The sequence below is a fragment of the Micromonospora marincola genome (assembly GCF_056150385.1).
The window spans coordinates 112,217-208,736 of record NZ_JAXCFT010000010.1; the positions used below are offsets into that span (position 1 = coordinate 112,217).

Below are 96,520 nucleotides of genomic sequence, written 5' to 3' on the forward strand. Positions count from 1 at the left end.
CCGAGCCTGCACGGGGAGACGTTCGGCTTCGTGGTGGACGACCTGCTGGCGCTGCCCTCGGACCGGCCCGTCCTGGTCGACGACTTCCGCACGCTGCCCCGCGACGTCGCTCCGCTGCTGACGTGGCCGGAGCAGGCAGCATTTCTCCTGCCCACGCCGACGTTCCGGCACGGGGCGCTACGTGCGCGGTTCGCCGACCCGGTCCGGGCCCGGGCGAACTGGGGCGACAGCGATCACGGTGAGGCGCTCGCCCTGCGGCTGGCCCGCCGCATCGCCGAGTTGTGGGGTCTGTCCGCGCTCCGGCGCGACGCCTGACACAGGCGTGGCGGCCGGAGCGCGGCACCTCCGCTGAGCGGCGTGACCCGGGTCACGCCTCCCCGATGCTTGCGGTGCCACGACGACGGCGAGGTGCGTCGATCTCGTCGAGCAGCGCGATCGCGAAGTCCGCGTAGCTGATCTTGCTGGCCGGATCGCCGTGCTCGGCCAACCGGTAGCGCCCGGTGCGGGTGCCGTCGCGGTCGAAGTCGCCGGCGGGCGCGACGTACGCCCAGTCGAGGTCGCACGTCCGCAGTTCCGCCAGGCCCGCCGCGTGACCCAGGTAGAAGGGGCGGTATTCCTGCGGGAAGCCGGGTTCGTCCATCAGGGCGCCGCCCGACGCCCCGGGAAGGACCGGCGCGAGGCCGACCATCACCAGACGGCGTACGTCCGCCTTCGCCAGCCCGGCAGCCAGGGCGCGGGAGGAGGCGGTGAAGAAGTCGTGCGGCGGCACGGTCAGGTCCACCGCCGCGCTGATCGCCGCGTCGTGTCCGGTGGCCACCCGTGCGACGTCGGCCGCGTCGGTGACGTCGCCTGCCACCACCCGCGCGTCAGCCATGTCGCGGTGGCGCTCCGGGTCGCGTACCACGGCGGTGACCCGGTGGCCGCGCCGCCGCGCCTCGGCGACGGCCTGCCGCCCGGCGCGACCGCCGGCGCCGAAGATCACGATGTCCATCACGATTCGCCTCTCCCCGAGGCCGGAACCTTCACGCCCGGCCGATTCCGCCGACGCTAGTGACATCTGTGGTTACCCCGAGGATACCGGCTATCGTCAGCGACATGAGGCAACCGCTGCCCGCCGACATGTTCGACGAGCTGTGCCCGTCCTCGCTCAACCCGATCCGGTTCGGCGACAAGTGGGCGGCGCTCATCATCCGATGCCTGGAGGGTGGGCCGCGCCGCTTCTCCGAGCTTCGCGTGCCGCTGCGCCGGGTCACCCCGAAAGTGCTCACCCGGTCGCTGCGCGCCCTCGAACGCGACGGTCTGGTCACGCGCACGGTCCGCGCCGGGCGTGCTTCGCACGTCGAGTACGAGTTGACGCCGCTCGGTCGCAGCATGCTCGGACCGATCGCGGCGGCGTGCGCCTGGACCGAGAGGCACTGGGACGAACTGCTCGATGCCCGCGAGGCGTACGACAGCGCCAGCGACCGATGAGAGGGCCTACTGCGTCTCGGGAAGGGTCGCGGTCACGTCCAGCTCGACCAGTTGCCGGGGAAAGCCCAACTGGGCGACGCCGAGCAGGGTGCTCGCGGTGGTGAACGCGGGCGCCAGGGGTGAGGCCAGGAAACGCTGCCACACGTCAGCGAGCACGGCCCGGTCGGCGCTCACCACATAGATCACGGTACGCACGACGTGCTCCGGTCCGGCGCCGACCGACCGGAGCGCGGCAAGCGTGTTGGCGGCGATCTGGTCGACCTGGGCGTCGACGTCGTCCCTCCCCACCAGCGCGCCGGCCGCATCCAGCGGGCACTGGCCGGCGAGATAGGCGGTACGTCCGGCGGGAACGACTGTGACGTGGTGGTATCCCGGGGTGGGGTGCAGGCCCTCGGGGTTGGCGCGAACGATGGTCATGGTCCGCAGCATCGCGGACCCACCCGTCGGTGTCACCACATTTCGCCGGGGTGGTGGAGGATCGGCGGATGAGGTTTCCACTGTCGACACCACCGGCCATCACCGTCGGCACCATCGCCGCCGGGCCTCAGCCGACACTCAGCGCCGGGGCCGGCCTCGTCCTGCGGCCCTGGGCGGCCGGTGACGCGCCAGCGGTCTTCGCCGCCTACCAGGATCCGGAGATCCAGCGCTGGCACACCCGTCGGCCCGCGTCCGAGGAGCAGGTCCGGGAATGGGTCGCGCACTACCGCCGGGCCTGGACGCAGGAGACGGGGGCGAGTTGGGCGGTGACCCGGGGCGGCGGCGAGGTGCTGGGACGGCTCGCCGTGGGCGGCTGGGACCTCGGCGACGGGGTGGCCGGCTGCGCGTACTGGGTGGTTCCCGCCGCGCGCGGAGCGGGCGTGGCCCCGCGGGCGTTGCGGGCGGTCAGCGCCTGGGCCCTCGCCGAGGGTCGCTTCCATCGTCTCTACCTGGACCACTCGACCCGCAACCACGCCTCCTGCCGGGTCGCGGTGAAGGCCGGGTTCCGCCTGGAGGGCACCAAGCGCAGCGACGCCGTCCACGCCGACGGCCGGCACGACATGCATCTGCACGCCCGCGTCCGGGGCGACGAGTGACCGCCTACCTGTGGCACCCTGGCGTGATGAGCGGGCAGCGGGCGGCGTGGTATCGCCTCACCAGGAAGCAGCGCGTCGTGGTGGTCGCCGGCATGGGGCTGGCGCTCGTCGGGCTGGTGCTGGCGCTGACGGTCAACCCGGCCCTCGGTGCCATGGTCATCGCGGTGGCTACGCTGGTCATCATCTTCACGCAGATCTTCGCCCCGCCTGACTGAAACCCGATTTCACCGCAGGCCCGCATGCGGCGGTGACAAACGTTCCGCCGTCCCCGGACAGCGGCGACCTGCGCGCTCGTGACCGCCCTCGTGATCGCCGTGCCGCGGGCGTACGCCCAGCGGCGCGAACGACGGGACGCCGCCGCAGCAGCTCCGACACAAACTCCTTGATCATGCCCCAGAAGGGAGGTAGAGCGGGAGAGGTGGGTGATCATGAGCCTGGCGGCATCAACGGAGATCAACATCGCCGTCAACCTCATGATCACGGCATCGGAGGCGAGGGTCTGCCCTTCGAGGTGCCCGGTCGGGCCCGGCGGCTGGGGACGGCGCGCGGGTGAGAGAGTGACAGCGTGCGGGTGGGGATACTCGGGCCGCTTGAGGTCCGCGACGGCGAGCTGGCGGTCGACGTCGCCGGGGCGCGGCTGCGCGCGCTGCTGATCCGCCTCGCCCTGGACCCGGGCCGCCCGGTGAGCGTGCCGGCGCTGGCGGAGGCGCTCTGGGCGGACGCGCCGCCCGCCGACACCGCGAACGCGGTGCAGACGCTCGTGTCCCGGTTGCGCCGGGCCGTGCCCGGGCTCGGGGTACGCAGCGGCCCGGCCGGCTACCGCCTCGACCTGGACCCCGACGACGTGGACGCCGAGCGGTTCGCGCGGCTGGCCCGGGTGGGCCGGGAGGCGTTGCGCGGCGGGGACGCGGCCACCGCCCTCGCCACGCTGCGGGACGCGCTGGCGCTGTGGCGGGGTCCGGCGCTGGCCGAGGTGGTCGACGCGCCCTATGCGACGGCCGCGGTGGCGCGGCTGGCCGAGTTGCGGCTCACCGCGCAGGAGGACCGGATCGAGGCGGAGCTGGTCACCGGCCGGCCGGAGCTGCTTGTCGCCGAGCTGGACGAGCTGACCGTCGCGCATCCGCTGCGGGAGCGGCTGGCCGCGCTGCACCTGCGGACGCTTGCCGCCGCCGGGCGGCCCGCCGAGGCGCTTGGCGCGTACGACCGGATCCGGAAGCGGCTCGCCGACGAGCTGGGGGTGGACCCCTCACCCGAGTTGCGGGCCGCGCACCTGGCGGTGCTGCGAGGTGAGGCGACCCCGCCGCCGACGCCCGTCGCGCCGCCGGGGAACCTGCGCGCCGCGCTCACCACGTTCGTCGGGCGGGACGAGGGCCTGCGCCGGCTCACCGGGCTGCTCGCCGGCAACCGGCTGGTCACGCTGATCGGGCCGGGCGGGGCCGGCAAGACCCGGCTGGCCGGCGTCGCGGCGGCCCGGCTGGCCGGTGGCGTGCCGGGTGGCGCCTGGCTGGTCGAGCTGGCCCCGATCACCGACCCGGCCGACGTGCCGCGGGCGGTGCTGGACACGCTCGGCCGGCGGGACCTGACGCGGGAACCCGCCCGGCCCACGTTCCGCGACACGCTCGGGCGGCTTGTCGACGTCATCGCCGGCGCCGAGACGCTCATCGTGCTCGACAACTGCGAGCACGTCGTCGAGGCGGCGGCCCGGCTCGCCGAGGAACTGCTCGGCCGCTGCCCGGGGCTGCGGGTGCTTGCCACGTCCCGTGAGCCGCTGGGCATCGTCGGTGAGGCGCTGGAGCCCGTACCGCCGTTGCGCCTGCCGCCGGCCGACGTCACCGCGGCCGACGCGGTCGCGTACCCCTCGGTGCAGTTGCTGCGCGACCGGGCCGTGGCCGTGCGCGCCGGCTTCGCGGTGACCGGCGACAACGTCGCGGACGTGGTGGAGATCTGCCGCCGCCTGGACGGCATGCCGCTCGCCATCGAGCTGGCCGCGGCGCGGCTGCGGACGCTCTCGCCCCGGCAGGTCGCGGCGGGCCTGGACGACCGGTTCCGGCTGCTGACCGGCGGCAGCCGGACCGCGCTGCCCCGGCACCGGACGCTGCGGGCGGTGGTCGACTGGAGCTGGGGGCTGCTCACCGACGACGAGCGCCGGTTGGCCGAGCGGCTCGCCGTGTTCCCCGCCTCCGTCACCGCCGACTCGGCCGCCGGCGTCGCCGGCCCGGCCGCCGCCGCGCTGCTCGACGCGCTCGTCGACAAGTCGCTGCTCCAGGTGGTCGGCGACGGGCGGTTCCGGATGTTGGAGACCATCCGGGAGTACGGGCTGGAGCGGCTCGCCGCCGCCGGAACGGCCGCGGAGGCGCGCGCCGCGCACGCGGCGTACTTCCGGGACCTGGTCCGGACCGCCGAGCCGCACCTGCGCACCGGCGGGCAGTTGCCGTGGCTGCGGCTGCTGACGGCGGAGCGGGAGAACATCGTCGGCGCGCTGCACTTCGCCTGCGACGCCGGTGACGCCGACACCGCGCTGCGGATCGGCGCGGCGCTGGCGCTGCCGCTGACGATCTGGGGCGACGACGGCGGTATCGGCGGTGACGTGCTGGTCCGGGCGCTCGCGCTGCCCGGGCCGGCGCCGGCGGGGGAGCGGGCCGTGGTGCTCGCCATCCGGGTGGTGACGGAGATGTTCCACGGCGCTGCCGAGCCGACCGACGAGCGGGTCGCGGAGCTGACCGCCGCCGTGCGGGCGGCGGACGGCACGGACCACCCGATCGTGGCGCTGCTCGAACCGGCGCTGTCGATCTTCACCGACGACACGGCCGCCGGGATCGAGGCGGTGGACCGGGCGCGCGGGCATCCCGACCCCTGGACCAACGGGACGCTGCTGGCGATGCGCGGCCAGATCAAGGAGAACGACGGCGACGCCGAGGGCATGCTGCGCGACTCGATCCAGGCGATCGAGGAGCTACGCGCGGTCGGCGAGCGGTGGAGCCTGTCGATGGTGCTGAGCAACTACGCCGACGCCATGACCAAGCGCGGCGACTTTGCGACGGCGACGGTCGCGCTCGAAGAGTCGGCGCGGCTGGCGCGCGAACTCGACCCGGGCGCCGCGCCGGGTTTCCAGTTGATCTGGCTGGCCGCCATCCGGGCCCGCTCCGGCGACGCGGCCGGCGCCAAGGCGGAGCTGCGCCGGTTCGTCGCCGACCGGGCGGCCGACCGGGACGGTCGGGACGCCGCGTTCGGGCTGATGATGCTCGGTGCCATCGCGCGGCAGGAGGGTTCGCTCGACGAGGCGCAGGAGTGCCTCACCGAGGCGAAGCGTCGCCAGGAGGACGCGCCGCTGCTCGCGCCGCAGTTCCGCGGGCTGCTGCTGACCGAGGCGGGGCACCTGGCGCTGGCCCGCGGTGACGTGGCGGGGGCACGGGCATGCATGGCCGAGGCCGTCGTCCGGGGCATCGCCGCCCGGGACATGCCGGTGGTCGCGACCATCGCGGTCGGCTGGGTGGCGGTCGCCGAGGCGGAGGGCCGGTACGAGCGGGCCGCCGAACTGCTCGGCACGTCCGACTCGCTGCGCGGCTGGCCGGACCGGTCCAACGCGGACGCGCAGCGGCTCGCCGAGCGGCTGCGGGCCGAGCTTGGCGACGACGGATACGCCGCCGCGTACGCCCGGGGGCACGGCCTCAGCCGGGCCGACGCCCTCGCGTTCGTGGGCGTCGACCCGGCTCGGTGAGACAGGTCAGGCGCGGCGCCGGTACGCGCGGACGGCGAGCGGCGCGCAGACCGCGATGATCGCCACGGTCCAGAGCAGCGACCGGGTCACCGGCCCGGCGACCGGACCGCCGATCATCAGGCCCCGGGCCGCCTCCATCACGTCGGCCACCGGGTTCACCCCGACCCACCACTGCAACCAGCCGGGCAGCGTGTCGGTCGGCACCATCATGTTGGTGCCGAAGGTCAGCGGGAACAGCACCAGGAACGCGGTGCCCTGCACGGCGCCGGGGCTGCGCATCAGCATGCCGAGCAGCACGCCGATCCAGGTGACCGCGAACGCGAACGCAATGGTCAGCAGGCAGGCCGCAAGCGTGGACAGCGGATCGGTGCCGATCCGGAAGCCGATCGCGTAGCCGAAAGTGAGCAGCACGGTGATCGAGACCACGAACCGGACCAGGTCGCCGACCACGGAGCCGACGAGCGGCGCGGACCTGGCGATCGGCAGGCTGCGGAACCTGTCGAAGACGCCCTTCTCGATGTCGGTGTTGAGGCTGACGCCTGTCGCGATGGACGCGAACAGCACGGTCTGCACCATGATCGCGGGCAGCAGGAACTGGAGGTAGGCGTGCTGCGAGCCGGAGATCGCGCCGCCAAGCAGGTAGACGAAGATCAGCACGAAGACGATCGGCTGGAGCGTCACGTCAAGCAGTTGCTCGGGCGTGCGCAGCGTCTTGATCAGGCTGCGCCTGGCGAGCGCGAGGCTGTGCCGGGCCAGCCCGAACGGGCGGGAGCCGGACTGGGGAGCGCTGGTCCGGGGCGGCGTGGCCGCCGTGCGGGTGATCGTGGTCATGCCGCCACCTCCATGGGTTCCTCGGCGCCGTGGCCGGTCAACGTGAAGAACACCTCGTCGAGGCTGGGGAGCCGCAACGCCAGCTCCACCACCCCGATGCCGGCGTCGTCGAGCCGGCGGACCACGGTCGTGAACGTGGCGTCGTTGTCCACCGGCACGGTGAGCAGGCCGGGCCGCGGCAGCTCGGGATCGGCCCCGGTGCTGGCCCGCAGGATGTCGGCGACGTCACCGATCCGGTCCGCCTCGGTCGGCCGGACCACGATGGTCTGGGTGCCGGCGATCCGCTTCAACTCGCCAGGCGTGCCGTGCGCGATCACCCGGCCGTGGTCGATCACCGAGATCTCGTCGGCGAGCGCGTCGGCCTCGTCCAGGTACTGCGTGGTCAGCAGCACCGTGGAGCCGTCGTCGACGAGCGAGCGGACCACGCCCCACATCTCCTCCCGCTTGGCCGGGTCCAGGCCGGTCGTCGGTTCGTCCAGATAGATCACGTCCGGCCGGCCGACCAGGCTCGCGGCCAGGTCCAGCCGGCGGCGCATGCCCCCGGAGTACGTCTTGGCCGGGCGCCCGGCCGCCTCGGTCAGGTCGAACCAGGCGAGCAGCTCGGCCGCCCGGGCGCGGGCGTCGCGTCCGCTCAGGTCGAGCAGCCGGCCGATGAGCACCAGGTTCTGGGTGCCGGTCAGATCCTCGTCGACCGAGGCGTACTGCCCGGTCAGCCCGATCATCCGGCGTACCTTCCCGGCGTCGGCGACCACGTCGTGGCCACCGACCGTGGCCCGGCCCCCGTCCGGGCGCAGCAGGGTGGCGAGGATCCGCACCGCAGTGGTCTTGCCGGCGCCGTTCGGCCCCAGCACTCCCAGCACGGTCCCCCGTCGTGCGGCGAGGTCGATCCCGGCCAGCGCGGTCGTCGTACCGAACCGCTTGACCAGGCCCTCCGCCTCGAATGCGTATGTCATGGCACCGACCCTGGCCGGTGCCGCTGGCAGCGGACGCACACGGCGCTGGCAGCCACGCGCACACGCAACAAATGGTTGCGCATCTGGGCTGCGTTGACTAGCGTGATGTGCAACCAACGGTTGCAGGAGGTTGTCATGGAGTACGGAACCATCGAGCGCGAGATCTACGTCGAGGCGTCGCCCGAGATCGTCTTCGAGGTGGTGAGCAGCCCCGAGCATCTCCGGAAGTGGTGGCCGGACGAAGCCCGCTACGAGCCCACGCCGGGGTCGGTGGGAGAGATCGCCTTCGGCGACACAGTCGTCCCGTTCGCGGTCGTCGACGCGCGCCCGCCCCGCACGTTCTCGTTCCGGTGGACGCACTCGGCCGGCGACACCGCCGTCGAGGGCAACTCGCTGCTTGTCACGTTCGAGCTGACCCCGGCCGGCGCGGGCACGATGCTGCGGATGACCGAGACCGGTTTCCGCGAGATGGGCTGGGAACTCGCCGTCCTTGAGCACCAGTACCAGGACCACGTCAGCGGCTGGGACCACTTCCTGCCGCGGCTCGTGCCCTACGCCGCCACGCTTGCCGTACGGCCGTGAACGCCACCCTTGTCGAACCGGTCGACGACGACCTCTGGTCCGCGATCGGCGACCCGACCCGTCGCCGGATGCTCGACCTGCTGCTCGCCGGCGACGGCGGCACCGCCACCTCGCTGAGCCGGCAGATGCCGGTCACCCGCCAGGCGGTCGCGAAGCACCTCGGCGTGCTCGACCGGGTCGGCCTGGTGCGGGGCGACCCGGCAGGCCGGGAACGGCGCTACCGCGTCGACGACGCCCAGCTCGCCCGCGCGGTGGCCCAGCTCGCGTCCGTCGGCTCGGCCTGGGACGACCGGCTGCGCCGGATCAAGCGGATCGCCGAGGAGATCCAACGAAGCCGACCGGAATGACGAACGAGAGACAGGGAGATCGACATGGTGGACATCCTGCATCGGATCGGGGTCCGGACCCCGAAGCCCGAAACGGTGTACGACGCGCTGACGACAGTCGATGGGCTGGCCGGCTGGTGGACCGACGACACGACGGGCAGCGCCGACGTCGGCGGCGTCCTCGCGTTCCGCTTCCCGCCTGGTGGTTTCGACATGGAGGTCATCGAGCTGCGGCCGTCCGAACGGGTGGTGTGGCGGGTGGTCGACGGCCCGGCGGAGTGGGTCGGCACCACCGTCGAGTGGGACCTGCGCCAGGACGGCGACTGGACGATCGTGCTCTTCACCCACCGAGGCTGGCGCGAGCCGGTCGAGTTCATGCACCACTGCGGCACCAAGTGGGCGTCGTACCTGCTGAGCCTGAAGTCGCTTGTGGAAACCGGCGAGGGCGCGCCGTCGCCGCGTGACGTGCAGATCAGCGACTGGCACTGACCGGCCCGGACCCGGGGTCGGCGAGCAGGGCCGGGTGGTCGGCCCAGAGCCGGCGCAGATAGTCGCGCAGCCGTTCCGCTGTGGCGATCCACCCCTCGTCGGAATAGCGGAGCAGCCGCCCGACCTCCCCGGCCACCAGGTCGTAGCCGGACGCCCCGGTCTCCGGGACCGGGGCGTCCGGGGCGACCGCGACCGGAAGCGGGACAATCGGGACCCGGAGGCCTGCCTCGTCGCAGGCCCGTAGCACCGTGAGATAGGCCCGGGCCAGGTGGTACGGGGAGACGACGAGCGCCATGCTGCTGATGCCCAGGGCCCGGACCCGGTCGGCGATCCACGCGGCCTGCCGGCCGGTGTCGGTGGCCGGCTCGGCCTGGAGCACGACGCCGTCGACCCGGCGCAGGCCGAGACTCCGCATACGGTCCATCGTGAGCGGGCGGTACGTCCGCTCGGCCCGATTGGTGCTCGCCACCAGCAGGTGACGCAGCGCCGGGCCGGCCTCCCAGGCGCGGATCGCGTCGGTGAGCCGCCAGTCCTCGCCCTGCCCGGTGGGCACGACCAGCGCGTCGACCCGCTCGGCGGCCCGACCGGGAATGGTGAGGATCATCGTGACCGCCTCCAGCACCGCCAGGAAGCGGTGGGGCGGGACGTCCGCGAACGCCTCCGCCCGTACGATCCGCGGCAACGCGCCGCACGGGTCGGACACACTCGTCATGGACGTGATCTTGCCATTCGCGGGGGCGCTGGCGGGCACGGATACCGGGGTGGAGTCGGACTCTCGCCTAGGATGGAGGTATGAGCGCTGAGGCCGTCGGCATGCACATGCCCGCCGTCGTGACGCTCGACGACGTGGCGACGATGAACGCCGCCGACCCGAACGGTCACCGCTACGAGACCAGCCCCGAGGGGGTCCTGTCGGTCATGCCGCCGCCCGACTCCGAGCACGCGATCATCGCGAGTCGCCTCTTCGCCTGGCTGATCAGGGCGGGCTGGCCGCCCGAGCAGGTGCTCCAGGCGGTCGGCGTCCGGGTTCCCGGGCGCAGCGGCGACGGCGGCCGGATCCCCGACCTGAGCGTGTGGCGCAAGCCGCCGGCGCGGGGCGTCTGGTCGACCGTGGCCGACCTCGTGCTGGTGGTCGAGATCGTCTCACCCGGTTCGGAGGCGATGGATTCGGTGACAAAGGTCCGGGAGTACGCCTCGGCCGGCATCCCGCGCTACTGGGTGGTCGAACGGGACGGTCCGCAGACCGTGACGCTGCACGAGCTGACCGGCGACGGCCGGTATGCCGAACACGCCCGGATGCCACTGGCCTGGCTGTTGCAGACCGCGCCGGCCGACCACCTCGACGGGTGAACGGCGAGGGGCCCCGCCGAACCGGCGGGGCCCCTGTCGTGCGCGGGATCGCTCAGGCGAGCGTCTTCAGGTAGTCGGGGTTGGCCTTCAGCCACTCCTCGACCGCCTTCTCCTCGTCGCCCTTGTGGACGTTGAACATCAGGTCCTCCAGCGAGGCGAGCTGGTCGCCGTCCATCTTGAACTTCTTCAGCATGGCGGTGATCTCGGGGAAGTCCTCGCCGAAGCCCAGGCGGGTGAACGTGTTGATCTCCTCGGCCTGGCCGAGGGTGCCCTTCAGGTCGGTCAGGTCCTTCAACTCGTACTTGGCGTAGGCCCAGTGCGGGTGCCCGAGCGTGACCCCCCATGGTCACCCCGGGAGGCCGGGGCCCAGGTCCCGGGCGACGATCCGCAGCGCGCGGGTCAGCTCCTTCGCCGTGGGCGCGGCGTCCGGGTCCACCAGGCACTGGGCGGCCACGCCGCCGAGCAGCGCCTGGTGGAACGCGCCGAGGGTGAGCGCGGTGGCCTCGTCCGTGCCCGCGTCGAGCTGGTGGAACACCTCGGCCAGGCCGAGGCGGGCCCGCCGGTTGGCGGCGGCGAACGCCTCGCGTAGCTCGGGGGCGCGGTCCATCCGGGCGACCAGCTCGAACTGGACCGCCCAGAGCGGGCGCAGCCGGGCGAACGACTCGATGATCCGCTCCCAGGCCAGCTCGAACCGCTGCTCCGGGTCGGCGTCCGGGCCGGCGTCGTGGGCGAGCGCGCGGTCCAACTCCTCGCCCCACTCCGCCATCGCCTCGAACAGCGCCTCGTCGAGCAGGGCCCGGGTGGTGCGGAAGTGGTAGCCGATGGCGGCCAGGCTGGTGCCGGCCGCGGCGGCGACGTCGCGGGCGGTGGTGGCGGCGTAGCCCTTCTCCATCAGGCAGCGCTTCGCGCCGGCGAGGAGATCCTCCCGATTTCCCATGGGAGCAGCGTACCGAAGTTCTTGAACATCTGTCTTGCACAAACGTCTCACACGTCCGTACCGTCACTGTCATGACCGATGTCCTGATCTCCGGCGGCGGTGTCGCCGGCTCCGCGCTCGCCTGGTGGTTGCGCCGCCACGGCTTCCGACCGACAGTCGTGGAACGGGCCCCGGGGCCCCGCGACGGCGGCTACAAGGTGGACGTCCGGGGCGTGGCCCTGACCGTGCTGGACCGGATGGGCCTGACCGGGCAGGTGCGCGCCCACGACACCGGGATGCGGCTGGCCCGCTTCCTCGACGGGCGCGGCCGGCAACTCGCCACCATGGACGCCGCCCTGTTCGGCGGCCGGTCGACCGACGACGTCGAGATCATGCGGGGCGACCTGACCCGGATCCTGCGGGCCGCCGCCGACGGCGTGGAACACCGCTTCGACGACTCGGTCGCCGCGCTGCGCGCCGACGCCGACGGGGTCGACGTGACGTTCGCGCGGGGCCCGCGCCGCCGCTTCGCCCTGGTCATCGGCGCCGACGGGCTGCACTCGACGGTACGGCGGCTCGCGTTCGGCCAGGCGTCGAGCCACCTGCGCCCGCTCGGGCACCACATCGCCATCTGCACCGTGCCGGCCGGGTTCGGCGAGGAACGGGTCGAGCTGCTGCACCCGACGCCGGGGCGGACCGTGGGCGTCTACCGGACCGCGGGCGCGCCCGACGCCCGGGCGCTCTTCCTCTTCCGCTCGCCTGCCGACGCCGGCGACCTCGGTGACGTGGCCGCCCAGCGGGCGCTGCTGTGCCGGGCCTTCGCCGGGGCCGGCTGGCGGGTGCCCGAGCTGCTCGCCGCCCTGCCCGACGCGCCGGATCTCTACCTCGACGCGATGAGCCAGGTGCGGATGGAGAGCTGGTCGGCCGGCCGGGTCGGGCTGGTCGGCGACGCCGCCTACGCCGCCTCACCGGCGTCCGGCCAGGGCACCAGCCTCGGGCTGGTCGGGGCGTACGTGCTGGCCGCCGCGCTGGCCGAGGCGGGTGGGCAGCCGGCGGCCAGATTCGCCGCGTACGAGCGCCGGATGCGGCCGTTCGTCGCGGCGAACCAGGCGCTTGCCGAGCGCAACCTGAAGGGCATGGTGCTCGGCTCGGCCGGGCAGATCCGGTTCCAGACGCTGATGCTGCGCCTCCTGCCGCACCTGCCCGGCCGGGAGCGGATGGTCAGCCGGGTGGCCGAGCCGATCCGTCGGGCGGCCACCGCGATCACGTTGCCGGACCTGCCGGCCCGCGCGGCCTGAGGTCAGGGCCGGTCCAACCGCTCGGCGTACGCGTCGCGCAGCTCCTCCCAGCCGAAGTTCTTCGCCTCCGCGCCACGGATCGGGCCGACCGGGTCGCCGTCCAGGAGGTGACCGGCGACGTCCAGGCACAGGTGCCAGCCGGCGGCGACCATCGGGGCGAGGTCGGGCCGGTCGATCCGGTGCCGCAGGGTCAGCGCGGTGCCGGCGCCGGTCGGGGCCAGCTCCCAGCGGAGCAGGCCGTCGCCCCAGGTGTATTCCAGCAGGCGCGGGCGGTCCGCGCGGAGCACCGTGGCCGGCGCCGGGTGCGCCTGCTCGCCGTCGACGGTGCTGAGCGTGGCCCCGCCCGGGCTGCCGAGGTCGCGGTCGGCGAGGAACGGCGCCCACTCGGCGAGCTGCCCGGGGTCGGTCAACGCGGCCCACACTCTCTCGGGCGGGTGTCGCAGGTCCCGCACGAAGACCAGGTCCCACCGGTCGTCGGCCGGGACCCGGGCGACGTCGGCGAGCGGGCCGGGGTGGAAGGTGTCACGCGGCATCGTCACTCCTGACGGTCGAGATGGCGCTCCAGGGCGTCGAGGTGCTCGGTCCACATCAGCCGGTAGGGCCCGAGCCAGTCGTCCACGGCCCGCAGCGGCCGGGTGTCCACCCGGTAGATCCGCCGCTGGGCCGCGGCGCGGCAGGTGACCAGGCCGGCCTCGCGGAGCACCCGCAGGTGCTTGGAGACGGCCGGCTGGCTCATGCCCAGCGCGTCCACCAGGTCGCCGACGCTGCTCTCGGCCCGGCGCAGCCGGTCCAGGATGTCGCGGCGGGCGGGCTCGGCCAGCACGGCGAAGGCGTTCACCGTCTTAATATGCCGCCAGCGTTATATGCATGTCAAGGCATACTGGCTGTTCCCCTATGCTCGGTGCATGGAACTTCGGATCTTCACCGAACCCCAACAGGGTGCCAGCTACGACGAACTGCTCGCCGTGGCGCGCCGGGCGGAGGAAACGGGCTTCGCCGCGTTCTTCCGCTCCGACCACTACCTGAAGATGGGCTCGGTGAGCGGTGACCCCGGCCCCACCGACGCCTGGACCACGCTCGCCGGCCTGGCCCGCGACACCACCCGGATCCGGCTCGGCACGCTGATGAGCGCCGCCACCTTCCGCCTGCCCGGCCCGCTGGCCATCACCGTCGCGCAGGTCGACCAGATGAGCGGCGGCCGGGTCGAGCTGGGCATCGGCGCCGGCTGGTACGCCGAGGAGCACACCGCGTACGGCATACCGTTCCCGCCCGTCGGCGAGCGGTTCGACCGGCTGGAGGAGCAGCTCGCGGTCATCACCGGGCTCTGGTCCACCCCGGCCGGGTCCACGTTCGACTTCCCGGGCAAGCACTACCCGGTCAGCGACTCACCGGCGCTGCCCAAGCCGGTGCAGCGGCCCCGGCCGCCGATCCTGCTCGGCGGCATGGGCCCGAAGCGCACCCCCCGCCTGGCCGCCCGCTACGCCGACGAGTTCAACCTGCCGTTCGTCTCCGTCGAGGACACCACGGCACAGTTCCAGCGGGTGCGGGACGCCTGCGCCGAGATCGACCGGGACCCGTCCACCATGACCTGGTCCAACGCGCTCGTGCTCTGCTGCGGCCGGGACGACGCCGAGGTGACCCGCCGCGCCGAGGCGATCGGCCGGGACGCCGCCGAGCTGCGCGCCCACGGCGCCGCCGGCACGCCCGCCGAAGTGGTGGACACGCTCGGCCGGTACGCCGAGGCGGGCAGCGCCCGGGCCTACCTCCAGGTGCTCGACCTGGCTGACCTGGACCACCTGGAGCTGGTCGCCGCCGAGGTGATGCCGCAGCTCTAAACGGGCCTACGCCCGCCGCACGGTGTCGAGCCGGCCGTCCCGGTCGCTGTCCAGATACATCACGTCCGGGACGCCGTCGCCGTCGATGTCGACCTGCACCACGTCGGCCACACCGTCGCCGTCCAGGTCGGTCACCACCTCGACGGAGCCGTCCAGGTGCCGGGTCACGATCGACCGGCTCCGCCCGTCGCGCGGTGGCGGCCCCGGGTGCGGCGCCGGGGCCGGCTCGGGCTCCGGCGTCGGCACCGGCGCGGTCAGGTCCGGTCCGGGCCCGGTCGGGTCGATCTCCTCCTCCGACGGGTACACGTCACCGTGGAGGCTCGGGTCGTGGTAGCTGCTCATCCGCCCAGGATTCCCGCTTCGACCCCGGAGCAACCCTGCCCGCCCGCGATGGCGGATGATGCAGCGCATGACCGACACCAACTGGGCCGGCAACGTCCGCTGGTCGGCCCGGACCCGGCACCGGCCCACCACCCTGGACGAGCTGCGCCGGCTGGTCGCCGACGCGGACCGGGTCCGGGCCGTCGGCACCGGCCACTCGTTCAACCGGCTCGGCGACACCACAGGCGCCCAGATCGCGCTCGGCGGGCTGCCGCCCACCGTCGCGCTCGACCCGGACCGCGGCACCGTCACCGTCGCCGCCGGCATCCGCTACGGCGACCTGGCCACCGCGCTCCAGGCAAAGGGGTACGCGCTGGCGAACCTCGCCTCGCTGCCGCACATCTCGGTGGCCGGCTCCGTCGCCACCGCCACCCACGGCTCCGGCGTCGCCAACCGCAACCTGGCCGCCGCCGTGGCCGCCCTGGAACTTGTCACCGCCGACGGCGACCTGCGCACCGTCGACCGGACCGACCCGACCTTCGCCGGCCTGGTGGTCAACCTCGGCGCGCTGGGCGTGGTCACCCGGCTCACGCTCGACGTGGTCCCCACGTACGCGGTGCGCCAGTACGTCCGGCTCGGCCTGCCCCGGATCGCGCTGGACGAGGCGCTCGGCGCCGCGTACAGCGTCAGCGTCTTCACCGACTGGCGGTCCGAGCGCTTCGACCAGGTGTGGATCAAGCAGCACGCCGACCAGGCGCCGCCACCCGCCGACTGGCTGGACACCGTCCCCGCCGAGACGCCGCAGCACCCGGTGCCCGGCATGTCGCCCGAGCACTGCACCGCCCAGTTCGGCGAGCCCGGTCCCTGGCACGAGCGGCTGCCGCACTTCCGGCTCGGCTTCACCCCGAGCAGCGGCGACGAGTTGCAGTCCGAGTGGCACGTGGCCCGCGCCGACGCGGCGGCGGCGCTCACCGCGCTCGACCCGGCCGCCGAACGCATCGCCGCCGTGCTCCAGATCAGCGAGCTGCGGACGGTGGCCGCGGACGAACTGTGGCTGAGCCCGAACTTCCGCCGGGACACGCTGGCGCTGCACTTCACCTGGATCGGTGACCCGGTGGCGGTGGCGCCCGTGCTGGCCGAGGTGGAACAGCGGCTCGCCCCGTTCGCGCCCCGCCCGCACTGGGGCAAGCTGTTCGACCGCGACCCGGCCGCCGCGTACCCCAGGCACGCCGACTTCGCGGCCCTGCTGCGCTCCTACGACCCGACCGGGAAGTTCCGCACCGACGAGCTGGACCGCTATTTCCCCCGCGACTGACGATCAGACGCCGCCGTGTTCCGGCGCGGCCGGGGTCAGCGGCCGGCGGGCGCCTGCGCGCGCATGCTGCCGCGCTGCACCGCGCGGCTGATGTCGCTCGGTGAGACGATCCCGACCAGCCGGTCGTCCACCACCACGAGCGCCCGGCCGTCGGTGCACGCGTTGAGCCGGGGGAGCAGGTCGGTGAGCTGCTCGTCCGGACGGGCGAGCACCAGCTCGTCGGCCCGGCACGAGACCTCGGCCAGGGTGGTCAACGGGCGGCGGTCCGCCGCGACGCCGCGTACCCGGTCGAGCGTGACCAGGCCGACCGGCCTGTCGTTCTCGGTGAGCGGCAGCGCCGAGTGCCGGTACGCGAAGAGGTAGTGGTCGACGAAGTCGGCCACGGTCAGGTCGCCGGACGCGGTCTGCGGCTGCGGCGTCATCACGTCGCCGACGCGGACGCCGCGCAGCGCGTCGCCCATCCGGGCCTGCCGCTCCTCCATGCCGGCCGCGCCGATCAGGAACCAGCCGATCAGCGCCAGCCAGAGCCCGCCGAACCCGGCGCCGGACAGGAACCGCCACAGCCCGAGGCCGATCAGCACGATGCCCAGCACCCGGCCGGCGCCGGCGGCCACCACGGACGCCCGGGTCCGGTCGCCGGTGGCCTTCCACACCGCCGCGCGCAGCAGCCGCCCGCCGTCAAGCGGCGCGGCCGGCAGCACGTTGAAGAGCGCCAGCAGCACGTTGATGCCTGCGAGCCAGGACAGCGCGCCGAGCAGCAGCCCGTGCCCGCCGGCCACCGCGACCGCCACCGCGATCGCGCCGAACACCACGCCGATGACCAGGCTGACAAGCGGTCCGACGCCGGCGATCCGCAACTCGGCGCCCGGGTCCTTCGCCTCGCCCTTCAGCTCGGCCACACCGCCGAAGAGCCAGAGCGTGATCCCCTCGACCTCGATGCCGTTGCGCTTGGCCACCACCGCGTGCGACACCTCGTGGGCGAGCAGGCCGAGGAAGAAGACCACCGCGGCGGCCAGGCCGGCGGCGAGGTAGGCGACCGCGGAGTGGCCGGGGTACGAGCGCGGGAACAGGCTCGCCGACAGCGTCCAGGCGATCAGCACGAAGATGACCAGGACACTCCAGTTGACGCCGACGGGTACGCCCGCGACCCGGCCGAGCCGGAAACTCGCCCTCATCGTTCAGTGATACCCGGCGGGTGCACCTCCACACCAGTCCCGAACCGCCCAGCGCGTCGCACTCGTCACGAAGCGGGCACCCACGATGCTGAGAGCATGACGCGGGGTATCAGCAGCAACCTGCCCGACGCCGTTGCCATCGTCCCCGCCGACATGGCCGAAGCGATCGAACGAGCCGAGGATGCTGCCGACGTCTCAGCGGCCCTCGACGCACTCGCCCGGATCGACGCTGGCGACGCCCCAGTTCCGCTCAGTGAACTGCGTGACGAGCTCCGCCCGTGAGCGTGCCGCCCGCGCCGGCCTTGGCCGTGCAGGTTGATCGAGCGGCGGCCAAGCTGCTGCGCAAGCTCAATCGGCCCGTGCGGGCGCCAGGTAAGGTGCCAGGGCTGGAGCCGTAACAGCGACGATCGGGCAAGAGGGGGCGGCGCATGCGGGAGGACTCGCCGCGCAGGGAGCACCCAGTGTGTGCGGCGCGCCTGCAACTCCCGGCTCATCCCGGAGGGCAACCCCTACATCCTGGCCAACCGAAAGGCCAAGCGGTTGGTCAGCCTCGAGATCGAGCCGTGGCTGCACCAGTGGCACACGGAGAAGCAGCAAGCATTCATGGGTGGGTCACCGGCCGACTTCTCTACCACGTTCATCGACACGGAGTTGGCGCAGCTCAGTTCCGACCGGTCGGCGTTGGCGTTACTGCGGGGCTTACTCGAACTGACCTGAACGGCGGGCATCCAACGGCAGGAGTCTATTGATGGCTCGTAATCGGTTGACTACTATCCGTAGCTAGCGGCCGTTGGAGGAGAAACGATGAAGCTTCGCTTTCTGACCACGTCGAGCAACTCCGGGTCCTGTCCCAGTCTCTACGAGACCGACGAAGGTGACATCGTCGTGCAGGGCTGCGAGTTGACCGACCCGGAGGCGCTCCAGCAGTTGCGCGACGTGCTGCCGAACGAGACGTTCGTCGTGGTGCCTCGCGAACTGATGTCCTGGTTCGAGAAGAAGGTCTGAGATGGGGGCGCTCATCGATGATCCAGACGCCTTCCAGCGTCTCTTCGAAGACTTCAAACACGCCGCGTTCAAGCTGGAGGTCCGCCGATCCTACGGGCTCCCCTCCGAGGACGAGCCGTTCCAGGCGTTCCTTGCCGGTGCGGATCCGGGCATCGAGTGGCTCCGGTCCTGGCTTGATCTGATGCAGACGGAGACCTCAAGGGGCAAAACCGTGGAACGGGTTCGGGTCATTGATGAGCCCCCGAGCGACTACCTCCGGTTCGAGATGTCGGTGACACCGCACAACCTGGCGGCGGGCGAGGACATCCGCTACCTCGGGCGGCGACGGGCGGCAGAGCTGGCACTGCCGGATTACGACTTCTGGTTGTTCGACTCGCGTGTGGTGGCGTTCCTGCACTTCACCGATGATGACCGATTCGAGGGGTTCACCGTCACCGAAGAGCCTGCCGAACTCGTGAGGCACTGCCAGTGGCGGGACCGGGCGTGGACGAGAGCCATCCGCTTCTCGGAGCTTCCGGCGGCTGTGACGGCCGGGCGCTGAACGGCGCTGCCATGTTCGCTGGTTGGTCTGGCAAGCTGGTGCGGCTCCGGGCCATCGAGCCCGAGGACGACGGCTACTATCGTGACTTCGCCACAGACCTCACCGGGTCGCGCGCCGTCCACATGGCCGAACCACCACGGTCACGGGGACGAATCCGGCAGGACGTCGAGCGGCTCAGCCTCGCCGGGGCGGATGACGACTGCTTCGCTCTCGCGATCGAGCGGATCGGCAACGCGGAGATGATCGGCGCACTGTCGACTCACCGCACCGACACGCGGACCGGCACCTTCAGCTACGGCCTCGCGGTCAGCGCGGCGCACCGCAGGCGTGGTTACGGCAGAGCGGCGGCCCGGATCCTGCTGGCCTACATGTTCACCGAGCGCCGCTACCACAAGTGCCTGGTCGAGATCCACGCCGACAACGCCGCGTCGCTGCGGCTGCACGACCGACTGGGCTTCGCGCGGGAAGGGCTGCTCAGGGATCAGGAATATCTGGCGGGCCGCCGTCGCGATGTCGTTCTCATGGGTCTGCTCGCCCGCGAGTTCCTGGCGGCCCGGCCGCCGGATGCCCGGTCAGATGACTGACGACAGGGGCGCGGTCGAGAACGACTTCTCCGGCCACGGTGGCGCGGTGATCCAGGCCGGTCTCATCCAGGGCAACGTGAACCTGCGCGCGGTCACCGAGGTGCCGCTGCCGTCACCACGGCAACTGCCCCCCGCCACCAAAGGCTTCGTCGACCGCGAGGTGCACATCCGGCAACTCGACTCGCTGCTCGACGAGGTCGAGTTGGTTACCGATGAAGTGACACTCCCGGTCGTGACCATCTCCACGATCTCCGGCACCGCCGGCGTCGGCAAGACCGCGCTTGCCGTGCACTGGGCACACCGTGTCCGGGAACGCTTCCCCGACGGTGACATCTACATCAACCTCCGCGGTTACGATGCCGTGCCACCGCTGACGCCGCACGAGGCCCTGGACGGGTTTCTCCGGGCGATGGACGTGCCCGCCGAGAAGATCCCGCGGGACCTGCACGGTCGCACCGCGCTCTACCGATCGCTGACCACCGGACGGAAGATGCTGATCCTGCTCGACAACGCCGCCAGCGCCGAGCAGGTACGGCCACTCCTGCCAGCCTCCCCGAGCTGCATGGTGATCATAACGAGTCGCAGCAGACTCTCCGGCTTGGCCGTCCGCGACGGTGCCATCCGTGCCGTGCTGGATGTGCTGTCGAGCCAGGAAGCGATGCGGCTGCTCCGGCTGACGGTCGGAGCCGGGCGGGTGGAGCGCGAACAGACAGCGGTGGCCACGCTCGTCGAACTCTGCTCCCACCTGCCGCTCGCCCTGCGGATCGTGGCCGACCGGGCGCGCCTCGAAGACGACACCCCGCTCGCGAATTTGGTGCGCGAGTTGGCGACCGAGGAGAGCAGGCTCGACGCGCTGAGCGTCGAGGATGACGAACTGTCGGCCGTGCGAACCGTCTTCTCCTGGTCGTACCGGGCTCTGAACGCCGACGCCGCGCGAGTGTTCCGGCTGATCGGCATCCATCCCGGGGCGGACATCGCACTGGACGCCATGTGCCGTCTCGCCGGTCTCACCCCGCCGTCCGCGCGCCGACACCTGGAATCGCTCGTGGGGTTGCACATGCTCACCCGCAGCGGAGCCGACCGCTACCGGCTGCACGACCTGTTGAGGCTCTATGCCGCTGAATGTGCGGAATCCGACGAGGATCCCGATGCGACGAGGCAGGCGCGGGATCGGTTGCTTGGTTGGTATCTGCACCACACGTACGCGGCCTATCGGGCGATCCTCCCGCAGGGCCGCCCGCTGCCCGGGGTGACCGCTCCCCCCGACAAGGGGTTGGACGAGGCGCTCCGGTGGTGCGAGCAGGAGCGGCTCAATCTGCTCGATCTCATCCGCGCGGCGACCGAGTGGGGACACCACCGGTTCGGGTGGCAACTCGCCCTGGCCGGCATGGCCTTCTTCGAACGGCGCTCCTACTGGAAGGCGTGGATCGACAGCCACGTGATGGGCCTCGACTGCGCCCGCCAACTCGGCGACCGCGGCGCTGAAAGCTGGCTACTGCTCAGTCTCGGCGACGCGTGGTGGGACCGCGGCGACCTCGACGAGGCCCGGCGCTGCTTTGCCGGCTCGCTGGATGCGGCACGAGACGTCGAAGACTCGTGGACCGTCGGCTACGGCCTGCGCGGATGCGGTCTGGTGGACGAGGACCGGGGAGACTTCGCTGCGGCCGTCCGTTACTCCCAGGAAGCGCTGGAAACCTTTCAGCGGCTGGGAGAGGAACGCGGCACCGGTCTGGCCCTGATGAGCCTCGGCAACGCGCAACGCGGCGGCGGCTTCCTGACCGAGGCGCTGATGTCGTACGGCGCCGCGATGGAGGTCTTCCGGCACCTCGGTAATCGCTGGAGTCAGGCGCTCGTCGAACTCCACCAGGGACAGACGCTGCTGCGCGCGGGCGATCACGATGCGGCGCTGGCTGTCCTCACCTCGGCCGTCGAGCTGTTCGGAGAGCTCGGCGACCGGCGGCATGCGGCCCTGGCCCGATCGTGTGAGGGCGACGCCCACCTGAACGGCCGGCGTCCGCGTGCGGCCCGCGAAGCCTTCGCTGACGCCCTCCTGACGCTGCTGGAACTCGACGACCCCCTCGCGGTGGAGGTGCAGCGGAAGCTGGCGGCAGTGGACCGCGACATCGGGACGGAACGAGGAGAGACCGATGGATGACCCGATCCTCACGGCGGTTGCCGTGGCACTCTCGACCCGCGCCGCTGAGAGTCTGGCCGACACCGGTCGAGAGGCGTTCGCCGCACTGATGCGACTCGTCCGCCGCAAGGCGGAGGACCATCGCGGGTTGCACGACGCCCTCGACATCGAACCCGTTTCCGCGCCGGTCCCCGGGAGAACGGACGCCCTGCGCGGTGCGCTGGTGGACGCGGCGGCCGAGGATCCGCGATTCGACCAGGAGCTACGGCGTCGATGGAGCGTCTTCCACCAGACGACGCTTCGGTCCGACTCGGTGACCAACACGGTGTCCGGTCGGGTTACCGGCGCGGTGGTGCAGGCCCGCGACATCGCCGGGGGAGTGAACCTCACCCTCCCTCCGCAGTGGAACCGGCAGGAATAATCGTTGCGGAGAGCCGGGTCGACAGTTCAAGGCTGTCAGCCGACGACGACGGTGGTGAAGTGGTAGTTGCCGGCGCCGACCGTGCGGTCCAGCGTTCGCATGATGCGCGCGGCGTTGTCGTTCGGCCCCTGGAGGAAGAATGGTTTGCCGTCGCGGCCGAAGGTGATCCGGCTCGGCGGCTGCCACTCGCCCAGGTGACCGGCCGCCGCGTAGTAGTCCTGATGCGGGTCGAAACCGAGGCCGCGGGCGTACTCGACGGCACCGAACACGAGATGCCGCGCCAGGTCGATCGGCGCGGTCAGCGGAAGCGCCTCGTAGCTGCCGAAGAACTCGTCGGCGAACGCGGGCACGTCCCGCTCGTCGAAGGTGCTGGGCGGCAGGGCGTTCTTCGCCCCGAGACAGTAGGTGTCCACCAGGAAACCGGCCAGGCTCACCCGTTCGCCCTCCCGGCGGGCGACCAACACGCTGGTCAGACCAGCCGTCTCGGACATCGATCCGTCGTCGAGGACGTCCACCCAGTCGTCCGGCCGGTCCTCGATGAGCAGACCCTCGCTCCACCCGGGGCTGATCCAGCATCCGAGCAGAGGCAGGTCGGCGGGCCGGCTCCGCCCGGGCCGCTCCACGGCGACGCCGCGCACCAGGGGGCCGACCACCGCGCGGGTGAGGCCCAACTCCCGGGCGATCTGCTTCGGAGTACGTCCCGAGGCGCGCAACGCGACCGCCTTGGCCCTCAACTCATCGGAAACCATCGGCACATCGTCGGACCGGGGGCGGTGGCTGTCAAACAACCGCGCGGCGGACCGCGTCACATCGAGAACGGTACGACCGGCGATCCGTCAGCCCACGGTCGCCCATCGGTCACCGCTCCGGGGCGACTGGCGAGGAAGCAGGGGCTCGGGTGCCGGCTGGTGCAGGTCAGCACCCGAGGATCCGGTTCCGTCAGCGGTGGTACGAGCCTTGCTTGGCCCCTGACACGAAGGACGCGCACGTCTCGGGCGCGAACGTGAGGATCGGGCCGGTCGGGTCCTTGCTGTCACGCACGCCGACGAACTCGGCGAGATTGTCAGCGGCATGGCTGGCCATGTCGCTCCAAATTGCGTTGTACGCCGTGATCTCGTGCGGCTTGTCGAGGTAGATCGCGCCGGTAGCCGACTCCAGGTAGGTCACTGGTGGCTCCACCTCCTTACCACTGGGCCTCACCGGCCGCCGGGCCGGCAGCAGCCGCAACTGCCTGTTCCTGACCCTGGCGGGGGACGTGCTGACCGAGGCTGCGGCGCTTCTGCTGCTCTGGTCGCGGGGCTGGGTCGAACCGGTGAGCGCGCCACCCGAGCCGAGGCACATCGTCGCCCAGCAGAAGTCGACGAACGTGCGTTGACCGGCCTGAAGTTCAACATCGCCCTGCCGACCCGCCTGGCCACGGCGACACTCGCCGCACGGCTGGCCGACCTTGACCGGGCAGCCGCTGTGCTTGGCGAACCTGCGCGTTTCGTGGTTCTCTGACCGCACTCAGTGCCGGGGTGCCTCGCTTACCACGGTGGGGGAGAACTCGTTGGCGGCCTCGACCGCCCACTCCAGCGCGAAGTCGGCCTCCTCCTCCCAGCCCGGCTCGCCGCCGACGAAGTGCGACCGGCCGGGGAACTCCCGGTAGCTGGTGATCGCGGTCGAGCTGCGGTAGAGGTTGGCCACGCTGGTGGCGAGCGACGGCGGGACCACGTGGTCCTCGCCGCCGGCCGTGATCAGCAGCGGGGCGCGGTCGTCGCGCTTGCGGTCGATCTCGGTGGCCGAGTCCGGGTCCAGGTTGGCGAACGAGCCCTCGAACAGCACGTGGCCGGCGCCGGGGACGGCGTACCGCTCCCAGGCGGCGTCCGACTCCGCGCGGGTGAGGGTGTTGCCGAAGGCGTACCGGAAGTCCTCGGCGGTGAACGGCACCGCGCGGTGCCGGTTGGCCGGGTTGTGCAGGATGGAGAACCCGGAGCGAAGCGTGCTCAGCGGCAGCTTGAGCACGCCCTTGACCGGCGCGGGGTGCACGCCGACGACTGCGGCGCCGAGCCGGCGGTCCAGCAGCAGTTGGGCGACCAGGCCGCCGAACGAGTGCCCCATGACGATCGGCGGCCGGGGCAGCTCCCGGATGATCGCCGCATAGTGGTCGACGATCGTGGCGATCCGCTGCTCGGCGATCGGGGTGGGGTCGGCCCGCAGCTCGGCCGGCTCGCGGTCCATGCCCGGCCAGGCCGGGGTGAGCACCCGGAAGCCGCGCGCCGCGTAGCGGTCGGCCCAGTGCTCCCAGCTCCGGCCGGTCATCCAGAGCCCGTGGATGAGCACGATCGTGTCGACACGTCCGGTCGGTACGCCCATGGCGCGGGTTACCCGGCCCGGCGGCCCTCACTCCCGGTCGGGATCTCCGCGGCGAGCCCCTGGATCAGCAGGTCCAGGCCGAAGCCGAAGCGCTCGTCGCCGGTGCCCGCCATGAACTCGTCCAGGTGGGCGAGGATGCGGGGGTAGCTGGACGCCGGCAGGCCCTCGTAGTAGCCGCGGAGTTGCCGGTGCATGTTCGCCCACCAGGTCCGGGAGTCCTGCCCGGCGGCGCGGGCCTTCTCCGCGTACAGCGCGCCCTCGTAGGCGTCGCCGGCGATGTAGAGGAAGAGTCGGTCGAGGAACCAGGCCGCCCGCTGGGGCGGTACGCCGCTGGCGAGCAGGATCTCCAGCATCCCCTCGGTGACCCGCAGCGCGTTCGGGCCGGTGGGGATGGTGGCGAGCGAGGCGAGCGCCAGGTTGGTGTGGGTGGCGTACACCCGGTACGCCGCCCAGGCCACCTCGCGGATCTGCGCGGCCCACCGGGTCGGGTCCGGCGCCGGGACCACGATGTCGGCGCTGGCCCGGTCGACGAGCAGTTCGAGCAACTCCTCCTTGCCGGAGACGTGGGCGTAGAGCGACGCCGGCCCGGTGCCCAGCTCCTGGGCCACCCGCCGCATGCTCAGCGCCCCCAGACCCTCCCGGTTGACCAGGGCGAGCGCGGCGTCGACCACCGCGTCCTGGCTGAGCGGCGCGCGGGCCGCCCGACCCCGGGATCGGGTACGCCACGGCGGGGCGAGTTGGTCGCTCACGGACACCTCCGGCTGTCGGGACTCGAACATCGTACTTGCTGCGAACGCCGTTCGTTGATAGAACAACGTTCGACAACGAACGCTGTTCGTATCGAATGGGGGAACCATGACCGCCGAAATCCTGGTGCCGGAGCGCGCACCCGTCACCGGTCACCGCTGGCGCTGGGTCGCGCTCGCGGTGATCCTCAGCGCCGAGGTGATGGACCTGCTTGACGTGCTCGTCACCAACCTCGCCGGCCCGGCCATCCGGGCCGACCTCGGTGGGTCGCCCGCCCTCATCCAGTGGCTCGGCGCCGGCTACACGCTGGCCATGGCCGTCGGTCTGGTCACCGGCGGCCGGCTCGGCGACCTGTACGGCCGCCGCCGCATGTTCCTGGTCGGGGTGCTCGGCTTCACCGCCGCCTCGGCCCTGTGCGCGCTCGCCGCCGGACCGGGCACGCTGATCACCGCCCGGGTCGTGCAGGGCCTCTTCGGCGCCCTGCTCCTCCCGCAGGGGCTCGGCCTGATCAAGGAGATGTTCTCGGGCGAGGAACTCGCCGCCGCGTTCGGCGCGTTCGGCCCGGTGATGGGCCTCTCCGCCGTCGGCGGCCCGATCCTCGCCGGCTGGCTCGTCGACGCCGACCTGGCCGGCACCGGCTGGCGGGCCATCTTCCTGATCAACGTGCCGCTCGGCCTGCTCGCCGCCCTCGGCGCCGTCTGCTTCCTGCCCGAGTCCCGGGCCGCCCGGGCCACCCGGCTCGACCTCCCCGGCGTCCTGCTCGTCTCGCTCGGCGCGGTGCTGCTTGTCTACCCGCTGGTACAGGGCCGCGAGCTGGGCTGGCCCGGCTGGGCGCTCGCCATGCCGGTCGGCGCGGCGCTGGTCTTCGCGGTCTTCGCCCGCTACGAGCGGGTTCGGCAGCGCGCCGGCCGCGACCCGCTGGTCGTGCCGACGCTGTTCCGCCGGCGCGCCTTCACCGGCGGGCTGGCCGCCGGCCTGGCGTTCTTCACCGCGCTCACCGGCTTCTCGCTGGTGTTCAGCCTCTATCTCCAGCTCGGCCTGGGCTGGTCGCCGCTGCGCACCGGCCTGGCCTCGGTGCCGCAGGCGCTCGGCATGGTGCTCGCGTTCGTGCTGGCCGGCATGGGCCTCGCCCGGCGTCTCGGCCGGCGACTGATCCACCTCGGCCTCGTGGTGGTGCTGGCCGGCGTCGCCGGGATGCTGCTCACCCTGCGCCTGATCGGCGACGACGTCACCCCGTGGCGGCTGGTGCCCGCGCTGCTGGCGGTCGGCCTCGGAATGGGGCTGGTGATGGCGCCCTTCTTCGACATCGTGCTCTCCGGTGTGGACGAGGAGGAGACCGGCTCGGCCTCCGGCACGCTCACCGCCGTCCAGCAACTCGGCGGCGCGCTCGGGGTGGCGCTGCTGGGCACCGTCTTCTTCGACGCCGCGTCGGGCGGTGTCGGGCACGCGGTGCGGGTCACGCTCGTCGCGGAACTGGGCCTGGTGCTGGTCACCGTCGCCGGCGCGTTCCTGCTGCCGCGCCGGGCCCGCGAGGACGTGTAAGGAAGGGGCCCTTGTTAACGGATTCGGTAGAGGAAGGGCCCCCGCTTAACTGGTTCGGTCTGCACTGAGCGAGAACTGACAAGGGTTGTGCCGGGCGGCTGTTTGACGCGGTGGGGGAGACGTCAGTGAGGTCCGGGAGGCCGCCGCTCTTGAGCCATGCGGCGAACTCGCGGCGCATCTCCAAGGCGCTCGCGGCCCGGACCGCGCTGGCGGCCACGTCATGCCCGGCTGCCTGAGTTGGGTGGGTGTGTGGCTCGCCGTTCGAGTCGAAATCGGTGGAAGTCGTGCGCTGACCCTTCTCACCGCACCGCGCCGACGCGTGTCAGCCGACCGGGCGCTCCTGCTGGAAACCGCGAAGGAAGCTCCGCCACGCCTGCCCGTCGAAGAGGAGGACCGGGCCGCTCGCGTTCTTGCTGTCCCGCACGCCGACCCGACCGGAGAGGTTGTCCGCGACCTCGACGCAGTCGCCGGAGCCGTTGCTGCGGGTGCTCTTCCGCCAGGTCACCGCGCCCTGGTTGGTCTCGTCCACCCCGGTCGTCCCCTCAGAGCTGGTTGATCGCCTCCCGGATCAGGTCGCGCGACTCGCGGGCGCCGGCCGCCGTGGCGACCAGATGCTCGAAGACGCGGGAGTATTCCCTGACCTGTTGGCCCTCCAGGTAGAGGCTACCCGCGCGGGTCTCGACGTAGACGACGCCCGGGTCGGCCGGCTCCGGGAAGGCGAGCAGGCTGAAGGCGCTGCCCATCGAGCCGTATTCGCCGGCCGCGAACGTCAGGATCTGGACGGTGTTGCCGGGACGGTCGGCTTCCTCGGCCAGCCGATGCAGTTGCGCCGTGAACGTCTCCGCGCCGCCGACCGGCCGTCGCAGCGCGGCCTCGTCCAGCACCACCCACAGTTTTGGCGGAGACTCGTTGGACTGGCGGCGCATCCGCAGCTCGACGCGACGTTCGACCTCGTTGTCGGGCGCGTCCGGGTGTTCGGCCCGGACGACCGCGCGGGCATAGTCGGCGGTCTGAAGCAGACCCGGAATCAGTTGGGGCTGGAATGCCCGGATCTCCGACGCCTCGGCTTCCAGCCCGACGTAGACCTCGAACCAGTCCGGCAGGACGTCGTCAAACGCCTGCCACCAGCCGCGCTTACGGGCGTCCCGGGCCACCTGCACGAGCGCGTCGACCTCGTCACCCTCGACGCCGTAGAGGTGGAGAAGGGCCCGCGCGACCGGCGGCATCACGGACACCTGGGCGTTCTCGATGCGGCTGACCGCCGACTTGGAGATGCCGATCTCCTTCGCTGCCTGGTCAGCCGTCATGCCGGTCTGCTCACGGAGTCGGCGGAGGGCAGCGGCGAGACGCCGGCGACGGACGGTCGGACTTCCAGTCATGTCGGACAGTGTGGAGTATCCGAGCGCGACACGCAACGACCCTGGTCCAAATCGGGAGTTGCATAAAGGAACAGGCCCATGCACGATGAGTGAGGACTTCCTTCGGATCGGTGACGAGGCCGAGACGAATCCGAGAGTGCCCTGCCGCCGTACCGCCGAGGAGGGCTGCGGTGGCAGGTGCCGGGCGGGTCCGCCGGTGCGGGGCGGGGTCGGCGGTCCCGCCCCTCCACAGACTCGACGAGAGGTGCTCAGGTCATGACTGAACGATGGGTGATCCACCTGCCGGTCGTCGTGAACGATCTGCTGTCCGCCCAACGGTTGGCCCGAGTGGTCGCGCACTGGACGCACGTGTTGCCACAGACCGAGCCGGGCAGCACCACGGTCTCGCCGGAGGACGACCAGAACGTACGCCACTGGGTCTTCTGCGACCGCCGGGTGGCGGGCGCGCAGCGCTGTCGGCTCCGGCCCGACCACGACGGCGCATGCGCACGTCGGTTCCGGGTGCGGTGACTGCTGTCGGTACGCCATGCCGGCGCACCTGACAAATGTCACGGCGGGAAGGTGACGGCTGCTCCCGGGTCCGGGTCTCCGTACGCCGCAGCATGAGTGCATGACCGACACCGCACCGGCCGTCGAACTGGCCGGACTCACCAAGACCTTCGGCCCGGTGACCGCCGTCGACGGGCTCAGCCTGCGGATCACGCCCGGTGAGGTGGTGGCCTTCCTCGGGCCCAACGGCGCCGGCAAGACCACCACCGTCGACATGCTGCTCGGGCTGGCCCGCCCGGACGCCGGCACGGTCCACGTCTTCGGCGGCAGCCCGACCGACGCCGTCCGGCTCGGCCGGGTCGCCGCCGTGATGCAGACCGGCGGCCTGCTCAAGGACCTCACCGTCGCCGAGACGGTACGGATGACCGCGCACTTCTACGGCCACACCCGCCCGGTGACCGAGGTGCTGGAACGCGCCGGCATCGCCGAGATCGCCGACCGACAGGTGGGCAAGTGCTCCGGCGGCCAGCAGCAGCGGCTCCGGTTCGCGCTCGCGTTGCTGCCCGACCCGGACCTGATGGTGCTGGACGAGCCGACCACAGGGATGGACGTCGAGGGCCGCCGCGACTTCTGGCAGGCGATCCGGGCCGACGCCCGCTCCGGCCGGACCGTGCTGTTCGCCACCCACTACCTGGACGAGGCCGACGCGTACGCGGACCGGATCGTGCTGGTCCGGGCCGGGCGGGTGGTCGCCGACGGCACCACCGCCGAGATCAAGAACCTGGCCGCCGGCCGGATCGTGCGGGCCACCCTGCCCGGCGCCGACCAGGCCGCGCTCGCCGCGCTGCCGGGCGTCCGGTCCGTCGAGGTACGCGGCGACGCGGTCCTCGTGCACAGCGAGGACTCCGACGTCGTCGCCCGGCACCTGCTGACCCGGACCGACGCCCGGGACCTGGAGATCACCTCACGCAATCTCGAGGACGCGTTCCTCGCCCTGACCGCCGCCTGACCGGGAGCCTCGCCATGACCACCACGACCTCGCCCGACACCACCACCGACACGCGCCGGGCCGACCGCCGGCCGCCAGCCCTCGGCGGCTTCTCCGCCGCCGTACTCGGCATCGAGGTCCGCCGGGTGTTGCGCAACCGCCGCACGCTGATGTTCATCCTGGTCATGCCCGCGGTCTTCTTCCTCCTCTTCGGCCTGCCCTCGCGCGGCGAGAAGCTCGACAACGGCCTGCCGGTCACCGGCTGGATCATGATCAGCCTCGCCGTGTACGCGGCCATGGTGGCGACCACCAGCGCCGGCGCCGCCGTCGCCACCGAGCGCGCGTTGGGGTGGAGCCGGCAGTTGCGGCTGACCCCGCTGCGCCCCGCCGCGTACGTGGCCACGAAGGTGGCCACCGCGATGGTGCTCGGCCTGGCCGGCGTACTCGTGGAGTTCGTGGTCGGGGCGGCCTCCGGCGTCCGGCTGCCGGCGCACATCTGGCTGGAGTCCGGCCTGACCGCCTGGATCGGATCGCTCGTCTTCGCCGCGTTCGGCCTCTTCGTCGGCTACCTCGCCCCGGCCGAGAACGTCATGCAGTTCATGGGCCCGGCGCTTGCCATCCTGGCCATGCTCGGCGGCCTGTTCGTCCCGCTCGATCTGCTGCCCGACGTGATGCGGCAGATCGCCAAGTTCACCCCGGTGTACGGGGTCGGTCAGCTCGCCCGCGCGCCGCTGACCGGCACCGGGGTGGACTGGGCGGCGGTCGGCAACGTGGCCGCCTGGACCGCGCTGTTCGGCCTCGGTGCGACCCGCCTGTTCCGCCGCGACACCACCCGCGTCTGACCGGACGCGGGAGGCACTAGCGTGGTGGGCGTGACGCCGCCGCCCGGCCCCTTCCGGCCGGTGAACCGCCGCTGGCGGTTCACCGGCTGGCTGCTGGCGGCGGTATGGCTCTTCTTCCTCAACATCCCGTTCCTCACCGCCCTGCACCAGCCGGAGCTGTGGCGGCGGCTGCTCGGGCTCGGCTCCGTGATCGCCTTCGGCGTGGCGTACGTGCTTGTCTTCGAGTGGTCCCGCGCCCGCCGGCAGCGGCACCTCCCCACCCCGGTCGGCCAAGCCCGGCTGCTTGTCGCGCTGCTGCTGGCGCTCGGTCTGATCGGCATCCCGGGCACCGACGGGGACTGGTTGACCACGTTGGTCTTCGTGGCCGCCGCCGCGGTGTTCCTGCTGCCGCTCACGGAGTCCCTGATCGTGGTGGTGCTGGCCGCGGTGACCCCACCCGTCACCTCACGCCTGGTGCCCGGCTGGGAGTCGGAGAGCACAGTCGTCTTCGCGGTGCTGCTCGCCTCGTTCGCCATGTTCGGGGTGAGCCGGCTGGCCCAACGCAACGCCGAACTCCAGGCCGCGCAGCAGGAGATCCACCGGCTCGCGGTGGCCGAGGAACGCGCCCGTACCGCCCGGGACCTGCACGACATCCTCGGCCACTCGCTGACCGTGGTGGCGGTGAAGGCAGAGTTGGCCGGCCGGCTGCTGGAGTTGGACCCGGCCCGGGCGGCCACCGAGATCGCCGACGTGGAACGGCTGGCCCGGGAGGCGCTCGCCGACGTGCGGGGCACCGTCGGGGCGTACCGCGGGGTGGATCTGGCGTCCGAGTTGGCCGGCGCCCGGTCGGCGCTGGCCGCCGCCGGTGTCGTCGCGGAGCTGCCGGAGACGGTGCCGGCGCTGCCGGCGGACGTGGACGAGCTGTTCGGCTGGGCGGTCCGCGAAGGGGTGACGAACGTGGTGCGGCACAGCGGCGCGCGGCGGTGCGTGATCCGGGTGGAACCGGCGGCGGTGGAGGTACGCGACGACGGCCGGGGGCCGGCCGGCGAGGCGCCGACGACCGGGCACGGGCTGGTCGGGCTGCGCGAGCGGGCGGGCCGGCTCGATGCCACGGTGACCGTCGCCCGGTCGTCCGGCGGGCGCGGATTCCTGCTCCGGGTCACGCTGCCGGAGACGAACGGGAGGGTCCGCGGGTGACCGAGACGATTAGGCTGCTGCTCGCCGACGACCAGGCGCTGGTCCGGGGCGCGCTTGCCGCGCTGCTGTCGCTGGAGCCGGACCTCGCCGTGGTGGCCGAGGTGAGCCGGGGCGACGAGGTGGTGCCGGAGGCGCTGCGCACCCGGCCGGACGTGGCGCTGCTCGACGTGGAGATGCCCGGCCTGGACGGGGTGGCCGCGACTGCCGCGCTCCGGACCGCGCTGCCCGGCTGCCGGGTGCTCGTGGTGACCACCTTCGGGCGGCCCGGCTACCTGCGCCGGGCGATGGAGGCGGGCGCGAACGGGTTCGTGGTCAAGGACACGCCGGCCCGGCAGCTCGCCGACGCGGTCCGCCGGGTGCACGCCGGCCTGCGGGTGGTCGATCCGACGCTTGCCGCCGAGACGCTCGCGACCGGATCGAGTCCGCTCACCGAGCGGGAGACGGAGGTGCTGCGGACGGCCCGGGGCGGCGGCACGGTGGCCGAGCTGGCGGCGACGCTGCACCTGTCCGAGGGCACGGTCCGTAACCACCTCTCGGCGGCCATCGGGAAGACCGGCGCCCGCAACCGCGCCGACGCGGTCCGGTTGGCGGAGGCCAACGGTTGGCTGCTGGGTTGAAGGCGGGGGCCCCGCTTAACGCATTTGGTAGAGGCGGGGGCCCCGCTTAACCGGTGCCTGTTAAGCGGGGCCCCCGCCTAACCCGGGCGAGCGGGCGGACGGGGCGGGGTGGTCAGGGGAGGCGGTCGACGACGACGAAGCTGGTGCCGGGGACCAGTTCGGCGAGGAGCTGGCGTTGGGCGCTGCGGGTCAGCCGGATGCAGCCGTTCGTGACGTTCTCGCCGAGCGTGTCGTCGTTGTACCAGGTGTGCAGTCCGATGTGGGCGCCGCGCAGCCCGGTGGGCACCGCGTCCGGGTCGTCGGGGATCGCGCCGAGCGCGAAGATGTCGACCCCGCCGTAGACGTCCTCCGGGGGTGGCGTGCGGCCCAGCACGAAGGTGCGGCCGAGCGGGGTGAGTTGGCCGGACATGCCGAGACTGACCGGCCAGGTGTGGACGGTCCGGCCGTCCCGGCGCCAGGTGAGCCGGTGGGTGCGGCGTTCCACCACGACCTGGTCGCGCAGTACCACTGTGGTCCAGCCGCCGGCGGGCAGCCAGGCGATGGTGCGGTTGGCCGAGGGGAGCAGCACCGCGGTCCAGCCGACCCGGCGTTCGACGATCGGCATGGTCAGCCGGACGTCGCTGATGGTCGGCGCGAGGAACGCGAGCGGCCGGCCACCTGGTGCGTCGTACGCGGCGACCTTCCGGTTCGGACGCGCGCCCTCGTGCAGTGGCCCGGTGTCGGCGGGGGCCGGGTCGGCGGGGAAGCCGCCGGGCGCCGGAGCGTAGGTGACAGTCGGCAGGTCGGCCGACGCGGGCGCGGCGGGCGGCACGGATTCCACAGGCGGCGGGCGGGTGGGCGCCGGGGTGGTCGGGCCGACGACGACGGGCGTGGGCGGCGGTGCGCCGGTCAGCGCGTGGCCGACCAGCAGGGCGGTGGCCACCAGCAGCGGTACGCCGAGAGCGGCGAACAGCCAGCCGGACAGTCGCCGCCCCGAGATCTGGTCAAAAGGCACGAAACGACTGTAACCGACCGGAGGCCCCCACGCGGTGCGGGGGCCCCGGGCCGGGTCAGCTCAGCTTCGCGCCGACGTGGATGGCGATCGCGTCGTGCGGGTTGACTGTCGCGGCGAACCAACCCGCGGCGTCCACGGTGACCACCGGCCCGCTGCACGAGCCGTTGCGGAACGTGCCGTGGACGACGTCGCAGTAGCGGCCGGCCGGCAGTCCGGTGTAGTACGACCGGCCGGTCACCGCCGAGTCCTCGTCGTTGAGCGTCAGGTAGCCCTTGCCGGCCCGGCTGAACGCGATGTGCTGGTAGCCGTTGTCGTACCAGTTGGCGACCGCCGCGCCCTCGGTGGCGTTGCGGAAACCGACCATGTTGGCGATCACCGGCCAGCGGTGCTCGCACTCCCAGCCGGCGTAGCAGGTGGTGTTGGTGATCCGGTTGCTGCCGTCGGCTGGCGGGCCCTGGTCCTTGTTGCCGAACGTGAAGCTCGACATCACCGCCGGGGTGCCGTACGGCCAGGCCAGCATGAACGCGTTGGCGAGCGCGTACGCGCCACGGTCGCGGTAGGTGAGCACGCCGCCGTCGCGCTGGGTGTCGTGGTTGTCGGTGAAGACCACCGCGGATCCGCTCGGCAGGTAGCCCCAGGACTCGCCGAAGTTCCTCAGGTACGCCAGGCGTTCGCTTGTGAACATCCGGGCCAGGTCCTTGCCGTACCGGAACTCGTGGACGTCGCCGTTGCCCGTGTACTCGGTCGGCTGCACCGGCTCACCCGCGCCGTAGATGACCTCCTGCCGGACATGTGGTTGACCACCGCGTCGACGATCACCTTGACGCCGGCGTTGTGGCAGGTGTTCACCATCGACTGGAACTGGGCGCGGGTGCCCTTGCGGGACTCGATCCGGTAGCTGACCGGCTGGTAGGACACCCACCACGGGCTGCTGTTGACGTGCTCCTGGGGCGGGGACACCTGGACGTAGCCGTAGCCGGAGGGGCCGAGCGTGCTCGTGCACTCGCTCGCCACCGAGGTCCAGTTCCACTCGAAGAGCTGGACGATGACCTTCTTGCCGCCCGCGGGAGCGGCGGCGGCCGGGGGCGCCGCCACGGTGGTCGGGGCGAGCAGGCTCGCGGCCACGCCCAGGGAGAGCGCCGCGGCGCGGCATCGGCGTCGATGCATCAGGACTCCTACGGGTACGGCGTCGGTGCCGACTTCTTGCAGCCGGCACTGAAATTTTCCGCAAGGTTACGAGCGTGTTGCAAGAAATGTCAATGCATAGGCATCCGTAGTTGCGTGTGGCGCTACACGCGCGTCCGGTCGGGACGGTTCGAGGAATCGGTCGAGAAATTCGCCACCGGAGGTGATCCGTCCGGGCTGCCGCTCCGTACCTGAGTGGGGAGCAGGGTCGGCCGGTGGGGGCGCCGCCGCGAGACGATCGAGGAGCAGATGGGCCGGGCACAGCAGAACGAGAAGTCGACGACCGTCCGGACCACCACCACGAGTCGTGGTGTCCGGACCATGTCGAAGTCCGCGATGGTGGCACTCGGCGCCTCCGCGATCGGCCTCGTGTGGGCCGGAGTGGAGCTTGCCGGTGCCGGTGGCGTCATGTACTCGTACGGATTCTTCTTCACCGAGTTCTTCGCCGGGGTGGTCGCCCTGGTCTCACTCAGCCTCACCGTGATGCTGGGGCTGCTCGCCACGGACCGGCTGGTGCTGCTCATCCGGCACCGGGTGCTGCTCCAGTCGGCGCACCGCGCCACAGGCGTGCTCGGCGTGGCGGGGCTGGTGTTCCACGTCATCACCAAGATCGCGATCGGCCGGGCCGGGCCGACCGACGCCGTGGTGCCGTTCATCGGCGGCAACGGCCTCTACGTCGGGCTGGGCACCGTCGCCGCGGTGCTGATGGTCGGCGTGCTCTGGACCGGCCTGATCCGGGTCCGGTTCGCCGGCGTCGGTCCGAAGTGGTTCTGGCGCTCGCTGCACTCGATGGCGTACGTGTCCTGGCCGTTCGCGCTGTTCCACGGGCTCAACGCCGGCCGGGCCGCGAAGAGCTGGGTGGTGCTCAGCTACCTCGTGTGCGTGCTGCTCGTGCTCGTGGCGCTGCTCGTGCGCCTCTCCGTCCACCTCGGCAAGCGCAGCCGCGAGCAGCACCAGGCCGCCGCGCTGAACAAGGCGATGGCCGGCAAGGGCGAGGAACGTACCGGCGTGCTCGCGGCGCTGACCCGCAAGAAGGCCGCCGGCAAGGAGGACAGCGGTGCCGGCCGGGGCCGCTGGGCCGAGGCCACCGCCACCTGGACCGCGCCGGCCGGCACCGCCCGGCAGCGCGACCCCGAGCGCTTCGCCGTACCCGTGGTGCCGGAACCCGGGTCGCTGCGCGAGCCGGTCCGCGCAGCCGCCGCCCGGCGACGCACCGGGGAGCCGGCCGAGCCGGCCCGCCGCACCCGGACCCAGGAGGTCCCGGCCGCGCGGCGCACCGCACGGCGCGACGACGACCGGGTGACCACCACCCGGGTACGCGACGACGAGCGCGAGCCGGCGCGCCGGAGCCGGGACTCCGAGCGGGTGCCCGCCGTGCGGCGGAACACCGAGGAGATGGAGCTGGTCGGCCGGCGGGACGAGGAACGGCCCCGCCGTCGCCGCCGCGACACCGAGGAGCGGGTCAGCCGCCGGTCCCGGGCCGACGAGGACATGGCCGCGCAGTACTCCGCGCCGCCGGAGAGCGGTGGCCGCCACTCCGCGCCGCCGGACACCGGAGGCCGCCACTCCGCGCCGCCGGACAGCAGCCGGTATGCCACCGCGGCCGAGGTGGCCCGCTACTCCGCGCCGCCGCGCCCGACCGACGAGGCGGAGGAGCCGTGGGACAGCCCCCGCCGCTGGGCGGGCGAGCCGATCTCGGCCGGCCCGATCTCGGCCGGCCCGATCTCCGGCACCCCGATCTCGGCCGAGCCGCGCAGCGGCACCGGCCGGCGCTACCGGGACGAGGATGAGGTGCCGGAGGAGCCGGACTACTGGCGCCCGCCGGCCCGCTACGCCGCCGCCGACGACGCGTTCGTCGACGACACCCCCACGCTCGTCGACCTCGCCTCCCGCCGGGCCATGCGCGCCACCAAGGAGACCCGTTCCGGCCGCCGCAAGAAGGCCGACGCGGACGCGGTCGACGGGGCGTACTGGGCCGGGCTGCGGGGTGAGGCCCGGTGATGCGGACGACCGTTCCGCCGGTCGCCTGCGTCGGGGAGCCCCGGCTCACCGCCGGCTTCTCCGAGTTCGGCCGGCTCGACCTGCTCGCGCACGAGGAGGTGCACGGCCCGATCGGCCCGATGGAGCCGGGCGCGTTGCTCCGGCTCGCCGAGGCCATCGACCTCAAGGGCAAGGGCGGGGCGGGCTTCCCGTTCGCCCGCAAGCTGCGCGCGGTCCTGGAGTCCTGCGAGCGGCAGGACCTCGCCGCCGTGGTGGTGGTCAACGCCACCGAGGGCGAGCCGGCCAGTTGGAAGGACAAGGTGCTGCTCACCCGGGCCCCGCACCTCATCCTGGACGGCGCCGCGCTCGCCGCGTTCGCGCTCGACGCCGAGGAGATCGTGATCGGGGTGGCCGACGACGACGTGGGCCGGCCCTCGCTGACCGAGGCGTTGCAGGAACGGCGGATGCCGGTGCCGACCACAATCGTCACCGTGCCGCACCGGTTCATCTCCGGTGAGGGCGGCGCGCTCGTCAACGGCATCAACGGGCTGCCGCACATCCCGCCCGGCACCAAGAAGCGGTCAAGCGACTCCGGCGTCAACGGGCTGCCCACCCTGCTCTCCAACGCCGAGACGTACTCCCAGCTCGCCATCGCCGCCCGGATCGGCCCGTACGAGTACGCGGCGCTGGGCACCGACGACGAACCGGGCACCGTACTGCTCACCGTCACCGGGTCGGCGAAACGACCGGCCGTGGTGGAGTGCGCCGCCGGCACCCCGCTGCGCGAGATCCTCGACCTGTGCGAGGTGCCGCCCGGGCCGGGCATCCTGATGGGCGGCTACCACGGCAAGTGGATCACCGCCGAGGCGGCCGACCGGGCCGAGGTCTCCCGCAAGGGGCTCACCGCGGTGGGCGGCACGCTCGGCGCCGGCATCATCGTGCCGCTCGGCGCCGACACGTGCCCGCTCGGCGAGGCCGCCCAGGTGGTCCGCTACCTGGCCGGCGAGTCCGCCGGGCAGTGCGGCCCGTGCAAGATGGGCCTGCCCGACCTGGCCCGCTCCGTCGACCTCGCGGTGTCCGGCAGCGCGCCGATCGAGCTGGTCCGGGCCGCGGCCGGCGACGTCAAGGGACGCGGCGCGTGCAGCCACCCGGACGGCACCGCCCGGTTCGCGCTGTCCGCCATGGAGGTGTTCGCCGACGACCTGCGGCTGCACGCCACCGGGGAGGGCTGCGGCAAGCGCGTCAAGGGCGTGATGGGCCTGCCCGGCTCGCCCGACGGCAACCCGCAGAAACTCACCCTGGACTGGTCCCGCTGCGACGGCCACGGGCTCTGCGCGCACGTGGTGCCGGACTTCATCCGGCTCGACGGCAACGGCTACCCGGCCTTCCCGCCCACCCCGGTGCCGACCTGGCTGCGCGAGGGCGCGCTCAAGGCGGTCAAGGTCTGTCCCGAACTCGCGCTCCGGCTGGTCAAGTCCGACTAGCCGGCCACTCCAGGGAGCCGCCGATGCCACCCCGTACCGTCCGACACCTCGGCGCCGCCACCGTGCTTGCCGTCACGCTCGCCGGCACGGCGGCCTGCACGGTCGGCGCGGACCGGACCGCCGCGCCGGTGGACGCGGTGGCCGCCGCGCCCTCCGCCGCCGCGACCACCACCGGCCCGGCCGCGACCGCCACGGCGTCGCCGGCCGCGCCGGTGACCGTGCCGAAGACGCTGTCGTTCAGCGGAAAGACCCTCGACGGTACGGCGTTCTCCGCCGCCGCCCTCGCCGGGCGGCCGGTCGTGCTCTGGTTCTGGGCGCCCTGGTGCGCCACCTGCGCCAGCCAGGCGTGGACCGTCGCCGAGATCGCCCCGAAGTACCGGGACGCCGTGCCGATCGTCGGCGTCGCCGGGCTGGGCGAGCAGAAGGCGATGAAGGAGTTCGTCACCGAGTTCGACCTGGCCGGAACCCCGCAGCTCGACGACCGGGCCGGCGCGGTGTGGCGCCGGTTCAAGGTGGTCGAGCAGAGCACGTTCGTGGTCCTCGACCGGGACGGCAAGGTGGTCCACCAGGGCTTCCTGGACGGTGACGCGCTGACCCGGCAGGTCGAGACGCTGGCCCGGGGATGACCGGCGCGCTGCTGCTCGCGCTCACCGCAGGCATGCTCGGCGCGGTCAACCCGTGCGGCTTCGCGATGCTGCCCGCGTACCTGTCGCTGCTTGTGGCCGGCCCCGGCGACGGGCGCGGCGCGGTCGGCCGGGCGCTCACCGCGACGGCCGGGCTGACGCTCGGGTACGCGCTCGTCTTCGGCGCGTTCGGGCTGGCCGTGGCGCCGGCCGCCGACTGGCTGCGCCCCCGCCTGCCCTGGCTGACCGTGACCCTCGGCGTGCTGCTGGCGCTGGCCGGCGTCTGGTTGCTCGCCGGCCGGCGGCTGCCCGCGCCGCGACCGTTCACCACCGCGCCCCGGCTCACCCGCACCTGGCCGTCCATGGTGCTGTTCGGCGCCGCGTACGCGCTCACGTCCTTGACCTGCGCCATCGCGCCGTTCCTGGCGATCGTGGTGACAAGCCTGCGGGCCGGTTCACCGCTGCGCGGGCTGGCGCTGTTCGGCGCGTACGCGCTCGGGATGGCGCTCGTGGTCGGCGTGGCCGCGCTCGCGGTGGCGTTGCTGCGCGGCCGGGTGGTGGCCCGGCTGCGCGGCGCCGGCGCGTGGGTGCCGCGGTGCAGCGGCCTGGTGCTGTTTGTCGCCGGCGGCTACGTCGCCTGGTACGGCTGGTACGAGGTGCGGCTGGCCCTGGGCCGGCACGAGGCCTTCGGTGACCCGGTGGTGGTGGCCGCCGCCGCCGTCCAGCAGACGCTTGTGCGCGCGCTTGACAGCGCCGGGCCGGCGCTGCTCGCCGCGCTCGCGCTGGTCGCGGTGGGCGTGGTGGTAAGGAGGGGCCCCCGCTTAACGCATTCGGTAGAGGAAGGGGCCCCGCTTAACACCACAGGAGACGCGCGACGGGGGCCGGCGGAACCGGCCCCCGCGCGTCGGGTGATCAGCGGGTCGGGGTGAGGCGGTCGGTGCCGAGCTTGTCGCGCAGCACCTCCGGCACCACCACCGAGCCGTCGGGCTGCTGGCACTGCTCCAGGATGGCCGGGAACAGCCGGCTGGTGGCAAGCGCCGACCCGTTGAGGGTGTGCACGAACCGGGTCTGCTTGCCGCCCGGCTCGCGGTAGCGGATGGCCGCCCGGCGGGCCTGGTAGTCGCCGGCCCAGGACACCGACGACACCTCCTTGTATTTCCCGGTGCTCGGCATCCAGACCTCGATGTCGAGCGTCTTCTTCATCGAGGCGCTGGCGTCGTCGGCCGCCAGCAGGCTGGTCTGGAAGTGCAGGCCGAGCGCGCCGACCAGGCCCTCGACGTGACCCACCATCGCCTCCAGCGCGGCGTCGGCCTGCTCCGGCAGCGTGAACTGGAAGATCTCCACCTTGTTGAACTGGTGGCCGCGCACCGTGCCCCGCTCGTCGGAGTGCGAGCCGGCCGCCTCACGCCGGTAGCAGGGCGTGTAGGCGAACGCCTTCAACGGCAGCTTCGACGTCTCCAGGATCTCGTCCTGGTAGGCGCCAAGGATCGCCGTCTCCGCCGTGGGCAGCAGGAACTGGCCGCGCGGGGCGGACTGCCGGTCCAGGTGGTAGACGTCGTCGTAGAACTTCGGGAACTGCCCGGCGGCGAAACCGGCGGTGTCCAGCAGCAGGTGCGGCGGGAGCAGGAATTCGTACCCGGCGTGGATGTTCTGCTCGATCAGCCAGTTGACGAGCGCCCACTCCAGGCGGGCGCCCAGGCCGGTGTACATCCAGAAGCCCGAGCCGCCGAGCTTCACGCCCCGCTCGTGGTCGACCAGGCCGAGCGCGCGGCTCAACTCCACGTGGTCGCGGACCTTCTCGATGGCCGGCGCCTCGCCGAACGTCCGCACCACCCGGTTGGCCTCCTTGCCGCCGGCGACCACGTCGTCGGCGGGCAGGTTGGGCAGCTCGCTCATCGCCGAGCGCAGCCGGGACTGCACCTCGTCGAGCTGGGACTCCAACTCCGCGAGCTGCTTGCGCTCGGCCTCCGGGGCGACCGGCTGCGGCGTGGCGCCGGACCGTTTCGCCTCCGCGTACGCGCGCGCCTCGGCCTTGCGGCGCTGCCGCTCGGCGTCGATCTCCGTGATCAGGGCGCGTCGCTCCTGGTCGAGCCGCTGGACGTCGTCAAGCGCCCGGGTGACCTCGGCGGGATCCAGACGCTTCGCCAGCGCGGTCGCCACCGCCTCGCGATCCTTCCGGATCAACTCCATGTCGAGCATGCTGCTCGTACGCCTCCGTCCAGGCAGTCAGGTGGGACCCCCAGATGCTACCGTCGCGGCCCCGCCGACCCGGGCCGGGCCGGGGCTACAGGCGCACCGGCATGAGGACGGAGAACGCGCGCGCGTCGTCGGCCCGGCGCACCGCCAGTGGCGTGATCGGCCCGTCCAACTCCAGCACGAGCTGACCGCCGCCGGCGTCCAGCGCGTCGAGCAGGTACTCCCGGTTCAGCCCGACCCGCAGCCCACCGTCCGTGCCGTCGGCGGCGGCCGGGTCGACGAGCCGCAGCTCACCGCGGCCGTCCAGGCCGAGCGCGACCACCTCGTGCGCGACGCCGTCGTGCGTCAGGTGACACACCCGGACACCGTCGGCGGTGAGCGCCGCGCGCAGCGCCGCGCCGTCCACCGGGATGCGGTACGCGGGCGCGTCGCCGAGCTGCGCGCGCAGCAGCCGGCGGTAGTCCGGGAAGTCGTAGGGCAGCGGGACGGCGGTCAGCGTACGGTCGGCCACGGCGAACGTCACCCGGTCCGCGACGACGGCTTCCACGGTGGCCGCGTCGGCGTCCAGCAGCGCGCACAGCTCGTCCACGGCGGCCACCGGCAGCAACGCGCCCACCGGCGGGCCGTCGACCCTGGCGTCGACCCGGGCCACCGCCAGCCGGTGCCGGTCGGTGGCGATCAGGTGTACGCCGTCCGGCTCGACCGTCAGCAGTACGCCGGACAGGGCCGGCAGCTCCGGGTCGGCGCCGACGGCGAAGCGTACGGCGGCGACGGCGGCGGTCAGGTCGGTGCGGGACAGCACGAGGCGGGTGGTCACGACGGTCTCCTCCGGGTCGATCAGGCTACGGATCCGGGAGAGTTCGCGGCGCGCGTCGGTGAGGCCGTCCTCCAGCCGGCGCAGGTGCGCGTCAAGCAGCCGGTGCACCTCGGCCGGACGGTGCCGGTGCCGCAGCGCCTCCGCGATGCCGGCCAGCGGCATGCCCACCCGGCGCAGCCCGGCGACCAGGCGGGCCGGGCCCACCTGGTCGCCGGTGTACCAGCGGTAGCCGGTCACCGGGTCCACCCGGGCCGGCGGCAGCACGCCGCAGCGGTCGTAGAACCGCAGCGCGCTCACCGTCAACCCACTGGCCCGGGCCAGCTCGCCGATGCTGCGAAGCTCGCTCTCCACAGCGGTCATCCTGTGCCCTCCACCAGGTCGAGGGTCAACTGCCCGAAGTGTTAAGCGGGGGCCCCGCCTCTACCGAAAGCGTTAAGCGGGGGCCCCGCCTTACTGCTCCAACGTGCGGAAGGTGATGCCGGCGCGCACCAGGCGGTCAAGCAGCGCGTCGCCCATCGCGGCCACCGGGGTGAGCTGGCCGGCCGTCGTCGGCAGGTCGTCGAAGGCCAGGCAGAGCGCCGACTCGGCGAGCATCTTCGCGGTCTCGTCGTAGCCGGGGTCGCCGCCGGCCACCTCGGTCACCACCCGCCGGCCGCCGCCGGCGCCCACGAACCGCACCCGGAACCAGGACTTTGCCCGCTGCTCGGCGCTCGGCCCCTGCCCGGAGGCGAGCCGGCCGAGCAGCCAACGCCGGGTCGGCGGCAGCTTCACCAGCCCCATCACACCGGCCAGCCCGACCCCGGCGACGAGCACCGTGGGCAGTCGCTTCAGCGCCGCGAAGTGCCGGTACCGGAAGTCCGGGCCGTACTCCGGGCGGGCCGCCGCCGACCGGCGGACGATCTGCGGGTCGATGGTGGGCAGCGGCACCGCCCACTTGCCGAACTCGCGTACCCGCCCGACCCTGCCCGGCACCGCCCGCACCCGCCGCCCGTCCGGTCGCGGCTCGACCGCCCGGCGGGCCTTCGCCGCCCGGCTCGTCTCGTCGGTGCGGGAGAACGCGGTGAGCGCCGAATGGTAGGTCCCGGCGGAGAACCGGCCGCCGGCCCGGACGTAGCCGTCCACGGTGACCAGCCCGTCCGTGGGGAGCTGCTTGACGGTGTACCAGGCGCCCAGGTCGTGCGGGATCGAGTCGAAGCCGCAGGCGTGCACCAGGCGGGCCCCGGTGCGCGCCGCCTCGGCGTGGTGCCGCACGTACATCAGGTCGACGAACTCCGGCTCCCCGGTGATGTCGACGTAGTCGGTGCCGGCGGCGGCGCAGGCGGCCACCAGCGGCTCGCCGTGGTGCACGTACGGGCCGACGGTGGTGGCGACCACCCGGGTGCTCTCCGCGACCGCCCGCAGCGACGCCGCGTCCGTCACGTCCGCGGTGAGCAGCGGCAGCTCGGCCAGCCCGGGGTCGATCGCGGCCAGCCGGTCGCGTACGGCGGCCAGCTTGGCCGGGTTGCGCCCGGCGAGCGCCAAGCGCAGCCGGTCCGGCGCGTGCCGGGCCAGGTATTCGGCGGTGAGGCCGCCGGTGAAGCCGGTGGCGCCGAACAGGACCAGGTCGTACGGGCGGTCGGTGGGCATCCGCCGAGTGTGCCATCCGAACCGGCCGGGATCACGGGGTGAACACGGTCCGGACGCATCCGTCCGTCCGGTCGCGGAACAGCGCGTACCCGTGTGCGCCCCGGTCCAGCGGCAGCCGGTGGGTGGCGAGGTGCTCGGTGACCAGCTCGCCCCGGGCCATCCGGTCCAGCAGCGCGGGGATGGCGTCCGGCCCGGCCCGGCTGCCGCCGCGTACGGCCAGGCCCTTGTCCGTCACCGCGCCGAGCGGGAACCGGTCCACGAACGGTGTCCCGCCGCCGAGCACCACCACCGTGCCGCCCTTGCGGCAGGCGTGCACCGCCTCGCCGAGCGCCACCCCGCCGTCCGGCCCGGACGACGGCCACCGCGCCGGTGCCGACGGTGGGCCCGCCGCGTCCACGCACACGTCCGGCCCCCGGCCGCCGCTGCGTTCCCGCAGCTCGGCGAGGACGTCCACGGACCTGTGGTGGAGCGGCTCGGCGCCGGTGTGCCGGGCGACCATGTCCAGGCGGTCGTCGTGTTCGTCGACCACGAGCACCCGGGCCGCGCCGCGGGCCACGGCCGCCCCGGCGGTGAGCTGGCCGACCGCGCCCGCGCCCCAGACCGCCACCACGTCGCCCGGCGCGACGCCGCCCAGCTCCACCCCGTGCCAGCCGGCCGGCGCGGCGTCCGCGGCGAAGACCGCCCGGTCGTCGTCGACCTCCTCCGGGACGGGGTGCGCGCCGACGTCGGCGTAGGGCACCCGGACGTACTCGGCGTGGCCGCCGGCGAGGCCGCCGAGGCGGGCCGGCCGGCCGTAGCACCCGGCGGACGGCGGTCCCCACGCCGGCTCGGCCGCCGCGCCGCTGGTCCCGTTGTCGCAGCAGGCCAGCAGCCCCTGCCGGCAGAACCAGCACGCCCCGCAGGCGACCGCCGCGCCGACCACCACCCGGTCGGCGACCCGGTGCCGGCGTACGTCCGGCCCGACCTCGACCACCTCGCCGAGGAACTCGTGCCCGAGCACCTCGCCGGCCGCCGCCTCGGGCACCCGCCCGGCCAGCAACGGCAGGTCGCCGCCGCTTGTCACGCTGCGCCGCACCCGGACGATCACGTCGTGGGCGTTGCGCAGTTCCGGGTCGGGGACCTGGCGTACGGCGAGCGCGCCGGCGCCCTCCCAGCACAGCGCCCTCACTCCGCCGCCCCCGGGCGGTCGAGCGGGGAGCGGTCGGCCCGCAGCACCTCGCCGGTCTCCAGGAGCTGCCGGGTCTCCCGGAGCACCTGCCGCAGGAACCGGCCCGGGTCGTCGCCGACCAGGTGCGCGGCGAGCCCGGGAAGCGTCGGCGTCCCGCCCAGCGGGCGTACCGCCAGCTCGGTTCCGCGCCCGCCGGGGGCCGGGCGGGCCCAGACCTCGACCGCGCCGTCGAGCCGGCGCAGCGGCTCGGGCCACCGGCCGGCCGGGAGCACCTGCTCGGGTCGGCCGGTCACGGTCACCACCTGCCAGCGCGCCGGCCGCGGGTCGGTCGCGGGCCGCCGCCGTACGAGGGCACGCGCGCCGCCGGCCACCACGGCGAGCGCGCCGCCGGCGAGTCGTCCGGTCCGAGCCACAGGCCCCTCCCGAGGTCGCGGTCACTCCGGGCGGCCGGCGGTGCGCGGCCGGCCACCCGCGTTCCTCCACGGTGACGACGCCCCGGGTGACCCGGGTTCGCCCCGAAGGGGTGAACCGGCGCGGGCCGGGTAACCGCCCGGCGCACCGACGGGGGAGGGACACATGCCGCAGGAGGCCGACCGGGTCCGGTTCGCCACCGCGCCGACCGGGGCCACCGCGCCGATGGGGGCCACCGCGCCGATGGGGGCCGTCGCGCCGAGCGGGGCTGCCGCCGGGGCCGCCGTGCCGTCCGGGGCCGCCGTGCCGCCGCTGCTGGCGTCCCGGTTGGCGCCGCCCCCGTCGCCCGAACCGGTGGTGCTGCGCCCCCGGCTGGTGGACCGGCTGGAGCGGGGCGTGGCCGCACCTGTCACCCTGCTCCTCGCGCCGGCCGGCTGGGGCAAGACGACCCTGCTGTCCGGTTGGGCGCGGGCGGCGCGACCCGGTCCGGCGCCGGTCTGGGTGACCGTGGCCGACGGCGACACCACCGGGCGGCTCTGGGCATACCTGGCCGCGGCGCTGCGCACCGCCGTCGCCGGGAACCCGGGCGAGGGGCCGCCGGTGCCGGACGGCCCGCCCCGGCCGGAGCAGTTGGAGGCGCTCGCCGCCGCGCTCGCCGAGCGGGAGCACCAGGTGCTGCTGGTCCTGGACGACCTGCACCGGGTGACCGACCCGGCGGCGCTGGCCGGGCTGGAGTTCCTGCTCCGCCACGGGGACGGGCGGCTGCGGCTGGTGGCCGCCGCGCGGCGGGAACCGCAGTTGTCGCTGCACCGGTGGCGGTTGGCCGGGGAGCTGACCGTGCTCGGTCCGGACGAGTTGTCGTTCACCGCCGACGAGGTGGCCGACCTGCTTGTCGCGCACGGCGTGCCGGTGCCGGCCGAGGCGGTGTCCCGGCTTACCACGCGGACCGCGGGGTGGCCGGCCGGGCTGCGGTTCGCCGCGCTGGCGCTCGGCGCCGGCGTCGACCCGGCACGCGCCGTGGACCACTTCGCCGGCGACCAGCCGGACGTGGCCGCGTACCTGCGCGGCGAGGTGCTCGCGCCGCTGGACCCGGCGGCCCGCGACGTGCTGCGCCTCGGCGCGGTGGCGATGGCGCTCCGCGCCGACCTGGCGGTCGCGGTGACCGGGCGGGCCGACGCCGGGTGCCTGCTGGCCGAGGCGGCCCGGGAGGGCGGTTTCGTCCAGTCCGACGGCGGCAGCCCGCCCTGGTACCGGCCGCACCCGCTTTTGGCCGACCTGCTTCGCGACGAGTTGGGCCGGCTGCCCGCCGACGAGCTGCGCGAGTTGCACCGGCGGGCGGCCGGCTGGTTCGCCGCGCACGACCGGCCGGCCGAGGCGCTGCGGCACGCGCTCGCCGCCGGTGAGTGGGCCGACGCCACCGAACTGCTTGTCACCCGCTGGCCGGAGTTGGCGCCGGGCGAGCCGGAGCGGGCCGCCGCGCCGGCCCCGCCCGAGCCGCCGGCCGAGGCGGTCCGCCGGGATCCCGAGCTGGCGCTTGCGGCAGCCGCCGAGCGGGCGTACGCCGGGGACCCGGCCGCCGCCGACGGGCAGTTGCGGCGGGCGGTCGCCCACGCCGCCGACCTGCCGGCGCCGCGCCGCGACCGGTTCCGCCGGCTGGCCACCGCGGTCGAGGTCGGCCTGGCCCGGCTCGCCGACGACCCCCAGGAGGTACGCCGGGCCGCCGACCGCCTGCTCGCCACCGCGCCCACCCCACCCGGCGGACCTGCCGTCTCCGGCGTCGACCCGCGCGCCGGGAGCGTCGACGCCGACGACGTGCGGGCGGTCGCGGGCGCGGCGTTGGGGCTGGTGGCGCTGGCCGAGGGGGACCTGTCGGCGGCGGGCGGATGGTTCGCCACCGCGCTCGCGGCGGCGCGCCGGGCCGGCCGGCCGCGCACCGAACTGCTCTGCGCCAGCCGGTCGGCGGTGCTGGAGGCGGCCCGGGGCGCGCTGCGGACCGCCGAGGAACATGCCCGGGCGGCCCTGTCGATGCCGCCCTGCCAGGGCTGGTCGTCCCGGGCGGACTGCGGCTACGCGTACCTGGCGCTGGCGCTCGTGGCCTGGCACCGGGACCGGCCGGCGGAGGCCGCGGCCCATCTGGCGCTCGCCGGGCCGGCCGGCACGGAGCCGGGCGGGGCGGCGCTGGTCGCGCTCTGCCGGGCCGGGCTGCTTGCCGACGGCGGGGAACCGGCGGCGGCGTTGCGCACGCTCACCGCGGCCCGGGCGGTGGCGCCCGGCCCCGAGCTGGCGGCGTGGCTGACCGCCGGCGAGGCCCAGCTCCGCGCCGCGGCCGGTGACCTGGGCGGGGCCCGCGCGCTGCTGGACGTGCCGGGCGGCGACCCGGCCGATCCGGCGCTGGCGCTGGCGTCGGCCGGGCTGCGGTTGCGGTCCGGTGACGCCCGCGCGGCCGAGCGGGCGTTGCCCGACTGGACCGACCCGGCCGCGACGCGCTGGCCGTTGCCGGTCCGGCTGGGTGCCGGGCTGCTCGACGCGGCGCTGGCCGGGGCGGCGGGGGACGGGCGGCGGGCCGGGCGGCTGCTGGAGGAGGTGCTGGCGCTTGCCGAGCCGGAGGACTGCCGGCGGGTCTTCACCCGGGCCGAGCCGGGGGTACGCGACCTGCTGGCAACCCACCGGGACACCGGCACGGCGTACTGGGCGACAGTGGACGACCTGGTGCGTGAGGTGGACGCGCGGCGGGCCGGCGGGGCGCCGGACCCGCCGGCGCGGGCGTTGGGCGAGCCGCTCACCGAGCGGGAGCTGACCGTCCTGCGTTACCTACAGAGCATCCTGACCAACGTGGAGATCGCGGCCGAGCTGTCGTTGTCGGTCAACACGGTGAAGACCCACGTGCGCAACATCTACCGCAAGCTCGACGCGACCCGCCGGCGGGAGGCGGTCCGGCGGGCACGCGAGCTGCGGTTGATCTGACCGACCCGGTCAGGTGTCGGCGGCGGCGTCCACCACGGCCAGGAGTTCGGCCAGCTCGTAGCCGCCGTCGTGGCGGACGTCGTTGACGAAGAGCGACGGGGTGCCGGTGACCCCGCTGCGGATCCCGCCCACGAAGTCCTGCCGGACCCGGTCGGCGTGGGCCTGCCGGGCCACCTCCGCGTTCACCTCGTCGGGCGCCAGCCCGACCTGTTCGACGCCGAGCGACAGGTGCACCGGATCGAGCTGGTCCTGGTGCTCGTAGAGCCAGTCGTGCATCTCCCAGAACCGGCCCCGCGCGCCGGCGGCCTCGGCGGTCTCGGCCGCGTTCTCCGCGTGCGGGTGGACGTTCGTGATCGGGAAGTGGCGGTACGCCAGCCGCACCACGTCGGCCCGCTGGCGCAGCACCTCGGCCAGGTTCGGGTAGGCGGCGCCACAGTACCGGCACTGGAAGTCGCCGTACTCGACGATCGTCACCGGGGCGTCGGCCGGCCCGCGGACGTGGTCCCGGTCGGTGACCGGGATCCGCAGCCGCGCGGTGGTGACCTGCAACGGTGTGGTCATCGGGCGCTCACCCGCCGCCCCGCGGTGAGCAGCCCGTTCGGATCACTCATGCCTCCCACCCTGGCCCGCGCCCGGGTGAGGCCGGCTCACCCGGTTCGGGTGGTACCGGCGGTCACCCCACCCGTACGGCGATCCGGTTGCTCAGCCCGCGTACGCCGGGCAGCCGGGCGACCGCGCGGTCGGCGGCCCGCCGCTGGTATTCCCACTCGACCTCGCCGTGCAGCGTGACCCAGCCGTCGGCGACCGTTACGCGCACCGCCTCCACCGGCAGGAACGCGTCCCATTCCAGGGCGCGCGTCACGGCGGTGTGCGTCGTCCGGTCTGTCTCGGTGGTGGTCTCGGTGGCCATCCGGCTCTCCTCCCGGTCGGTGCGCGCACCCGGTCGGCGCACCTGTGATCCTGCGCGCGACCGGGTGAGCCGCCCCCACCCGGAAAGGATGAGCGTGGGAGCGCTTCCATAGATCGATCTGACGGCGTAGGCTGAGGGTCCCTCGGCTGCGGGAGCCAGCATGCCGACGGGGAGCCCGGGCAGCTCCCCGACGAAGCGTCACCCCCTGCTCCCGTCCCCCCCCATCAGGGCAACCGAGAGGACCGCCCCCCATGCGCACACGCCTCGCCGGCCTGGCCGCCGTCGCGCTCGCCGCCACGGCCGCCGCCGTCGTCGTGCCGCTCGCCAGCACCGGCATGTCCCCGGCCGCCGCCGCCGCGGCCGAGCCGTACACCTGGAAGAACGTCCGGATCGACGGCGGCGGCTTCGTCCCCGGCATCGTCTTCAATCCGACCGAGAAGAACCTGATCTACGCCCGGACCGACATCGGCGGGGCGTACCGCTGGGAGCAGGCGTCCAAGTCGTGGACGCCGCTGCTGGACTGGGTCGGCACGGACCGGTGGGGCTGGAACGGCGTGGTGAGCCTCGCCACCGACCCGGTGCAGACCAACCGGGTGTACGCGGCGGTCGGCATGTACACGAACGACTGGGACCCGAACCACGGGGCGATCCTGCGCTCGACCGACAAGGGCGCCACCTGGCAGGCCACCGAGCTGCCGTTCAAGAACGGCGGCAACATGCCGGGCCGGGGCATGGGGGAGCGGCTGGCGGTCGACCCGAACCGCAACAGCGTCCTCTACTACGGCGCCGAGGGCGGCAACGGCCTGTGGCGGAGCACCGACTATGGGGCGACCTGGGCCAAGGTCACCGCGTTTCCGAACGTGGGCAACTACCGGGCCGACCCGAACGACAGCACCGGCTACCAGAGCCAGAACCAGGGCCTGACCTGGGTCAGCTTCGACAAGAGCACGGGTACGGCAGGCGCCGCCACCAAGACGATCTACGTCGGGGTGGCGGACAAGCAGAACCCGGTCTACCGCAGCACCGACGCCGGCGTGACCTGGGAGCGGATCCCCGGCCAGCCCACCGGCTACCTGGCGCACAAGGGCGTGGTGGACCCGGTCGGCGGCTTCCTCTACATCGCCACGAGCGACACCGGCGGCCCGTACGACGGCGGCAAGGGCGACGTGTGGAAGTTCAACCGGGCCACCGGCGCCTGGACGCAGATCAGCCCGGTCCCGTCGTCGAGCGGTGACGCCTACTTCGGCTACTCCGGGCTGACCATCGACCGCCAGCACCCGAACACGCTCATGGTCGCCACCCAGATCTCCTGGTGGCCGGACGCGATCTTCTGGCGTAGCACCGACGGGGGCGCGACCTGGACCCGGATCTGGGACTTCACAAGCTATCCGAACCGGAGCAAGAAGTACGCCATGGACGTCAGCTCGGTGCCGTGGCTGACGTTCGGCGCCAACCCGGCACCGCCGGAGGAGACCCCGAAGCTGGGTTGGATGAACGAGTCGTTGGAGATCGACCCGTTCGACAGCGACCGGATGATGTACGGCACCGGCGCGACGATCTACGGCACCACCGGCCTGACCAAATGGGACACCGGCGGCACCTTCACCATCACCCCGATGGTCAAGGGGCTGGAGGAGACCGCCGTGCTCGACCTGATCAGCCCGCCCACCGGCGCGCCCCTGATCAGCGGGCTCGGCGACATCGGCGGCTTCCGCCACACCGACCTCAACGCGGTGCCGCCGATGATGTTCACCCAGCCGGTCTTCACAAGCACCACGAGCCTCGACTACGCCGAGACCAAGCCGGCGATCATGGTCCGGGCCGGCAACTTCACCGACTCCGACCGGCCCAACGACAGCCACGTGGCCTTCTCCACCGACGGTGGCGCGAACTGGTTCCAGGGCACCGAGCCCGGTGGGATCAACAACGGCGGCACGGTGGCCGCGTCCGCCGACGGCGGTCAGTTCGTCTGGTCGCCGGGTGACGCCGGCCAACAGGTCGTCCGCTCGGTCGGCTTCGGCAACTCGTGGACCGCCGCCACCGGCATCCCGGCCAACGCCACCGTCGAGTCCGACCGGGTCAACCCGAACAAGTTCTACGGGTTCAGCGGCGGGAAGTTCTACGTCAGCACCAACGGCGGGGCGGCCTTCACCGCCACCGCGGCGACCGGCCTGCCCACCACCGGGGTCAAGTTCAAGGCGCTGCCCGGGGTCGAGGGCGACATCTGGCTGGCCGGCGAGGGCGGTCTCTGGCACTCCACCAACTCCGGCGCGAGCTTCACGAAGATGGCAGGCGTGTCCACGGCGGTTAACGTCGGCTTCGGGAAGGCGGCGCCCGGGAAGACGTACCAGGCGTTGTTCACCGTCGGCACGGTCGACGGCACGCACGGGGTGTACCGCTCCGACGACGCGGGCGCGACCTGGGTGCGGATCAACGACGACCAGCACCAGTACGGCAACGCGGGCGAGGCGCTGACCGGCGACCCGCGCGTCTACGGGCGGGTCTACCTGGGCACCAACGGCCGGGGCGTCCTGGTGGCGGACCGGCTCGGCGGCACGCCCACGCCGACGCCGACCTCGGCCAGCCCGACGCCGACCCCGACGTCGCCGAGCCCGTCCCCGAGCCCGAGCCCGACCCCGACTCCCACCTCGCCGAGTCCCACGCCGACGCCGACCCCCACGTCGACCGGGCGCGGCTGCGCGGCCACCTACACGGTGACGAACACCTGGCCGGGCGGTTTCCAGGGTGAGGTGGCGGTGCGCAACTTCGGCACCACACCGATCGCCGGGTGGACGCTTACCTGGACGTTCCCGGACGGGCAGCGGATCAGCCAGCTCTGGAGCGGGTCGTACACCCAGACCGGCGCGGCGGTGACGGTGACCGACGCCGGCTGGAACGGCAACCTCGCCGTCGGCGGGTCGACCACTGTCGGCTTCACCGGCACCGTCACCGGCGGCAACCGGGTGCCCACCGTCTCCTGCGCGGCCCGCTGACCGATCCCACCGATCCCACCAGGTGGCCGCCCCCGGCACTCCGGGGGCGGCCATCGCCTTTCGTGAACAGGGATGGCCGCCCCCGAGCGTCGGGGGCGGCCATCGCGTCCGTGACCCGGGCCGTGCCGAGGACGGCCGCCGCGTTCGTGACCCGGGCCGTGACCGAGGGCGGCCGGCCGCGTGCGGGTACGAAGTGGGGTCAGCCGTCCAGGCCGGCCGGGGAGTTCGGCCGGTCGACGTCCACGAACTCGATCTCGTCGGCGCTGCGCTCCCGGCTGCTGGCGGCGCGGGCGGCGGTGCCGGCGGCCCAGCCGATGGCGGCGCCGGTCAGGGCCGCCGCGATCAGCAGCGTCCACGGCAGCGCGGGCCGGCGTCCGGCGAGCGCCTCGAACGCGAGGCCGGCCCGGCGGCGCGCCTCGTCGGCGGCGGAGCCGACCAGGTCGGTGGCGTCGTCGGCCAGGCCGGAGGAGTTGCGGCGGGCGGCGTGGGCGGCGTCCCGCACGCTGTCACCGGCGGAGCCGACGGCGGTGAGCAGGTGCTGCCACGCCTGGTCCGCGACCCGCTCGGGCTTGCTGCGGCGGTCCATCAGGCTGGATCCGAACATCGTTCTACCTCCTCGGGTGCCGAAGCCCGACGGCCACTTCGGACTCCGGGTTCATCCGGCGCGTCACGGTTCACTCCCCCGCGCAGTGCCCCGGGGAGCCTCCCGCCAAACCCCACGGTGCTGGATCTTGGTACGGAATCGCCCCTGGAGGGGTGATTCCGTACCAAGATTCTCCGGGCTCCGGGCTCCGGGCTCCGGGGGGCGGAACGGGACGAAGCGGGTGAACGCGCCGAGGGGGCGCGTGTTCGCCGCGACGTGCGTGCGCCCGCTACCCTGGGTCAGCGGATCGGCCGACTCGGACCTGTCGTTCGGCCGATCGCGGTCCGCGTCGAAGGGGAAATTGGAACCCGGAAGTCCGGATTGGGTTCGCCCAGGTGTGCCCAGTCCGCAAATTGCTCATCCCCGGGGGTGGCGACCGGGGCCGTTGGAGGAATACTCTCGGTCGCGGCCCGCGTACTGATGAGGCGCCCGAAGGGGCGAGTGGAGGTGCTCGCGTGAGCCTGTCGATCGTGAAGTCGATGCGTCCGGGTGGTGTTGTCCAGATCGCGCCCCGTGGGGAGATCGACGTCGACACCGCGTACGAGGTGCGGGAGGCGATCGCGGAGGTGCTCGCCAAGGGGCGCCCCGCACGGATCGAGCTCAACATGCGGCTCGTCACGTTCATCGACTCCGTCGGCATCAGCGCCATGGTCTCCGGCTTCCAGACGTGCGAGGTCAGCGGCGTCAAGCTCGTGGTCACCGAGCCGAGCCGGTTCGTGCACCGGCAGCTCTGGGTGACCGGCCTGCTCGGCCTCTTCGGCGCGCCCGAGCCGTGGTTCGCCGACCAGGCGCCCGAGGTGCTCCCCGGCGCCTGAGCGCCACCCGGCCCACCCGCCGTCGGCGTGCCGCTCGACCCCGGCCCAGCCGCCCGCGCCGCGCCGACTCGACCTCGGCCCTCGCCGGTCGGGGACTTTCGACCCGTTGCCAGCCCGGCCCCGGTACGGGACGATCGTCCGGACCCATGACGGCGAGGGGGACGGGTTGCAGAGCAGCGACACCTTCAGCTACACCGTGCAGGCCCGGTGCGGCCGGGCGGACGCGGTGGCCCTGCTCGGCGACCTGAACCGGCAGGGTGAGCTGCATCCCTTGATCGTGCGGGTCCGGCAGTTGCCGCCCCGGCCGGGCGCGCTTGCCAGCTACGCGATCACCGACCGGCTGGAACTCGGTCCGCTGCACTTCCCGGTGACCTACCAGGCGGACGTGCTGATCGCCAACGAGGACGAGGTGGTCACCGTGGCCCGGCAGCAGCCGGCGACGACGGTGCGCAACCACACCCGGCTGCGCGACGAGCCCGACGGCGTGGTGCGGATCGACGTGGAGATCACCCTGACCGCTCCGGCGCCGCTGTTCGGCTACGCGTTCCGGCAGGCCCGGGCCGCCCACCTGGGTCTCGCCGCCCGTCTCGGCGCGACCCTGGAGGGCCGGCCGGCCTGACGCGGCGACTCAGCCGCCCCCACGGCTTGTACGTGGACAGCACGGTGGCGACCAGGAGCAGCGTGGTGGAGACGGCCGGCGGCACCACCAGGTCCACCCGCAGGTGGGTGTCGGCGGCACCGGCGAGCGCGCCGAGGTGCCGGAGCCGGGGAGTGAGCAGGAGCAGCACCAGGCCGAGCATCACGGTGGTGAGCGCGAACTTCACGAGCACCCAGCGCCAGCGCAGCAGGCCCCACGGGGTGAGCAGCGCACTTGCGGTCCCGACCAACCAGACCGCCACGCTCAGCGGCGCGAACAGCCAGGTGGCGAGCAGCGCCGCCGCCGGGTAGACGACCTCCGGGTCGGCGCCGCGCAGCCCGGCCACGCCGAGCGCGAGCAGCCCCAGGTCGGTGCCGAGCCAGCCCAGCGAGGTGACCAGGTGCGCGGTGAGCAGCGCCTTGCGGCCGGCGGGGGAGAGTCGTCGTCCCATGCCACCGATCGTCGACCGCCGCGTGGCCCACGTCGTGGGCCACGCGGCGACACCCGGTGTACGTCGGGGAGCGTAGTGCTCAGTAGACCGACAGGTGCACGTGGTTGGTGTGGTCGCTGGACGGGTCGCCGTTGCCCCCGCTGTAGGACTTCCAGCCGCTGCTGGGCAGCCAGATCTCCCGGAACCAGATCACGTAGAGCACGGCGAGCCGGTCGGCGTTGCGGATGAAGTACGCGGACAGGTTGTTGCCGTACGTCTTGTCGCCGCCGCTGGCCACGCCGCCGAAGCCGTTCTTCTGGGCCGCGAAGTCGCAGGCCCGTCCCTTCGGGTGCTCACCGGAGCCGCTTGGCCGGTGGCAGGAGACGTACCTGGTGAAGCCGGCCGCCTTGGCCTGTTGCAGCGCGTGCAGCGTGCGTGGGGTGATGCAGCCGCTGGCCGGCGTCGGGTCGTTGACGCTGCACGACTCCGCCGGCCACGAGCCGTCGGAGTTGCGCTTGGCCGGCGTCGCGTTCGCCGTGGACGAGCCCCGGGCGCTGCCGCCGCCGCTGCTGCTGCCGGCGCTTGTCGACGGCCGGCGGTTGGCCACCTCGATCGCCCGCTCGGCCTGCTCCTTGCGCTTGGCCATCACGGCGACCTGCTTGCGTTGCTCGCCGATCTCGACGGTGAGCGCGGTGCGGGTGCGGATCGCCTCGTCCCGGGTGGCGATCAGCTCGCGTAGCGTCCGGTCCTCGTGCGCCGCGACCGTCTCCAGGGCGGCGGCCCGGTCCATGAAACCTTCCGGGCTGTTGCTGGCGAGCAGCGCCGCGGCGGTGCCCATCCGGCCGGTGCGGTACGCCACCCCGGCGATCTCGCCGACCTTGGCGTCGCGCTCGGTCAGTTCCGCGCCGATCGTGGTGAGCCGGTCGTTGAGCTGCTTCTGGCGGGTCACCGAGCGGTTCAACGCGGCTTTCGCGTCCAGCCAGCCCTTGCTCGCGGCGTCGAGTTGGGCGCGCAGTGTCGGTGTGCCGCCCTCGTCGTCGTCGCCGGGTGCGGCGGCGAGCCGGCCGGTCGGTGCCGCCGCCGAGGCGGGGGAGACCGGCACGGTCACGACGCCGAGGGCCAGCGTCGCGACGAGCAGGGCCGCCAATCGGGCGGCCGTCCGTCGTACAGGTGCCACTGTGGGCATTCACGTGTCCTTCCGTCAACCGCCGACCGGGTTAGCTGACGGGTTCGGGACGGAAGATCCCTACCGCTGACGCGGATGCACCCCACGTACGTGGTTCCCCGGCTCGCCCTACGGGCGATTAGGCGATGGCCGCTCCGCCGGGCGTCGGAGTGACGCCTGCGGGGTGACCGCGATCGAGCCTACCGGCGCTGCCCGGTGCCGGCTCCACCAGTCGAAGCCGAATACCGGGCAAAACCGGCAATTGCCAACAATAGCCACTCAGATTTAAGTCTGTCCTAATTACCACTCGGTCGGGCCGCAGCCGCCGGCGGACGCTCCGGGTTCGATCTGCAACGTGGCGTGATCGATCGAGAAGTCCTCGTGCAGGGCGGCGCGGGCGGCGGCGAGCACGGCGGCGACCTCGGCGCGCGGGTCGGTGGTCAGGTGCGCCGAGGCGACGTCCATCCCCGAGGTGAGCGTCCACACGTGCAGGTCGTGCACCTCCGCCACGCCGGGCACGGCGGCCAGCCGGTCATGCACCGCGGTCACCTGGAGGTGCTCCGGGGCGGCCTGCACCAGGATGCGCACCGCGGCCCGGCCGAGCCGCCAGGTGCGCGGCAGGATGACCAGGCCGATCGCCACGGCGACCACCGGGTCGGCCCACCACCAGTCGGTGAGCGCGATGACGAGCGCGGCGCCGATCACGCCGAGCGAGCCGAGCAGGTCGCCGAGCACCTCCAGGTACGCCCCGCGCAGGTTGATGCTCTCCTGCGCGCCGGGTCGCAGGAGCGCGAAGGCGGCGATGTTCGCGAGCAGCCCGAGCACGGCGACCACGAGCATCGGCCCGGCGAGCACCTCGGGCGGCTCGCCGAACCGGCGTACCGCCTCGACCAGGACGTAGACCGCGACGGCGCCGAGCAGCACCGCGTTCGCGAGCGCGGCGAGCACCTCGAGCCGGTAGAGCCCGAACGTGCGCTGCGGGTCGGTCCGGGCGCGCCGGGTGGCGGTGATCGCGGCGAGCGCCATGCCGATGCCGAGCACGTCGGTGAACATGTGCCCGGCGTCGGAGAGCAGCGCGAGCGAGCCGGTCGCGAAGGCGGCCACCGCCTCGACGAGCATCAGCACGGTGAGCAGCGCGAACGCCGCCCAGAGGCGGCCCCGGTGGCGGTGCGCCGCGTTTGTCACCGCGCCGCTGTGGTCATGACCTGCGCCCACGCGCACACCTCCGCCCCGTGCCTCGGCCGGAACCAATCTATGCTCACATCGCTATGTGTGCAAGTGAGGGTGGCTCACCCCACCGGGTCGAGCGTGGTCAGGCGCTGGGTGGCCCGGGAGAGGGCGACGTAGAGCGTGCGTACCCCCGAGCCGGGATCGGCCCGGATCTCGCCCGGCGCGACGAGCACCACCCCGTCGTACTCCATGCCCTTGGCCTGGAGGCTTGTCACCACCTGGAGCCGGCCGGCGCCGAGCTGGCCCAGCCAGCCGGCCACCTCGTCCCGGCGCGGCACCGGCGTGATCACGCCGACCGTGCCCTCGACCTCGGCCAGCAGCGCCCCGGCCGCCTCGACCGTGGCCGCGGGCAGCTCGGCGGCGGCCACCCGGCGCTGCACCGGCGGCACGCCTGTCGAGCGCACCGCGTCGGGAAGCGTCAGGTCCGGGTACAGCCGGCGGATCTCCGCCGCCGCCACCGCGAAGATCTCCGCCGAGTTGCGGTAGTTCGTGGTCAGCTCGTAGCGGTGCCGACGGCGCCGCCCCAACGCCTGGTCCCGGGCCCGGTCCAGTTCCTGCGGGTCACCGGTCCAGGCGGTCTGCGCCGGGTCGCCGACCACGGTCCAGGACGCCAACCGGCCGCGCCGCCCGACCATCCGCCACTGCATCGGCGAGACGTCCTGCGACTCGTCCACCACCACGTGGGCGTAGTCGCGGTAGTCCGTCGGGCGCTCCCGCGCCGCCGCGCGGGCGGCACGCTGCCGATCGGCGTACGTGCTCAGCTCGCGCACGCCGCCGGCGAGCTGATACGGGTCCCGCTTCGGCCGGGCCCGCTGCACCGGCTTGCCCAGCAGCGCGTCCAGCTCGTCGAGCAGGGCGATGTCGGCGACCGTCGGCCCCTCGTCGGCGAGCGTCAGGTAGGCGTCGGTGAGCAGCCGGATCTCGGCCGAGGAGAGGATCCCGCCGGCGTACCGGCGCAGCCGCTCGGGCCGGGCCAGCCAGCCCAGCACGTGGCGCGGGTGCAGCCGGGGCCACCAGGCCCGCAGGAAGTCGCGGAACTCCGGCCGCTCGATGATCTCGTCCTCGAACGCGGGCTGCTCCGGCAGCCGGCCCACCCGCAGCGTGCGGGCCTGCGCGTAGAGCGCCGCGAGGACCGCGTCGAACGCCGCCCGGCGCACCTCGTTGCGGCGCGCGCCCCGGGACAGCGTCCGGTCCCGCACCGCGTCGAGCGCCTGCCGCTCCAACCGCAGTAGCTCGCCGCGGTAGAGCAGGCGCAGCTCGGCCGGGGAGTCCGGCACCGCGTCCCGCGCCGCCCGCTCCAGCACCCGGCGCATCCGCAGCGACCCCTTCACCGACGCCACCTCCGGCGGGTCGGTCCGCGTCGCCGACAGGCCCGGGAACAGCGAACCGAGCGAGCGCAGCGTGGCGGTCTCCTCGCCGAGCGAGGGCAGCACCGAGGCGATGTACTCGACGAACACGCCCGACGGGCCGACCACCAGGATGCCGCCGCCGGCATAGCGGGACCGGTCGGAATAGAGCAGGTAGGCGGCCCGGTGCAGCGCCACCGCCGTCTTGCCGGTCCCCGGACCGCCGGAGACGATCGTGACACCGTTGCCGGGGGAACGGATCGCCTCGTCCTGCTCCCGCTGGATGGTGGCGACGATGTCCCGCATGCCCCGGCCGGTGGCCCGGGACAGCGTGGCCAGCAGCGCGCCGTCGCCGACCACCGCCATGTCCGCCGGGGCGGCCTCCGGATCAAGCAGGTCGTCCTCGATCCGGGTCACCTTCTCGGCGGCCGACTGGATCGTGCGCCGGCGCACCACGCCGCGCGGCTCGGCGGGGGTGGCCTGGTAGAACGCGGCGGCGGCGGGGGCCCGCCAGTCCACCACGAGCGTCTCGGCGTCGTCGGCGCGTACGCCGAGCCGGCCCACGTGCAGCACCTGCCCGGTGCGCAGGTCCAGCCGGCCGAAGACCAACCCCTCGTGCTCGGCGTCAAGCACGTGCCGGCGCTGGGCGGCGTGGAAGACCATCGCGTCCCGCTCGACGAGCGCGCCGAAGGTGCCGACCCGGGCCAGCCGGTAGCCCTCCCGCTCGGCGTCGGCCGCGGACCGGCGCAGTTCGGCCAGCCGGGCGTACACCCGGTCGAGGTGCCGCTGCTCGGCGGCGATCTCCCGGTCCAGCGTGGTCTGGTCGGTCAACGCGGCGCTCCTGTGTTCGGACGGCACGACGGGCTGAATGAGGGTACGGGCCGCCGGCAAACCCGATGTCAGGGCCATGCCGCTCGGCCCGTTTTCCGGCACCTCCCGAGCGGGTCCGGGGAGCGGTCAGGCGGCCACCGTCCGGCGGGCCGGCGTCGTCCGCCGGGCCTTCCGGGGATTCGACGCCTTCCGGCGGCTCGGCGCCGGCGGTCCGGCGAGCACCCGGCGCAGCACGCCGGCGACGGCGGCGTTCACCTCGTCCGGGCGCTCCATCATCAGCATGTGGCCGGCGCCGGGGCAGACGGTCAGCTCCGTGGTGGGCAGCGCCGCCGCGATGGACTCGGCGCAGGGCGGCGGGGTGAGCCGGTCCCGGTCACCGACGAGCGCGGCGGCCGGCAGCCCGCCGAGCGCCGCGAGCGTGTCCAGCCGGTGCTGGGCGCCGATCGACGCGCGGAACCCGCCGATCGAGCGCAGCGTGGCGCGCGCCACCGCGGAGGTGACGAGCCGGATGTCCGCCGGGTCGCAGCGGTCGCCGAAGAGCATCCAGCGGATGCTGGGGCGCAGCGCGCGCAGCAACGCGCGCGGCGGTCGCCAGCCGCCGCAGCGGGCCAGCACGCCGGCGCCTGTGGTCTCGGCGAGCCGGATCAGGCGCGCGATCCGGGGCGAGAGGCCGTAGGCGGTGTGCGTGTGCCCCTCGGCCGTGGTCGAGACGAAGACCAGGCCGGCGGTGCGGGCGGCGAACCGGTCGGGGTGGCGGTGCGCGTACTCCATCACCGTCATCCCGCCCATCGAGTGCCCCACGAGCACCACCGGGCCGGACGGGGCGAACTCGTCGACCACCGCGGCCAGGTCGTCACCGAGCTGGGCCAGGGTGGCGTCGCGCAGCGTCAGGCAGCTCGACCGGCCGTGCCCGCGCGCGTCGTAGGCGATCACCCGCACCCGGTCACCGAAGCGGTCCCGCAGGTCGGCGACCTGGCGGTGCCAGCTCCGCCCGTCGAGCGTCCAGCCGTGCAGCAGGACCACGGTGACCTCGGCGTCCACCGGTCCGGTCGCCGTGACGTGCAGGCGTACGTCGTCGGGAAGTCGCAGTTCCATGGTCCACCTCCCGGGCCGTCGGGGTGCGTCACCGGAGCGACCCGGTGGTGACACCGGCGTTACCCGCCAGGACACCACGGCAACCGGGACGGCAGAAGATTCACCGTCCGCCCGCGCCGGGTCGGATCGGTGACCAGGCTGGGGGCATGCCGCCCACCCCCGCCGCCCGGAGCCCCCGGGCCGCCCTGGCCGAGCTGTTGACCGGCAACCGCCGCTTCGTCAGCGGCCAGCCGCTGCACGGGCACGACGTCAGCGCCGCCGCCGCGGTGGCCTCCGGCGACCAGCAGCCGTACGCGGTGGTGCTGGGCTGCATCGACTCCCGGGTGCCGCTGGAGGCGATCTTCGACCAGACGTTCGGCTCGATCTGCGTGATCCGCACCGGCGCGCACGTGCTGGACCGGGCGGTGTGCGGCTCGATCGAGTACGTGGTGGGGCAGCTCGGCGTACGGCTGGTGATGGTGCTCGGCCACGAGCGCTGCGGCGCGGTGGGGTCGGCGGTCGACGCGGTGCGCACCGGGCGGAGGCCCGGCGGCGCGCTTGCCTACGTGGTGGACCGGATCGCCCCGGCGGTGGTCGAGGTCGGCGTGGACGACCCGGCCGTCCACCCGCTGGCGATCCGCCGGCACGTGCGGCGGACGGTGGCCGCGCTGCGCGCCGACGACCGGCTCGCCGGTCCGGTGGCGGCCGGGGAGCTGGGCGTGGTGGGCGCGCTCTACGAGCTGGCCACCGGTGCGGTCACGGTGCTGCCGGAGGGGGATACGCGCGACCGCCCGCCGGGGTGATCCCCGACGGGCGGTCGCGATGGTGCGGGTGAGGGCGCTCAGCCCTCGAAGACACCGGCCTCGACGAGACGCTTCTCGGTGGCGTCCCAGCCGTGGTCCGGGTGGGTCTGGGCCAGGCCGTTGATCTCGGCCCGGATCTTGGCGGCGTGGCCGGCGGCGGCCAGCACCCGGATCTCCTCGACGAAGGCGTCGGAGTCGGTGCGCAGGTGCGCGGTCTTGCCGTTGGTCAGGTTACGCACGTAGGCGTGCTTGCCGCCGTTGAGTGGGATGAGGTACTTGAACTCGCCCAGCACGCTGAGGGCGCCACCCTGGCCAGCCTGGCCGGCCCGGACTGACGCGCGCGCGGTCTTAGAGGTGTTGCTCGCCACGGAGGTACTCCTTGCAGACGTACGGTGGGGACGGAAGCCGTCCGGGGGCTGTGCGAGTGACGCCCGGGGTGAGCGCCGGCCCGCGAAGACGTGCGGCGGCACAGAACCGCCCAGAGAACTGTACACGAACACGACACCTGGCTGGTGGTCGCGCCGTCTGCCGGACACAACCGGGTCGGCCACCTGGCTATTTCCCGCCGCCCGACCCCGGCGAATTTTCCGATTCGCTGGCGCACCACCTGTCACAGCGGTCATCATGTGTGCCAGAGACCACTCGGGTGACGAGGTCGTAGGGGAAGACGCACCTCGGCTCACCGGGAGGTCACCGTGCCAACGCGTGGCGTCGTATACGTCCACTCGACCCCGCTCGCCGTGTGCTCGCACGTCGAGTGGGCGATCGCGCGCGTCCTCGCCGCGCCGGTCAACCTGCACTGGACGGGTCAGCCCGTCGATCCCGGCGCCCGCCGCGCCGAGTGCGGCTGGACCGGCAGCCCGGGGACGGGCGCCGAGCTGGCCGCTGCCCTCCGGCAGTGGCCCATGATCCGTTTCGAGGTGACCGAGGAGCCCAGTCCCGGCGTCGACGGCGAACGCTTCATGTACGTCCCGGGCCGGGGCCTGTTCCGGGCCACGGTCGGCGCGGCCGGCGACATCCAGCTCGGCGAGGACCGACTACGCAGCCTGATGGCCGCCGCCCGGGCCCCGGAGGCGCTCGCGCACGCCCTCGACAAGGTGCTCGGCACCGCCTGGGACGCCGAGTTGGAGCCCTACCGGTACGCCGGCGACGGCGCGCCGGTGACGCTGCTCACCCGGGTGGGGTGACGGCGGGGCGAGTTGCCCCGATACGGTGGGGCGCGTGTCGATATCCCCGCGGCGCTCCGCCGTCGCGCTCGCCGCACTTGCCGCGCTGCTCGTCTCCGGCTGCTCCGACGGGCCGGACCGGCCACGCCCGACCCCGTCGACCCCGGCGTCGTCGTCGAGCACGCCGGCCCCGACCGATCCGGCCCCCGCCGATCCGGCCGCCCAGGCCGCCGCCCTGGTCGCCACGCTCTCCGACGAGGACCTCGTCGGGCAGGTGCTGATGCCGTACGCCTACGGCAGCTCGGCCACCGAGGTCTCGACCGGCTCGGCCGCCGGCAACCGCGCCCTCGCCGGCGTCGACACACCCGCCGAGATGGTGGCGAAGTATCGCCTCGGTGGGGTGATCCTGGTCGGCTTCAGCGCCGACGACCCCACCTCCGGCAACCAGGCGACCACGAACGTCGACAACCCGAAGCAGGTCCGGGCGCTCACCGACGGGCTGCGGGCCGCCGCCGGCAAGCTGCCCACCGGCGCCGCGCCCTTCCTGGTCGGCACCGACCAGGAGTACGGCGTGGTCACCCGGATCACCGACGGGGTGACCCAGCTACCCAGCCCGCTCGCCGCCGGCGCGGCCGGGAACCCGGCGCTCACCGAGGCCGCCTGGCGGGCCGCCGGGGCCGAACTGGCCGCGATGGGGATCAACCTGGACTTCGCCCCGGTCGCCGACGTGCTTGTCACCCGGAGCACGGTGATCGGCTCCCGCTCCTTCGGCGCCACCCCGGCGACCGCCTCACCCCAGGTGGCCGGCGCGGTGCGCGGGCTTCAGGCCGAGGGCGTCGGCGCCGCGGTCAAGCACTTCCCCGGCCACGGTCTGACCGCCGCCGACTCGCACTCCGAGCTGCCTGTGGTCGGGCAGTCCCGAGCCGTTCTGGACCGCACCGCGTTCCCGCCCTTCCGCGCCGGGATCGACGCCGGCGCCATGGCGGTGATGTCGGCCCACCTGGACGTCAAGTCGATCGACCCGGGCACCCCGGCCACGTTCTCCCACAAGGTGCTCACCGACGTGCTCCGCGGCCAGCTCGGCTTCCAGGGCGTGGTGATCACCGACGGGATGAACATGGCGCCGGCGAAGAAGTGGTCACCGGGCGAGGCGGCGGTCCGCGCGCTGAAGGCCGGCAACGACCTCATCCTGATGACCCCGAACGTGGGCCAGGCGTACGACGGGCTGCGCGCCGCGCTGACGGACGGCTCGCTGCCGCGCGCCCGCCTGGTCGAGGCGGTGACCCGGGTGCTGACCATGAAGTTCCGGCTGGCCGGGCGTCCGCAGCCGGCGCTGTCGACGCTTGCCGGCGCCGATCACCGCAAAGCCGCCGCCGACCTGGCCGCCGCCGCGGTGACCATGCTGCGCGGGCGGTGCGGGGCCGCGGTGAAGGGCCCGATCCGGGTCACCTCCTCCGGCGGCCGGGACCGCACCCGGGCCGCGCTCACCGAGGCGCTCACCGCCGCCGGGATGAAGGTGGTGTCCTCCGGCGGGACCGTGGTGCACCTCGTGGGGTACGGCGACGGCGCGAAGGACCTGCGCGCCGACGCGGCAGTGACGGTGGCGATGGACACCCCGTACGTGCTGTCCGGAGCGAAGTCGCCGACGGTGCTGGCGACCTACTCGTCCACCCGGGCGTCGATGGACGCGCTGGCCGCGGTGCTCGCCGGCAAGGCCCGCCCCACGGGCCGCTCCCCGGTGCCGGTCCCAGGCCTCCCCGCCACCACCTGCGGGGGTTAAGGAGGGGGCCCCGCTTAACGCCTGCGGTATAGGCGGGGGCCCCGCTTAACACCCCCGGCGCGCCGAAACCGGATGCGGCACGGGGCGCACGGGTGGCAGGGTGCGCCCATGGGAGAGGCAGCGCACGGTTTCCGCTACGTCGAACGCGCCGACGGCACCGTGGTGATCACGCATCACGGGCGGGTCGCCGGCACGCTACGTGGCGGTCGGGCCGCGCAGTTCCTGGCCGAGGTTGAGGACGACCCGCAACTGGTGATGGCGCGCTGGACCGGCAACTACCGGCGCGGCAACGAGCGGACCGCCCGCCAGCATCCCCGCAACCGGATGTGAGGCGGGGCCCCTTCTTAACACACGTGTGTTAAGAAGGGGCCCCGCCTAACGCCGCGGCAGCGGCTCAGGGGCGGGTGAAGACCAGCGCCACGTTGTGGCCGCCGAAACCGAACGCGTTGTTGATCGCGGCGGGGATCTCCAGGTGCCGGGCCTTGTGCGCGGCCACGTCCAGGCTCAACCCGTCGTCCGGGTCGTCCAGGTTGATCGTGGGCGGCACCACGCCGTCCCGGATGGACAGGATGGTGGCGATCGACTCCAGCGCGCCGGCCGCGCCGAGCAGGTGCCCGGTCATCGACTTGGTGGCGGTGAGCAGCACGTGGTCGCCGACCGCCTGGTGCAGCGCGCCGATCTCCAGCATGTCGCCGACCGGGGTGGAGGTGGCGTGCGCGTTGACGTGCACGATGTCCCGGCCGGGCAGGTCCGCGTCGGCGAGCGCCCGGGCGATGGCCCGCACCGCGCCCTCGCCCTCGGCGTGCGGCTGCACGATGTCGTACGCGTCCGAGGTGATCCCGGCGCCGGCCAGGCGCGCGTACACCCGGGCGCCGCGGGCGGCGGCGTGGTCGGCCCGCTCCAGGACCACCACGCCCGCGCCCTCACCGAGCACGAATCCGTCCCGACCCTTGTCCCACGGCCGGGAGGCCCTCTCCGGGTCGTCGTTGCGGGTCGACATGGCCCGCATCGAGGCGAAGCCGGCGATCGGCAGCGGGTGGATGACCGCCTCGGTGCCGCCGGCCACCACCACGTCGGCCCGGCCGGCGCGGATGATGTCCAGCCCCAGCGAGATCGCCTCCGCGCCGGTCGCGCAGGCACTGGCCACCGCGTGCACCCCGGCCTTGGCGCCGAGTTCCAGCCCGACCCAGGCGGCCGGGCCGTTCGGCATCAGCATCGGCACCGTGTGCGGTGAGACACGCCGCGGGCCGGACGCCTCCAGGATGTCGTCCTGGGCGAGCAGGGTGGTGGCGCCGCCGATGCCCGAGCCGACGCTTACCGCCAGCCGTTCCGGGTCCGGACCGGTGTCGGCCAGCCCGGCGTCCGCCCAGGCCTGCCGCGCGGCGATGATGGCAATCGCTTCGGACCGGTCCAGCCGGCGCAGCTTCACCCGGTCGATCACCTCGGCCGGATCCACCGCCAGTTGGGCGGCGATCCGGACGGGCAGTTGCTCGGCCCACTCCTGGGTGAGCGGACCCACCCCGGAGCGGCCGGCGAGCATGGCGTCCCAGGTCGACGCGACGTCCCCGCCGAGCGGGGTCGTCGCGCCGAGCCCGGTGACGACGACGTCGGGGCGACTCATGATCAGGACTGCGCCTCGATGAAGCTGACCGCGTCCCCGACGGTCTTCAGGTTCTGCACCTCGTTGTCCGGGATCTTGACGCCGAACTTCTCCTCGGCCGCCACCACGACCTCGACCATGGAGAGCGAGTCGACGTCGAGGTCGTCGGTGAAGGACTTCCCCTCGGCCACGTCGTCCGGGTTCACGCCGGCAACCTCTTCGAGGATCTCGGCGAGGCCGGCGGTGATCTCGTCACGGGTCATTGCGGTTGGTTCCTCTCATCGGGATTTCTCGGCGGCCGGCGACGCCGGCCACCGCACCTGGAGCGCGGTCGCGCCCGAGGGGGTCTTCAGGGGCAGCGGACGACCTGACCGGCGTAGGTCAGGCCGCCACCGAAGCCGAACAGCAGCACCGGGGCGCCCGAGGGCACCTCGCGCCGTTCGACAAGCTTCGACAGGGCCAGCGGGATGCTCGCCGCCGACGTGTTGCCGGACTCGACGATGTCCTTGGCGATGATCGCGTCCGGGATGTTCAGCCGCTTGGCGATGCCGTCGATGATCCGGCCGTTGGCCTGGTGCGGCACGAATGCGGCCAGCTCGGACGGGTCCACCCCGGCCCGCTCGCACGCCTGGAGCGCGAGCGGGGCCAGCGCGGTGGTGGCCCAGCGGAAGACCGACTGGCCCTCCTGCGCGACGTACGGTTGCCAGCCCTCGATCCGGACCGCGTCGCTCTTCTCCGGCGCGGAACCCCACACCACCGGCCCGATCCCGGCCGGCTCGTCGTCGGCGGTCGCGGTGACCACCGCCGCGCCGGCGCCGTCGCCGAAGATGATGCACGTCGACCGGTCGGTCCAGTCGGTGAAGTCGGAGAGCTTCTCCGCGCCGACGACTATCGCGTTGCGCGCCGCGCCGGCCCGGACCGCGTGGTCCGCCGTGCCCAACGCGTACGCGAAGCCGGAGCAGGCGGTGTTGATGTCGTACGCGGCCGGCGCGGTGATGCCGAGCTTGGCCGCGACCCGGCAGGCCACGTTCGGGCTGCGGTCCACGGAGGTGCAGGTCGCCACCACGACGAGGTCGATGTCGGCGGCGGTGAGGCCCGAGTTGGCGAGCGCCTTGCCGGCCGCGGCGGTGGCCATGTCGGCCACCGTCTCGTCACCGGCGATCCGGCGGGAGACGATGCCGACCCGGTCCCGGATCCACTCGTCGTTGGTGTCGACCATCTGCGCGAGGTCGTCGTTCGTGACTACGCGGGAGGGCTGGTAGTGCCCCATCGCGGCGATCCGGCTGCCGGCCATTTAGTGCGATCCTCCGATGCGGACGAGGGGCTGGCCCGGTGCGACCGGGTCGTCGTGGTGCGCGAGCCATGCGGTGAGCGGCCCGGTGTGGTGGGCGGTCACCTCGACCGGCCCCTGCCGGCCGGCGACGTGGCCGACGACCTGGCCGGCGCCCACCTCGGCGCCCTCGGCCAGGTCGGCCACCGGCGTGAAGACGCCGGCGGCGGGGGAGACCACCACCCGGAAGCGGGACGCCGGCGGGCGGACGGCGGGACCGCCGTGCCGGGCGACGAGGTTCCGTGCGGCCGGCAGGTCGTCGGGGGTGTTCAGGGTGACGAGCTCCGGTGCGCCCTCGCCCTTGAGCTCCCGCTTGACCAGGCCGGCGAGGGTGCCGGCCGGCGGCAGCTCGATCACGCCGGTGACGCCCAGGTCGGCCAGGGCGCGCATGCACAGGTCCCACCGGACCGGGGCGGTCACCTGCCGGACCAGCCGCTGGACCGTCTCCCGGCCGTGCCCGACCGGGGCGCCGTCGAGGTTGGACAGGAGGATGCGGGTCGGGTCGGCCACGGTGACCCCGGCGGCAACGCCGGCCAGGGCGGCCTCGGCCGGCGCCATGTAGGGGGTGTGGAACGCGCCGGCCACCTGGAGTCGGATGATCCGGACCCGGCCCGGCGGCTCGGCGGCGAGCTTCTCCAGCCCGGCGACCGCGCCGGCGGCGACGATCTGGCCGGCGCCGTTGCGGTTGGCGGGGTGCAGCCCGTGGGTGTCGAGCGCGGCGAGCACCTCGTCCGGGTCGCCGCCGAGTACCGCGGCCATCCCGGTCGGTTCCAGCGCGCAGGCGGCGGCCATCTCCCGGCCGCGTACGCCGGCGAGCGTCACGGCCGCCTCGGCGGGCAGCACCCCGGCCAGCGCGGCGGCGGCCAGCTCGCCCACGCTGTGCCCGGCGACAAGCGCGACGTCATGCATCGGCAGGTGTTCGGCGGCGAGCAGCGCGGCGGCGACCAGCAGCGGCTGGGTGCGGGCGGTGTCCTTGATCTCGTCCGCGTCCGCCCGGGTGCCGAGGTGCACCAGGTCGGCCCCGGCCAGCGCCGACCACCAGCGCAGGCGCGCTTCGACGCCGGCGAGGTCGAGCCAGGGATTCAGGAAACCGGGCTTCTGTGAGCCCTGTCCGGGGGAGAGTACGGCGAGCACGTGTACGACTCTGACGGATATTCGCGGGTCGCGCTGTAACGCACGGCACGAAACCGCACTAGAAGCTTTAGAGGAATCCTACAAAGATCGGCGACGGTCATCGCCGTTCCGGGTGGTTTTCCGCCCGGACGCGCTCCCTGTCTGGTTCGGGACGGGTGTGACCGCCGGTGCCACCGGGTCCAGTCGGCCGACCGTCAGCGCGAGCTGGAGCGCGAAGGCGTCCCGCGGGGCGAGCGGCGAGAAGCCGGTCACCTCGGCGATCCGCTTGAGCCGGTAGCGCACCGTGTTCGGGTGCACGAACAGCGCCCGCGCGGCGCTCTCCAGCGTGCCGCCGGCGGCGAAGAACGCGTCGAGTGTCTCCAGCAGTTCGCCGCCGGCGCGGGCCAGCGCCGCGTACACGTCGTGGCGCAGCCGGCGACGGGCCTCGGCGTCGCCGGCGAGCGCCCGTTCGGGCAGCAGTTCGGCGGCGGCCACCGGGCACGGCGCGGTCGGCCAGGCCGGCGCGGCCCGGAAACCGGCGAGCGCGGCCCGCGCGGACTCGGTCGCCTCGTCCAGGCTGGGTACGGCGGGACCGACCACCACCGGCCCGTCGCCGAACGCCGGACGCAGCTTGTCGGCGGCGGCCAACGGATCGGCCGCCCCACCGAGCACGACCACGAGGCGGTCGCCGTGCACCCCACCGATCACCTCGACGCCGATCCGCCGGGCCTGCCGGTAGACCGTGTGCAGCACGGCCGCCACCTCGCCGCCGGGCGAGCGACCGACCGCCACCGCCACCGGCGGCGCGTCCGACCAGCCGAGCGCCGCGGCCCGGCTCGCGAGCACGTCCGGCGAGTCGCCGCGCAGCAGCGCGTCGACGAGCAACGCCTGCAACCGGGCGTCCCAGGAGCCCCGGGTCTCGGCGGCCCGGGCGTAGACCCGCGCGGCGGCGAACGCGATCTCCCGGGAGAAGCGCAGCACCGCCTCCCGCAGCGACTGCTCCTCGCCCGGCACGGCCAGCTCCGACACCTGCTCCTCGACCACCTCGATGGTCACCTTGATCAGCGCCACGGTCTGCTGGAGGCTGATCGAGCGGGCGAGCGCCTGCGGCGCGGAGTCGAAGACCTCGTCCGACACCTCCTGGGTGCGGTCGGTCGCGCCGCCGCCCTGGCGCAGCCACTGCACGAGCGACCGCACGCCGGCCTGTGCGACGAGCATCACCCAGGAGCGTTGGTCGGCCGGCAGCCCCCGGAACCACGGCAGGCTCTCGTCCATTCGGGCCACGCTTGCGGTGGCCAGGGTGCCCGCGGCCCGCTCGATGCGGCGCAGCGTCGCCGACGTCTCCGTTCCGCCCGGTTCGCTCACCGCATCAGCCTGACACGCTCTGACCAGCGGATCCACTCCGATCCCACGGCACCGCCGCGGACTGACGATCGCCACCGGTACGCGCTGACGATCTCGTCGGGTCGGGCCAGTACGGTGTCAGGGCGCGTCGGGGAGTTCCGCCCGACGGGCGAAGGCGAAGGTGAGGAGACCGGGATGGCGCACGGGGAGGCCGAGCACGGCTGCGCCCAGGACGAGCCGTGCCGGATGGGCCACGACCAGCCGCGCCGGGTGGGCCTGACCCATCCGGGCGAGCCGGCCGCCGGGTGGACGCCCGAGCGTGTCGACGAGGACGTGGCGGTGCCGCGCCAGCGGTCCGGGGAGCCGGCGCATCCCGTCGGCGAGCCGGCGTCGTCCCGGAGCTGCCTCAGCGACCAGGACGGCTGGGCGGGCGGCCACCAGCACGGCGCGGTGCGCCCCCGTAACCGCATCGTCCGCCGGGAGCGTCCGCCGCGCCGCTGGTGCTGACCACGCGCCGCCCGCCCAGGCGGGCGCGGGTGACGGCGGTCGACGGGTACGGCGCGGCCGGCCGGCGCTGAGCCGGGGCTCAGCGGGTGCGGCGGCGCACCAGGAGCGCGATGCCGGCCAGCCCGACGGTGATGACAAGCACCACCCCGACGTTGAGCAGCAGCAGCCGTTGCAGGTCGCCGAGCGCGGTGTCCAGGTTGCCCACCGGGTCGAGCGCGTCCTCCGGCAGCACCCGCTCGCCGCCGCCGATGCCGCCGGAGAGGGTGTCGAACCGGGGCGCCAGCGGCACCCCGACGGAGCGCAGCGTCTCGGACATGTTGAGACGCCCGAAGAACCAGCCGGCGCGGGGGTGGCTCAGGTCGGGCTGCTTCGCCGGCCGGTAGACCCGGGGGCCACCCTTGGCCAGTGGGAACAGGTCGTAGGTGTGCTGCGGGCTGCCCGCGCTGAGCACCACCACCGTGTACTTCGGACCGAGGTCCTTGGCCGCGGGGCCGCGTAGCTGCCCGGTCGTGCCAAGCCACTTGACCTGGTCGATGACCATGTTGACCTCGGCCGGGCGGGTGTCGGCGCGGAGTTGCAGCGGCTGGTCGAGTTGGTCGCCGGTGATGTCCACCCCGGCCGGGGCGAGCTTCGGCTTCGGCGCGGCCTGGGCGGCCGTGGCGCCGGTGAGGGGAAGCGCGCACGCGAGTGCCACCGCCGCCCCGGCCACCATCGTCGCCAGCCGTCTCACCTTGCGGACCATCGCCGCCTCCTCGCCCCGTTCGATGGCTGGCTTCCGTTGCCGGTCACACTGGACCTGCTCCACCTCAGAGACTCCGCAGAACGTCGCGTGGTTGCAGCAGGTGGAAGAGTATTTGGAACTATCTGCGAGCTGAGACCGACAAAACGAGCGGGCCGATGATCAGCGGCCGGATCTTACCCGGACGGAGGAGTTCATGGGGGGCAGGGTCGCCCGTTGGGCACGTACCTGGCTGGCGGTGCTCGGGGTGGCGGCGGGGGTGTCGCTGCTGCTGCCGGCCGCGCCGGCCGCCGCGCACAACTCGTTGACCGGCAGCGATCCGCGGAACGGGGCCCGGGTGGCCACCGCGCCGAAGCGGATCGAGCTGCGGTTCCTCGCCACGCCGAAGGAGGCCAACACGAAGGTCACCGTCACCGGGCCGGACAACGTGCCCGCCGCGGGCGGCACGCCGGCGTTCTCCGGCAAGCGGGTGAGCGTGCCGTTCACGCCGGGCGCGGCCGGGCTCTACATCGTGGCCTACCAGCTCGGCTCCGACGACGGACACCCGATCAAGGGGGAGGTCCGGTTCACTCTGACCACCGGCACCCCGGCGGAGGCGCCGTCGCCGAGCGCCGCGCCCACAAGCGCCGCCGCGTCGCCGTCGCCGGTGAGCCCGACGCCCGCCGCGGCGGCGGACGACGACGGGGGTACGGGCTGGCTGTGGGTGGCCGCCCCGGTGGTGGTGCTCGCCGCGCTTGCCGCTGGAGCGCTGCTGCTGCGTCGCCGCGCCGCCCGCCGCTGACCGCCCGCCCGTCGCGCGGGGACCCGTACCCGGATCTTGGTACGCATCCGCCCTCCCGAGGGCGAATCCGTACCAAGATCCGCGGCGCGCCCGCGTGTGACGGGGCGGGGCTCAGACCAGGCGGACTCGTGCGGCGCGCAGGCGGGTGAGGGTGCGGTCGCGGCCGAGCACCTCAAGGGACTCGAACAGCGGCAACCCGACGGTGCGCCCCGTGACCGCGACCCGCACCGGCGCCTGCGCCTTGCCGAGCTTCAGCCCGCGCTCCGCGCCGACCGCCTCAAGCGTGGCCTTCAACGACTCGGCGTCCCAGGGCTCCAGCGCCTCGAACGCGGCGATCGCCGCGTCCAGCAGCTCGGCCGCGCCCTCCTTCATCGCCTTCGCCCAGGCCGCCTCGTCGATCAGCGGGTCGGCCAGGAAGAGGAAGTCGACGTTCGGCACGATCTCGCTGAGCACCGCGATCCGGGTCTGTGCCAGCGGGGCCACCGCCGCGAACGCGGCCGGGTCGAACTCGGCCGGCTGCCACGGCGGCGGGGGGATGGTGTCGGTGCCGGTGAGCCACGGCTGGCAGGCGGCGACGAACTCGTCGACCGGCAGCGCCCGGATGTACTCCCCGTTGAAGGCGCGCAGCTTCTTCTCGTCGAAGAAGGCCGGGGACGGGTTCACCTCGTCGAGCCGGAACTCGTCCTCGATCACCGACCAGGGCACGATCTCCCGGTCGCCCGACGGCGCCCAGCCGAGCAGCATCAGATAGTTGCGCATGGCGTCGGCGAGGTAGCCCTCGTCCCGGTACGCCTCCAGGGCGACCTTGTCCCGCCGCTTGGACAGCTTCTGCCGCTTCTCGTTCACCACCACCGGCACGTGCGCCCAGATCGGCGGCTTGACGCCGAGCGCGTCCCAGAGCAGTTGCTGCTTCGGGGTGTTGGGCAGGTGCTCCTCGGCCCGGATCACGTGGGTGATCCCCATGCTCATGTCGTCTACCACGTTTGCCAGCAGGAACACGGGGGAGCCGTCGCCGCGGGCGATGACGAAGTCCTCGATCAGCTTGTTCTCGAACGTCGGCTCGCCGCGGATCAGGTCGACCACCACGGTCTCGCCCTCGTCCGGGGTGCGGAAGCGCAGCGCCCGGCCCTCGCCGGCCGGCAGGCCCCGGTCGCGGCAGAAGCCGTCGTAGCCGCGGTGCTGCGAGCCGGTACGCGCCTGCACGTCCTCCCGGGTGCAGTCGCAGTAGTACGCCCGGCCGCCCTCGTGCAGCCGCTGCGCGGCGGCGCGGTGCTCGCCCGCGTACGAGGACTGGAAGTAGGGGCCCTCGTAGCTGCCCCGCGCGATGCCGATCCAGTCGAGCGCGGAGAGGATGCCCTCGGTCCACTCGGGCCGGTTGCGGGCCGCGTCGGTGTCCTCGACGCGGAGCACGAACACCCCGCCCTGCTGCTTGGCGAAGATCCAGTTCTGCAGGGCCGAGCGGGCGCCGCCGACGTGGAACATTCCGGTCGGGGAGGGGGCGAAGCGTACACGTACCGTCACGTCCCCCAGCCTACGGCGGCCCGCGACCGGTTAAGGAGGGGCCCCTTCTTAACGCCTACGGAGGTGGCGGGGCCCCCGCTTAACACGAGGCGCACAGCGGGGCGCTCACGGTACGGAGCGGATCTTCACGACCAGCGCGCTACCGACCAGGGTGACGGCCGCGGTGGCCGCGTAGAGGGTGGGATAACCGCCGAGGTGGACCACGATCGGGGCGGAGAGCGCCGGCCCCAGCACCTGCGGCGCGGAGTTGGCGATGTTGATCACCCCGAGGTCCTTGGCCCGGTCGGTGGCGGCGGGCAGCACCTGCGTGATCAACGCGGCGTCCACCGCCAGGTAGACCCCGTAGCCGGCGCCGAGCAGCAGCGCGGCGACGATCGCCATCGACCAGACCGGCGCGACCGCCAGCAGCGTCGCCGCCACCGCCATGATCAGCCCGGACACGATCACGAAGACCTTGCGCCGCCCGGACCGGTCGGAGATCCGCCCGGCGACCACGGCGGTGAGCATCATGCCCAGCGTGTAGAGCAGGATCAGCACCAGCAGCGAGCCCTCGGGGTCGGCCACCCGCACCCCGTCGGTGAGGAAGTAGAGCAGGTAGAGCGTGCCGAGCGCGTTGCCGAGCTGCACCAGGAACCGGGTGAACCAGGCCCAGGCGAAGTCGGGGTGGCGGCGCGGGCTGATCCATATGGAGGCGAGCAGGGCGCGCCCCCGCAGCGGCGACCGGTGCTCCCGGGGCAGCGGGTCGTCCTGGGTGAGCAGCGCGAACGGCAGTGAGAGCAGCAGCACGGCGAGCGCGATCGCCGCGTACCCGGCGGCGTTTCCGGTGACCACGGCGGTCACCAGCACCGCGCCGACCACCAGGCCCAGCGCCTGCGGGATGCCCACCCAGCCGGAGACGCCGCCGCGCTGGGCCACCGGGACCCGGTCCGGGATCGCGGCGGTGAGGCTGGCCAGCATGGCGTTGAAGCAGACCTGCGCGGCCACCCAGGCCACCGCCACCCCGGCGATGCTGTTCTGCCGGGCCAGCAGCAGCAGGGCGAGCGCGCCGACCACCGCGCCGGTCGCGGTCCAGACGTGCCGGCGGCCGAAGTGCCGGTTGGCCAACCGCAGGGAGGTACGGTCCGACAGCGCGCCGGCGAGCGGGTTCGCCAGCACCGCGGCGAGCGCGCCGAGGCCGGTCACCACCGCGAGCATCGCCTCCTTGTCGGCCGGCGCGATGCGTTCCACCTGCTGCGGCAGCAGCACCTGGATCGGCGTGAAGAACGCCATCCAGACGCCCAGGTTCGCCGCGAAGATCAGCGCGATCCAGCTCCGCCGTACCGGCACGGTCGGCTCGGCGAGCGCCGCCGGCAGCGAGGTCGGCGTCGGATTGACAGTGGTCATCGCCGGACCAGGTCGCGGAACCAGGCGTACGACGACTTCGGGGTACGCCGCTGCGTCGGGTAGTCGACGTGCACCAGGCCGAACCGCTTGGTGAACCCCTCCGCCCACTCCCAGTTGTCGAGCAGCGACCAGACGAAGTATCCGGTCACCGGCACGCCCTCGGTCATCGCCTCGCGCACCGCGCGCACGTGCCCGTCCAGGTAGGCGATCCGCTCCGGGTCGTCCACCCGGCCCTGCGCGTCCGGCGCGTCGTCGTACGCGCAGCCGCTCTCGGTGACCTGGATGGGCGGCAGCGCGTCGCCGTACCTGTGGTGGAGTTGGCGCAGCAACTCGCGTAGCCCGTCCGGGGCGACCGGCCAGTCGAAGGCGGTGCGCGGGTAACCGTCGAGCGGCACCATCTCGAACGGCAGCGGCGAGCCCTCCTCGGGCGCGCGGATGCCGGTCGGGTTGTAGTAGTTCACCCCGAGCACGTCGATCGGCGCGGCCAGCACGGCCAGGTCGCCGTCGCGGATCACGGCCGGGTCGACGCCCGGCGCGTCGGGGTAGCCGCGGCCGAGCAGCGGATCGGTGAAGAGCTGGTTGTGCAGCGCGTCGTACGCCGCGGCGGCGGCCCGGTCCGCGTCGGTGTCCCCGGCCGGCCGCACCGGCGAGTAGTTGTTTGCGATCGCCACCGGGCTCGCGGTGCGGGCGCGCAGCGCGGCGACTGCGAGGCCGTGCCCGAGGAGTTGGTGGTGGGCGGCCGGGAAGGCGTCGAAGAGCAGCGCCCGGCCGGGCGCGTGGGTGCCGATGCCGTACCCGAGGGTCATGTGGATGAACGGCTCGTTGAGCGTGATCCAGAGCTTCACCCGGTCGCCGAGGCGGGCCGCGGTCAGGTCGGCGTACTCGGCGAAGCGGGCGGCGGTGTCCCGGTTCAGCCAGCCGCCGGCGTCCTCAAGGGGTTGCGGCAGGTCCCAGTGGAAGAGCGTGGCGACCGGGTCGACGCCGGCGGCGAGCAGGCCGTCGACCAGCCGGTCGTAGAAGTCCAGCCCGGCCGTGTTCGCCGGGCCGGCGCCGGTCGGCTGCACGCGCGGCCAGGCGATCGAGAACCGGTACGCGGACACGCCCAGCCCGGCGAGCAGCGCGGTGTCCTCGGCGTACCGATGGTAGTGGTCGCACGCTTCGGCGCCGGTGCTGCCGTCGACGATCCGGCCGGCCTCGTGGGCGAACGTGTCCCAGATGGACGGCCCGCGACCGTCGACTGTGGTCGCCCCCTCGATCTGGTGCGCGGAGGTGGACACCCCCCAGCGGAAGCCGGCGGGGAAGTCGGGCATCGGCACGGTCGTCAATTCGCCCTCCCGAGACGTGAAGTGTATTCGCGACTCTAGGGCTCCGGTGAGCGACGCGCTATAGGCCGGGAAGGCGGCCCGACGCAAGGGGGTTCGGCGTGTCTTCTCCGATCCCGTCCGCTTAAGTCCGATTTACACATAGAGTGCCAAATATCGCGGATGTGATTTAAGTGGGGGAAAGACACTAATGATCCTCGTGGAACGTAGCGCACACGTGGTGGCGCCTGTGGAAGAGGTCTGGAACGTCGTGCAGCGGGCCGAGCAGTTGCCGGCCTGGCTGGCGGGGGTCCGCGCGGCCGAGGTCCTGTCCGGGGAGGGGTTCGGCCGGCGCCAGTTGGTCCAGGCCGGACGCGGCGCCGCGCACGAGGCCGAGGTGATCGCCTATCAGGAGCCGACCCTGATCGGCTGGCGCGAGCGGGCCAAGGGCGCCGGCGCGCGGGCCGAGGCGCGTACCGAGATCTACGTCCAGCTGACCTCGGACGAGGACGCCGGCGGCACCGTGGTCCGGTTGATCGTCGTGCGGTGGCCCGCCGGGCCGGTCAAGGCCGCCATGCTGCGGCTCGGCCTGCGCCGGGTCGGCGCCGACCTGGAGGACTCGCTGGCCCGGCTGACCGACCTGGCCGCCGTCGGCTGACCGAGCCGCACTCCCGGCGTCGCCCGAACGACGATGGTCCGGCATCCCCACCAGGGACGCCGGACCATCGCCGTTGGCGGTGAGAAGGGGCCCCTTCTCTACCGCAGACGTTAAGAAGGGGCCCCTCCTTGCACTTCTAGCTGTCGCCGCCGGTCTCGCCCACCGGGGCGGCCGTCACGTCGTCGAGCGCGTACTTGCGGGCGGCGTCGGCCGGCACCTCGGCCGGGACGGTGCCGCGCAGCGCGAGCTGCCGCAGCGTGGCGACCGCGATCGACTCGGCGTCGACGTGGAAGTGGCGGCGCAGCGCGTGCCGGGTGTCCGACATGCCGAAGCCGTCGGTGCCGAGCGAGGTGTAGTCCCCCGGTACCCACCGTGCGATCAGGTCCGGCACCGCGCGCATCCAGTCGCTCACCGCGACCTTCGGCCCGTCGGCGTCGGCCAGCTTGCGCTGGATGTACGGCACCCGCTGCTCCGCACCGAGGTTGAGCAGGTTGTGCTCCTCGCACTCCACCGCGTCGCGGCGCAACTCGGTCCAGGACGTCACCGACCACACGTCGGCGGCCACGCCCCAGTCCTCGGCGAGGAGCTGCTGCGCCTTGAGCGCCCACTGCATGCCGGTGCCGGAGGCGAGGATGTTCGCCTTCGGCGCGTCGCCGTCGAGCTGCGGCGCCGGTGAGTAGCGGTAGATGCCCTTGACGATGCCCTCGGCGTCCACGCCCTCCGGCTCGGCCGGCTGGAAGATCGGCTCGTTGTAGACGGTGAGGTAGTAGAAGACGTTCTCCTGCGCCTCGCCGTACATCCGGTGCAGGCCGTTCTCCAGGATGTGCGCCAGCTCGAAGGCGAACGCCGCGTCGTACGCGACCACCGCCGGGTTGGTGGCGGCGAGCAGCAGCGAGTGGCCGTCCTCGTGCTGGAGGCCCTCACCGTTGAGCGTGGTCCGGCCGGCGGTGGCGCCGAGCACGAAGCCCCGCGCCATCTGGTCGGCCGCCGCCCAGAAGCCGTCGCCGGTGCGCTGGAACCCGAACATCGAGTAGAAGATGTACATCGGGATCATCGGCTCGCCGTGCGTGGCGTACGACGTGCCGGCGGCGGTGAACGAGGCGACCGAGCCGGCCTCGTTGATCCCCTCGTGCAGGATCTGCCCGGTCGTCGACTCCTTGTACGACAGGAACAGCTCCCGGTCGACCGAGGTGTAGCGCTGGCCGTGCGGCGAGTAGATCTTCTGGGTCGGGAAGAGCGAGTCCATGCCGAAGGTGCGGGCCTCGTCCGGGATGATCGGCACCCAGCGCCTGCCGAACTCCTTGTCCTTCATCACGTCCTTGAGTAGGCGGACGAAGGCCATCGTGGTGGCCACCTTCTGCTTGCCCGACCCGCGCTTGACGTCGGCGAACCGTTCGCTGCCCGGGATGGCGAGCCGCTTGCGCGCGGTGGTGCGCGACGGGAGGTAGCCGCCTAGCTGGCGACGCCGCTCCCGCAGGTATTCCATCTCGTCCGACTTCTCGTCCGGCGTGAAGTACGGCGGGAGGTAGGGGTTCTCCTCCAACTGCTTGTCCGGGATGTCGAGGTAGAGCCGGTCGCGGAACAGCTTCAAGTCGTCGAGCGTCAGCTTCTTCATCTGGTGCGTGGCGTTGCGGCCCTCGAAGTGCGAACCGAGCGTCCAGCCCTTGATTGTCTTGGCGAGGATCACCGTCGGCTGGCCGGTGTGCTCCGTCGCCGCCTTGTAGGCCGCGTAGAGCTTGCGGTAGTCGTGGCCACCCCGCTTGAGGTTCCAGATCTCGTCGTCGGAGAGGTGCTCGACCATCTTGCGGGTCCGCGGGTCACGACCGAAGAAGTGCTCCCGGACGTACGCCCCGGACTCCGCCTTGTAGGTCTGGTAGTCACCGTCGGGCGTGGTGTTCATCAGGTTGACGAGCGCGCCGTCGGTGTCCGCCGCGAGCAGCGGGTCCCACTCCCGGCCCCAGACCACCTTGATGACGTTCCAGCCGGCGCCCCGGAAGAACGCCTCCAGTTCCTGCATGACCTTGCCGTTGCCGCGGACCGGGCCGTCCAGCCGCTGGAGGTTGCAGTTGATCACGAAGGTGAGGTTGTCCAGCTCCTCGCGCGCGGCCACGCCGATCGCGCCGAGCGACTCGACCTCGTCCATCTCGCCGTCGCCGAGGAACGCCCAGACGTGCTGCTGGGAGGTGTCCTTGATGCCGCGGTGCTGCAGGTAGCGGTTGAACCGCGCCTGGTAGATCGCGTTCAGCGGGCCGAGGCCCATGGACACGGTGGGGAACTCCCAGAAGTCCGGCATCAGCCGCGGGTGCGGGTAGGACGGCAGCGCGCCGCCGGGGTGCGACAGCTCCTGCCGGAAGCCGTCGAGCTGCTCGGAGCTGAGCCGGCCCTCCAGGAAGGCCCGCGCGTACATGCCAGGGGAGGCGTGACCCTGGTAGTAGATGTGGTCACCGCCGCCCGGGTGCTCCTTGCCCCGGAAGAAGTGGTTGAAGCCCACCTCGTAGAGCGACGCGGAGCTGGCGAACGTGGAGATGTGGCCGCCCACGCCGATCTCCGGGCGCTGCGCCCGGTGCACGAGCATGGCGGCGTTCCACCTGATGTAGGCCCGGAGTCGCCGCTCGATGTGCTCGTCACCGGGGAACCACGGTTCGCTCTCCGGCGGGATGGTGTTGATGTAGTCGGTGGTGGTCAGGGACGGCACCCCGACCTGGCGCTCGCGGGCCCGCTCCAGCAGGCTCAGCATGACGTACCGGGCGCGCTTGGTTCCGCGCTCGTCGATGACACCGTCGAGTGACTCGACCCATTCGCTGGTTTCTTCAGGGTCGATGTCCGGAAGCTGGCTCGGCAGACCAGCGGTGATCACCGGGCGCTTGCGTTCCGTAGCCACAGGCGTTCCCTCGGTTCTGTGTGGGATAGGTCTCTAGCGCCATCCTGCCCCCTGGTGGCGCTCGTCGTCACGTATGGCTCCCCAGACGCGACGCTGAACACAGGTACCCGCCGGTAACTTTGCGCGATCGATTGATGCGCGGCCACGCCGCCGGAGGCTGGCCGGCTGCGGCAGAATGCGCCCTATGCGCAGTGAGGTGATCAACGTCCGGACCGGTTCCCGGCCCACGGTCCGGGACATCACGGCCGAGGCCGAACGGTTCGTCGCCGGGGCCGGCGACGGGCTGCTGCACGTCTTCGTCCCGCACGCCACGGCCGGGCTCGCGATCATCGAGACCGGCGCCGGGTCGGACGACGACCTGCTCCGCGCGCTCGACGACCTGCTTCCCACCGACGACAGGTGGCGGCACCGGCACGGCTCACCCGGGCACGGTCGCGACCACGTGCTGCCGGCGTTCGTGCCGCCGTACGCGACGTTGCCGGTGCTCGGCGGGCGGCTCCAGCTCGGCACCTGGCAGTCGATCTGCCTGGTCGACCCGAACGGCGACAACCCCGACCGCCAGATCCGCTTCTCCTTTCTCCCCGCCTGATGGGACACGATGTGGCGGTGCAGGACGAGCGTGGCCTGAGATCATGGATGAATGCTGAAGCCGCCCGAGCCTGACCCCGATCTTGACCCGTTACGAGGCGGGCTGGCCGTTTTGCGGCGGGACGGTCAGGTGGCCGGCCATGTGGCGACGCAGGTCGGCACGTTCTGGGCGCCCTTGAGCCTCTCCCGCCGTCGTCAGTGGTGGGTCTGGTTCATCGTCGTGTGGGCCAACGGAGATCGCGAGCCGCCCGGCGAGGACTACCCGCCGTGGACCGTGGTCGGTGAGATGTTGTCCGGGACCTTCTCCTGGGATCAGGGTGACGCGCACGGTGGGAGCTACACCGTTGACTGGCTGCCGGAGGAAGCGCGCCACGAGATGCTGTCGGCGCTCGGAATCCGGCCGGAGGACTTCTGACCGGCCGTCCGGCCTATATTGTAGATCGAATCAATTGTTGACGAGTCACGTATGCTGGTCGGATGGCGCACCCCACCGTGCCCACCGACGGCGACCGGGCCGGCCTGGCCGAAGACACCGTCCGCCGGCTCCTGCACGTCGCCGCCGCGATGCGGCACCACCAGGACGAGGGGCTCGCCGCGCTGGGGCTCACCCCGGCCGCCGCCCGGGCGCTGTACGAACTGGACCCCGACCACCCGCTGCCGGCCCGTGAGTTGGCCGAGCAACTGGGTTGTGACCGATCCAACGTCACCGGCCTGGCCGACAAGCTGGAACAGGCCGGCCTGGTGCGGCGGCGGACCGACCCGACCGACCGGCGGCAGAAGGCGCTCGTGGTCACCGCCCGGGGCCGGCAGGTGCGCGAGCAGGTCGGACAGGTGATGTCGGACTCCCGACTGCTCGACGGCCTGAGTGCCACCGAGCTGACCACGCTGCGCGAGCTGGTCTGGAAGGTGTCCGACAGCGGGTGTCCACAGGAGTGCGGTGCGGGCTGAGCCACGCCGGGTGGTACGTGTCCGACTGGGCGAGGTGGGCGTCGGTCGGTAATGCTGTCCGACGTGACCACCCCGCAGGATCTCGACGACCGGCTCCGCGCCGACCTGGCCGCGCTCGGCCCGCCGGACCAGCGGCGCAACCTCGACGAGCCGCTGCCGTGTGACGGCGGGTTGCCTCGCGGTGGGCCGCCGCGCGACGGCGATGCACGGTCCGGTGGTGGGGCGCTTACCGGGGCGCAGGCGCTGGCCCTGTTCGACGCGCAGGTCACCAGCCGGCTGCTCGACCTGGCCGGGCGCTGGCTGCGCGGCTTCGGTGAGGGCTACTACACGATCGGCTCGGCCGGCCACGAGGGCAACGCCGCGGTGGCTGCCGCGCTCCGGCCAACCGATCCGGCGTTGCTGCACTACCGCTCCGGCGCCTTCTACTGCCTCCGCGCCGCCCAGGCCGCCGGTGCCTTCCCGGCCACCGCGCCGCAGGCACCCTTCCCGGCCACCACACCGGCACCCGTCCCGCCCGGCTCCCCGGCACCCGTCCCGCCGGGCTCCCCGGCACCCGTCCCGCCGGGCTCCCCGGGACCCGTTCCGCCGGGCTCCCCGGCACCCGTCCCGGACGCCCCCACCGATCCCGCTTTCCGAGACGCATCTCCCGATGTGCGGGATGCGAGTAGATCTTGGTACGAAAGTGCCCCTATGGGGGCCGTTTCCTACCAAGATCTCGAATTGGTACCCGGCTCCGGGGCGGCGGGCGGTGGAGTTGGTCCGACGAAACTGGATGAAGTCGCCATTCCGGGCGCCGGCTCAGGTGGAGCTGCCGCCTCGGGCGGAGCCGATTCGGGCGAGGCCGCTGGTTCGGGCGGTGGCAGTGCTGCCGCGGGCCGCCTCGCGGCGGGAGTGGGCGCTGCCGCGGGCCGCCTCGCGGAAGAGGCGGGTGCCGGTGCGGGCAACCTCGCGGAGGAGACGGGTGCGGAGGCGGTCAGCCTGCCGGCGGGAGCGGGGGTGGCCGTGGACGCGGACGGCGACGCCACTGTCGGCGTACCCGCGTTGCCGCCGCCTGCCCTCGACGACGCCTACGCGTCGGCGGCGCGTGACGTGCTGCGGGGCATGGTCGCCTCGGCGGCGGAGCCGCTCGCCGGTGGCCGGCACAAGGTCTTCGGCCGGGCCGATCTCGCGGTCGTGCCGACCACCTCGACCATCGGCTCGCACCTGCCCCGGGCTGTCGGCCTGGGGTTGGCCCTGGAGCGGCTGCGTCGGGGCGGGCGGCACGTCGACGGCGAGCCGGAGGTCGGGGCCTGGCCGCCGGACGCGGTGGTGGTCTGCTCGTTCGGCGACGCCTCGGTCAACCACGCCACGGCCACCGCCGCGCTCAACACCGCCGGGTGGTACCACCACACCGGTCTGCGCATCCCGGTGCTGTTCGTCTGCGAGGACAACGGGCTCGGGATCAGTGTGCGCTCACCGGAGGGGTGGGTGGCGGCCACGCTGCGGTCCCGGCCCGGCATCCGCTACTTCGCCGCCGACGGCACGGACGTGGTGGAGACCTACCGGGTGGCGGCGGAGGCGGCGGCCTGGGTACGCCGGCACCGCCGGCCCGCCGTGCTGCACCTGAACACGGTGCGGCTGATGGGGCACGCCGGCGCGGACGCGGAGTCGGCGTACCGGAGCCCGGCGGAGATCGCCGCGGACGAGGCGCGGGATCCGCTGCTTGGCACCGCCCGCCGGCTGGTCGCGGCCGGCTTCGCGAGCGGCGAGGAACTGCTGGCCCGGTACGACGAGCGGGGCTGGCAGCTACGCCGGATCGCCGAGGAGGTGCTTGACGAGCCGAAGCTGGCGTCCCCGGTCGAGGTGGTGGCGGAGTTGGCGCCGCGCCGCCCGGCGCGGGTGTCCCGGGCGATAGCCGGGTCGGGGGCGCACGCGGCGGGGCCGGGCGCGGGCGCGCGGGCGGAGGCGTTCGGTGGCAAGCCGCCGGAGTTGACCGGGCCGCTGACGCTGGCGCAGAGCATCAACGCGGCGCTCGCCGACGGCATGCTCGACCATCCCCGGATGGCGGTGTTCGGTGAGGACGTGGCCGCCAAGGGCGGGGTGTACGGGGTGACGAAGGGCCTGCGGGACCGGTTCGGGGCGGCCCGGGTGTTCGACACGCTGCTTGACGAGACCTCGATCCTCGGGCTCGGGCTCGGCGCCGGCCTGGCCGGCATGCTGCCGGTGCCGGAGATCCAGTATCTGGCGTACCTGCACAACGCCGAGGACCAGTTGCGCGGCGAGGCGGCCACCATGCGGTTCTTCTCCCGGGGCGCGTTCCGCAACCCGATGGTGGTGCGGGTGGCCGGGCTGGCGTACCAGGAGGGTTTCGGCGGGCACTTCCACAACGACAACTCGGTGGCGGTGCTGCGCGACGTGCCGGGGTTGGTGATCGCGGTGCCGGCCCGACCCGACGACGCCGCCCCGATGCTGCGTACCTGCCTGGCGGCGGCCCGGGTGGACGGCGCGGTCTGTGTCTTCCTGGAGCCGATCGCGCTCTACCACGCCCGCGACCTCTACGCGGAGGGTGACGGGGAGTGGCTGGCCGAGTATGCCGAGCCGGGCGCCTGGGCGGACCGGCACGTGCCGATCGGCCGGGCCCGCGTGTACGGGATCGGCTCGGCCGAGGACCTCACCATCATCACCTTCGGTAACGGGGTGCGGATGTCGTTGCGCGCGGCGGCGACGCTCGCCGACGAGGGCGTCGGCAGCCGGGTGGTGGACCTGCGCTGGCTCGCCCCGCTGCCGGTGGCGGACATCATCCGGGAGGCGTCGGCGACCGGCCGGGTGCTCGTGGTGGACGAGACGCGGCGTTCCGGCGGGGTGGGTGAGGGAGTGCTGGCCGCGCTCGTCGACACCGGCTTTGTGGGAGCGGCGCGACGGGTGGCCGCACTTGACTCGTTTGTGCCGTTAGGTCCGGCTGCCCATCAGGTGCTCGTGTCCGAGGAAGCCATCACCCAGGGTGCCCGTACGCTGCTGGCACGGTAAATTCCGTTCCAACCGGTGCGCCACTTGCGCAGCGGGCCGCAACTGTGTGGACTGGGCCGGACGGTGTCGCAGGGCACCACGAGCAGGGACACGATGAGGAGGCACGCGACAGTGAGCGCGACCGCTGGTCAGGCCGCCGACGGGGTACGCAGCCTGGCGGACCGGTTCGGGATCGAACCGGGCATGGTCGTCATGGAGATGGGCTACGACGACGACGTCGATTCCGATCTCCGGGACGCCCTGACCGACCGCTGTGGAGAACTTGTCGACGAGGACACCGACGAGGTGGTCGACGCGGTACTGGTATGGCACCGGGACGGCGACGGTGATCTCTTCGAGCTCCTCGTCGACGCCCTCGGGCCGCTCGCGGACAACGGCGTGGTATGGCTCCTGACGCCCAAGGCCGGCCGGGACGGCCACGTCGAGCCGAGTGAGGTCGCGGAGAGCGCGCAGAGCGCCGGCCTCCAGCAGACCTCCACCATCAACGCCGGCCGCGACTGGAGCGGCGCCCGCCTGGTGCTGCGGCGCGGCTCCAAGAGCAAGAAGTAGGAGCACGAATGCCCATCGAGGTTGGCGCCGAGGCGCCCGACTTCCTGCTCAAGGACCAGAACAACCAGGAGGTCCGGCTCTCGGACCTGCGGGGGCGCAAGACCGTGCTGCTGGTCTTCTACCCGCTGGCCTTCACCGGCGTCTGCCAGGGCGAGCTGTGCGAGGTGCGGGACAACCTCGACGAGTACGCAAACGACGACGTCCAGGTGCTTACCGTCAGCGTCGACTCGGTCTACGCCCACAAGATCTGGGCCGACCGGGAGGGCTACCAGTTCCCGATGCTCGCCGACTTCTGGCCGCACGGCGCGGTGGCCCAGGCGTACGGCGTCTTCAACGACGTCGCCGGCATCGCCAACCGGGGCACCTTCGTCATCGACAAGGCCGGCGTGGTCCGCTTCGCCGAGATGAACATGCCCGGCGAGGCGCGCGACCAGCAGGGCTGGCGCAAGGCGCTGGCGGAGGCCGTCGCCGTCTGATCCCACCCCCAGACACGTTCGACCGGGCCGGAGGCCGGCAGGTAGGATTGCCGCTCCGGCCCGCCGTACGGGCGTTCCGGGCGCGTAGCTCAGCGGGAGAGCACTCGCCTTACAAGCGAGGGGTCGCAGGTTCGAAACCTGCCGCGCCCACCACCAGCCATCAGCGAAACCGCCCTCAGGAAGATCACTTTCCGGGGGCGGTTTCAGCAGCAGGGACAACAGCGGTGTGTGGCCTCATTGCCCGGCAGAACTTATTGTGCAGCAAGAAGATCACTGAGCGCGGACAGGTGAGGCACCTGGTGACGATGCTGTCGTGCCTGAATGACCAGGTTGGCAACGACAAACGCTGGATCCACCCGAGGAACATCAATATTTAGATGATCATGAAACCATGGAACTACTTCGCTCCACCGGTAAAAAAGCGTTCCTTCTCGAGAGGGGTTGACCGGGGGCGGGAAATTGCCCGGGCCTCGCCTGCCGACCGCATATCGTCGGACCGATTCGCGACTTTGCCCGATTCGATCAGCGATGTCACCCAATGTCAACAGATCCTGATCGAGTAACCTGAACACGTTGAAGCCGACGGACTCCAAGCCCAGCACTGCCGACGCGACTGCGTCAGCCAAGGTGGGTGCCTCGCGGTCGAACTCCACAATCGGGAGACCATCCTCGGCGCCGAACGCCCCATCGTCGCAACCAGCAACATAAAGGGCGTCAAGCTCTTCATCGGTAGGCCGCCGGTCCAACACGAGCGTGAACACATGCGACGTCAAGGGCCTACCCCCTTCCTCCTGTAGTACACTCTGCCGTAACAGAATCATCTAATGCTTGTGGTTATTCACGAAACGGTCAATTTGCTTGGCGTGCGTTCCAGGGTCCCGGGGTGTGGACCAGACATCCCGCGCTGAACCGCATGAACCACATCGCAACTCTCCCCACCGATGACCCCGGTGAAGCGCTTCCAGAAGAAGTCCCGCCTCCTCAGCTCGACGCAATGCGTCGGCGATTTCCTTCTTCTGGTGCCGACCTCGGCTCACCATTTCCCACTCTCAAATTTCGAGACCGCTCGATTCTCTCCATGTACTACCTCCCGGGTCGGCGGGGTTCTGGTTGGTTGGTGGGCCATGTGAGGAGGCTGGTTTGTTGGTGCGGCGGCCAGTTTCCTGCGCCCGGTGCAAGAGTACACCAGCCGGTGCGGAAGTGCACCGGTAGAGCACTCGCTGCTGTCGCCGACGCTAGGGGAGCGGTTCGGCGACGCGGACGCCGTGAACCCGCAGCACCGCCTCGATCCGTTTGCGGCTCTCCGGGTCGGGCTGCCGCCACAGCCACACCTGCCCGACCATGACCGCGCTGTTCGGGCCGGGCACGTCCCACCGGCCGCCGTCCGGGTACACGGCGAGCGCGAGCCGGCCGAAGCCGGGACGGGCGAGCCCGGCCTGGTGGATCTCGGACCACCGGTAGCTGCGGGTGACCGTGCCCCGATGCCGGACCAGCAGCCCGGCGTCGTCGGCGAGCAGCGCGCCGTCGCGGTGCAGCCAGGCCGATATGACGGTGCCGGCGGTCGTCCCGATGTAGACGATGAGGGAAACGGCGTGTAATCGGAGGCCGATCACCGTCATCAGGGCGAGCAGCCCGAGCGGTACGAGCACCGCCGGCCACCACCGGGACGCGAACAACACCACCGGCTCCGCGCCGGCCCCCCGTTTCTCCGCCACACCGCTCTGGTGCCCACATCGGCGGTGCTCGACACCAGCACGCCGGAGTGGCGGCATCGGATCGACCGGGACCCCGCCACCTCCCCGACCTGGAGTTGATCAAGCGGCCGGTGTCGGGGCAGGCACGCGCCTACTGGCGGCGGCGGGCGTCGGCCTCGGCGTCGATCAGGTCGTTGAGCGCCAGCGCCGAGTTGATCAGGGAAAGGTGGCTGAACGCCTGCGGGTAGTTGCCGATCTGCTCACCCGTCGCGGCGATCTCCTCGGCGTACAGGCCGAGGTGGTTGCTGAACGTGATCATCTTCTCGAAGGTGAGGCGGGCGTCGTCCAGGCGTCCGGTGCGGGCCAGTGCCTCGACGTACCAGAAGGTGCACATGTTGAAGGTGCCCTCGTGGCCGGGGAGGCCGTCGGGGGAGTGCTCCGGGTCGTAGCGGTGGACGAGGCTGTCCGAGACCAGGTCCCGTTCGATCGACGCCAGGGTGGAGCGCCACAGCGGGTCGCTCGGCGTGACGAAGCCGACCGACGGCATGGCCAGCAGCGCGGCGTCGAGCACGTTCTCGTCGTACGCCTGCACGAAGCTGGCGCGGTCGCGGTGGTAGCCGCGGTCCATGACCTGGTTGTAGATCCGGTTCCGCTGCTCGATCCAGCAGTTCATGTCCCCGGGCCGGCCGGTGCGGGTGGCCAGCCGGATGGCCCGGTCCAGCGCCACCCAGGACATCACCCGGCCGAACGTGTAGTTGCGGGGGTGGTGGCGGCTCTCCCAGATGCCGGCGTCGCGCTGGTCCCAGTTGTGGCAGAGCCAGTCGACCATCCGGACGGTGCTCTTCCACACCTGGTGGGACACCCGGATGCCCTGCTCGTCGGCGAGGTGCATGGCGTAGAGCGCCTCGCCGTGGATGTCGAGCTGGAGTTGGTCGGCGGCGCCGTTGCCGATCCGCACCGGGCGGGAACCGCGGTAGCCCTCCAGGTGGTCGAGCACCTCCTCGTGCAGGTCGGAGGAGCCGTCCACCCGATACATGATCTTCAGCGGGTCCTGGTGGTCGCCGGCCTCGCGGATCCGTTCGTCAAGCCAGTTCATGTAGCTGCTGACCTCGTCGGTGAAGCCGAGGCCGAGCAGCGCGTGCACGGAGAACGAGGTGTCGCGTACCCAGGTGTAGCGGTAGTCCCAGTTGCGGGTGCCGCCGACCAGTTCGGGCAGCGCGGCGGTGGGCGCGGCGATCATCGCGCCGGTCGGCGCGTACGTCATGAGCTTCAGCGTGATGGCCGAGCGTTCGACCATCTCCCGCCACCGGCCGGTGTAGCGGGAGCGCTCGACCCAGCGCCGCCAGTAGTCCCGGGTCCACTCGAACATCCCCTGGACCTCGTCTTGCGAGATGACCCGTGGTTCCGTGCTGGCCGTCTCCAGGACCACGCCGCCGGTGTCGCCCTCGTGGAGCGTGCCGTACGCGACCAGGTCGTCGTCGTCGAGTTGGATGTCGCCGCCCTGGGTGATGAGCTGCCGCACCGGGTCGACCGGGTTGAACGTGAGCGTCGCCGACGGGCTGCGGAAGACGTACCCGTTCCGGTGGCGTTCGAGCTGGTGCTTCTGCCGGGCGTAGTCGAACCGGGGCCGGCACTCCACTTTGAAGCGCATGCTGCCCCGGACCATGGTGACCATGCGGACCAGGCGGTGTGCGTCTGTCACCCGCTCGCCGGTGACGGGCATGAAGTCCATCACCTCGGCGACGCCGTCCGCGCTGATGAAGCGTGTGATCAGGATCGGGGTGCCGGGCAGGTAGAGCTGCTTGGTGACGTACCTGACGTCGTGCGGGGCGATCCGGAACAAGCCGCCCTTCTCCTTGTCCAGCAGCGCGGCGAAGATGCTCGGCGAGTCGAAGCGCGGCGCGCAGAACCAGTCGATCGTGCCGTCGCAGGTCACAAGCGCGGCGGTCTGCAGGTCGCCGATGAGCCCGTGATCCTCGATCGCCGGATAGCTCTCCACGTCGCCCCCCGCGCTCGGCTGCCCCCTGCGCACTCCAACCTAGGGGAAGAATTGTCAGGTTAGGGCTGTTTCGCGCGGTCGGTCGCCCCGGCGACGCGCCTCGACCGCCGCCCGCGTCTCCGCGTTCACCAGGTCCGCGTTGATCATCGCGGCGGTCCGGGCGCCGGCCGCCGCCGCGGCTCCGACCTGCGCGGTCAGGTCGGTCACGTTGCCCGCCACCCACACCCCGGGAACGTCGGTACGCCCCGCCGGGTCGGCCGGCACGTACTCGCCCGATCCGCTCTCGTGCGGCACCGCGCGCAGCCCCAGCGCCGCCAGGAACCCGGCCCGCGCCACCATCCGTGGCGCGACGGTAAGCACCTCGCGGGCGACCGTGCGGCCGTCGCGCAGGCGTACCCCGGTCAGCCGGTCCCCGACCACCTCGACGGACGCGACCTCGCCCTCGACCACCGGCACGCCGCGCGCGGCGAGCTGCTCGGCCTGCTCGTCGGTGAGCGGCGGCGCGGCATGGCGGAAGAGGATCACGTCGTCGCTCCACTGCCGGAACAGCAGCGTCTGGTGCACCGACATCGGGCCGCTGCCGATCACCCCGATCGGCCGGTCGCGCACCTCCCACCCGTGGCAGTACGGGCAGTGCACCAGGTCCCGGCCCCAGCGCTCACGCAGGCCGGGCACCTCCGGCAGTTCGTCCACCAGGCCGGTGGCCACAAGGACCTGGCCGGCCCGCAGCCGGCGGCCGTCGGCGAGCGTCACGTCGAACCCGTCGCCGTCGCGGCGCATCGCCTCGACCTCCCCGGTGAGCAGGTGCCCGCCGTAGCGGCGAACCTCGTCCCGCCCGCGTGCCAGCAGTTCGGCCGGTGGCACGCCGTCGAGGGCAAGCAGCGCGTGCACCCCCTCGGCCGGCGCGTTGCGCGGGTTGCCCCCGTCGACCACAACCACCGACCGGCGTGCCCGGGCGAGCATCAGCGCGCCGCTCAGGCCGGCCGCGCCGCCGCCGATCACCAACACCTCGTAGCCGTCTTCCCGTAGCTCGGTCATCGTGACCACCTCCGCGCCAAGCGTGCGACGGCCCTTGATGAAAAGGCAAGCCTTGTTGCCGGTATGGCAAACTGGCGGCATGGATGACGACCTCGACCAGGCCCTCGACGCGGTCGGCCCCCGGCTGCGCGCCCTGCGCCGCGAGCGGGAAACCACGCTCGCCGACCTCTCCGCCGCCACCGGGATCTCGGTGAGCACGCTGTCCCGGCTGGAATCCGGTGGCCGCCGGCCCACGCTGGAGCTGCTCCTGCCGCTGGCCAAGGCGCACGGCGTCACCCTCGACGAACTGGTCGGCGCGCCACCCACCGGCGACCCGCGCATCCACCTGCGGCCGGTCGCCGCGTTCGGGATGACCATGCTGCCGCTCACCAGGCGACCCGGCGGCATCCAGGCGTACAAGCTGATCATCCCGGCCGGCGGCCGGGCCGATCCCGAGCCGAAGACCCACGAGGGGTACGAGTGGGTCTACGTGCTCAACGGGCGGCTGCGCCTGGTGCTCGGCGAACACGACCTGGTGCTCGCCCCCGGCGAGGCGGCCGAGTTCGACACCCGGGTGCCGCACTGGTTCGGCCGCGCCGACGACGAGGCGGTGGAGTTCCTCAGCCTCTTCGGCAGCCAGGGCGAGCGCGCCCACCTGCGCGCCCGCCCCCGCCGCTGAGAACGCCCCCGGAACCGCCTCCCGCGGCGGCACGATGAGGCGGTGAGCTATGCGGACGTGGGCGGGCTGCGGACCTGGTACGAGGCGCACGGCGTCGGCAAGCCGCTGGTGCTGCTGCACGGCTCCTACGGCTCGACCGAGACGTTCGCGCCGATCCGGCCCGCGCTCGCCACCCGCCGCCGACTGATCGCGGTCGACCTCCAGGGCCACGGCCGCACCGCCGACGTGGACCGGCCGCTACGCCACGAGTCGATGGCCGACGACGTGGCCGCGCTGCTGCGCCACCTCGACCTGCCCGAGGTCGACCTGCTCGGCTACTCGCTCGGCGGCGGAGTGGCCCTGCGTACCGCAGTCCAGCACCCCGCGCTGGTCCGCCGCCTGGTCCTGGTCTCCACGCCGTTCCGGCGGCGGGGCTGGCACCCGGAGGCGCTTGCCGCGATGTCCGCCCACGACGAGCGCGCCGCCGAACGGATGCGCGGCACCCCGGCCCACGAGCGGTACGCGCGGGTCGCACCCCGGCCGCAGGACTGGCCCACACTCTGGGCGCGCAGCGGTGAGCTGCTGCGCCGCGACTACGACTGGTCCGCCGAGGTGGCCGCGCTGCCGATGCCGGTGCTGCTCGTCTTCGCCGACGCCGACGCGATCCCGGTGCGCCACATGGCCGACTTCTTCGCCCTGCTCGGCGGCGGTCGGCGGGACACGGACGACCGCCCTCCGTCCCGGCTGGCCGTACTGCCCGGCCTGACCCACGCCGACGTGGTCACGTCGCCCGCCCTGCCGGCGGCGGTCCTGCCGTTCCTCACCCACGTCGCACGCGCCCCCGGCTGACCCGCCGCCCGCGCCGGACGAACACGCCGCCGGGCCTCAGCACCCGGATCGACCGTACGTGCCGTCGGACGGGTGAGGTCTATCCTCGAACGACAAGCCACGTGTCCGCTGACGAGGTGGTCGATGCTGAAGGATCTGGCCGCGGATCGGCAGGCGCAGGGGGACACCCGTCGCCGCAACCTCGGCGCGCTGCTCCGCCGGGTCCACCTGGGCGGCCCGGCTTCCCGTGTCGAGCTGGCCGACTGGATGGGCGTCAACCGCAGCACGGTCCTGGCCCTCACGTCCGATCTCGCGGCGGCCGGCCTGGTCCGGGAGGTGCCCGCCACCGCGAGCGGCCGGGCGGGGCGTCCGTCCTTTGTGGTCCGGCCGGAGTCGGACACCGTCTACGTCCTGGCCTTCGACATCGCGGTCGACCGGCTCGTGGCCGCCCGCGTCGCCCTCGGCGGGGCGGTGTCGGCCCGTCTGGAGGCGACCCGGCCGCGGGCGGGCGTCGACCTCGACTCGGTGGTTTCCGTGCTCGCCGGCTTCGGGCGCGAGCTGCACCGCGACGCGTCGCCGGGGTCGGTGTGCGTGGGCATCGGGGCGTCCTACTGCGGGATGATCCGGCCGGGCGACGGGATGGTCCGGTTCGGGCCGGACCTGGGTTGGGTGGACCAGGCGTTCGGGGCCGAGTTGGCCCGGCGGCTGGACCTGGGCCTGCCGGTGCTTGTCGGCAACGAGGCCCACCTGGGCGCGATGGCGGAGCACCAGCGCGGCGCCGGCGTCGGTGCGCAGAACCTGATCTACCTGCACGGCGATGTCGGCGTCGGCGGCGGGATCATCGTCGGCGGGGAGCTGCTCGGCGGCGACGGCGGGTACGGCTCCGAGGTGGGGCACATGCTCGTCAACCCGTACCAGGGTCGGCCCTGCGGCTGCGGCTCTCGGGGCTGCCTGGAGGCCGAGGTCGGCGAGCGGGCGCTGCTCGACGAAGCCGGGCGCCCGGCCGACCACCGGGGGCGCGACGCCGTCCGGGCCGTGGTCGCCGCCGCCGGCCAGGGCGATGTCGCCGCCCGGGCGGCCCTGCGGCACATCGGTGACTGGCTGGGCATCGGGGTCGCCAACCTGATCAACCTGTTCAACCCCGGCGTGGTGATCTTCGGGGGCACGCTGTGCGAGGTGTTCCCCGGCGCGGCCACCCAGGTCCGCAGCCGGATCGCCGCGAACGTGCTGCCCGTCTCGCGGGACAAGGCCCGGCTTGCCGTCTCGGCCCTGGGCTACGACGCCACCCTGATCGGGGCCGCCGAACTGGGCTTCTCCCCGCTGCTGACCGACCCGCTCGGCCTCCCGGCCCGCCTCTAGGACCGGTCGCGATCAGGGCAGGTCGGTGAGGGCGGACCGGACCTCGGCGGCGAAGAGGTCGGCCGGGTCGAACGGCATGCCGGAGAAGTGCCCGGCGACCTCCAGGCTTATCACCCCGTGCACCCGGGTCCAGAAGGTCAACGCCCGGCGCATCGACTGCTCACGGTGGTGCGAGAAGGCATCCTGCACGGGGGCGAAGATCCGGCGGGCCAGGTCGGTGGCCTCGGCCGGAGCGGCGTAGCCGGGCACCGGGGTCCCGTACAGCAGCAGGTAGCGGTGCGGGTCGCGCCGGGCCCAGTCACGGATCGCCGTGGCGATCGCGGTCAGCCGGTCGCCCGGGGGCCCGCCGGTGCCGGCTGCGGCCTCGACCACCTGTGCCAGGTCGCGGTAGGTGGCCAGGATCAGCTCGGTGAGCAGGTCGTCGCGGCTGGCGAAGTATCGGTACAGCGCCGGTGCGGTCATCCCCATCTGCTTGGCGATGGCCTTGAGCGACAGCCCCGCCGCGCCCGCCTCGGCGAGCTGCGTCCACGCGTGTGCCCGCACCTCGGCCTGGACCTGGCGTCGGTAGCGCTCGCGCGGCCCGACATGCGTTTCCGCCGACTGCTCCTCGACCGTCTCGTTCGCCACGGTGGTCCTCCCTCTCGCGTTGACATCAAGTTACTCCAGTTATACGGTGTAACGAAAGCAACCGAGCATTACCTAACTGAGGAGTCACCGTGAAGAAGAACCTCCCCGCAGCCACCCTCACCTCCCTCCTGATCGGCGGCTCCGTGCTCGCCGTCGGCGCCGTGCCGGCCCTGGCCGGCGGCACGGTCCTCGCCCACCAGCAGCCCGACGGGCACGGCGCCGCCGGCCGGGCGCAGCAGGTGACCCGCGACTGGGTCCAGCTCTGGAACGGCGACTACGCCCTTGCCGAGCGCATCATCTCCCCGGACGTCCGGGTCCGGGCCGCGCTGCTCGACGGCGGTGACGGCAGCGCCGTGAAGGGTCCGGGCGGCATGGTCGACCTGGTCACCCAGATCCGGTCCGCCTTCCCCGACCTGCGCTTCACCGTCGAGGTCGGCCCGATCATCGACCGTGACCACGTGGTCGTGCGGTGGGTCGCCAACGGCACGTACGGCGGAGGTTTCCCCGGCGCGACCGCCGCGCCCGGCACCCGGGTCCGCTTCACCGGCACCGACACGCTGCGCCTCAAGCGCGGCCTGATCACCGACTACTGGCTCAACGCCGACACCCTGCTGATCGTCACGCAGCTCAAGGTGACCCCCGCCGCCACGGATCGGTAGGTCCGGCGTCCTCCGGGCGCACCGGCTCCGCCAGGCCAGGTTGGTCAGAGATATCGGCGGTAGCCGGTGGCGGACGGCGTGAAGCCGGTGCTCTCGTAGAAGCGGTGCGCCTCGACGCGCCGGTGGTTCGAGACCAGTTGGACCTTGTAGCAGCCGACGGACCGGGCACTGTCGACCGCCGACCGCATCAGCGCGCCGGCCACCCCGCGACGACGGGCCGCAGCGTCGACGACCACGTTCTCCACGAGCATGAACGGCCGCGCCCCGTGGGTCAGGTTCGGCACGACCATGGTGTCCACCGTGCCGACCAGTCGCGGACCGAGGAACGCAAGCAGCAGCGTCCGGCCCGGTTGGGCGTGCAGGTCCCGCCACGCGGCGGCCAGGGCGTCCGGGGCGGGGCGGTCGTCCGAAGGGGCCAACTGCCACAGCAGGTCGAAGATCCGGTCGGGGTCGTCGTCCGACGTCGCCGGACGCACCGTCAGCTCAGCGGGCACGTTGGTCGAGCCTAGGCCGGCCCGACCACACCCCGACGGTACGGGCCCCAGCCGACGAACCTGTCGAACAGTTCGCGGGGTGTGGGCCCCTCCTGCGGGTTGAGCCGGAACAGGTCGTGGGTGGCCTCGTGATAGAGCCCGGACAGGTAGACGGCCAGGTCGACGGGGCGGTCGGCGTACTCGGCCGTGAGCAGCAGGCGGGCCTGGGCGCAGGGCCACGGCGAGCCGCAGGCGCGACAGAGCCACAGCGGCCGGATCGGCAGGTGCGCCGGGTGGCCCGGCGGGTAGGCGCGAGGCCGGTCCGGGTGCGGCCCGAGCCGGGGTACGGGAAGCGCGGCCACGTTCATCACGACCTTCCTTCGAGGCGGAGGGTGGGCCGCCCCGGCATCGGGGGGACATCGGGGCGGCCCGGCGGCGGCCGGACGGGAATCGGACCGCCAGGTGACAGTCTGTAGAGGACGGGACTACGGTGGGAAGCCGCCACGTCGTTCCTGGCAGCGGCTGGGTGGGGTCGGGGCAGGGCTCGGGCGGGCGTGGGAGATTTCGGCGGCGAAGGGGAGAGCGTGGGCGAGTCGTGGTGGGACTTCATCGCCGGGGAGCTGCGCCAGGCGCGCGTACGGGCCGGCCTGAGCCAGGAGGACCTGGCCCGGCGGATCAACTACTCCGCGTCCCACGTGTCCGGGGTGGAGACCGGCCAGCGCCCGCCGAAGGTGGACTACCTGACCGCGATGGACCAGGCGCTGGAGACGGGCGGCCTGTTCCTCCGCATGCTCCGCCACGCCGCGCTGACCAACGGAGCGCCGTCATGGATGCGGGCCTGGGTGGACGACGAGCGGGCGGCCAACATGCTTCGCTGGTACGAACCGGCCTACGTGCCGGGCATCCTCCAGACCGAGGCGTACGCGCGGATGACGCTTGCGGACAGCCTGATGAGCGCCGAGGAGGTCGACCAGCGTGTCACCTCCCGGCTGGGACGACAGGCGATCATCACCCGGGAGCATCCCTGCCGTTTGGTGGCCGTCATCGACGTGATGGTGCTTCGTCGGCCTCTCGTCGAACACGCGAGCCTGATGGGCCAGCAGTTGGCACACCTGGTGAAGATGGCCGTTCTGCCACACGTGCAGATCCTGGTGGTTCCGGAGGAAGCCGGGCTCTATCCTTCACTTCAGGGCGGCTTCATCATGGCGAGCCTGACCGATGGATCGGTGGCCGCATACCTCGATCATCAGATCCGGGCGCAGATGATGCACCAGGTCGAGGACATCGCTGCCCTGGAAGCGCACTGGGAGGCGGTGCGAGGGGAAGCCTTGCCCCGCCGGCAGTCCCTCGACCTGATCAAGGAGGCGGCAAGCTCATGGATCTGATTGATGCGCGCTGGCGCACGTCGAGTCGCTCGGGCTCGAACGGTGGCGCCTGCGTCGAGGTGGCCGACAACCTGCCCGGGGTCGTCGGAGTGCGGGACAGCAAGGACCCGTCCGGCCCGGCGCTCACCTTCGCCCCGGCGTCCTGGCGCGCTTTCGTCGCGTACACGAAGCGGGTTTGACCTCATCCGCTTAGTCGGCGGGCGAGCCACGGGAGCAGCGCGTCGGCCTGTAGGCGCTGGAACGCCCGGACGGTCGGGATGCCCGGCGGCGGTGGCTGCCGGGCGCCGTCGAGGAAGAAGCCGGTGAAGCCGGCCAGCGCCCCGGTCAGGTCGGCCGGGTCGACGCGGGCGGTGAGCGGCCGGGTGGCGAGCAGGGCGTCCGGGTCGTGGCCGCCGTACACCTGCACGTTGACGACGGTGAGCAGGCTGTCCAACCAGGCCGGCCCGCGGCAGGCCCAGGGCCAGTCGACCACCGTGACCCGGCCGTCCGGGCCGAGCAGCAGGTTGTCCGCGCGGACGTCGAGGTGGCAGAGCGTGTCGCCGGCCAGGGCGGCCAGGCCCCGGTCGGCGGCGGCGCACAGCTCGGGCAGGTGCGCCCGGGCCCACGGGGCGAGGTCGGCCGGCGGGTCGGCGGCGATCCGGCGCCAGCCGGCGAAGTCGTGGGCGAGCGACTCGGTCGCGGTGGCGGTCGCGACGGCGGGGGCCGGGGTGAGCGTCGCGGCCATGGACTCCAGGGTGGACAGCACGGCGGCCAGCTCGCCGGCGTCCCACGGGGTGACCGGGTGCCGGCCCTCGACGTCGGCGTAGACGAGCGCGATCCAGTCGCCGTCGTCGTGTCTGCCGAGCAGCCGGGGCGTCGGCGCGGTCGCGGGCAGCGCGGCGGCGATCCGGGCCTCGGCCCGGTGCATGGTCGGGCTGCGGTCGTTCTGCGCCGGGCTGACCGCCTTGACGAACGCCCGCCCGCCGCGCGCGGTGCGGACCCGGTCGGCGGTGCCGGGGGAGAAGCCGCCCGGCTGCGACTCCGCCGCCACCACCCGGTCGTCGAGGATGGCCTCGACCGCGGTACGGACGTGGGCGGGCAACTCGTGCCACCGGACGCGGGTCTTCGACTGACTGCTCACCGTCCCACCGTGCGCGACGCGCGTTCCCCGGGCAACCGGGTTAGGCGCAATGCCGGGTAGTTAAGGGTCTGGGCTGGTCGTCAAGACCGGTCCGGCGAGGATGTTGAGGCTGATGGTGGCCTGGTAGGTGCGTCGGTCGATGTTCGGGCCGCGGGCGTTGTATTTGGAGATCGCTCGTTTGACGGTGCGGGCGTTGACGCGGAGTCGCCGTTCGGGCAGTAGGTCGTCGAGGA

General features: G+C 73.1%; 103 protein-coding genes, 1 tRNA gene, 3 pseudogenes and 1 riboswitch (1 of these 108 only partly in view). Of the genes and pseudogenes, 54 read left to right on the top strand and 53 right to left on the bottom strand.

Annotated features, from left to right (window positions below; genetic code table 11):
- Window positions 1-315, top strand: partial view of a hypothetical protein gene (locus SM450_RS21060; RefSeq protein ID WP_474621456.1) — the 3' portion only. It extends 267 nt beyond the left edge of the window; the window shows 315 of its 582 coding nt (coding positions 268-582); its start codon lies beyond the left edge, outside the window; its stop codon occupies window positions 313-315.
- A gap of 52 nt (window positions 316-367) precedes the next feature.
- Here the strand turns inward: SM450_RS21060 and SM450_RS21065 are convergent, their stop codons facing one another.
- Complete coding sequence (locus tag SM450_RS21065) at window positions 368-991, bottom strand: NAD(P)-dependent oxidoreductase (protein ID WP_474621457.1); 624 nt, start codon at window positions 989-991, stop codon at window positions 368-370.
- A gap of 104 nt (window positions 992-1,095) precedes the next feature.
- Between SM450_RS21065 and SM450_RS21070 the strand changes: the two genes are divergently transcribed.
- Window positions 1,096-1,470: a winged helix-turn-helix transcriptional regulator gene (locus tag SM450_RS21070; RefSeq protein ID WP_474621458.1), complete on the top strand. Its 375-nt coding sequence runs from the start codon at window positions 1,096-1,098 to the stop codon at window positions 1,468-1,470.
- 6 nt (window positions 1,471-1,476) lie between these two features.
- On the opposite strand, the gene SM450_RS21075 is transcribed toward SM450_RS21070, so the two are convergent.
- Window positions 1,477-1,887, bottom strand: a complete 411-nt coding sequence (locus SM450_RS21075; protein ID WP_474621459.1) for a RidA family protein — start codon at window positions 1,885-1,887, stop codon at window positions 1,477-1,479.
- Window positions 1,888-1,955: 68 nt separating this feature from the next.
- Here SM450_RS21075 and SM450_RS21080 point away from each other — a divergent pair, with 68 nt between their 5' ends.
- The 3 genes from SM450_RS21080 to SM450_RS21090 all read left to right on the top strand — a co-directional run bounded on the left by SM450_RS21080 (window position 1,956) and on the right by SM450_RS21090 (window position 6,261).
- Window positions 1,956-2,543 carry a GNAT family N-acetyltransferase gene (locus tag SM450_RS21080; protein WP_474621460.1) on the top strand — a complete coding sequence of 196 codons (588 nt, stop codon included), beginning with the start codon at window positions 1,956-1,958 and terminating at the stop codon, window positions 2,541-2,543.
- Between the two features lie 26 nt (window positions 2,544-2,569).
- Complete coding sequence (locus SM450_RS21085; protein WP_474621461.1) at window positions 2,570-2,758, top strand: hypothetical protein; 189 nt, start codon at window positions 2,570-2,572, stop codon at window positions 2,756-2,758.
- A gap of 350 nt (window positions 2,759-3,108) precedes the next feature.
- Window positions 3,109-6,261 (top strand): AfsR/SARP family transcriptional regulator, encoded by a 3,153-nt coding sequence (locus tag SM450_RS21090; protein ID WP_474621462.1) that lies wholly within the window; start codon window positions 3,109-3,111, stop codon window positions 6,259-6,261.
- 6 nt (window positions 6,262-6,267) lie between these two features.
- Here the strand turns inward: SM450_RS21090 and SM450_RS21095 are convergent, their stop codons facing one another.
- Together SM450_RS21095 and SM450_RS21100 are read right to left on the bottom strand one after the other, a co-directional pair.
- Window positions 6,268-7,092, bottom strand: a complete 825-nt coding sequence (locus tag SM450_RS21095) for an ABC transporter permease (RefSeq protein WP_474621463.1) — start codon at window positions 7,090-7,092, stop codon at window positions 6,268-6,270.
- Window positions 7,089-8,045, bottom strand: a complete 957-nt coding sequence (locus tag SM450_RS21100) for an ATP-binding cassette domain-containing protein (RefSeq protein ID WP_474621464.1) — start codon at window positions 8,043-8,045, stop codon at window positions 7,089-7,091. The genes SM450_RS21095 and SM450_RS21100 overlap by 4 nt, the downstream gene beginning before the upstream one ends.
- A gap of 135 nt (window positions 8,046-8,180) precedes the next feature.
- On the opposite strand from SM450_RS21100, the gene SM450_RS21105 reads away from it, so the two are divergent.
- Genes SM450_RS21105 through SM450_RS21115 form a run of 3 tightly spaced genes read left to right on the top strand, consistent with a single transcriptional unit; the run spans window position 8,181 to window position 9,442 of the window.
- Window positions 8,181-8,627: an SRPBCC family protein gene (locus SM450_RS21105; RefSeq protein WP_474621465.1), complete on the top strand. Its 447-nt coding sequence runs from the start codon at window positions 8,181-8,183 to the stop codon at window positions 8,625-8,627.
- On the top strand, window positions 8,624-8,974 hold the full coding sequence (locus SM450_RS21110) for an ArsR/SmtB family transcription factor (protein WP_474621466.1): 351 nt from the start codon (window positions 8,624-8,626) through the stop codon (window positions 8,972-8,974). Before SM450_RS21105 ends, SM450_RS21110 begins: the two co-directional genes overlap by 4 nt.
- A 24-nt stretch (window positions 8,975-8,998) precedes the next feature.
- The gene (locus SM450_RS21115; protein ID WP_474621467.1) at window positions 8,999-9,442 is read left to right on the top strand and encodes an SRPBCC family protein; all 444 of its coding nucleotides are present in this window, start codon (window positions 8,999-9,001) and stop codon (window positions 9,440-9,442) included.
- Here SM450_RS21115 and SM450_RS21120 read toward each other — a convergent pair.
- Window positions 9,426-10,154 (bottom strand): ElyC/SanA/YdcF family protein, encoded by a 729-nt coding sequence (locus SM450_RS21120; RefSeq protein ID WP_474621468.1) that lies wholly within the window; start codon window positions 10,152-10,154, stop codon window positions 9,426-9,428. The two genes, SM450_RS21115 and SM450_RS21120, sit on opposite strands and share 17 nt — an antisense overlap.
- An 80-nt stretch (window positions 10,155-10,234) precedes the next feature.
- Between SM450_RS21120 and SM450_RS21125 the strand changes: the two genes are divergently transcribed.
- A complete protein-coding gene (locus SM450_RS21125) occupies window positions 10,235-10,792 on the top strand; it encodes a Uma2 family endonuclease (protein WP_474621469.1) in 558 nt (185 codons plus the stop codon).
- Window positions 10,793-10,844: 52 nt separating this feature from the next.
- On the opposite strand, the pseudogene SM450_RS21130 reads toward SM450_RS21125, so the two are convergent.
- Together SM450_RS21130 and SM450_RS21135 are read right to left on the bottom strand one after the other, a co-directional pair.
- A pseudogene (locus tag SM450_RS21130) lies at window positions 10,845-11,138 on the bottom strand (glycine betaine ABC transporter substrate-binding protein); the annotation flags it as partial.
- Window positions 11,139-11,729, bottom strand: coding sequence for a TetR family transcriptional regulator (locus SM450_RS21135; RefSeq protein ID WP_474621470.1), 591 nt, complete (start codon window positions 11,727-11,729; stop codon window positions 11,139-11,141).
- Between the two features lie 71 nt (window positions 11,730-11,800).
- Here SM450_RS21135 and SM450_RS21140 point away from each other — a divergent pair, with 71 nt between their 5' ends.
- Entirely contained in the window at window positions 11,801-13,006 is a 1,206-nt protein-coding gene (locus SM450_RS21140; protein ID WP_474621471.1) for an FAD-dependent monooxygenase, read from the top strand.
- A 2-nt stretch (window positions 13,007-13,008) separates the two neighbouring features.
- On the opposite strand, the gene SM450_RS21145 is transcribed toward SM450_RS21140, so the two are convergent.
- Together SM450_RS21145 and SM450_RS21150 are read right to left on the bottom strand one after the other, a co-directional pair.
- Entirely contained in the window at window positions 13,009-13,539 is a 531-nt protein-coding gene (locus SM450_RS21145) for an SRPBCC family protein (RefSeq protein WP_474621472.1), read from the bottom strand.
- A 2-nt stretch (window positions 13,540-13,541) separates the two neighbouring features.
- Window positions 13,542-13,844 carry an ArsR/SmtB family transcription factor gene (locus tag SM450_RS21150; protein ID WP_474621473.1) on the bottom strand — a complete coding sequence of 101 codons (303 nt, stop codon included), beginning with the start codon at window positions 13,842-13,844 and terminating at the stop codon, window positions 13,542-13,544.
- A 67-nt stretch (window positions 13,845-13,911) separates the two neighbouring features.
- Between SM450_RS21150 and SM450_RS21155 the strand changes: the two genes are divergently transcribed.
- Window positions 13,912-14,841, top strand: a complete 930-nt coding sequence (locus tag SM450_RS21155; protein WP_474621474.1) for an LLM class F420-dependent oxidoreductase — start codon at window positions 13,912-13,914, stop codon at window positions 14,839-14,841.
- A gap of 6 nt (window positions 14,842-14,847) precedes the next feature.
- Here the strand turns inward: SM450_RS21155 and SM450_RS21160 are convergent, their stop codons facing one another.
- Complete coding sequence (locus SM450_RS21160) at window positions 14,848-15,183, bottom strand: hypothetical protein (RefSeq protein ID WP_474621475.1); 336 nt, start codon at window positions 15,181-15,183, stop codon at window positions 14,848-14,850.
- A 67-nt stretch (window positions 15,184-15,250) separates the two neighbouring features.
- On the opposite strand from SM450_RS21160, the gene SM450_RS21165 reads away from it, so the two are divergent.
- Window positions 15,251-16,477 (top strand): FAD-binding protein, encoded by a 1,227-nt coding sequence (locus SM450_RS21165; RefSeq protein WP_474621476.1) that lies wholly within the window; start codon window positions 15,251-15,253, stop codon window positions 16,475-16,477.
- Between the two features lie 35 nt (window positions 16,478-16,512).
- Here SM450_RS21165 and SM450_RS21170 read toward each other — a convergent pair whose 3' ends face one another.
- Window positions 16,513-17,652: a site-2 protease family protein gene (locus tag SM450_RS21170; RefSeq protein ID WP_474621477.1), complete on the bottom strand. Its 1,140-nt coding sequence runs from the start codon at window positions 17,650-17,652 to the stop codon at window positions 16,513-16,515.
- Between the two features lie 96 nt (window positions 17,653-17,748).
- Here SM450_RS21170 and SM450_RS21175 point away from each other — a divergent pair, with 96 nt between their 5' ends.
- From SM450_RS21175 to SM450_RS21205, 7 genes are all read left to right on the top strand, one after another.
- Window positions 17,749-17,934 (top strand): hypothetical protein, encoded by a 186-nt coding sequence (locus SM450_RS21175; protein ID WP_474621478.1) that lies wholly within the window; start codon window positions 17,749-17,751, stop codon window positions 17,932-17,934.
- 183 nt (window positions 17,935-18,117) lie between these two features.
- Window positions 18,118-18,369: a hypothetical protein gene (locus SM450_RS21180; protein ID WP_474621479.1), complete on the top strand. Its 252-nt coding sequence runs from the start codon at window positions 18,118-18,120 to the stop codon at window positions 18,367-18,369.
- A gap of 87 nt (window positions 18,370-18,456) precedes the next feature.
- Window positions 18,457-18,657, top strand: coding sequence for a hypothetical protein (locus SM450_RS21185; protein WP_474621480.1), 201 nt, complete (start codon window positions 18,457-18,459; stop codon window positions 18,655-18,657).
- Window position 18,658: 1 nt separating this feature from the next.
- Window positions 18,659-19,198: a DUF6879 family protein gene (locus SM450_RS21190; protein ID WP_474621481.1), complete on the top strand. Its 540-nt coding sequence runs from the start codon at window positions 18,659-18,661 to the stop codon at window positions 19,196-19,198.
- Window positions 19,141-19,782 carry a GNAT family N-acetyltransferase gene (locus SM450_RS21195; RefSeq protein ID WP_474621482.1) on the top strand — a complete coding sequence of 214 codons (642 nt, stop codon included), beginning with the start codon at window positions 19,141-19,143 and terminating at the stop codon, window positions 19,780-19,782. The genes SM450_RS21190 and SM450_RS21195 overlap by 58 nt, the downstream gene beginning before the upstream one ends.
- Entirely contained in the window at window positions 19,775-21,937 is a 2,163-nt protein-coding gene (locus tag SM450_RS21200; protein WP_474621483.1) for an ATP-binding protein, read from the top strand. The genes SM450_RS21195 and SM450_RS21200 overlap by 8 nt, the downstream gene beginning before the upstream one ends.
- Complete coding sequence (locus SM450_RS21205; RefSeq protein ID WP_474621484.1) at window positions 21,930-22,337, top strand: hypothetical protein; 408 nt, start codon at window positions 21,930-21,932, stop codon at window positions 22,335-22,337. The genes SM450_RS21200 and SM450_RS21205 overlap by 8 nt, the downstream gene beginning before the upstream one ends.
- 35 nt (window positions 22,338-22,372) lie before the next feature.
- Here the strand turns inward: SM450_RS21205 and SM450_RS21210 are convergent, their stop codons facing one another.
- The 3 genes and pseudogenes from SM450_RS21210 to SM450_RS21220 all read right to left on the bottom strand — a co-directional run.
- Window positions 22,373-23,086: a hypothetical protein gene (locus SM450_RS21210; protein WP_474621485.1), complete on the bottom strand. Its 714-nt coding sequence runs from the start codon at window positions 23,084-23,086 to the stop codon at window positions 22,373-22,375.
- A 190-nt stretch (window positions 23,087-23,276) separates the two neighbouring features.
- The gene (locus SM450_RS21215; RefSeq protein WP_474621563.1) at window positions 23,277-23,432 is read right to left on the bottom strand and encodes a DUF397 domain-containing protein; all 156 of its coding nucleotides are present in this window, start codon (window positions 23,430-23,432) and stop codon (window positions 23,277-23,279) included.
- Window positions 23,406-23,525, bottom strand: a pseudogene (locus SM450_RS21220) (transcriptional regulator); the annotation flags it as partial. The pseudogene SM450_RS21220 and the gene SM450_RS21215, both read right to left, overlap by 27 nt.
- Window positions 23,526-23,708: 183 nt before the next feature.
- Here SM450_RS21220 and SM450_RS21225 point away from each other — a divergent pair.
- Window positions 23,709-23,837, top strand: coding sequence for a hypothetical protein (locus SM450_RS21225; protein WP_474621486.1), 129 nt, complete (start codon window positions 23,709-23,711; stop codon window positions 23,835-23,837).
- Between the two features lie 6 nt (window positions 23,838-23,843).
- Here the strand turns inward: SM450_RS21225 and SM450_RS21230 are convergent, their stop codons facing one another.
- Entirely contained in the window at window positions 23,844-24,692 is an 849-nt protein-coding gene (locus SM450_RS21230) for an alpha/beta hydrolase (RefSeq protein ID WP_474621487.1), read from the bottom strand.
- 8 nt (window positions 24,693-24,700) lie between these two features.
- On the bottom strand, window positions 24,701-25,441 hold the full coding sequence (locus SM450_RS21235; RefSeq protein ID WP_474621488.1) for a TetR/AcrR family transcriptional regulator C-terminal domain-containing protein: 741 nt from the start codon (window positions 25,439-25,441) through the stop codon (window positions 24,701-24,703).
- A 106-nt stretch (window positions 25,442-25,547) separates the two neighbouring features.
- Here SM450_RS21235 and SM450_RS21240 point away from each other — a divergent pair, with 106 nt between their 5' ends.
- Window positions 25,548-26,981: an MFS transporter gene (locus SM450_RS21240; RefSeq protein WP_474621489.1), complete on the top strand. Its 1,434-nt coding sequence runs from the start codon at window positions 25,548-25,550 to the stop codon at window positions 26,979-26,981.
- A 322-nt stretch (window positions 26,982-27,303) separates the two neighbouring features.
- On the opposite strand, the gene SM450_RS21245 is transcribed toward SM450_RS21240, so the two are convergent.
- Window positions 27,304-27,510 (bottom strand): DUF397 domain-containing protein, encoded by a 207-nt coding sequence (locus tag SM450_RS21245; RefSeq protein WP_474621490.1) that lies wholly within the window; start codon window positions 27,508-27,510, stop codon window positions 27,304-27,306.
- A 13-nt stretch (window positions 27,511-27,523) separates the two neighbouring features.
- Window positions 27,524-28,360, bottom strand: coding sequence for a helix-turn-helix domain-containing protein (locus SM450_RS21250; protein WP_474621491.1), 837 nt, complete (start codon window positions 28,358-28,360; stop codon window positions 27,524-27,526).
- 255 nt (window positions 28,361-28,615) lie between these two features.
- On the opposite strand from SM450_RS21250, the gene SM450_RS21255 reads away from it, so the two are divergent.
- The 5 genes from SM450_RS21255 to SM450_RS21275 all read left to right on the top strand — a co-directional run bounded on the left by SM450_RS21255 (window position 28,616) and on the right by SM450_RS21275 (window position 32,472).
- Entirely contained in the window at window positions 28,616-28,870 is a 255-nt protein-coding gene (locus SM450_RS21255; protein ID WP_474621492.1) for a hypothetical protein, read from the top strand.
- Window positions 28,871-28,970: 100 nt separating this feature from the next.
- Entirely contained in the window at window positions 28,971-29,858 is an 888-nt protein-coding gene (locus SM450_RS21260; RefSeq protein ID WP_474621493.1) for an ABC transporter ATP-binding protein, read from the top strand.
- 14 nt (window positions 29,859-29,872) lie between these two features.
- Window positions 29,873-30,679: an ABC transporter permease gene (locus SM450_RS21265; RefSeq protein WP_474621494.1), complete on the top strand. Its 807-nt coding sequence runs from the start codon at window positions 29,873-29,875 to the stop codon at window positions 30,677-30,679.
- Window positions 30,680-30,709: 30 nt separating this feature from the next.
- The gene (locus SM450_RS21270; RefSeq protein ID WP_474621495.1) at window positions 30,710-31,855 is read left to right on the top strand and encodes a sensor histidine kinase; all 1,146 of its coding nucleotides are present in this window, start codon (window positions 30,710-30,712) and stop codon (window positions 31,853-31,855) included.
- Window positions 31,852-32,472: a response regulator transcription factor gene (locus SM450_RS21275; RefSeq protein ID WP_474621496.1), complete on the top strand. Its 621-nt coding sequence runs from the start codon at window positions 31,852-31,854 to the stop codon at window positions 32,470-32,472. Before SM450_RS21270 ends, SM450_RS21275 begins: the two co-directional genes overlap by 4 nt.
- Before the next feature lie 112 nt (window positions 32,473-32,584).
- Here the strand turns inward: SM450_RS21275 and SM450_RS21280 are convergent, their stop codons facing one another.
- The 3 genes from SM450_RS21280 to SM450_RS21290 are packed head-to-tail and all read right to left on the bottom strand — an operon-like array spanning window position 32,585 to window position 34,633.
- Window positions 32,585-33,466 carry a L,D-transpeptidase gene (locus tag SM450_RS21280; RefSeq protein WP_474621497.1) on the bottom strand — a complete coding sequence of 294 codons (882 nt, stop codon included), beginning with the start codon at window positions 33,464-33,466 and terminating at the stop codon, window positions 32,585-32,587.
- Window positions 33,467-33,521: 55 nt separating this feature from the next.
- The gene (locus tag SM450_RS21285) at window positions 33,522-34,220 is read right to left on the bottom strand and encodes an alpha amylase C-terminal domain-containing protein (RefSeq protein ID WP_474621498.1); all 699 of its coding nucleotides are present in this window, start codon (window positions 34,218-34,220) and stop codon (window positions 33,522-33,524) included.
- Window positions 34,121-34,633 carry an alpha-amylase family glycosyl hydrolase gene (locus SM450_RS21290; protein WP_474621499.1) on the bottom strand — a complete coding sequence of 171 codons (513 nt, stop codon included), beginning with the start codon at window positions 34,631-34,633 and terminating at the stop codon, window positions 34,121-34,123. Before SM450_RS21290 ends, SM450_RS21285 begins: the two co-directional genes overlap by 100 nt.
- Before the next feature lie 213 nt (window positions 34,634-34,846).
- On the opposite strand from SM450_RS21290, the gene SM450_RS21295 reads away from it, so the two are divergent.
- From SM450_RS21295 to SM450_RS21310, 4 genes are read left to right on the top strand one after another with little or no spacing between them, the layout of a single operon-like run.
- Window positions 34,847-36,652 (top strand): ferric reductase-like transmembrane domain-containing protein, encoded by a 1,806-nt coding sequence (locus SM450_RS21295; RefSeq protein WP_474621500.1) that lies wholly within the window; start codon window positions 34,847-34,849, stop codon window positions 36,650-36,652.
- Window positions 36,649-38,115: an NADH-ubiquinone oxidoreductase-F iron-sulfur binding region domain-containing protein gene (locus SM450_RS21300; protein WP_474621501.1), complete on the top strand. Its 1,467-nt coding sequence runs from the start codon at window positions 36,649-36,651 to the stop codon at window positions 38,113-38,115. Before SM450_RS21295 ends, SM450_RS21300 begins: the two co-directional genes overlap by 4 nt.
- A gap of 23 nt (window positions 38,116-38,138) precedes the next feature.
- Window positions 38,139-38,741 (top strand): TlpA family protein disulfide reductase, encoded by a 603-nt coding sequence (locus SM450_RS21305; RefSeq protein WP_474621502.1) that lies wholly within the window; start codon window positions 38,139-38,141, stop codon window positions 38,739-38,741.
- Window positions 38,738-39,667, top strand: coding sequence for a cytochrome c biogenesis CcdA family protein (locus SM450_RS21310; protein ID WP_474621503.1), 930 nt, complete (start codon window positions 38,738-38,740; stop codon window positions 39,665-39,667). The genes SM450_RS21305 and SM450_RS21310 overlap by 4 nt, the downstream gene beginning before the upstream one ends.
- Here the strand turns inward: SM450_RS21310 and serS are convergent.
- From serS to SM450_RS21335, 5 genes are all read right to left on the bottom strand, one after another.
- Window positions 39,651-40,937, bottom strand: coding sequence for a serine--tRNA ligase (gene serS, locus SM450_RS21315; RefSeq protein WP_474621504.1), 1,287 nt, complete (start codon window positions 40,935-40,937; stop codon window positions 39,651-39,653). The two genes, SM450_RS21310 and serS, sit on opposite strands and share 17 nt — an antisense overlap.
- Before the next feature lie 85 nt (window positions 40,938-41,022).
- Window positions 41,023-42,111: a DNA polymerase III subunit beta family protein gene (locus tag SM450_RS21320; protein ID WP_474621505.1), complete on the bottom strand. Its 1,089-nt coding sequence runs from the start codon at window positions 42,109-42,111 to the stop codon at window positions 41,023-41,025.
- A 90-nt stretch (window positions 42,112-42,201) separates the two neighbouring features.
- Window positions 42,202-43,377 carry a saccharopine dehydrogenase family protein gene (locus SM450_RS21325; protein WP_474621506.1) on the bottom strand — a complete coding sequence of 392 codons (1,176 nt, stop codon included), beginning with the start codon at window positions 43,375-43,377 and terminating at the stop codon, window positions 42,202-42,204.
- A gap of 31 nt (window positions 43,378-43,408) precedes the next feature.
- Entirely contained in the window at window positions 43,409-44,545 is a 1,137-nt protein-coding gene (locus SM450_RS21330; RefSeq protein ID WP_474621507.1) for an alcohol dehydrogenase catalytic domain-containing protein, read from the bottom strand.
- Complete coding sequence (locus SM450_RS21335; protein WP_474621508.1) at window positions 44,542-44,958, bottom strand: hypothetical protein; 417 nt, start codon at window positions 44,956-44,958, stop codon at window positions 44,542-44,544. Before SM450_RS21335 ends, SM450_RS21330 begins: the two co-directional genes overlap by 4 nt.
- A gap of 163 nt (window positions 44,959-45,121) precedes the next feature.
- On the opposite strand from SM450_RS21335, the gene SM450_RS21340 reads away from it, so the two are divergent.
- The gene (locus tag SM450_RS21340) at window positions 45,122-47,920 is read left to right on the top strand and encodes a winged helix-turn-helix domain-containing protein (protein ID WP_474621509.1); all 2,799 of its coding nucleotides are present in this window, start codon (window positions 45,122-45,124) and stop codon (window positions 47,918-47,920) included.
- Window positions 47,921-47,929: 9 nt separating this feature from the next.
- Here the strand turns inward: SM450_RS21340 and SM450_RS21345 are convergent, their stop codons facing one another.
- Together SM450_RS21345 and SM450_RS21350 are read right to left on the bottom strand one after the other, a co-directional pair.
- Window positions 47,930-48,481 (bottom strand): DsbA family protein, encoded by a 552-nt coding sequence (locus tag SM450_RS21345; protein WP_474621510.1) that lies wholly within the window; start codon window positions 48,479-48,481, stop codon window positions 47,930-47,932.
- A gap of 121 nt (window positions 48,482-48,602) precedes the next feature.
- Window positions 48,603-48,801 (bottom strand): annotated as a pseudogene (locus SM450_RS21350) (BON domain-containing protein); the annotation flags it as partial.
- A gap of 280 nt (window positions 48,802-49,081) precedes the next feature.
- Here SM450_RS21350 and SM450_RS21355 point away from each other — a divergent pair.
- Entirely contained in the window at window positions 49,082-51,823 is a 2,742-nt protein-coding gene (locus SM450_RS21355) for a cellulose binding domain-containing protein (protein ID WP_474621511.1), read from the top strand.
- Window positions 51,824-52,022: 199 nt separating this feature from the next.
- Here the strand turns inward: SM450_RS21355 and SM450_RS21360 are convergent, their stop codons facing one another.
- A complete protein-coding gene (locus tag SM450_RS21360; protein ID WP_474621512.1) occupies window positions 52,023-52,427 on the bottom strand; it encodes a hypothetical protein in 405 nt (134 codons plus the stop codon).
- Window positions 52,428-52,921: 494 nt separating this feature from the next.
- On the opposite strand from SM450_RS21360, the gene SM450_RS21365 reads away from it, so the two are divergent.
- Window positions 52,922-53,281, top strand: coding sequence for an STAS domain-containing protein (locus SM450_RS21365; protein WP_474621513.1), 360 nt, complete (start codon window positions 52,922-52,924; stop codon window positions 53,279-53,281).
- 106 nt (window positions 53,282-53,387) lie between these two features.
- On the top strand, window positions 53,388-53,900 hold the full coding sequence (locus SM450_RS21370) for an SRPBCC family protein (RefSeq protein WP_474621514.1): 513 nt from the start codon (window positions 53,388-53,390) through the stop codon (window positions 53,898-53,900).
- Here SM450_RS21370 and SM450_RS21375 read toward each other — a convergent pair.
- The 5 genes from SM450_RS21375 to SM450_RS21395 all read right to left on the bottom strand — a co-directional run bounded on the left by SM450_RS21375 (window position 53,788) and on the right by SM450_RS21395 (window position 60,015).
- Window positions 53,788-54,369, bottom strand: coding sequence for a hypothetical protein (locus SM450_RS21375; RefSeq protein WP_474621515.1), 582 nt, complete (start codon window positions 54,367-54,369; stop codon window positions 53,788-53,790). The genes SM450_RS21370 and SM450_RS21375 overlap by 113 nt on opposite strands.
- 79 nt (window positions 54,370-54,448) lie before the next feature.
- Entirely contained in the window at window positions 54,449-55,534 is a 1,086-nt protein-coding gene (locus SM450_RS21380; RefSeq protein ID WP_474621516.1) for a coiled-coil domain-containing protein, read from the bottom strand.
- Between the two features lie 5 nt (window positions 55,535-55,539).
- Window positions 55,540-55,669, bottom strand: a riboswitch (cyclic di-AMP (ydaO/yuaA leader).
- A 144-nt stretch (window positions 55,670-55,813) separates the two neighbouring features.
- Complete coding sequence (locus SM450_RS21385; protein ID WP_474621517.1) at window positions 55,814-56,728, bottom strand: cation diffusion facilitator family transporter; 915 nt, start codon at window positions 56,726-56,728, stop codon at window positions 55,814-55,816.
- A gap of 74 nt (window positions 56,729-56,802) precedes the next feature.
- The gene (locus tag SM450_RS21390; protein WP_474621518.1) at window positions 56,803-58,920 is read right to left on the bottom strand and encodes a HelD family protein; all 2,118 of its coding nucleotides are present in this window, start codon (window positions 58,918-58,920) and stop codon (window positions 56,803-56,805) included.
- Between the two features lie 126 nt (window positions 58,921-59,046).
- Window positions 59,047-60,015, bottom strand: coding sequence for an alpha/beta fold hydrolase (locus tag SM450_RS21395; RefSeq protein ID WP_474621519.1), 969 nt, complete (start codon window positions 60,013-60,015; stop codon window positions 59,047-59,049).
- A 146-nt stretch (window positions 60,016-60,161) separates the two neighbouring features.
- On the opposite strand from SM450_RS21395, the gene SM450_RS21400 reads away from it, so the two are divergent.
- A complete protein-coding gene (locus SM450_RS21400; protein WP_474621520.1) occupies window positions 60,162-60,797 on the top strand; it encodes a carbonic anhydrase in 636 nt (211 codons plus the stop codon).
- Between the two features lie 38 nt (window positions 60,798-60,835).
- On the opposite strand, the gene SM450_RS21405 is transcribed toward SM450_RS21400, so the two are convergent.
- On the bottom strand, window positions 60,836-61,165 hold the full coding sequence (locus SM450_RS21405; RefSeq protein WP_474621521.1) for a hypothetical protein: 330 nt from the start codon (window positions 61,163-61,165) through the stop codon (window positions 60,836-60,838).
- Between the two features lie 327 nt (window positions 61,166-61,492).
- Here SM450_RS21405 and SM450_RS21410 point away from each other — a divergent pair, with 327 nt between their 5' ends.
- The 3 genes from SM450_RS21410 to SM450_RS21420 all read left to right on the top strand — a co-directional run bounded on the left by SM450_RS21410 (window position 61,493) and on the right by SM450_RS21420 (window position 64,073).
- Complete coding sequence (locus SM450_RS21410) at window positions 61,493-61,984, top strand: DUF3145 domain-containing protein (RefSeq protein WP_474621522.1); 492 nt, start codon at window positions 61,493-61,495, stop codon at window positions 61,982-61,984.
- Between the two features lie 25 nt (window positions 61,985-62,009).
- Window positions 62,010-63,743: a glycoside hydrolase family 3 protein gene (locus SM450_RS21415; protein ID WP_474621523.1), complete on the top strand. Its 1,734-nt coding sequence runs from the start codon at window positions 62,010-62,012 to the stop codon at window positions 63,741-63,743.
- 108 nt (window positions 63,744-63,851) lie between these two features.
- A complete protein-coding gene (locus SM450_RS21420; protein ID WP_282289372.1) occupies window positions 63,852-64,073 on the top strand; it encodes a hypothetical protein in 222 nt (73 codons plus the stop codon).
- A gap of 64 nt (window positions 64,074-64,137) precedes the next feature.
- On the opposite strand, the gene fabF is transcribed toward SM450_RS21420, so the two are convergent.
- The 5 genes from fabF to SM450_RS21445 all read right to left on the bottom strand — a co-directional run bounded on the left by fabF (window position 64,138) and on the right by SM450_RS21445 (window position 69,187).
- Complete coding sequence (gene fabF, locus SM450_RS21425; protein WP_474621524.1) at window positions 64,138-65,364, bottom strand: beta-ketoacyl-ACP synthase II; 1,227 nt, start codon at window positions 65,362-65,364, stop codon at window positions 64,138-64,140.
- A gap of 2 nt (window positions 65,365-65,366) precedes the next feature.
- A complete protein-coding gene (locus SM450_RS21430; protein WP_334485728.1) occupies window positions 65,367-65,606 on the bottom strand; it encodes an acyl carrier protein in 240 nt (79 codons plus the stop codon).
- Window positions 65,607-65,692: 86 nt separating this feature from the next.
- The gene (locus tag SM450_RS21435; protein ID WP_474621525.1) at window positions 65,693-66,637 is read right to left on the bottom strand and encodes a beta-ketoacyl-ACP synthase III; all 945 of its coding nucleotides are present in this window, start codon (window positions 66,635-66,637) and stop codon (window positions 65,693-65,695) included.
- On the bottom strand, window positions 66,638-67,807 hold the full coding sequence (locus SM450_RS21440) for an acyltransferase domain-containing protein (protein ID WP_474621526.1): 1,170 nt from the start codon (window positions 67,805-67,807) through the stop codon (window positions 66,638-66,640).
- Window positions 67,808-67,885: 78 nt separating this feature from the next.
- Entirely contained in the window at window positions 67,886-69,187 is a 1,302-nt protein-coding gene (locus tag SM450_RS21445) for a PucR family transcriptional regulator (RefSeq protein ID WP_474621527.1), read from the bottom strand.
- A 138-nt stretch (window positions 69,188-69,325) separates the two neighbouring features.
- On the opposite strand from SM450_RS21445, the gene SM450_RS21450 reads away from it, so the two are divergent.
- Window positions 69,326-69,637 carry a hypothetical protein gene (locus SM450_RS21450; RefSeq protein ID WP_474621528.1) on the top strand — a complete coding sequence of 104 codons (312 nt, stop codon included), beginning with the start codon at window positions 69,326-69,328 and terminating at the stop codon, window positions 69,635-69,637.
- A 79-nt stretch (window positions 69,638-69,716) separates the two neighbouring features.
- Here SM450_RS21450 and SM450_RS21455 read toward each other — a convergent pair whose 3' ends face one another.
- Window positions 69,717-70,379 carry a hypothetical protein gene (locus SM450_RS21455; RefSeq protein WP_474621529.1) on the bottom strand — a complete coding sequence of 221 codons (663 nt, stop codon included), beginning with the start codon at window positions 70,377-70,379 and terminating at the stop codon, window positions 69,717-69,719.
- Window positions 70,380-70,572: 193 nt separating this feature from the next.
- On the opposite strand from SM450_RS21455, the gene SM450_RS21460 reads away from it, so the two are divergent.
- Window positions 70,573-71,157 carry a copper resistance CopC family protein gene (locus SM450_RS21460; protein WP_474621530.1) on the top strand — a complete coding sequence of 195 codons (585 nt, stop codon included), beginning with the start codon at window positions 70,573-70,575 and terminating at the stop codon, window positions 71,155-71,157.
- Between the two features lie 111 nt (window positions 71,158-71,268).
- Here SM450_RS21460 and gltX read toward each other — a convergent pair whose 3' ends face one another.
- From gltX to SM450_RS21475, 3 genes are all read right to left on the bottom strand, one after another.
- A complete protein-coding gene (gene gltX, locus SM450_RS21465) occupies window positions 71,269-72,678 on the bottom strand; it encodes a glutamate--tRNA ligase (RefSeq protein WP_474621531.1) in 1,410 nt (469 codons plus the stop codon).
- A gap of 105 nt (window positions 72,679-72,783) precedes the next feature.
- Window positions 72,784-74,061 (bottom strand): MFS transporter, encoded by a 1,278-nt coding sequence (locus SM450_RS21470; protein WP_474621532.1) that lies wholly within the window; start codon window positions 74,059-74,061, stop codon window positions 72,784-72,786.
- The gene (locus SM450_RS21475; RefSeq protein ID WP_474621564.1) at window positions 74,058-75,371 is read right to left on the bottom strand and encodes a GH1 family beta-glucosidase; all 1,314 of its coding nucleotides are present in this window, start codon (window positions 75,369-75,371) and stop codon (window positions 74,058-74,060) included. Before SM450_RS21475 ends, SM450_RS21470 begins: the two co-directional genes overlap by 4 nt.
- Window positions 75,372-75,573: 202 nt before the next feature.
- On the opposite strand from SM450_RS21475, the gene SM450_RS21480 reads away from it, so the two are divergent.
- Complete coding sequence (locus SM450_RS21480) at window positions 75,574-76,020, top strand: SRPBCC family protein (RefSeq protein WP_474621533.1); 447 nt, start codon at window positions 75,574-75,576, stop codon at window positions 76,018-76,020.
- A 136-nt stretch (window positions 76,021-76,156) separates the two neighbouring features.
- Here SM450_RS21480 and aceE read toward each other — a convergent pair whose 3' ends face one another.
- Window positions 76,157-78,901 (bottom strand): pyruvate dehydrogenase (acetyl-transferring), homodimeric type, encoded by a 2,745-nt coding sequence (gene aceE / locus SM450_RS21485; protein WP_474621534.1) that lies wholly within the window; start codon window positions 78,899-78,901, stop codon window positions 76,157-76,159.
- 184 nt (window positions 78,902-79,085) lie between these two features.
- On the opposite strand from aceE, the gene SM450_RS21490 reads away from it, so the two are divergent.
- From SM450_RS21490 to SM450_RS21520, 7 genes are all read left to right on the top strand, one after another.
- Window positions 79,086-79,490 (top strand): YjbQ family protein, encoded by a 405-nt coding sequence (locus tag SM450_RS21490; RefSeq protein WP_474621535.1) that lies wholly within the window; start codon window positions 79,086-79,088, stop codon window positions 79,488-79,490.
- 51 nt (window positions 79,491-79,541) lie between these two features.
- A complete protein-coding gene (locus SM450_RS21495) occupies window positions 79,542-79,904 on the top strand; it encodes a hypothetical protein (protein WP_474621536.1) in 363 nt (120 codons plus the stop codon).
- Between the two features lie 62 nt (window positions 79,905-79,966).
- A complete protein-coding gene (locus SM450_RS21500) occupies window positions 79,967-80,437 on the top strand; it encodes a MarR family winged helix-turn-helix transcriptional regulator (protein WP_474621537.1) in 471 nt (156 codons plus the stop codon).
- 51 nt (window positions 80,438-80,488) lie between these two features.
- The gene (locus SM450_RS21505; protein WP_474621538.1) at window positions 80,489-83,443 is read left to right on the top strand and encodes a thiamine pyrophosphate-dependent enzyme; all 2,955 of its coding nucleotides are present in this window, start codon (window positions 80,489-80,491) and stop codon (window positions 83,441-83,443) included.
- A 111-nt stretch (window positions 83,444-83,554) separates the two neighbouring features.
- On the top strand, window positions 83,555-83,992 hold the full coding sequence (locus SM450_RS21510) for a DUF3052 domain-containing protein (protein WP_474621539.1): 438 nt from the start codon (window positions 83,555-83,557) through the stop codon (window positions 83,990-83,992).
- 8 nt (window positions 83,993-84,000) lie between these two features.
- Window positions 84,001-84,468 carry a peroxiredoxin gene (locus SM450_RS21515; RefSeq protein WP_474621540.1) on the top strand — a complete coding sequence of 156 codons (468 nt, stop codon included), beginning with the start codon at window positions 84,001-84,003 and terminating at the stop codon, window positions 84,466-84,468.
- A 78-nt stretch (window positions 84,469-84,546) separates the two neighbouring features.
- Window positions 84,547-84,621: transfer RNA gene (locus SM450_RS21520), tRNA-Val, on the top strand.
- 98 nt (window positions 84,622-84,719) lie between these two features.
- Here the strand turns inward: SM450_RS21520 and SM450_RS21525 are convergent.
- The 4 genes from SM450_RS21525 to SM450_RS21540 all read right to left on the bottom strand — a co-directional run bounded on the left by SM450_RS21525 (window position 84,720) and on the right by SM450_RS21540 (window position 89,199).
- Window positions 84,720-85,241 (bottom strand): hypothetical protein, encoded by a 522-nt coding sequence (locus tag SM450_RS21525; RefSeq protein ID WP_474621541.1) that lies wholly within the window; start codon window positions 85,239-85,241, stop codon window positions 84,720-84,722.
- A 462-nt stretch (window positions 85,242-85,703) separates the two neighbouring features.
- Window positions 85,704-86,183, bottom strand: coding sequence for a hypothetical protein (locus SM450_RS21530; RefSeq protein WP_474621542.1), 480 nt, complete (start codon window positions 86,181-86,183; stop codon window positions 85,704-85,706).
- 130 nt (window positions 86,184-86,313) lie between these two features.
- A complete protein-coding gene (locus tag SM450_RS21535; protein WP_474621543.1) occupies window positions 86,314-88,161 on the bottom strand; it encodes a glycoside hydrolase family 15 protein in 1,848 nt (615 codons plus the stop codon).
- 54 nt (window positions 88,162-88,215) lie between these two features.
- Complete coding sequence (locus tag SM450_RS21540) at window positions 88,216-89,199, bottom strand: NAD(P)/FAD-dependent oxidoreductase (RefSeq protein WP_474621544.1); 984 nt, start codon at window positions 89,197-89,199, stop codon at window positions 88,216-88,218.
- Between the two features lie 79 nt (window positions 89,200-89,278).
- Between SM450_RS21540 and SM450_RS21545 the strand changes: the two genes are divergently transcribed.
- From SM450_RS21545 to SM450_RS21555, 3 genes are all read left to right on the top strand, one after another.
- Window positions 89,279-89,857 carry a helix-turn-helix domain-containing protein gene (locus tag SM450_RS21545; RefSeq protein WP_474621545.1) on the top strand — a complete coding sequence of 193 codons (579 nt, stop codon included), beginning with the start codon at window positions 89,279-89,281 and terminating at the stop codon, window positions 89,855-89,857.
- Between the two features lie 42 nt (window positions 89,858-89,899).
- A complete protein-coding gene (locus tag SM450_RS21550) occupies window positions 89,900-90,685 on the top strand; it encodes an alpha/beta fold hydrolase (protein ID WP_474621546.1) in 786 nt (261 codons plus the stop codon).
- Window positions 90,686-90,808: 123 nt separating this feature from the next.
- Window positions 90,809-92,023, top strand: coding sequence for an ROK family protein (locus tag SM450_RS21555; protein ID WP_474621547.1), 1,215 nt, complete (start codon window positions 90,809-90,811; stop codon window positions 92,021-92,023).
- A 12-nt stretch (window positions 92,024-92,035) separates the two neighbouring features.
- On the opposite strand, the gene SM450_RS21560 is transcribed toward SM450_RS21555, so the two are convergent.
- Window positions 92,036-92,650, bottom strand: coding sequence for a TetR/AcrR family transcriptional regulator (locus SM450_RS21560; protein WP_474621548.1), 615 nt, complete (start codon window positions 92,648-92,650; stop codon window positions 92,036-92,038).
- Window positions 92,651-92,739: 89 nt separating this feature from the next.
- Here SM450_RS21560 and SM450_RS21565 point away from each other — a divergent pair, with 89 nt between their 5' ends.
- Window positions 92,740-93,309: an ester cyclase gene (locus tag SM450_RS21565; protein ID WP_474621549.1), complete on the top strand. Its 570-nt coding sequence runs from the start codon at window positions 92,740-92,742 to the stop codon at window positions 93,307-93,309.
- Window positions 93,310-93,353: 44 nt separating this feature from the next.
- Here SM450_RS21565 and SM450_RS21570 read toward each other — a convergent pair whose 3' ends face one another.
- Window positions 93,354-93,803 (bottom strand): GNAT family N-acetyltransferase, encoded by a 450-nt coding sequence (locus tag SM450_RS21570; protein ID WP_474621550.1) that lies wholly within the window; start codon window positions 93,801-93,803, stop codon window positions 93,354-93,356.
- A gap of 11 nt (window positions 93,804-93,814) precedes the next feature.
- A complete protein-coding gene (locus tag SM450_RS21575; protein ID WP_474621551.1) occupies window positions 93,815-94,150 on the bottom strand; it encodes a hypothetical protein in 336 nt (111 codons plus the stop codon).
- 216 nt (window positions 94,151-94,366) lie between these two features.
- Here SM450_RS21575 and SM450_RS21580 point away from each other — a divergent pair, with 216 nt between their 5' ends.
- A complete protein-coding gene (locus SM450_RS21580) occupies window positions 94,367-95,167 on the top strand; it encodes a helix-turn-helix domain-containing protein (RefSeq protein WP_474621552.1) in 801 nt (266 codons plus the stop codon).
- On the top strand, window positions 95,158-95,346 hold the full coding sequence (locus tag SM450_RS21585) for a DUF397 domain-containing protein (RefSeq protein WP_474621553.1): 189 nt from the start codon (window positions 95,158-95,160) through the stop codon (window positions 95,344-95,346). The genes SM450_RS21580 and SM450_RS21585 overlap by 10 nt, the downstream gene beginning before the upstream one ends.
- Window positions 95,347-95,348: 2 nt before the next feature.
- Here the strand turns inward: SM450_RS21585 and SM450_RS21590 are convergent, their stop codons facing one another.
- On the bottom strand, window positions 95,349-96,287 hold the full coding sequence (locus SM450_RS21590) for a phosphotransferase (protein WP_474621554.1): 939 nt from the start codon (window positions 96,285-96,287) through the stop codon (window positions 95,349-95,351).
- Window positions 96,288-96,520 lie beyond the last annotated feature (233 nt).

Coding starts and splice junctions, on each gene's coding strand:
- SM450_RS21065 (WP_474621457.1), bottom strand. CDS start 991: ATGGACATCGTGATCTTCGGCGCCGGCGGTCGCGCCGGGCGGCAGGCC.
- SM450_RS21070 (WP_474621458.1), top strand. CDS start 1,096: ATGAGGCAACCGCTGCCCGCCGACATGTTCGACGAGCTGTGCCCGTCC.
- SM450_RS21075 (WP_474621459.1), bottom strand. CDS start 1,887: ATGACCATCGTTCGCGCCAACCCCGAGGGCCTGCACCCCACCCCGGGA.
- SM450_RS21080 (WP_474621460.1), top strand. CDS start 1,956: ATGAGGTTTCCACTGTCGACACCACCGGCCATCACCGTCGGCACCATC.
- SM450_RS21085 (WP_474621461.1), top strand. CDS start 2,570: ATGAGCGGGCAGCGGGCGGCGTGGTATCGCCTCACCAGGAAGCAGCGC.
- SM450_RS21095 (WP_474621463.1), bottom strand. CDS start 7,092: ATGACCACGATCACCCGCACGGCGGCCACGCCGCCCCGGACCAGCGCT.
- SM450_RS21100 (WP_474621464.1), bottom strand. CDS start 8,045: ATGACATACGCATTCGAGGCGGAGGGCCTGGTCAAGCGGTTCGGTACG.
- SM450_RS21105 (WP_474621465.1), top strand. CDS start 8,181: ATGGAGTACGGAACCATCGAGCGCGAGATCTACGTCGAGGCGTCGCCC.
- SM450_RS21115 (WP_474621467.1), top strand. CDS start 8,999: ATGGTGGACATCCTGCATCGGATCGGGGTCCGGACCCCGAAGCCCGAA.
- SM450_RS21120 (WP_474621468.1), bottom strand. CDS start 10,154: ATGACGAGTGTGTCCGACCCGTGCGGCGCGTTGCCGCGGATCGTACGG.
- SM450_RS21125 (WP_474621469.1), top strand. CDS start 10,235: ATGAGCGCTGAGGCCGTCGGCATGCACATGCCCGCCGTCGTGACGCTC.
- SM450_RS21135 (WP_474621470.1), bottom strand. CDS start 11,729: ATGGGAAATCGGGAGGATCTCCTCGCCGGCGCGAAGCGCTGCCTGATG.
- SM450_RS21140 (WP_474621471.1), top strand. CDS start 11,801: ATGACCGATGTCCTGATCTCCGGCGGCGGTGTCGCCGGCTCCGCGCTC.
- SM450_RS21145 (WP_474621472.1), bottom strand. CDS start 13,539: ATGCCGCGTGACACCTTCCACCCCGGCCCGCTCGCCGACGTCGCCCGG.
- SM450_RS21155 (WP_474621474.1), top strand. CDS start 13,912: ATGGAACTTCGGATCTTCACCGAACCCCAACAGGGTGCCAGCTACGAC.
- SM450_RS21160 (WP_474621475.1), bottom strand. CDS start 15,183: ATGAGCAGCTACCACGACCCGAGCCTCCACGGTGACGTGTACCCGTCG.
- SM450_RS21165 (WP_474621476.1), top strand. CDS start 15,251: ATGACCGACACCAACTGGGCCGGCAACGTCCGCTGGTCGGCCCGGACC.
- SM450_RS21170 (WP_474621477.1), bottom strand. CDS start 17,652: ATGAGGGCGAGTTTCCGGCTCGGCCGGGTCGCGGGCGTACCCGTCGGC.
- SM450_RS21175 (WP_474621478.1), top strand. CDS start 17,749: ATGACGCGGGGTATCAGCAGCAACCTGCCCGACGCCGTTGCCATCGTC.
- SM450_RS21185 (WP_474621480.1), top strand. CDS start 18,457: ATGAAGCTTCGCTTTCTGACCACGTCGAGCAACTCCGGGTCCTGTCCC.
- SM450_RS21190 (WP_474621481.1), top strand. CDS start 18,659: ATGGGGGCGCTCATCGATGATCCAGACGCCTTCCAGCGTCTCTTCGAA.
- SM450_RS21200 (WP_474621483.1), top strand. CDS start 19,775: ATGACTGACGACAGGGGCGCGGTCGAGAACGACTTCTCCGGCCACGGT.
- SM450_RS21205 (WP_474621484.1), top strand. CDS start 21,930: ATGGATGACCCGATCCTCACGGCGGTTGCCGTGGCACTCTCGACCCGC.
- SM450_RS21210 (WP_474621485.1), bottom strand. CDS start 23,086: ATGGTTTCCGATGAGTTGAGGGCCAAGGCGGTCGCGTTGCGCGCCTCG.
- SM450_RS21230 (WP_474621487.1), bottom strand. CDS start 24,692: ATGGGCGTACCGACCGGACGTGTCGACACGATCGTGCTCATCCACGGG.
- SM450_RS21240 (WP_474621489.1), top strand. CDS start 25,548: ATGACCGCCGAAATCCTGGTGCCGGAGCGCGCACCCGTCACCGGTCAC.
- SM450_RS21250 (WP_474621491.1), bottom strand. CDS start 28,360: ATGACTGGAAGTCCGACCGTCCGTCGCCGGCGTCTCGCCGCTGCCCTC.
- SM450_RS21255 (WP_474621492.1), top strand. CDS start 28,616: ATGACTGAACGATGGGTGATCCACCTGCCGGTCGTCGTGAACGATCTG.
- SM450_RS21260 (WP_474621493.1), top strand. CDS start 28,971: ATGACCGACACCGCACCGGCCGTCGAACTGGCCGGACTCACCAAGACC.
- SM450_RS21265 (WP_474621494.1), top strand. CDS start 29,873: ATGACCACCACGACCTCGCCCGACACCACCACCGACACGCGCCGGGCC.
- SM450_RS21290 (WP_474621499.1), bottom strand. CDS start 34,633: ATGCATCGACGCCGATGCCGCGCCGCGGCGCTCTCCCTGGGCGTGGCC.
- SM450_RS21305 (WP_474621502.1), top strand. CDS start 38,139: ATGCCACCCCGTACCGTCCGACACCTCGGCGCCGCCACCGTGCTTGCC.
- SM450_RS21310 (WP_474621503.1), top strand. CDS start 38,738: ATGACCGGCGCGCTGCTGCTCGCGCTCACCGCAGGCATGCTCGGCGCG.
- serS (WP_474621504.1), bottom strand. CDS start 40,937: ATGCTCGACATGGAGTTGATCCGGAAGGATCGCGAGGCGGTGGCGACC.
- SM450_RS21320 (WP_474621505.1), bottom strand. CDS start 42,111: ATGACCGCTGTGGAGAGCGAGCTTCGCAGCATCGGCGAGCTGGCCCGG.
- SM450_RS21325 (WP_474621506.1), bottom strand. CDS start 43,377: ATGCCCACCGACCGCCCGTACGACCTGGTCCTGTTCGGCGCCACCGGC.
- SM450_RS21340 (WP_474621509.1), top strand. CDS start 45,122: ATGCCGCAGGAGGCCGACCGGGTCCGGTTCGCCACCGCGCCGACCGGG.
- SM450_RS21345 (WP_474621510.1), bottom strand. CDS start 48,481: ATGACCACACCGTTGCAGGTCACCACCGCGCGGCTGCGGATCCCGGTC.
- SM450_RS21355 (WP_474621511.1), top strand. CDS start 49,082: ATGCGCACACGCCTCGCCGGCCTGGCCGCCGTCGCGCTCGCCGCCACG.
- SM450_RS21360 (WP_474621512.1), bottom strand. CDS start 52,427: ATGTTCGGATCCAGCCTGATGGACCGCCGCAGCAAGCCCGAGCGGGTC.
- SM450_RS21375 (WP_474621515.1), bottom strand. CDS start 54,369: ATGGGACGACGACTCTCCCCCGCCGGCCGCAAGGCGCTGCTCACCGCG.
- SM450_RS21380 (WP_474621516.1), bottom strand. CDS start 55,534: ATGCCCACAGTGGCACCTGTACGACGGACGGCCGCCCGATTGGCGGCC.
- SM450_RS21395 (WP_474621519.1), bottom strand. CDS start 60,015: ATGGAACTGCGACTTCCCGACGACGTACGCCTGCACGTCACGGCGACC.
- SM450_RS21400 (WP_474621520.1), top strand. CDS start 60,162: ATGCCGCCCACCCCCGCCGCCCGGAGCCCCCGGGCCGCCCTGGCCGAG.
- SM450_RS21420 (WP_282289372.1), top strand. CDS start 63,852: ATGGGAGAGGCAGCGCACGGTTTCCGCTACGTCGAACGCGCCGACGGC.
- fabF (WP_474621524.1), bottom strand. CDS start 65,364: ATGAGTCGCCCCGACGTCGTCGTCACCGGGCTCGGCGCGACGACCCCG.
- SM450_RS21430 (WP_334485728.1), bottom strand. CDS start 65,606: ATGACCCGTGACGAGATCACCGCCGGCCTCGCCGAGATCCTCGAAGAG.
- SM450_RS21435 (WP_474621525.1), bottom strand. CDS start 66,637: ATGGCCGGCAGCCGGATCGCCGCGATGGGGCACTACCAGCCCTCCCGC.
- SM450_RS21450 (WP_474621528.1), top strand. CDS start 69,326: ATGGCGCACGGGGAGGCCGAGCACGGCTGCGCCCAGGACGAGCCGTGC.
- SM450_RS21455 (WP_474621529.1), bottom strand. CDS start 70,379: ATGGTCCGCAAGGTGAGACGGCTGGCGACGATGGTGGCCGGGGCGGCG.
- SM450_RS21460 (WP_474621530.1), top strand. CDS start 70,573: ATGGGGGGCAGGGTCGCCCGTTGGGCACGTACCTGGCTGGCGGTGCTC.
- SM450_RS21470 (WP_474621532.1), bottom strand. CDS start 74,061: ATGACCACTGTCAATCCGACGCCGACCTCGCTGCCGGCGGCGCTCGCC.
- SM450_RS21475 (WP_474621564.1), bottom strand. CDS start 75,371: ATGCCCGACTTCCCCGCCGGCTTCCGCTGGGGGGTGTCCACCTCCGCG.
- SM450_RS21480 (WP_474621533.1), top strand. CDS start 75,574: ATGATCCTCGTGGAACGTAGCGCACACGTGGTGGCGCCTGTGGAAGAG.
- SM450_RS21490 (WP_474621535.1), top strand. CDS start 79,086: ATGCGCAGTGAGGTGATCAACGTCCGGACCGGTTCCCGGCCCACGGTC.
- SM450_RS21495 (WP_474621536.1), top strand. CDS start 79,542: ATGCTGAAGCCGCCCGAGCCTGACCCCGATCTTGACCCGTTACGAGGC.
- SM450_RS21500 (WP_474621537.1), top strand. CDS start 79,967: ATGGCGCACCCCACCGTGCCCACCGACGGCGACCGGGCCGGCCTGGCC.
- SM450_RS21505 (WP_474621538.1), top strand. CDS start 80,489: ATGCTGTCCGACGTGACCACCCCGCAGGATCTCGACGACCGGCTCCGC.
- SM450_RS21515 (WP_474621540.1), top strand. CDS start 84,001: ATGCCCATCGAGGTTGGCGCCGAGGCGCCCGACTTCCTGCTCAAGGAC.
- SM450_RS21540 (WP_474621544.1), bottom strand. CDS start 89,199: ATGACCGAGCTACGGGAAGACGGCTACGAGGTGTTGGTGATCGGCGGC.
- SM450_RS21545 (WP_474621545.1), top strand. CDS start 89,279: ATGGATGACGACCTCGACCAGGCCCTCGACGCGGTCGGCCCCCGGCTG.
- SM450_RS21555 (WP_474621547.1), top strand. CDS start 90,809: ATGCTGAAGGATCTGGCCGCGGATCGGCAGGCGCAGGGGGACACCCGT.
- SM450_RS21575 (WP_474621551.1), bottom strand. CDS start 94,150: ATGAACGTGGCCGCGCTTCCCGTACCCCGGCTCGGGCCGCACCCGGAC.
- SM450_RS21585 (WP_474621553.1), top strand. CDS start 95,158: ATGGATCTGATTGATGCGCGCTGGCGCACGTCGAGTCGCTCGGGCTCG.